This window comes from Methanoregula sp. (genome assembly GCF_023227875.1).
Taxonomy (GTDB): domain Archaea; phylum Halobacteriota; class Methanomicrobia; order Methanomicrobiales; family Methanospirillaceae; genus Methanoregula.
Window position 1 is genome coordinate 1 of record NZ_JALOCH010000007.1, and the last position, 115343, is coordinate 115343.

Below are 115343 nucleotides of genomic sequence, written 5' to 3' on the forward strand. Positions count from 1 at the left end.
ACTTGTTGCCAAGGCCGGCGATCTTTGTATATTCCTGGTGCAGGAAATAATCCTCAAACCCGCCCATATTTTTTCTTTCGATGTACTAAGATAAAAATCTAAGCCGGGTTTTTCGCTATTCTCTTTAGTACCTTCAGCCGGCAGATCGACCTTCGCCGAGACCTGCTTTGCCTCGCCCGTGCCGGTATTCTCGATCCGGACCGTGAGATCGAACGGGGTGTCCTGGGTGAGCCGCGTGGGATTGGTGTCTACCGACACAAAACCGAGCTCGGCCTTGCCCAGAAACAGGATATCAATGCTGGTGGTCTGGGTCATGACCGTGCCATCGATGGCGCTGTACTGGATCGTCACAGGGACCTTTACCAGGCCGGCGGACATCTTTTTGTCGGAGAGCAGGATCACGTTTGCGGTCTTTTTCTCTCCGGCAGGGATTGTCCCGAGGTTGAACAGGTCTGTATTCTTCGGGGCAACCATGGTGCTGCTCGCGTTTTCGAGCTTCAGCGTGACGTCAGATGCCAGCATCTCCCCGGAGTTTTTGACCGTAACCATGACCGGGATCTCGTCTCCCGGGTTCTGGCTGCCGGTCAGGGTGCTGTCCAGGATCAGGATTGCAGTTTTCTGGATACCGAGAGCCGTGTTGACATTAACCGGGATCGGGTATTTTGAGCTGCTGGCTCCTTTGGCCTCAATCCAGACTTCCGGGTAATAAAGCCCGTTTGCTGACGGGGCCTTAAAGGAGAAGGTGACAGGGAGGGACTGGCCCGGGCCGAGGTTCCCGATCTTGTCATAGTCCTTGGTCAGGACGGCAACACCGTTTCCCTCGAGATGGACATTGTCGATGTTGACCGTCATGTCCGTGGTCTTGACAACCGTATAATCGTCAGCGGAGAGTTTTCCGGACTTCTCGATGACACTGGCACTGCCGGCGGTATTCTCGAGTACGACTGTAATCGTCCCGAGACTGTCCGGCATCAGTACCGAGGGAGAGACTGTGTAACTGGTGATCGTTATCGTCGGTGCATCGGCTGCGTGGACCGGGGATACCAGCAGGACCGCGAGTCCGAACAGGACGATGAGCGTGATGAGCGTGCTGAATTTTTTCATGATTTCATTCCGGTTATTTCCATATTCGTTCATATTGCTTCCAGAGAGAGAGAACCAATACCCTGGCTCAGGGTGATCTCATTGACCGCACGTGACGAATTGAACACCGCAGTCACGAACTGATCGCCATCCTGTACAAACCCGTGGTTATCGATATCGCCTATACCGTTATGTACCCTGATACGGGTATTGCTGTCCCGGGGAACACGCAGGGTAAGGTCGCCGACACCGCACTTGATCAGTGCGTCGTATCGCTTACCCCGGTACCCGCCAAGATCGATGATCGTATCACCTGCACCGGTATGGACATCCAGGGTCTCGAGGTTGAGCGTGCCAAGATCGAGCAGGTTGTCACCTGCCCCGACATTCACATCGAGCCGTAACGGGACCTGATCGGTTAAGGAGATCTCCCATCGGTTGGGGGAGTCTATCGCAAACCACTCCTTTCCTTTGTGCCCTTTCTCGTTCATGGTCACGGATTTTATAGAACCATTGATACTTTGTACCAGGTCCGGCTGCCATACAGCGGCGGTTGAAAAAACCGTTGCCTCCATCAGTGCCGTGGCTGGTGCACCACCCTGCAGGGATAATTCCCCGGCGCCGATGGTAATCTTGACATCTCCCTTTGTAGCCCCGTCAAGTGGGATCACGGTGGTATTGGGTGAGGCGGGGGTCGTGTGCCGGAAGGGTGACATGGCCTGACCCGGTTGCGGGGGGAAATCCCCGGAGAGTGCAAGGAGACCGAATCCTATAGCGAAGGATACGATCGTGAGCGCCACCAGCCAGAGGATGACCCGGGTCGAACTGATACCTCCGATCCGGAGGTTACACGCAATGCAGAGAGGGCGTTTGGGTTTCTGATCGTCAGTGCTCATGATTCTTCCTCCGTTCCGGCGATCACGGCGATGTTCCATTTGAGGTACTGTATGCCGATGCGGTAGAAGAACCGTGCAAGGTAGTAATCCCCGATCACGAGCAGGAGTCCGAATGTCGTGATACCGATGGAGAAGAACACTCCCGCCACGGGTGACTGCCAGATCGCGAATGCCGGAATACCCAGGATCTGCAGGACAGAGTAGATGAACGCAGCAGGCCCGAAGATGGCAAACATGATCCCGAGGATGAAAACCACCATCAGCAGGACCACGAGAAGGATGAACGGTATGAGCACAAAGACCAGGTTGAAGAGCCCGAGCCCCAGGGTGGCCAGCACCGCATGGAAGATATTTTTACAGCTCTTTACGTCCTCGGCCTGTTTCACGAGGTGGGTAGCACGGATCTCCCGTGCAACATCCTCCGGTGACCCGAGCGAGCGGAAGAGCTCCTCCTCCGACCGGCCGTCTGCCTTGCCGATCCGGAAGTGCTCGGCATAATCGGAGACGATATCGTTCAGTTCTTCCTCAGGGAGCGTGCCTTCGAGCCGGCTCCGGAGGATACGGGTGAATTCCTGTTCAGTCTGCAGCATCGTTCTTACCTTCCAGGAGCGCATTTACCGATGCCGCAAACCGCATCCATTCTTCCTTTTGTTCATGTTCTTCGTTCCTTCCGGCCTCTGTCAGCCGGTAATATTTCCGTGACGGCCCTCCTGCGGATTCCTGCAGGTAGGTAGTGACGTACCCTTCATCCTTGAGTCGGTGAAGGAGCGGGTATATCGTACCTTCGGAGATATCAATCCGTTTTGAGATCTCACCCACCAGTTCGTAGCCATAGCAGTCCTTGTGGGCCAGAACAGAGAGAACGCAGATCTCGAGTACACCTTTTTTGAACTGGATATTCATGGGATCTCCAACGCCGGTGGCATGCCCGGTCCCCGGCACCACAGGGGTTTTTTCTGCATTGCAGATGTTCGTGATACCGGGGCAGAGTACAGAGGGTAGATTGCCGGGCCTGCGTGTTAAGTGCTTAACACAGTATCTTGCAGTGCAAGGTACTAACTATTGTTGAGAATGCCACGTATATAATTCCATCGTTTTTATTTATCCCACCCTCAGGGAATCACTCACCCCCCATCCCCGATATACTACCGGATCGCCGCGTGCAAACATCTGAGAAGAGTATGAACTTTCTCAGCATGGCGGGTTGTTCCTGTACAAAGGTGAAATACCCATAGGTATAAAACTTACCGTGGGTAACTTAATCATACCAAGAGTATTTGCACAAGACAGGATTTTTTTTCCTGCACGCGCGAGGAACATACGGTATCCATGCCACGCATTATCCCGCAATACAGGGAAGAGGTGAAGCAGAAGATCGTTTTTGCTGCGTTCACGCTCTTCATCGAGAAAGGCTACCATGGTACCACGATGGGGGAGATTGCGGAGAGCCTTGGTGTCACCAAACCGGCACTCTACCAGTACTTTCCCGGTAAGGAGGACCTCTTTGCCGCAGTTGCTGAACATGCGAGGCAGGAGTTCAAGGGGACGCTCGAACGTGCCTATGCGGGCAGGAATATCCGGGACGGAAGCGCTGCGCTTTTCGATGCATTACTGAATTACGTGCCGCAGTTCAACGGCATGTACTCCGAGATGCTGCTCCTCGCCACCCGTAACGATCGCCTGCGCACGGTGCTCGTGCAGGACCGGACCGAGGACATCCGGGTGATCGAGCGCTTCATCTCCCGCCAGCAGGAGACAGGGCTCATCTCATCCAGGCTCGATCCCCGGGTCCTCGCGGTTGCCTGCGATGCGCTGGCCAACGGCCTCCTCATGGATGTCCTGATGGGCATGGACAGGGACGAGGCAAAAACCGTCTGGATTGCAGCACTGGAGCAGATGGTCAGAGTAGGACCGTAAAGTCCGGCGCGGCCGGCGGGCTATTCTCTTCAGGCCCGGTATGGTGCACTGATCCCTTCCCTGCAGGCACTCCGGGGTTCAGCCTTGGCTCAGGACGATAGAGACCACGCTACCTGCGATCCTGGACTCAAGGGAACGTTTCAGTGAGGTGGTAAAGTCCTGGACATCACCCATCTTCTGTTCCGGGTCAAACCCAAGAAAGATCTCGATGTAGATCCTGCTGCCGGACCGGCGCGAACGGACACCGTGGAACTCGTTGTATTGTTCGAACGAGGATGCAAGTTCCCTGAGGATGACAATCTGGAGTTCCTCATCAAGGGTTTTGTCAAAGAGGTCCGGAAGCGAGGAGGAGAACTCGCGGTACCCGGCAAACAGGAGGAAGCCGATAATGATGAAGGAGACGATCGGGTCGATATAATGCGCCCAGTCGTACTGGATGCAGAGAACCGAGAGTGACAGCGCAAAGAGGAGGAGGAGATTGGAGAAGGTCTTGGCCCTCCGCAGGCGCCACTGCGACTCCATGATCGGCGAGGGATCCTGTCTTGAACGGTGCTGGTAGGTATGCCAGTGGTGGTAATCGGCAATGCTTGCGATGATCATGAGCGGGATACCGATATATGCGGCAACCATGTCGAACGCCTCGGGATGCAGGAGCCGCTGGATAGTGAAGAGGACAAGGATACAGATGGAGACTCCCATCACGCTGCCGGTGATGATTCTTGTGAGGGTCTCGAACTTGCCCATGCCGTAATCGTAGGTGAACTTCCCGCCGGCTTTCATCCTTCTGATGATCATGAGGGCAAAGAGGGTGGCGAGGACCTCATTTGCATATTTGAAGACATCGGACAAGAGCGCAGCCGACCCGGAGAGGATGACGGCAATAGTCTCCGGGACCAGGATGAGAAAATCCACGCAGAGACCGCGAAAGACGAGCTTCTCGCGGGACTCTTTCGCACCCTCTGCATCGTTCACGATCTCATTGCCTGCCATGTATGTCTATACACGTAGGGCAGGAATACTAAAAAAAGTACGGGGGGCTGTTCCTGCTGACATGCATTCATGTCTTTTTCAAATGCGATCAGGATCGCGATGAAAACGTTTCAAGCAGAGTCTGATGAAAAAATTTTAGTCAAAGTCCGCTGAAATTTTTCGTGCAGCCACGGGGTTCAGACTTTGCTCTTAAAAAAACAGCGGGCTGCGTATCCAGAAATTGTATCGCATTTCCAAAGCGATGCGATACTGCAAACCTCGTGTCACAATTGATGAGAGGTGTGGAGATTTTTTTAAAATGGACAGTGCCTGTGGCACACACTACCGGTACCCTTTTTTTTCTCCGGAGAAATATGCGCAATATTCCTCCTGGGACATACCGGCTTTATCGATCAACTTACACAACAATCCAATACCGAGGTCCCGTTCGGCATGAACCGGGACTGACAGGTGAACCAGACTTCCCTCTTTTGTCAGGATATGGTGGCTGCCCTCAACGTGGTTCTCAACCCATCCAGCCCGCTTGAATGCAGCGATGTGCTTATTTCCGCCCGCACGCGGAAGTTTAGGCATAATTTATACCGGAAGTATCGACATCGATACTCATGCGGGAAGGCAGGGACGTGATGTGGATCTTACCCGATGCTGTCTTCAACCGGGACTTGATGCAACCGATAATTGCTTCATTGATATTTTCAATTGCTTCCTTGAGAGTGTCGCCTTCAGTCATGCATCCCGGCAGATCGGTACATTCCACAACATACCGCCCGTCTTCATCCAGTTCAATTAAAATTGAGAATTTCATAGTCTGATCTTATATTTACCATATGCAGGGGGCTTCAATAAAGATATGTAAGTGGGATGCGGGAGGTTTTTGGCTGGCTGCGTATCCAGAAATTGCGTGACCTTCCTTACGTCATGCAATACAGTAAACCTGTTTTTGCAATTGATGTGAGGCGGCAGAAATTTCGTGGGGGCGGCGGCGCTTAGCCCCCATAACGCGGTCTACTGTCAATATAGAGAGAGTATAGCCACAAACAACAGTTCGAATAATTGAACATAACGAACCGGCAATATTCCTGCATGGTAAGCGAAGAGTTGAGTGCTTCCCAGATTATTGAGATTCATAATGAAATCATTCAGGAATTTGGTGGGGAACACGGCATGCGGGATCCTGCAACACTAGATTACACCGTTTATCGGGTAAACCGTTCACGCAACATATACAGGAAAGCAGCCATTGCGCTTCATGGAATCTGTACCGGTCACCCGTTTATTGATGGCAACAAGCGATCCGCACTCGTAACCACTGATAACCTCTTAAGAGAACACCATTACAAAATCTGTGCATCAAATGACGATGTAGTTATATTCATGCTGGATGTAGCATCGTACACCCATAGCATGGAATCCGTTGAATCCTGAATAAAAAAGAATACGGTATTGGACGATTAGAGCCGGCTGAGCTTCTGCAGTGCTGAGCGATATTCTATCTTGGTTTTGTTGAGGTTTTCCCGCTGCAGATTCGTGAGATGCTCTGAAGATTTTTTCTCACTGCCCTGCTTCTCTACACTCTTTGCCATTAATATTCATTCATGTTCTGAAGTCTTATTAATTTCCATTGGGAACCCCATCTTTCAACATCTACCTACAGTTCAGGCATTTTTTCGACGGGTTCGGCTTAAAATTTTTATGCACAGCCATGGGGTTAATACCCGGGTCTGGAAAAATGGCTGGCGACATATCCAGAAATTGCGTAGCCTTCCTTACGTCATGCAATACCGCAAACCTGTTTTACACTTGATATGAGGCGGTGGGGGTTTCGGGATCTGGGGGAGGGCGCTCCTTGACCAGCGATAGTTTGACCAGGATGGAACGGATGGAACGGATGAAACGGGATATCGAAATCCGGGCGGATGGGACACCGATGCTCACGGAGCGTGCGGCTTCCACAAAGATTCCGGCTCCTGCTCCGTTACCGGATTCCACACCGGCACCGGTACCGGATATGGCGAATCTGCCGGGACTATACCCGGGGGGATCTGCCCCCTCTTCTGACAAGGGAGGATAACCACCTCTTTTTTAGAGTGTCAGTACTCTCACCTGCCCGGATCGGTAAAAATGGCCCATCCGGGCCTGTAATGAGTCCCGTTTCACTCTTTCGGAATTTCAGCGACCGGCCTGTTTCGGGGGTTTTTGCGGGGAGTCTCACGGGAAATCCCGCATTAGGCCCCGTTTGCTTATCCGGGGATTTTGCGAGGAGAAAAACCGGCCTGTTTAGAGCTTGTTTAAATCGAGGATTGGGTGGGGAGATGAGGTTTGGGTTGTGGAGGGGGGTGATCCGGGGCCCGGCGGCCACTATGGGGGTTTTGGAGGGGTTCGGAGTTTTACGTCGAAGAATCCTTCGGATTCTTCTCATCCTCGTGGTTCTGACGAACCACTCGCACGTCGAAGAACGGGACCGATCTGACACTTTTATCGGATCTTCCCCCTCATCCGACGAGGGAATATAACAACCCCTTTTTTAGAGTATCAGTACTCTCACCTGCCCGGATCGGTAAAAATGCCCATCCGGGCCTGTAATGAGTCCCGTTTCACTCTTTCCGGTTTTCAGCGACCGGCCTGTTTCGGGGGTTTTTGCGGGGAGTCTCACGGGAAATCCCGTTATTGGCCCGGTTTGCTTATCCGGAGGTTTTGTGAGCGAAAAAACCGGCCGGTTTAGAGCTTGTTTTAATCGAGGATTGGGTGGGGAGATGAGGTTTGGGTTGTGGAGGGGGGTGATCCGGGGCCCGGCGGCCGCTATGGGGGATCTGGGGGGGTTCGGCGTTTTACGTCGAAGAATCCTTCGGATTCAGTCGAAGAACTTCGTTCTTCGAAGACGGTTGTCTTCTCATGTCTCAAGTCTGATGACTTTTGACATTCTCCTGCTTCGGGTCTGTTGACCCCCAGCATTCTCCGCCTCGTGGTTCTGACGAACCACTCGCACGTCGGAGAACCGGGGCAATCTGACACTTTTATCGGATCTTCCCACACCTGCGGGGGTCGCTCGGCCGAGTCGAAGTTTCACTTCTCCAATCGACCCTCGCTGATGCGACGGTCGATTCCTGTCGGGGCCTCGCTGGGCAAATTGGTTTAAGGGAGTAACCGGTTCCTGAACCGCCGCGGGGGCGTCCCTCCGGGGGCGGCGGCGTTCATCGTATCCGGGGGTATGGGGGCATCAGCCCCCATCTTGCAATCTGCTCAATACATGCGTTACCCATTCAAAACAACGATGAGTCGAAAGCGTTCAATCAAAAATGGACGTTAACTGTTGCACATACTATCGGTACCCTTATTTTTCTCCGGAGAAATATACGCAATATTCTTCCTGGGACATACCGGCTTTATCGATCAACCTGCACAACAATCCAATACCGAGATCACGTCCGGCATGAACCGGGATTGACAGGTGAACCAGACTTCCCTCTTTTGTCAGGATATGGTGGCTGCCCTCAACGTGGTTCTCAACCCATCCAGCCCGCTTGAATGCAGCGATGTGCTTATTTCCGCCCGCACGCGGAAGTTTAGGCATAATTTATACCGGAAGTATCGACATCGATACTCATGCGGGAAGGCAGGGACGTGATGTGGATCTTACCCGATGCTGTCTTCAACCGGGACTTGATGCAACCGACAATTGCTTCATTGATATTTTCAATTGCTTCCTTGAGAGTGTCGCCTTCAGTCATGCATCCCGGCAGATCGGTGCATTCCACAACATACCGCCCGTCTTCATCCTGTTCGATTAAAATTGAGAATTTCATAGTCTGATCTTATATTTACCATATGCAGGGGGCTTCAATAAAGATATGTGAGTGGGATGCGGGAGGTTTTTGGCTGGCTGCGTATCCAGAAATCACGGGGTCTTTGTGAATTGAGGCAATATCGCAAACCTGTTTTTTTGAGTGTTGTGCGGTGGCGATTTCGTGGAAGAGAGCGGGCGCTCCTTGACCGGCAATAGTTTGACCAAGATGGAACTGATGAAACGGGATGTCTTTGAAAATCCCGATGAACTTATTGCATTCATGCAGGACCTCAAAAAGGAGCGGGAGGGTAAGGGACCATAATTTTTTTCCTCTGACTCCATCATCAGAACGTTCATCGGCTCCGCCCGCGACACTACCTTATCATGCCTGATGCCCGGGAATTGTCCCACAGGGTAGTTGAACTCGCCGAATCCGGTCAATACGATGAAGGCACTCAATCTCGTGAACAAGGGAATTAGACTCGATGGCAACAATGCGAATGTGTGGTATAACAAGGGGATGGCCCTTATAAATCTACAGAAATATCATGAGGCTATCCGTGCGTTTGATAAAGTTCTGAAGATACATCCGCATGACAACCGGGCACGCGAACAAATGGACCTGGCACAGAAGAAAATTATGGAGTTGTGTAGTTTCTCTCCGTCGTCTCCGGAAAACAGATGAAATTGATCAAGTGAGGGACCGGAGAAATATGAGTTGTCATGAGCCGGTCGCGGAGCCTGGTGCGGGTATGGCGAAGATGATCGGTTTTTTGCATTTACGAAGATAATTACGGATCCCGCTGGGAGTGACCGTCATGGTCCTAACCCCTCGGAAGAGAACCTGTCTCTTTCACCAACATCATAATTTTTGTTTCAACATAGTTATCAAGAATCAAATATATTTTTAAAACGTGCGAGTGATTCAAGACAAAAGGCGGTTGTTAATTCTTCGGAACCATAGAATGATTCAAGACCTAAAAACAAGGCTGTTCTCTGCCACGACCCATCTTCAGATTGCTTACTGATAAGAATCTCTCCAAGATTTTTCAGAATACATTCATCATCATACCCAAAATTCATAAGCGTACTCATTGCTAGTGCAATTGTTAGATCATCCTCGAAACCATCAACGCATTGCCTTTCGATTATCCGATTAAAAATAGTTTCCTTCGTTTTATGAAATGAAGTCACGCCATTGAAATAGACACGAGAGATAGCGTAATACAGAAACATGTCGTCTAAATAATAATAATGTGAATCCGTTTCTTTACCTTCTAAAATTGTACCGATTAACCATGCAATAGAATTCTCTGTCTCCCGACAGGAACCTAAATAACAGATTACATTTGCATTAACTACACTGTCCACATCATTTTTATCGTCGGATATTCCCAACCATGTATAAAAAAGACCATCCGTATTTTGATTATGTATGATATGACTGACATTATCTCTCAATTGGATATGGGGATGATTTTTCCGAAGAGAGATCGATGCACAGCAGGTATCATCTAAATCAAAAGGTAACCTTCTCAAATTTCTTGAGCTAAAATATTGGAATAGACCCGGGCCAACCAACTCCTCACTTAAAAAAAAACATGCTTTTTTGATCATTTCATTTACTTCGCGATGATCGATAAAACTAATACAATTAACAATCTGGGAGGTCGCGAATACTGAACTATCGAAATAACAATTCTCTTTCATTTCGCGATAAGGGCAGGCATATACAGGGAATTCCCCGTAGGGTAATTGATGTGAATATAAAAAATTAATACCTGATTGGATTGATTCGTTAAAAAAACGGTTTAAAAAAAATGAATTGCTCAAAAACATATTTGATTAATCCTCTGTTAAAGGGAACCTTGTTAAATTCATTGATGTTCGATTGCCAGATAAGCTTTAGCTTTTTAGAGTTTGAATCGAGTGTAAAATCACCTTTGTTGTATATTTTATAAAAATGAGAATGAAAACAGAACAATAACAGACATTAATAAAATTTGATACCCTACACATAGATCTGAAAAATTATTAAATGCAAGATTGTGAATGCCTCTACTTAATTAAACGGGTGTTACTTCAGAAGTCTTTTAATTATGAATCTATTAATGCTATTGTTAAGGACAAAATGTTGAAAAATATTAATGAAATGCATTTATACGTTACAAGCCGTTGCAATATGAACTGTTCTTATTGCTCTGACGTTATCAAGCGAACTAATCCCAGTGGCAATCCTTTTATGGATTTAGATATTGGAAAAAAATATGTGGAATTAATTTTCTCAAATTCTACTCGTGATCGAATCACTATTGTTTTTCATGGGGGTGAACCTACATTACAGTCGCTGAAGTGGTATCAGCAACTAATTGAATACATTGAATTCCAGGCCCGTAACCATAATAAAAAGGTAAATCTCGCTTTGCAAAGTAATTGCATGAGAATTTCTGATGAATTTATCGAATTATTCAATAAAAATAAAATCATTATTGGTGCAAGTTTAGACGGCCCACCAGAAATTAATGATCTTACACGAGTTAACGGCGAAGTGGCTTTGTCCAATATTCTTCGACTTCAAGCCATAAATCGTCTGGGTGGCGTTATTTGTGTGATTACCGATAAAAATTGTAATGATGTTGAGACTATTTTAAGGTTTTTTGAAAAATGTGGATTGAATTCACTAAGCTTTAATATTTTTTACTCAGTTGGCGAAGGAAATAAATTGCCCCCACTTTCTGCGAAAAAGATCTTTGAGGTTTATAAAACGACATATGAATATATGAGATCCACTTCAGGAAAAGGAGTGAAAGAGCGATCCGTGTCAATTATGATATCGAAATTCCTCAATCCTTTAAGTAAAGAAGAATTGTTGACGAATCTGAATTGCTATTCACCCTTTTGTCATGCAGGTATTTTTAACATTATTTGTGATACTGAGGGTAATTTATTTCCATGTGGTTGTTCTGACGTTTTAAAGTTCAAATTGGGTACAATTCATTCGATAGATAAGCAACACTATGTAAATGTTTTAAAAATGTTACATAAAAAAAGTGAAAAATATGATAAATCATGTAGTAGCTGTTTTGCCAATTCGATTTGCTCCTTTTCTTGTCCAGCATTTCATGAAGAAGACCCCATTACTGAACGAAATTTGTGCGAGGCAACTAAAATATTTTATCAATTTCTTGAGGAAGAGCCACGAGAAATTATTACTGAGATTGCCTCTGGTACAGAATTTTATCGAGGTAAACAGACTCACTGAAGTTGTTCAAAGATATTGTTAGAATATATTACAAATAATCCCCCGATATTTTTTCAAGAAGGTGTACTCGTAAAGTGAGTTTGAATAATTCGCACTAAGGTGGAATCTACTTTTTAATGAGTGTGATGATATTATTTTCATTAACGTAAACGTCACCGACCGCGAATGTTTGTGTCAGTAAACCGTCTGGATCATAATTGGAATTTTGAATCAGGCAATTTTGGAGTATTGCTGTTCCTCCCAATGCGGTAGTGCCCCATATGTCACCTATATAGCTGCATGGAACAGCATTTTTTACCAAGTCTCCGTTAACTTTCAAAATGGTCGATTTACCATCATGTTTGAGCGTGCCCTCACAGATTATATTAGGAGTTCCCAATCGCCACCATTTCCCTTCAAACTCGGGTCGGAATTTTTCCTTCTTATTGTTGCTTTCCATGCTTGAATTGTATTGAATATCAATAATATGTTTTTTTCTATTTAGAACATTAATGGTTTATCGAAAAACCCCACACAGAATTTGTAACTCATGAAATACCCCATTAATACCGGTGGCGACATTCGCTTCACCAAAGATACGTTTCATAGATGAAAAGATACCTTGGAAAAACATCGTAAGCCGTACTCATGACGTAGTCCAAGTTCATTGCATCCGGCTCCAAGGATTCCAAGCACATAAAGCACGACACAGAATAACGTCCAGAATAGACTCGTCGCGGGTACCCCGTAGCAAGGATATTTCGGGACTTCGTATTTAAATTTTTTAAAATAGTTAAATAAAATTATCATTAATAATTTTCTCTGTCAAAAGATCTATTATTAATTTATCAAGAATATCTGCCATATCCGCTGGGCAGAACCCCGGTGAATACGCAATCCCTATGTTCACAAGGCGTTCGTATGGTATTACATCCAAAATATCACGTATTTTCCCCCGTTGTTTTTTTGTCCATTCATTTAATTCAATTTCATTTTCTTGATTTCTCTTGTTAAAATTTGCATTTTCATCAGAGTTATCGAAATAGTCAAAATCGATATCTAACAAAAAGACTGTATCTGATTCCTTTAAAAGCAATTCACGAAGTTTACTTGGATTTTTAATTACATTAAATTCAATTTCAAAAGAATTGTCAATAATTGGCAAAGCATTGAGTCGTTTAATATTGCTATCTAGTGTATCAGAATGACTCCAGTCTAATCGAAGTCCACAGGGATTTTCCATACCCTGGACAAGACCTGGGCTTTTTTCTGGACATAACCAAATGAGATGAGACACTGGTAATAAAAATAATGCCATTGTTAAATAGGAGCCGATCTCGATTGCGGCACTTTCTATAGCTTGAATAATTGTGGGTATTTCGGCGGGATTAATGGAATTACCAGTCCATCGATCTATGAGCTGATTATCTCTACGTATTACATTAGGGCTTCCTAAATCGTTATGGGAGTCCACATGAATTAGCGTAATTTTTCGATCATGCATTTTTAAAGATAACCAGATCTGTAGAAGAGCGGAATGGTGATTTACAAAAATAATGTCAAAATTAGCTAAGCGAATAGTTTTCTTTATTATAGAAAGTTGTTCGCTATTTTCGATTTCTACGATAGCGATTCCGTTATTAATCTGTATGGAATTAAATCGATGGACTTGGAGTTCTCGATAGAGTACTTTTTCCACATCATTCAAGGGAATAGTGAAAGGAATGTGAAATTTACGAATCAATTTGAACTCATCCTTCGAGGCCAAATTCATGTAACGCATTATCGATAATTGCTGGTCCGAGTTCAAGTCCAAGTGAACGTCCATTGTCTCGACAAATTGTTAATAATTCCTTGGATTGAGTCCAGAGTTTGGTGAAAATTTTATTTTTTTCAAATTGTCGAACTTTAATTCTGCCCTCCGAATCTAAACTCTGAATAAGAATTTCATAAGAGGGTTCTGTAGGTACATTTCTTAGAATATCATTTATTGAATCATCGATATCGTAGAGAAAAAACAATGCAGATGCATATGATCTGGCCCAACCAAGAGTTTTAGAATCCTCTCCAATACTATCTAAAAAACAAAAACAGTAAGGGATACGTTCCGGATATTTTATTAGTGGCATTGGGCATGAGTCAGGTTTTATAATTTTATTTGTTTTTCCATCAACTTCATATAATGGTCGGTTCATCGCCATTGAAATGCTCACAGATTTCAACCATGCTTCGTCAAAATCTGGTTTTAATGATAATGTTTTTTTAAGATTTTCACAACGCGAGAGAAAATGCGAATACCAGAAATGTGCTTGCTCGATATCCCAAAAACCCGAATCGCAATCAACAATATCATCGATAAATCGACCAAGAAGACATGATAATAATAAATACCGTGCTATTTGCGGTTTTTTGAGTAAATTTTTCCGCCCATATACAGCTTCAAGAACTGGTAAAGAAAAGCGATACATGTACATATAATGAAGATACACAAGAATGTGTTCTTGATCACTCCAAGATGTATCATGTAACTCTTTTAATGTTTCAGATATCTCGGAATCAATTATTGGTGTAAATTCATCAAGCCATCTATGTAATTCCGGTGATCCATAAATAGGGAATACAAAATATCTCCGTGTGTATGATTTATTCATGGATCAATGCTCCGTTTCGCCAAGTAACGGGAAAGGCGGATCAAGCATCTTTAAAAAATTAAAAATTTTTTGTCGTAATTGTTCATCTTTTGCATAAGACAACGCTTTGGAGGCAAATCTATACGCGGTGGGCATATCTCCCAACGATTGCGCCGCAATCGCACCCAAGAAAAGAGATAGTGGCGATTGAGATCTCTGACTAGCACTTTCAATCTTGTCGAGTGCTGCTTGATCTTCATCAGAACTTAAGAGATTAAAAACTTGTTCTGCAAGGTTTGAGCTCTCATTTTGTACAGCCGGTTCTCTCCATCCTAAACATCCTCCCTGACAACGATTTGATAAGAAATCTTGACAGTAAACACATTCTGGAAAAATTCCAGTCCCCATTAATAATGGCTGATCTACACATTTCTTAAAAAAGTCTTTAATTTCCGATTCTGTAGAAAAATCCGTTATTCTAGCTCTACAAAACTTAGACGTCGAAAAGCAACGAATCACATCAAGTTCTGGGGTTACGTCAATAGGGGGATTACAGGTTCCGAGACTTGTTACGGTTTGAGGATGGTATTTAACAAGCCACGCAAGCTGTTTTTCATTGAAAAAACAGAGGGGTAAATGGCAGTCAAGGGTACATTGTAGACCTAATTTTGTGGCCGTATGTAACATATCCATACAACTTTGTGATAACTTTCGGAAATACTCTGGAGATACAATTTGAATTTTCGATGACCCTGCAGGATTTGCGACGGTCCACCGAAATCTCGTTCTACCCATATCATAAGATAATTGTGGCATGAAACTAGTATTGAAATCAATCCTCCAAACATTGAAGCCGAGCGTGACATCAAAACCATTTCGAATAGAATAATCAACATTTTTTAAAACTTGAGCTGCATCTTGATGAGATTTATAATCCCGCACCTCATTAACATTAAAAAGTAAGCTTCCATCATCAGGATGGATTTTTTTAAATACGTCCGTATGAACAAGGCCTCCAGTAAAAATCATCCGTGGAATTCTAGGGCATTCTTTTTTAAAAATATCAATAATTTCTCGTATCTGTGGATGTAGAAATGGCTCACCACCGAGCAGACCAATTGAATTTACTCCTGCGTCGTTACACCACGCTGCCAATGTTCGAGCACCTTCTAAATCAAGCAATTCTTTATCAGAGTGCTGACGCTCATCAACCTCAAAACAATAAGGGCAACAATTCAGGCATGTTCGAATAAGGATAATATTCATTTCTCGTCTCCAACTTCATTTTTGCAAATATACCTCAACATTATGGATTACGCTTTAACGAACTAATCTTTTTTTTATTCGCTATATGTTATATGACAATAAATCGGAACAAAAATAAAAAAATCTGAAACCTCTTACATTCAAAAGAGGGATATTCCTTTTTATCTTTTAATGAAATTGTATTTGAATATTAAAATTAGAATTCTTTTCGGAATTAGGAACCCCGGCTATATTTAGTATAAGCCGAATAACCTGATTTCGCACTGGCTGCGGTAGCGAGAGGTTGATCGCGAGTTAGTAAATCCATGAACTCATTAACGGTTGGTAAATTGCTATTCACAGACCGCTTCTTTTGTATCTCATTCGTCGTCATTATCATCAGGAACCTCGGTTATATTCATGATAAACCGTATAACCCGGTCCCACACTAGTTGCGGTAGCGAGAGGTTGATCGCGAGTTAGCAAATCCATGAACTCATTAACGGTTGGTAAATTGCTATTCACTGACCGCTTCTTTTGTATCTCACTCGTCGTCGTTATCATACACCCCTCCATTTAATTCCAATATAATTTCTATTCTGATAAATGTTTTTATTTTAACTTGTCTTTAACATTAGATTCTTTTTCTTATAACCCGAAGTAGACAATAAATGATTTAGGGAAAATAGGGGTTGTAAATTTCTTTTTATTAAAACACTTGAGTAAAGCAAGTAATAAAGATTTCAATATTTACTTTTTTGAGATCTTCTTTTGTGACACGTTCACCCCGACCTCGCGCTGATGCACTCGCCCGGTGCGAACGTGGGCCGCTGCGGCCTGACAGCCCCCCCTCTCATTCTATCGAAAATCGCGTGTTCGATACTGGCAATTTCATTATCGATTGTTTCACGCAATCCACACAATAAATACTGCTAAATATATGTGTGGGTACGCAGTGCGGGAGTAATTTGCATGCGCCGTCTACGATTTGAAGCCCTTATAACCCCTAAACCCGAAACTTTAATATTCACATAAACCCATGATGCTCCGAAAAAGGTGAGGAATTTGAGAGCACAAACCAAATAACCATCACTTATGCGTGAAGTAAGCCCGTACCCCATCATCCCCAACCGCATCGATCTTCACGAACCCGACCCGCTCGAACTGGACAACCTTCCCCAGTTCTGAACGTACAGCAGGTTCGCAGGCACCGGACATAGTACCCTCCTGCGTGAGGAGCGTGCAGGGCACGGTTGCCTGTGCCGGGAGCCACTGGATGATATGCGCTTTTGCCGCACGGGCATCGGCCAGCGAGTCCCCGCCGTACGAGAACGAGGGGGTGTCGCCGTTCCACGCGATCTTCACGTTGAAGAGGTCCTTGAGCCGGACCATGGCAGTCCCGGGTACCAGCTCGGCCCTGCGAAGGAGCACGGTGCCGGTGAACTCCAGCGTCCGTGACCCGCGGGCTGCATCGCTCGGGTGGAGGAGGGCATGGGCGGTGTGCGCCGTTGCCCCCTCGATGCGAGCCTCAACCGGGGCCGGAACGAAGAAGTACCGGTTTGCGGTCGGGTCAACGAGCTTCTTATTCTCCGCGTAAAGGTTGTCCCACGAGAAGGAGATGTCAACGTCGCCGATACCGATCGCGATCATCGCGTTCTTCACCGCTTCGGGCAGGATACCACGGCGGGCAAGGGCACGGAGCGTGCCGAGCCGGATATCGTCCCAGCCGGAGTAAGTGCCATCATTGATCCCGGCCCGCATCTGGGATGTTGAGAGGACAACGCCCTCAATCCCCATCCGCCCGTAGTGACGGTACACCGGGACATTCCAGCCGAAGTGGTCATAGATGTAGCGCTGCCGCCGGGTGTTTGCTATGTGGTCCTTGCCCCGGATCACATGCGTGACACCGAGCAGGTGGTCATCGGCCACCACCGAGAAGTTCATCAGCGGGTACACGTGCGCCGTCACCTTCGGGTGAGGGGGATAGTCGAGGATACGGAACGCGGGGAAGTCCCGCATCGCCGGGTCGGGGTGGTTGAGGTCGGTCCTGATCCGGACCGATGCCTCGCCCTCCTTAAAACCATGGTCGAGCATCCTCTGCCAGAGTTCAAGGCTCTTCTCAACAGGCTGGCTGCGACACGGGCAGGCGGTCTTGTGCTGTTTGAGCTCCTTGAAATGCTCGTTGTCGCAGGTGCAGACATATGCCCCGCCCCGCTCGATCAGCTGTTTGCAGAGATCGTAGTAGACCGGGAGCCGGTCGCTCTGGGTGACGACTTCCGTTATGCCAAGGCCCAGCCATTTGATATCTTCCTGCACGGTCGCGTAGGCCCCGGGGTCCACGCGCTTTGGGTCGGTGTCTTCGATACGGAGGATGTACCTCCCGCCGTACTGCTTCACGTAGGCATCGTTAAGCGCTGCTGCCCGGGCATGGCCGATGTGGAGCGGTCCTGACGGGTTGGGGGCAAACCGCATCACGACCCCCTTTTCTGCTCCCTCAAGATCCGGAAGTCCCGTCTTCTTCTCGTGTTTCTCCGAGAGTGCCGTGATCATCTCCGGCGCCCTTGACTGGAGCGTTGCGACCCGCTCTTCAGGAGAGAGTTTGGCCACGTCCGCGATTGCTTCCTTTGCAAGGGAAGAGACCTCCTTTGCCCGGCTCCGGAGCTCCGGGTGGGCACCCATTACCATGCCGATGACCGCGCCTGACTGCGGCACGCCGCCATGCTTCACCGCGTTCTGGAGTGCACACAAAAAGAGGAGTTCCTTTGGATCGTCCCCTGCCATTCTAATGACTCCGGGTAACGAAGAACTCGCCAACGTCCATTAAGAGCTGCCGTTCCTTTGAGGCCGGGAGGATCGAGAGGTGCCTGTTGCTGTCGGCAACCAGGTCCGCGGCGATCTTCTTCACCCCGGGTATCACGCCAGACTCGGTTAGTTCCCGGATCGCCGTACTGATATCAGCGGGGGAAAGGTCACGCTGGTATTTCTTCAGGTCAAGGCCCTTCTCCCGCGCCTTGATCATGATGAGGGTCTGCTTGCCCTCGCGGAGGTCCGAGGCCTGGTCTTTCCCGCTCTTCTCGGAAGGGGTCAGGAGGTCGATGAGGTCATCCTGGATCTGGAACGCAACACCGGTATTCTGGCCGAAGGTGTAGAGGGCATTCACCTGTGCCTCGGTACCCCCGGCAAGCGTGGCCCCGATTCCTGCGGCTGCAGCATAGAGGACACCGGTCTTCATCCGCACCATCTCCCTGTACTCGGCTTCCGTTACGTCGGTGCGGTGCTCGAAGGACATATCCATGTGCTGGCCCTCGCAGATATCGGCACAGGCACGGGCAAGCATCGTGATGGCACGGACCTTTGCATCGTCCTTTGCCGTCACGAGGCTGATGTGTTCGAAAGCACGGGAGTACAGCACATCGCCGGCAAGGATACCGGTGGGCATGTCCCATTTCGTGTGCACGGTCGGGACGCCACGGCGGAGGCTGTCATCGTCCATGATATCGTCATGGATCAGCGTGAAGGTGTGGGTCACTTCAAGGGCAAGGGCGGCCTGCATGAGATCCCGCGAGCTGCCCGGTTTCACCGCATCTGCCGCAAGCATGACGACAGCGGGGCGCAGGCGCTTGCCTCCTGCTGCAAGGAGGTGGGCGGCTGCATTGTTCAGTTCACCAGCCTTGCCGGCATAATCGCGGTCGATCATGCGATCGATCTGCTCTGCAACGGATTTCAGATACGGTGAAAGTTCTGACATAAAATATTCCTCTTAATTGATCCTGATGCGCTGGCCGTTCCCCACCAGGTGGACCGTGGAGTGAGGCGTGTACCCCATCTCGCCGGCAAACTGGGTGTAGGCCGCGGTCATCTTCAGGTTCCCGTGGGCGGGTACGATGTGCTGGGGGCAGAGTAGCTGGACCAGCTCGAAGTGGTCCTCCCGGTACGCGTGGCCGCTCACGTGCAGGTCTTCGAAGACCCGGACACCGGAAAGCCCGAGCCGGGCATCCACCATGTACCGCTGGCCGGTGTTCATGGGACTCGGGATCACGTTCGCCGAGAAGATGACCTTGTCGCCGGGCCCCAGCTGGTAGGGGGTGTCCCCGGTCGCCATGCGGGTAAGGATCGAGCCCGGCTCGCCCTGGTGCCCGGTGACGATGGGCAGGAACTTATCTTTCCCGTCCTTCATCATCCGGCGCAGGGTGCGGTCGACCGTCCGCCGGTTCCCAAAGACACTCGTGGTCTCGGGAAACGAGACGAGCTTCATCTGTTCAGCGGTGACGGAATACTTTTCCATCGAGCGGCCGAGCAGGACCGGTTTCCTCCCGATCTCGTGGGCGCATTCCGCGATCGTCTTGATGCGGGCGATGTGGGAGGAGAAGGTCGAGACGATGAGCGCGTTTTTATCGTCCTCGTAGCTCGTGATTGTATCCCGGACCAGGTCCCGTGCGATCCGCTCACTCGGGCACCGTCCCCGGCGGTCGATATTCGTGCTCTCCACGATGAGGGCGAGGACACCTTCCTTGCCGATCTGCCGTAAGCGGGCAAAGTCCGGGGGCTCGCCAATGACCGGGGTCCGGTCAAACTTGAAGTCCAGCGCATAGACAATTGCGCCATGGGGGGTATGGAGGACCGGGGTCACCGTGTCGATGATGGAGTGCTGGGTGCGGACAAACTCCAGGACGAGGTCCTGCGAGAGCGTGTACCGCTGCCCGGCCTTGAGCGCTAAGAGCTTGTTGTTCACAGCGGACTTCTGTTCACCCGCAATCTGCTGGCGGATTAGTTCCGTGGTATAGGGAGTGGAGATGATCGGTGCATTGTACCGGTGTGCAATCTTCGGGACCGCGCCGATGTGGTCGAGGTGCCCGTGCGAACAGACAATGGCTTTTACGGACCCGTCGATCCCGTTCAGCAGGGTATCGTCCGGTATTGCCTTGATCTTGATCAGGTCAAGGGCGTTCATAGACTCGATCTCCGCGTCCTCGTGGACCACGATCTGGTCCAGGCGGAGCCCCATATCAAATATGACTATTTCCTTTCCGCAACGGACGGCGGTCATATTCCGCCCGACCTCGTTGTATCCGCCCACTGCAATAATTTCTATTTCCATGTTGTATCTCCTGTGTGTCTGGTCCACGGGTATTCTGCTAAAAATTCCCGTTCATTGTGGTTATTCGTTTACCGCCGGATCCGTGCCGGGTTGTCCTTGTCGATCTGCTGGCGTGTGTGCCCCGTGAGGTAGACCGGTGCCTTCCGAAGGTCGGTGATCCGTGCCGACCCGGTCAGGAACATGGCCGCGGTCAGCTCCCGGTGGATCGCATCGATCGTCCGTGCAAGGGCCTCGTCGCTCTCCATCGCCGGCTTCAGGAGCGGGAGGGCCATGCCGCAGAGATCAGCACCGAATGCCAGTCCCTTGGCAATGTCAAGCCCGCTCCGGACACCGCCGGAAGCGATGACCGGCCCGCCGGTTGCAAGCACCTCGGCAAGGCTGACCATGGTGGGTATACCCCATACTGAGAAGTCCTGCCCGAGGGTCCTGAGTGCCTTGTCCTTTGCACTGGCACCCTTGCCTGCTCGCACCGCTTCGACCGCGGCCCAGGACGTCCCGCCCCAGCCGCCGATATCGATGGCCCCGACACCTGCACCCCAGCACTTCCGTGCCGTGGCCGCAGAGATCCCGCACCCGGTCTCCTTGACAATGACCGGGGTCTTGAAATTACGGCAGAGTTCCTCGATTGCGGCAAAACAGCCGACCGCGTTGTGGTCGCCTTCCGGCTGGATCGCTTCCTGTAGGAAGTTTAAGTGAATGGCCAGTGCGTCTGCACCGATCATCTCAACGGCCCGTTCCGCCCATTCGATCCCATGGTCGCGGAGCTGGACAACCCCGAGGTTGGCTACAAGGAAGGCATGCGGCGCTTCATCGCGAACCACCGCAAACGTGTCTGCAAGTTTTTTGTCCTCAAGGGCAGCCCTCTGCGAGCCGACACCCATGCCGATCCTGAACTGTTCTGCTGCCCGGGCGAGCCGTACGTTTACGTCTTTTGTCCCGGGATGTCCCCCGGTCATTGCCGATATGAAAAGGGGGGATGAGAAGGTGTGGCCGAGGAACCGGGCCGAGAGGTCGAGTTTCCCCATGTCGCATTCCGGCAGGGCATTGTGCACGAACCTGATATCGCCAAACCCGGCGTCCCCGCACTCGACATCCTCCTCTGCGCAGATCCGCAGGTGGTCGAGTTTCCGCGACGATGTCAGCTTCACCTTGTCTCCCATTCTTCTCACTCTCCCCGAACAATCGTCCCGCCATGGGCGGACCCGCTAAGGAAGTCCGCCACCCGCGAGACATGAAAGATATCCGACCCGATCCCCGCATCCGCGAGGCCGAGCAGTTCATCGATCTTCCCTCTCATTCCACCGGTAACATCGGTATGCTTCGAGTCTCCGATATGGAGGGACGCGATCGTGTGCCGGGTAATCTCCGGCACAACGCGTCCCTCATCCAGCACTCCCGGTACATCGGTGGCGAGCCCTACGCGGCGGATCTGTAATGCAGCCGCGAGATATCGCACGAGCTGGTCGCCCGATACGATACAGGCACCCCGGGAGAGGTCCATCACCACGTCGCCGTGGATCACGGGGACCATCCCCAGTGCCAGCATCTTCTCAAGGTGCCGGCACTCGAACGAGAGGAGCCTGCCGTTGTCCGCAACCGCCACGTGGAACGGGTGGACCCCGGCTGCCGCAACACCCTTTTTGCGGAGTGCTGCAACGACCGCATCGTTGAGCCCGCTGACCGCCCGGTGCGTGACATAGATCCCGTCGGTCTTCCCGCGAGCGGCCCCCACATCGAGGTGATACCGTTTTGCCTCAGGGTGCCCGCAGGAACCGGCACCATGGATAATGACGATCCCTTCCGTCCCTGCCTCCGCAACTGCCGCGGCGATAGTGGCAAGGCTTTCCCGGTTGATTGCGCAGTCGGCGCTCTTATCAGTAAGTATGCTCCCGCCGAGTTTTAAAATTACCCCATCAGACATTTTTCTCCTTTCGCACGCCTTCCGTGTCAATGCTGGTGATGATCGCCCGTGCATCGCAGGCCTCGATCGCACCCGCGACCCGGTGCTTGAGCTGCCTGGGGCAGAGGGCGATCATGCTCCCGCCCCCGCCGGCTCCCGTGATCTTCGCGCCGAACGCTCCTGCGGAACGTGCCGCGAGCACGAGCCGCGAGAGCTGCGGGTGCCCGACACCAAGGGCATCGAGGAGCGCGTGGTTCATGTTCATGTACCGCCCGAGTTCGCGGGGGTTGCTGAGGTGGTGGATCGCCGCGAGGCTCACACCCTGGATCGCATCCAGCACCGGGTCCACGATCTCCGGGTGCTTCTTCCTGAGTTCTGCCACCAGCTCAACCATCTTCGAGGTGCTGTGGGAGACGAGCGAGTCACCGATCACGAGGTGTATGTTCTGGGGGGGGAGCCTCCGTCGCGAACCACCCGAGATCAGGACGATGCCGCCATACGTGGAAACCGTGGTGTCCGTGGGGCTCGCCCGCCCTTTCTGCACGGTCTTCTCGATCTCGAATGCCATGTTGGCAATGTCCTCGCGGGTCTTGTGGAGAGAGAACTCGTCATTGATGGCGGACAGCGTTGCAACGGTCACTGCAGCCGATGACCCGAGGCCTGACGAACTCGGGATCTGCGAATTGAGGTATACACTGCCCACGACGCCCATCGCTTCGAAGCAGCCATCGATATAGGGGGACTTCGCCTTCGTGGCATGCCGGGTGTTCCGCACCGTAACAAACACGCGTGGCTTGATTGCCATCGCTATGCCGGGCTTGCCGTATACCACCGCATGCTCACCGAACAAAAATACCTTGCCCGGCGCACTCCACGTTGCCAACCTAGATCACCGCAATACCGGCATATCCCACGACCTCGCGATAGTCGCCGGTTGTCTCACCGCTCGTCGCATACCGGATCAGCTCAGCCGCCTTTGCCCCAAGGCCGGCACAGGCAGTCACCATCGCGGTGATCGGCCCGTACCCGCAGGCCGTGACACGCCGCTCTTCGATCCGCCGGTAGAACTCCCGGGTATCAAGAGTTTTCAGCGGCTCGATCGCGTAGAGGTCGTCGTCCCTGGCCTTCTGCTCCGGCACATAGTGCGAGAAGTCGCTCGATGCCACGATCCTGACGTCCCGCCGGGTCTGCCGGATTGCCGTGAGGATCTTCTCGCCAAGCCGCAGGGCACCCGCATAGTCCTGCTGCCCCATCATCACCGGAGCAATCCGCGCCCGCGGGAACCGGTACTTGATGAAGGGGACCTGGACCTCGATCGAGTGCTCGTCCCGGTGTGAGAACTCGTCCGTCTCGATATCAAGGGCCCTGACGAACTCCGCGTCGGTATCGACAACGCCGAGGGGGGTCTCCCACGGGACCTCGGAGACACACGTGAGGTACCCGCGGTGCGACGGCCCGATCACGACAAAGGTACCCGCAAAGTCCCGAGGGAGAGTCGCGAATGCCTGGGCGGCAACCTGACCCGAGTAGATGTACCCGGCGTGGGGTGAGACAATGCCGAACGTATTCCCTGCCTCCCGGGCTTTCGTGCCCGAGAAAAACTTCCCGAGCAGCTGCTCCAGGTGGGAGGGCTCACGCGGATAGAACATGCCAGCCACTGCGCATGAACGCATCATCATCAAATCAACCCTCTGGTGCTCCTCGTATATCCAGATATCGGTTGCGGGAAAAAAGTGAGACCGGAGTATTTTAGAACTCGGTCTCGAAGTCTTCAGCAGTGAGGGCCGTCGAGATACCGCGGTGCCTGAGCATCTCGCGGGTGAGCAGGAAGTAGATCATCGAGAGCGCCTTCCGGCCCTTGTTGTTGGTGGGGATGACGAGGTCGACAAATTTCGTCATGTTGTTGGTGTCGCAGAGCGCAACAACGGGGATACCGCACTGGACCGCCTCGTTGATGACCTGGGCATCGCCGATCGGGTCGGTGACGACGACAACCTCCGGCTCGATATAGGCCTGTAAGACGGGGTTGGTCAGGAGGCCCGGGATGAACCGGCCGGTGGCGGACATGGCGCCAATGGTATCGGCGAACTTCTTGGCCGGGTACTGGCCGTACTGCCGGGAGGTGACAACGAGGATGTTCGGGGCCTCGTACTGGTTCAAGAACTTGGCAGCGGTCTTGATCCGGGCGTCGGTCTCGCGGATGTCGAGGATATAGAGGCCATCGCCGCGGACGCGGTAGATGAACTTCTTCATGTCCTCGCTCTTCTGCTGGGTGCCGATGTGGACACCGGCTGCCAGGTACTCCTCGACGGGGATGAGCGGTTCTTTCAGTTCAATTTCCATTTCATTTACGTGGGTCATATCTGTTCCTCGATGCGAATCAGTTCGTTCAGTTTTGCAATGCGTTCCCCGCCGACAATACCGCATTTTAGGAAAACGCAGGAGAATGCAGTGGCAAGGTGGGCAATGGTGGTATCGGTTGTCTCGCCGGACCGGTGGCTCATCACCGTGTCCAGTCCGTGGGTGTGGGCAAGCTGCACTGCATCGAAGGTGTCAGTGAGCGTTCCCACCTGGTTGGGTTTTATTAAGACACAGTTTGCGGCATCCCGCTCGATGCCCTGCAGGATGCGGTCAACCTGGGTGACGAAGATATCGTCACCGCAGACCAGGCAGCGGTTACCGATCTGGCTGTTGAGTTCGCTAAACGCGTCGAAATCGTCCTCGTGGAGGGGATCTTCCACGTAGACAAGGTTGTACTTGTCCACGAGTTCTGCAATGTAGGCGATCTGGTCTTCGGTCGAACGGGCGGTGGAGCGGTACTTGTACTCCTTCCCGTTCCACATCTGGCTCGACGCAACGTCGATACCCATATCGACCGAGACATTCATCTCGTCTGCGACTATTCCGGCCGCTTCGGCAATGAGCTCAAATGCGTGGGCATCGTCGATCTGCGGTGCCCATGCACCCTCATCACCCTTGCCGGCGGCTTTCCCCTGTTTCTTTAAGAGTTCCTTCACCGTGTGGTGGACGGCCGCGTTTGCGAAGACTGCCTCTTCTGCATCCGCCGCATCCCCGGGGACGATGAGGAACTCCTGGATCTCGGTCGCGTTTGCCGCGTGGGCCCCGCCGCCGATTACATTCCCGAGTGGGAGCGGGATCTCCTTGGCAAATGCCCCCCCGAGGTACCGGAAGAGCGGCATGTCCATCGATGATGCAGCGGCCTTTGCGTTTGCAAGCGAGAGGGCAACAGCGATATTGGCGCCGATCCCGGAGAAGTCCGCAGACCCGTCGATGTCACGGAGCTGTTCGTCGAACCCTTCCTGGTCACAGGCGTCGATACCGATGAGTGCAGGGAGCACGTTCTGGATCGCATTGTCCACGGCTTCCCGCGGCGCCCTGACTTTTGCCTCAAGGGTGCCGGTACTGGCACCGCTCGGGGCCGCCGACCTGCCAAAACCGCTTGAAGTATAGACATCCGCCTCGACGGTCGGGTTGCCCCGGCTGTCAAGGATTGTCCGCAGCTCGATAACCTCAATGATCGTCATAACGCCCTACTTCCTCTTTACCGTAATGGGGATGGTGTTGTTGTTGTATTCCTCGATCGCAATCTCAAGCGGATCGATCCGTGTCGTGGTGATAAGTAACGGAGCACCCATTGATATCTGCAGAGCCCTTGCTCCAATGATCCTAGCCCGTTCATACCGGGTATATGTCTGCGTCTGCATTCTCGTCCTCAGGTTGAAATGATTTTTTTAAATGATTTTTTTGGATTTTCCTTGTCTCTTGAATGGGGTCGCTGAGATTCGAACTCAGGTCACTGCGTCCCGAACGCAATAGGATGGTCCAGGCTACCCTACGACCCCGCGTTCATCATGTCAACTGCTTTTACTGGTACGGGTTGAGCTCATCAATGATCTCTTTGTGCGTCAGGAGCATCCGCCGGCAACAGTACCGGGAAATATTGAGATCGTCGAGGATCTTTCTCGGATCCTCGCCTTTCTCTCTCCTGACCCTGAACTCTTCCCATGCTGTGGAGATCGGTTTTCCACAGGTGAAACATCGTACGGGTATCAAGATATCTGACCTCTCATCATATATTCTGGTTTAACGATAAGACTTTTGGAACTTTGCACGTGCACCTGAGCCGTGCGGTTTTTTCGCTTCTTTCTGCCGGGAGTCGTTGACAAGCAGCGTCCGGTCATATGCCAGGTAGATGTCCTTCATCGCAGGGTCGTTGTGCCACTTGATGATGCCCCGGGCGAGTGCCGTCCGGACCGCTTCTGCCTGTCCCATGACACCGCCGCCGGCAACGTCAATGATGACATCGATTCCGTTGACCGCGTTGGGGATGAGGAGGATCGGCTCGGCGATCTTCATCCGGGTCGTGTCAGAGCCGTATGCCTCGAGAGGAACGGAGTTGACCCGGATCACACCTTTGCCGGCCTTTAAGGTCGCCCGTGCGATCGCCGTCTTGCGTTTTCCGCTTGTGTTGATGATCTTTACCATGATGGTCACCTTAGAACTTTGCTCCGAGGAACGTGCTCACTGCCGCGAGCGTGACGTGGTTCGGGTTGTTCAGACGGTTCATGTGCGCCTCTTCAGGCACTTCCATCTCTTTTCCGACAAACTCGACCGGGACGCCGACATAGCACTTGATATTCTTCATGGCCTCGACGCCACGGGGGCGCTTGTAGGGGAGCATGCCGCGGATCGTCCGCTTCATGAGGTGGTCCGGCCGGCGGGGGACAAACGGTCCCCAGCGGTTGCCGGAGGCACCGCGTTCCCTCTTGTGCCGGTAGTTGGCGAGCACCCGTGCACGACTGCCGGAGATGACCGCTTTTTCGACATTGACAATGGCAATCTCTTCACCGGCGAGCCCGCGCTGTGCGACAAGGCTTGCAAGGCGCCCGATAATCATTCCATCACCGTTGATTATGGTAACCATGTCTTCTTCACCTCAGGATCCGGACACCGCTGCCTTTCGGGTTGTCCCTTATGAGCTGCTCGATTGTCATGCATTGTCCCTTCGCGTCACGGATCTTGCTGGTCGCCGATGCTGAAAAGTTCAGCGCCGCGACTTTCACGGACTGCTCCAGCACACCGCTGCCCAGTACCTTTCCCGGGACGATGATCGTCTCGCCGTTCTGGGCATAGCGGTTGATCTTGGACAGGTTGACCTCGGCATAGTTCCGGTTCGGGGTCTCGAGCCTGCTTGCAATCTCGCGCCAGATCTTCGCCTCATTCTCGCGGCCCTTGTTCTTCAGGAGCGAGATGAGACTGGTAAGACGGGGGTTCGTCTTCTCTACAATTCTTGTCATTTCTTTTCATCCCCTGATAATTCGCCAAGCTGTTTTTCCAGCTCGTCTGCCCGCTCCCTGATAGACAGGAGCGCACGGTTCATGATCTCTTTTGCCGGCAGCGACCCGTCGCCCTCGACCACGAAGATAAATCGGTCGGGTTCGGCGGTTATTTTTATTGCCGGTTCATCCCCGATACCGCTCGCAAGGCATGCCCGTTCACAGAGCTTGCACATGGAACAGTCGGGAAGTTTTCCTTCTGCAACCTGGACTTTCTTGCCCTTCGTTTCGAGAATTTCGCGGGGGCACTCCTCGATGCACATACCACAGGCATCGCAGACATCGCTGATCGTAATGACCGGGTGGTTCTTGTACCCGCATACGAGCGTTGGCTGCCATTTTGCGTGGGCCTTCCCCGTGTTGAGGATGGCGCGTGCCTCGATGACAAGTTTCTGTCCTTTCGTGAGTTTCACGATTGGGATGTTGTCATACACCGGCGCTGCGCCGGGGTCCTGGGGGATGAGGTCACTGGAGGTGACCGTCCGGGGGCCCTCGACGCTGAGGGTGTAGGTGGCCGTGCAGCCGGTGCATCCGGCACCACCGCACGAGCAGGTGTCCTGAGTCGAATAGGTCGTAAGGTCTGTCTTGATGGGAATGAGCCCGATACGGTGGGCCAGCATCTCGTCGAAGAGTGCGCTCGTGTTATCGTAGATGCGCACATCCTCGATCGCGAGGGTGGGTACTTCACCGATCATTGCCCGCCTGAAGGCGTTGGCAAAGGCCGTGCTCGCTCCCGAGAGCGTGAATCGTGCGAGGGAGTCGTCCAGACTGGCGAATTCGATCTCCATCACACTCTCCTTCCACGCCGGCCGCCTTTCGTGCGGCAGGAGTCGTGGGGGATTGGGGTGACATCTTCAATGCGTCCGATGCGCATGCCCGCGCGGGCAAGGGCACGGATTGCAGCCTGGGCGCCGGGCCCGGGGCTGCGCTGCTTGCCGCGGCCGGGTGCACGCACCTTGACATGCACGCCGATGATACCCTTCTCGCGGGCATTCTGGGCCACGTTCGAGGCCATCTGCATTGCTGCATAGGGGGAGCTCTCGTTCCGGTCCTGCTTGACGACCATACCACCGCTGCTCTTCGTCACGGTCTCCGCACCGGAGAGGTCCGTGACGGTGATGATCGTGTTATTGAAGGATGCAAAGATGTGGGCGACGCCCCATTTTTCCTTGTCATTAGCCGCCATTGTCTATCTCCTCCCTCGTCCCTGGTACCCGCCGAATCCGCCGGGTGCGGGCTTGGGGTTGGATGCTGGTTTTGCGATCCGGATCTTCTCTGAGTGTGAGTCGGAGACGAACGGAGAGGTGCCGTAGTAGCTGATCTGCGACTCTTCAATCCGGTTCACGCTGTAACCGGGGATGGTGACACGCCGGTTGCCGATTGCAATGTGGCCGTGGGTGACCATCTGCCGGGCCTGCTTCGGCGACCGTGCGAGTCCCTTCCGGTAAACAATGGTCTGCAGGCGGCGCTCGAGCTGGGTCTGGATCTTGAGCGCGAGGACATCTTCGATATCCGCGTCAGGTCCAAGGAGTCCGTTCCTCTGGAGAGAGGTGATGAGCTCTGCCTTCTTCGTGTCGTAGAGCGCTGCATCGTGAGCACCTGCACCGTGAGAGAGCAGGCTGCGGGCACCCTTGCGGTACTTGCGCAGGTGTTCCTGTGCCTTCCAGACTTCACGCTTATTCCGGAGACCGTATTCGATGACGAGACGGGTCTCGGACTCGATACGGGACTTCTCCCACGGGCGCTTGGGCGTCTGGTAAGACTTGTGGTTCTTGCCTGGGTATCCCATGATCAGCTACCTCCCGCAGTCTTCCGCTTGACACCGACGGTCGTTCCAGTCCTTCCGGTCGACTTGGTGCGCTGTCCGCGAACCTTCTGGCCGGTCTCGTGGCGGATGCCACGGTAGCAGCGGATCTTCCTCATCAGGTTGATGTCTTCATCCTTGGTGAGGGCGACGTCGCCACCAAGCAGGTGCTTGGTCTCTCCGGTGTACACGTCCTTCGGGCGGTTTGCCATCCAGGTCGGGATCTTTCCGGAGTATTCTTCAACAGCGGTGCGGAGCCGGTTTACCGATCCCTCGTCGAGGCGGCCGAGCAAGGCATACTCGTCGACCTTTGCCATACGGGAGATCACCGTTGAGGTATGCCTGCCGACACCCTTGATGCCGGTGAGGGCGACCCTCACGGACTTGGTACCGTCCAGATCGGTGGTGCCAATCCTTACGAAATATTTTATGTCTTCTTCCTGAGCCATCCAATCCCCTCGATTGTGAGACTGTCTCTTTTAGCGCTGAGGGGGAGATTTGAACTCCCGAGTCCTTTCGGACACAGGTTTAGCAAACCTGCGCCATACCAGGCTTGGCTACCTCAACAGAGGAATCTCGCATCTTACTACAGACACTCGCAGCAGATAATCCGCTGCTCCATGAATGGTGCTTTATTATATGGTAGGGTTGGGGTAATAAGTGTTGCGGGGGAGTCAACTGTGAGCGGAGCGAACTGTTGACTTGAGAAGAAATCTGAAGGATTTCTTCGAATTAGTGACCCTTCCCAGACGGGATGGGGCGAACTTAAAGAGGAATCCCGCAGCGATCCTTCAAGTGACAAGAGTCACGACCGTAGTGAGAATATTTACTGTGCTGATCGGGTCGGTTAATTGCTTACTATCTAAGTATACGTGTATGGTATTTGACAGCGCCCGATCAAATTAGATAGAAGAAAAACGTCTTGACATCCAAAAAAACTTCTTTTCTTATTAGATTTCTTATTCATCAATATTCATATCGTCTCTCGCTCTGAAGTTCTTTTTTACATTTTGAACAGTATTTCCTCGTTTTCATTTTTCCGCCTCCGCATCGTGGGCATATTCTTTTATCGTCATTAATTTGTTTCTTAACTTCAGCCTTCGCTATTCGTTCTTGCTTTTTTATCTCTCGTGCTTGTTTTTTCTTAACTGCTGCATTTTGTTCAGCTTCGCGTTTTGCTTTCTCTTTTTGTTTTTCTTTCTCAATTGCATTAAAAATTTGATCGATATCGAGATTCAAGAGATGTTTCTTCACCAAATTATGGAATGTATCTTTGTCCCATAATTCAATTGGAGCGTTCTGGGCTTGCGTGATTGCAGGTTTTGTGTAATATGACGTTGTAACAAAAATACACTGAGTCGCATGATAAAAATTCATACTGCCTAAAAGTTGTTGTATCAATTTATTTCCAACAAGATTTTTTTCATTATGCCTTTTACATTGAACCGCAATGATTTTGTTTCCTTTTTTTGCAATAATGTCAGTACCATAATCTCCAGTTTTTTTTGTTACTTCGGTCTTGTATCCCATCTCTTGCAATAATCTGGCTACGAAATGTTCAAAGTCGAACGGAGACATATTTTCAAAATTGTTTGCCAGTCCAATTTTGATCTCTAGTAATTTCGGGATCTCACTAAAGCTAACCCATTTTCCATCAAATAATTCAAATCCGGATTTTTTTTGAGTTCTGATAAATTCCATTTGGGCAATAGTATCATCGATTTGTTTTGAGATATCCCGAATTCTTCCGTCATCTCTCTCTATGAGTGTTTTAATTTTTTGAATATCATTTTGGATAACAATGTAATTATTTTGAAGATCAGAAATCACGGTCTCGATTTTTTTATTTCCTAAAACATTCCTCACAGACTTTAAGGGTCTAAGCAGGCTTGGTTTTTCATTAATTATCTGACTTTTTTTCATCTCAATTTCTTTTAATAAGGACAATGAATTAGCTTTTTTGCTCTCAATTAACTGAATATTCTCGATTTTATTCTTCTCTACCGACTCCAAATTCTGACAATAAGTATTTTTTTGATGTTCTAATTTTTTTAATAAATTATCACTATCAGAATTGATTTGCATTGTTCCCAAGTAAATGACATTGATAGTATTCATCTTTTAATTATCGTTGAAAAAAATAAAACAAATTTAACCGTAACCGCCCTAGCCCTAACCATTGATATAATGTCCCAAAACGTACACCCCTCATACGAGAAATCCACTATTACCGATGTAAACCTGGATCCAAAAACTGGCTCACGGTTCAGCCACATCCGCAGTCAGGCCAAAACCCCGTTTTTGTGTCCAAATACTGCTAAATACCGTCATTTTCTATCGACGTGAAAACAGGCCGGACATGCTGAATTACCGCGTCATTTTCCGGAATTACCGCTTCCCGGGTGGCCTGATCCCTCCCGGGGGCAGGGAGTCTCCGACGGAGACCCGGGACCTGAAGAGAGTATCTCCTCCGGCATCCTTGATTTATTGCTTCTCCGACGTGAAAAGGAGTTTATATACTCCTGGCAGATGCTCTACCCGATCAGAAAAGGAGATGGGAGGTTCCAGATCGCCCCCCTCTTGCGCCACCAGTCCCAAAAGGGGGACGGGGCGCATTGCGATGACACGAGTAAATCCGGTAAATCTTTCTCAAGTCTTGAGATTATTCCGGTAATGCCTGTGTCATCGCAACCGGGGGAAGACCGCCGTTGCCACAGGCAAGGGGGGTCTCGAGAAGATGCGAATGCATCTTCGCTGTGCCCACGCAGCGGGATCCGAATGGTTCATCTGAACCATGAGGATGAGAAGAATCCATCAGGATTCTTCGAAGCGTGCTAAAGAAGTCGAAGAACGCTGATGCGTTCTTCTCCAGCCAGCGGTTCCTTTCAGGAACCACCGTCTCCCCCAAGAGCGTCAGACCTCCTCTTGTCCTTTCAGTTCCGGAAAAAAATCCCGAGAAAAACCGGAAAAGGATCCGGATATATTTTTCCGGTTCACGAAATCTCCCATGACCCAGAAAATTTTTCAAAAATATTTTTCAAAAATTTTTACAACCCGCCCCCCTACCCCTACCCCCCAATCACCTTCCCATCCCTCCCAATCTCCACAATCTTCTCAGCAGTCACCCGGAAGAACCGCCACGTCCCGTACCTTGACCGGAGCCAGAGCTCGCACGAGACGGCCGTGTCCTGGGCAACCGAACGCAGTCGCCGGATCTTCTCATCGCATTCGCGGGCGATCTCCGCGAGGAGCATCCGGATATGTTCCGTATACTTCACGCTGATAAAAGCCGATGGCTTCGTTCCGGTGATCGTGAAATCGTACAGCATCTCCGGGCCGCGCTCGGCCATCTGCACGGTGCCACGGACTTTCGCAATCGGGATCGCATCGGCGAGGGTCTGGTGTGCACGCGGCCCCCGGCTCATGCGGCACGCTCCCGCACCAGTGTCCCGGCCGTGGCCGGTGGATCCGGATGATGCTCCGGATTGGAAACAAATATGCAACCCATATGACAGAAGAGAATGATAATTTTCGTGATATATTATTATGATTTTTCAGGTTCCTTCATGGAACCCGGAAGTTATACGAAAGCCGGGGAAAACCTCCGCAACATCCGGTGTTGTCCCGGGACAGCAGGATTGGATGGTTCCCCCTTCACACAACCGCCAGCAGAACCACCAACCGGCATACACCGTGCGAAAACTCTTATGGAATAACGTAAGACATATCTTACTGATTACCATGGACGTTGCCATAACCAAAATGAGTTCCAAAGGCCAGGTGGTCATCCCTGCCTCGATGCGAACCGATCTTCCCGAAGGAGAGAAGATCCTGATCATCAGGGAGGGGGAACGGATCATCCTAAAACCACTTACTGATATCGAGCCGGCACTACGGGACGACATCCTGTTTGCGGAAAAGACAGAAAAGGCATTTGAGGAATATTCAAAGGGGAACTTCACGAAGAAAAAAGCTGGTGACTTTTTCGAAGAGATGGATTCATGGTAACCGTTGCTTACCACCCTCGCTTCGAAAAGACGATCCGGAAGATCAGCGATGCCCGGCTCAAGGAGCATGTGAAGCAACAGATTATCAAAATCATAGAGAATCCATCGATTGGAAAACCGATGCGGTATTGCCGGAAACAGACCCGCGAGGTTTACGTACCCCCGTTCCGGTTATCGTACTGGTTTGACCGGCGCAAGGATACGATTGTCTTCCTCGAACTCTATCACAAGGATGAACAGTAGTTCCCGGTTCCGGTTCACGGGTAAACCCACAATCGGATTTGCGCGGTTGTTAACCTTTTCTCCCACAGATTACCCCGCCGCCATTACAAACACCAGTCCGGGCATTGTGCAGAGCGGAGTCATGGGCAATTACCTGGCAGAGACATCCGCCCGGTCCCCCAAAAAAATATTGTGAAATCGTACCGGTCCGGTAGCGGGGATACAAAAAGTCAGTACCCGATGACCTTCAGTTCCGGTACCTTCTCGAAATGCCGGTCGCAGGTGATGATCTCGCCATCATGACATAGGGTCATTGCCCCAATGACTTCATCGAAATCCCCAATGGGGTTCCCCGAAAGACACAACCCGGCCGAAAGCCTGCCGAATACCGGAAATATCATCTCATCGAAAGGGAGTATGGTGAACAAGGCAAGTATCTGCTCAGCCTTTTCCACATTCCGCCGGTTCTTTGAGATGTACGCTCCCTTGAACAATTCCATCGCAGTGATGGCGGTGGTGGAGAGCGCGATCCCCTGCATTTCATATTCGTGGTAAACGCTGAGCGCGGCGGGATCGCGCCTCATCATATCGATCAGGAATGATGTATCAGCAACCGGCATCAGAACTCAACCTTACGGAGCTTCGCCTTTCGCATCTCACGCGAGACCTTCTCAACAGAATCCGCAAGCTCAGTACAATCTCCAATCTCCCTGAGGACCTCAGAAAGTTTCTTCCGCTTTGGGTAATGCTTCACGATCACATCGGAGAAACTCGTCTTCTCATCACTCTTGAGACTCTTCAGCCGCTCATACGCCTCTTCAGTGATGCTGATGGTTTTGGTGGCCATGATCAGTTCTGTGTATGTATGTGTATTTAAAAATAATCGCGGCAGGGATTTGGCAGATCCCCCGCACATCCCACCGCCAGCAGCAGTCCAAGTGTAACGCGGAGCGGGGTCATGGGGTAATCATCATATCAGGATTATTTATGTATGGTCACGGCTGATTGGGCAGAGCCAGATCCCCCCGGCATTCTGGAATATGATGTTGTTCCCTGAAACAGAGGGAGACAACTGGGGGAATGTTCCTGAAGGGCAGACGGGCGATTCAGTGCCCGTGGTAAGATCATACAGATGACTGTCCTGTTCCGGCACATCGCTCCCCCGGAACTCCCATGACGTCCAGATCGCAAGATTGCCGGACAGGGAAAAGCGGCCAACATTTCCCGGTGAACTATAGTTCAGTACCTGTTCCTGACCCGTGGTAATATTATAGAGATGCACCGTTGAAGGCACCGCCACTCCGGCATCACCCCAGAGGACCCGGTTATCGTGGATATAAGGGGGCGATGCTGAATTATTGACGGGTACGGCATTGATCTTCCTGACCGATCTATCGGTGATATTGTAAAGGAAGTAGTCTTTGTGATACGGGCCATTATCGTTCCGCCCATCCTCCCAGACAATCAGATCATCATAAATTGAAGGATAATTCTGGGGGGAGGGATCGGGCAGGATGCGGGACTCGGTCCCGTTCCGGATATCGTAGAGAAATATATCATAGTGATAGAAACTGTCTGCAATCGTGACATTGTAATTATCAGGCTTTGTACTGTCCTGCCATACTACGTAATTACCATGGATATCGGCAAACCGCGGGCTCTTCGGGTTCGTGCAGATACATGTCCTGTTTCCTGAAGATATCTCGTATAAGACAAGGCCATTGGTCTGGTCTCCGGAGACACATTCCCCCGTATCGGCCCAGACAATATAATCTCCTGAAATTTTCGGGGGGCTCAGGCCAAATGGTTCAGCATTGATTTCCGTAAAGTTCCCTGTCGAGATGGTATACAGGGTAAGTCCACGCTTACCATTGTATACCCACGACCACACGACATGATCACCATCAATCATCGGTGATTCCATGCCAATAAGCGAGGGTCCGGTCAATCGGATGATCCCGGTCTTTTCATCACGGTAATACGAATGCAGGTACTTTTCCGAGGGATAAATATCTGTGATGTCGGGGTGCTGGAAATCAATCGCGTCTTTTGCATTGTAAATGACATGCAGCACCGAAGAAGTGTCTTCCCTGAATGCTTCCTTATCAACAGGCATGATCCAGTATGTGTCATCATCCAGTGTTACTGAACCGACAATAAACGAGGTAGGACTGATCGTAATCAGGACAGAACTGTTCGTTTCGTTCTGTAATACCCCGGAATAGGATTTGAAACCACTATCTGTATTCACGGATGTCAGCTGCGTTAATTCCGCCAGATACTCTTTCCCGCTGATGCGGATCCCGAGTGTCCTGGACGATTGTATTTTACGAAGGATGGCACGGGAATCAAATTTCACTACATCATACCTGCTTATCTCAGGGAACAGGTTCAGCAGGGCCGGATCATCGACCCCTCTCATCTCCAGATCAGAACCGGATGTTGCATCCGGGACAACAACCGTTGTACTGCCGGGAATTTCAAGTAACAATTTACTGTTCTCATCGACACATCCCGTTGCGAGCAGCATAGCAACCATCACAAGAACAAGGGCGAACGTAACACGGAGCAAAGTCATGGGGCAGTCACCGGTGTCTGAGAATAATAACCTGAACAGAAACGTTGGTTCCATCAGGTAAATATATTGTGAAATATTTTTTGTTTCGCAATGATTACGAAACCGGTAGGGTAAAACATCTTAAATGGTGAGTCCCCAATTTTTCCCGGGTGTACATCACCCATCAGGTTACCTACACTATTTTTTATAAATTGCCGCCATACAATCACCGGAATAGATCATACGGGCGGATCGTTCCCGGATATTCCGTGAGGTGAAACCAATCGTGGATGTTGGAATATTATTTGACAATGCCCTGACGTACATCAGGGAAGGCATATACCGGCAGGGTGGCCGGTGGTTGAAACTGATCCTGGCAACGATTCTCTTAGGCATCCCCATGGCCGGTTACGTGATGCGGATCTACCGTGGCGCGACCCCTGCACCGGAAGTCGATGACTGGAGAAGCCTTGTTGTGGATGGTTTAAAACTCGTAATCGTCAGCCTGATTTACGCAATCCCGGTTATCATCCTTTCCCTCATCCCGTATGCGATGGTTACTCTGTCCGGCACGACAAGGGGACCTGCCGGGAGCGTTACATACATGGATCCAGGAACCGTAGGCGCAAGGATTGCCGGATTGCTGCTCCTGATGCTGATCATATTTATCCTTGAAATTATCATCGCGATCCTCCTTCCCATCGCATCCATCCGGTTTGCGAGAAGCGGACGGTTCTCCGATGCCTTCAGGTTCGGGGAAATCCTCGCGTATATCAGGAAGATTGGGTGGATCAACTACCTTATCGCATTGCTTCTTGTCGCCATCGTGATCGGTGTCCCGATCTTCATCCTCTACATGATCGGTCTCTTTGCCGGCTTGGCTGTAGCGTTTACTGCAGGGGTTAATCCCTACCTTACGCTCGCCCCGGTTATTCTCATCCTCATCATACTTGTCCCACTCATCCAGACGTTCCAGGCACGGTTCCTGACGGAGGTCTACGACAGCGTGCCGGCTGCGGCAACGGGGACCGAAGACCTGGCAGCGCCACCGTCCCCTCCTCCCTCGTGATTTTTTGCATTCATGGAGAGGTTGCCGGGTAGCGTCCTGATTCGGTGGGGTGGAGGGGGGCGGACGGTGTACTTCCGATCCGCAGGAAACCGGAGCCCTATAGAAATCTCCGTCATAATTTTCCATTTTCACCACGCTTCATCAGGCAAGCGTCCATACAAAGTACACCGCCCGACCCCCCCTCACCCCTCTGCATTTTTCCGGAAAATACTGGCAGTTTTACGAAGTAAATGATCAGATGCCCGAGGGTCATGGGAGGGGGGTCGGTGGGGATAAATATGCAATCGCCCGCCACACGCGGTTGGTACGGCTGATCGTATAACTGATAAAAAAGAGATTCCACCTTACCCGAGCTCGAACGTAGTAACGCCAAAGATCTCGCCCAGCGGGAGCGGGACTGACTCTTTTGAGGAATAGAGCCGGGCGGTATAAAAGACGGGGTTCATCTTACGGTCCTGCACAAGAGCAACGGCATCTGTATTCGGGACCGGGATATCGAGATAGAACTGCTCGCCGGGGATCCCGGCAATGAGCCCGTCGAGGATACGTTCCGCGGTTGCCCGGTCTTTTGCAAAGAGCGGCCCGATCTTATGGCCCGTTTGGCACACCCTCCGTACTCCGTACCCTGCGATCTTCCCGTTCTCGTCCAGCTGTGCAAGCCCGTAGTGTCCCGTACGGGATATCCAGCATTGGAGGAATCGCTCCCGTCGGGCCGGAAAGTGCGCCGTGTCATAGTCAGCCAGCGCATCGAAGCCCACATTCAGGATTGGGGTGAGCCCGTCCGGCATCTTCCCCCCGCCCGTCCCTTCGTACCGTGCATTGTTATAGTGCAGGAAGAGCCCGCTGTCCTTCTGGTACTTGTCCACCATCGCGACAACGCCGTCATAGCCAACAATCCGCGAACCCGCATGGCGCAGCGCGTGACGGTAGAGCTGCATGCCGATACCGTTCGCCCGGTGGAACGGCTCAACGATGTAGAGGCCGGCAAAGGCAAACCGGTCATCGTAATTGACTATCGAAACCGTTCCCACGATCTTCCCGTCCGCTTCGGCGCAGAAGAAGCCATCCGGGTCCACAGGCTGAAAGCATTCCGCATCATGGAGGCCGGGGTTCCAGCCTTCATCTGCAGCCCACGCCATTGCCGTCCCGACTTCCTCACGGGACATGGTCCGGAACTGTACCCTATCTTCCATGGATTATCCTCACCGGGTTATTGGCACGCGATCTACATACACGTGACGGATCGGTGGAGGAGGTTCCTTCAGTACACTCAAAAGTCTGTATATCCCGTCCTCTATCAAGGATATCACTGCACCTGTGCACCGGATATAAGAGCCCGGCGGGATTCCCTGGGCGATATAAATGGTGATCCCGTCAGATGTGGAACCATAAAAAAGAGAGATGAGCTGGTCTCCCGGATCAGAGCGCGTTGACGAGCGAGCGCCGGGTGATGACACCCGTGAGTTTGCCCTTCTCCATCACCGGGACGGAACTGATGTTCTTCTTCAGCATCAGGGCAATTGCATCGGTCACGTTTGTCGTCCGCTCCACGAAGATGAGCGGGGCGCTCATGATATCCTTTACCAGCATGTTCCGTATGCGGTGGTCCTGGTGGTTGTCGCCAACCTGCTTGCGGAACTCCCGCATCGCAACCGCTACATCGGTCTCGGTGACGATCCCCATGTACTTCTCATGCTCCGTGACAACGAACCGGTGGATCTTGTCGTCCAGCATCCGGCGCCGGAGGTGGACAACGCGTTCATCCGCCTCGATCGTCAGCACCTTCTCAATCGCGCTCTCGATCCCGTCATCGGGCTGGAACGTCTTCAGCAGGTCCCCGGCGGTGACCTGCCCGATGAGTTTGTGGTCGGCATCGTACACGACCACGAGCTTGTATTTCTGGAGGAGGGGGATCAGGACGTTGATATTTTCATCGGGATAGACGCTCGTGAAGTCTTCCTCGACAACGCTCGCCACGTGGATCGCTGTCGGGGCGAGGCCGGAGTTCTGTTTGCTCCCCAGCTTCTCTGCGATCGCCTGTCGCGAGACCGTGCCGATCACGGTGTTATTATTGACTGCTATCAGGGGGTCGAGACCATCGGCAAGCATCTTATCGAGCGCTTCGGTGATCTTGGCTGATTTTGCTATGGTTGCGGGTTTTACCATTACGTCTTTGATAAAAACTTCTTTTGTCATTTCGCCACTTCCTTTATGATATCATCGCGTTTTACTATCCCTGAGATTGTGCTGTCCTCCATGACAACAAGGCTGTTGACATGGTGTTTTTCCATCAGTGCAATGGCGTCCGGGAGCAGTGTGTCCGCAGTGACCGTGATCACGGGGCTCGTCATCAGGTCTTCCGCGGCAACCGGGGGGATCACCATCAGGCCCTGCCCGCCCGGCCCGTCCGCCGTTTCCCGTCTCCGTATGGTTACATCCTTTCCAACTACACCTGAAATTTTGGGTTCGTCTTCATAGAATGCCAGGTTCGTCTCGGTGATGATACCCGCAAGGGTACCGTCATCCTCCGTCACCAGCACCTTGTCATTGCGTTCGCGCATCACGCCGACCACGTGGTCGAGCGAGTGGTAGCGGCTGACCGTTGCCACATCCTCCATCACGCCCCCGACCGGACACGACAGTGCCCGGATCAGGGCGGATTTCATCAGATCGGTCTTGGTCACGATACCGGTCATTACACCTTCATCCACTACGGGGACGCTGCTGATGTTCTTCTTAACAAACATCCGTGCGATCTCCCGTACTCCTGTGTCTGGTGCGACCATGACCGGACCTTTGGTCATGAGCGCCCCGACCGGGATCCGGTCGGGGGGGCGGCGGCGCCATGCAGGCTCTCCCTGCCGCAGCCGGTAGGCGATATCCTTTTTCGTGATGATCCCGACAAGGTTCACGCCTTCCATAACGGGCAGGCGGGATATCTTGTGCCGGACCATCAGGTTCCGGGCATGCGCCACGGTCGCATTGGGGTCGACGACAAAGAGCGGCGAGACCATCACGTCACGTGCATACACCGCGATCACCCTCCTGCAAATGCCCGCACCAGGTCGAACTCGGTGACGAGCCCGATCAGGCGTGAGCCCTCGATCACCGGCAGGGCCCCGATGTTCCGGGAGAGCATCTCCCGCGCCACTTCGTTAATGGTCTTCTCAGGAGTTGTCGTGAAGAGTTCGCCTGCGATCAGGTTCCTGACCGGCAGGCCGGTCACTTCGGCGACATTGCCGGTCGTCATGCGGGAGAAGACCTCGCGGCTCCCGAGGTACCGCATGATATCCGTTGCCGTGACGATCCCGTAGAGCACATCGTCGCTCACGACCGGCAGGCGTCGGAAACGGTGTTTCGTCATGTCCCGGGTAACGGTAGCGATCGGGCAGTCCGGTGCTGTGACGCGGAGGGACTGGCTCATCACGTCCTCGACATGCAGCGGGCTCCGTTCGGACCCGAGCACCCCGAGGAGATCGCGTTCCGTCACGATCCCCGCAAGTACTCCCTCCGTGTCGACAACCGGAAGCCCGCCGATCTTCCTGCCGACAATAACCTTAACGGCATCGCTGATCCGTGCGTCGTGGTCGAGCGTTACGAGCTGCTGCGTCATGATCGAGCGGACGCTCTCGTTGACCGCGGCGATCAGGTTGCCGTTGTGCCGGACCTGGACGAGCTGGTACTTGTCACCCCCTCCCATGAAATTGATGATATCGCCCGAGGTGACGATCCCCCGCAGTTTCCCGGTGCCGGCATCCGTTACGGGAAGCCGCCTGAAGCCGCACTCCGTCATCCGCCCCACGGCCGCCATGATGCTCTGCGTCGGCGGGACGGATATGACATCGCGGGTGGCGATCGCCATGATCTCTCCTTCCTGTTCCGAGATGTGGGACTTGAACTCTACCGGCCCACGGTCCTGTTTTCCCTGCATCTTGAGGAGCCGGTCGCCCTGTTTGACGCTCCGGCCATTCTTTTGCATTATTACCTCCGATAAATCAGGTATCACTCGTGTCCCGGGGCATTTTAGCCCGGGTATATTCAGACATCCACGGGTATCGTGTTCGTATCGTGTCGTTCAGGCAAGTGCCGCAAGGACATCGTGGCGGTTGATAACCCCGACCAAGTGTTCCCCGTCGGTGACCGGCAGGAGGCTGACGTCATGTTTTACGATCAGTTCGGCCGCGGCACGGACCGGCTCATCGGGCGCGATCGTGACAACATCGCGGGTCATCACGTCCCCGATAGCCGCACCGCTGTGTTGCGCAATTGCCGACCTCACCCGTTTGTGACTGATGAGGTCGCGCCGGGAGATGATCCCGACAAGCCGTTTCTTCTCCACCACCGGAAACGCCGAGAATCCGCTGTCGATGATCAGTGTGTACACCTTCTGGAGCTCGTCAGCCGGGTTTGCAGAGACCACCTTTCCCGACATGCACCGGGAAACGGGGCCGTGCAGCTCGTTCCGGGATATGATGACCGGAAAGAGGTCGGCAAGGAGGATCCCGCCGACCACGTGCGTCTTCTCATCTACCACGGCTGCACTATCCGTATGGTACTGCCTCATCGTTCTTGCCACATTCTCAATCGAATCATGGGGACTTATCATGGGCGCGTCCCGGACAAACCCGTCAATAGTCACGTTCGACTTGGTTGCGGTCACCCGCAGCCCGTCCGTGATGTCAATATAGCCGAGGAGCGTCTTTTTCGCATCCACGACATAGACTTCACGGAACCGGTCATCTCGCAAGATCTGCCGTGCCCTGGTTATCTGGTCGTCTGGTTTCAGCACAGGGATCTCAACGATGAAATCCTGTGCTGTCCTCATCTGATATGGTCCTCCTCACGACAGGACGGGCAGAGCAACACGCTGTCCACCCGCTTAAGATCATCAGACATCTGGCTGCAGCGGTCGCATACGCCCTGCTCGACGATTTCCTCGCGGTTGATCTCGATGAGGTCCGTAAGGAGTTCGTTGAGCTCGTTGGAGACGGTAAGGAGGTCCCGCACGGTCACGATGCCGATGACTTTCTTGGTTTCATCGACGACCGGCAGCCTCCGTACTTTATGCTTCACCATCATCCTGGCAGCGTCCACTACCGTCTTATCCGCACTCACCGTAATGAGTGGCGTGCTCATGATATCGCTCACATGGATCGTACTCGGCTTGAGATCCTTTGCCACCACCTTGCAGGCAAGGTCTTCCTCGGTCACGATGCCGATGGGCTTCGTGTTCTTGAGGATGATGACGCTCCCGACCTCCTCGCTGCACATGGTTCTTGCTGCTTTCGCCGCGGTCGCCTCAATGCCGATCATGATCGGGTTCTTCGCCATCACTTCCCTGATTGGGACACGGGTCTCGAACCGGATTGCGTTGTTTGTCTTTTTCATGAGTCACCTCCTTGAAGTGCTTGTGCTGATGATTACAATTAGCATACTCCCTTCCCCTTGTATAAATACAATGTGGCCGAGACATTCCTCAATGCGGGACAGTAATATCCGGGCAACGGGCACGCCGGTATTTTGAGCAGGAGGAGGGTCAGGGATAAGAAACATAATAAACTGCGTATTCTATACATTACTAAGACATTATGGTGAATCCTGTGTACCCGGTATACCGGAATACATTGCTTTCCCATCGAGGTGGATAGTGAAGATATTTTATCAGACCTTTGGGACGGTTAAGAAGAAATTTTCCAATTTACTGAACCAGTTTTTCAAGAAGAAACGGACCCGCATCGGCATTTATGGTCCCCCGAATGCCGGCAAGACGACGCTCGCGAACCGGATCGCACGCGACTGGACCGGGGACGCGGTCGGCCCGGTGAGCGAGATCCCGCACGAGACCCGCAGGGCACGCCGGAAAGAGGACATCATCATTTCCGGTGCAAACGGCAATACGGTAACAATGGACATCGTGGATACCCCGGGAGTCACCACCAAGATCGATTACCACGAGTTCCTCGAGTTCGGGATGGAGAAGGACGAGGCGATCATCCGGGCACGCGAGGCAACGGAGGGTGTTGCCGAGGCAATGCACTGGCTCCGCGAGGATATCGACGGGGTCATCTACATGCTCGACTCCACGACCGACCCGTTCATGCAGGTCAATATCATGATGATCGGGATCATCGAGGCCCGGAACCTGCCGGTGATCATCGTGGCGAACAAGATCGATCTCCCGGACGCGGCACCGGCACGGATCCGGAGCGCGTTTCCCCAGCACCCGGTGGTCTCGATATCGGGCCTCCAGGGCAGGAATGTCGAAGACCTCTACGAGACGATGCTCGAATACTTCGGGTGAACAGCAATGCCGCACAAGTGCACGAAATGCGGGCGGGAATATAAGGACGGGTCTACCGAGATCCTGAAAGGGTGCGAGAGCTGCGGCGGGAAGAAGTTCCTCTACGTCAAGGAGGCGGAGCTCAACAGGGATGTGCTCGAAGAGAAGTCGATGGACGAAATTGCTGATGAGAGCAATGAGGAGGTCCTTCTTGTCGTCGAGCCGGAAAAGAAGCAGGTCGAGATGTACGACCGGGTGGAGACGATCCGGATCGTTGCACCCGGATCCTACGAGCTCAACCTGGAGAAGATGGCCCAGACCGACGAGCGGGTCGTGAGCGTGGGCAAGGAAGGCTCGTATATCATTGACCTGATGTCGATGGCAAAGGAAGAACCGAAGAAGAAGCACCGGAAGAAGTAAGGGTGCTGTAAGTATTCTTTCCCAAATAACCCTTTTTTATCGTTCCTATCTCGTTGCCAGCTCGTCGCGGACCCCCTCGTACGGTGCCGGCAGGTCCAGCTTCCGGAAGAACGCATCAGTGAAGATAACGCTGTTCACGATCGCCCATTCCGCACAGCCGTGACCAAGGCATTTGTCCGGGAAAAACGGGCGGTTCGTTTCCGCAAGCGGGTTCGTGGCAAACTTCTTCCGGAGGATCTTTTCAAACTTACCTGTGGTCGTCTCACCACTCTGACCAGGAGCCCCCCCGTCATTGATCACCACCCATTCCCGCCGGTAGTGCATGAGATGGTTGCGGATCTCGACCAGCGATCTGACATTGTCATAGGCCAGGTCGCCCTCTTCGAACGGTGCCCGTCCGGCAATGATGAGAATCTTCTGGTACTTGCCGATCAGCGGTGACCGGTCAAAGTTCTTCTCATTGTTCCACCCGTCCCGGATCGTGGCCATGAGCTGCTCGTGCTGCTCATCAGGAGAGAGATAGGCATTGTCTGCCACGTCCGCGTAGAGCTCGTTGATCGTACATTCGAGAAATGCAACGGAGGAGAGCACGGAATTGAGGATGAAGGCCTCATGCCGGAGAAGGTCGTCCTGCGCGAGGGGGGCAAGGCGCCCGGCCTGCTCGATCCCGTACCCGAGCCGGCAGAGGAGAGCCGCGGACTGGATGTACCGGACCGAGAAGCAGTCACGGAACCTGATTGCCGATTCCTCACTCTCCATCTCAAGAGGGATCTTGTCTATCACGTACCAGCATATTTTCCTGCAAGGGTAAAAAGGGTGAGGAATACAGTAAAGGGATTGATTCAAGTATATAACCGGACCGACTGAATAGTTTTGATTGTAAATGGTCCGGAATTAAATCGGAACACTTATGCTGCCTGATATAAAACCGTATCCAATATGAATATTTTTATGAAGAAAATACTATTTCCCATTCTCCTTGTGATCATGCTTGTCTCTACAATTCTCGTTGCAGGATGCACCAGTGAACAACAGACGGCCATACCGGCCACAACCCTTCCCGTAACATCACCCCTCCAAGAGATATCGACCCCCGGTGCAGTGGATACCAAAGACACGAGCATCGTCCGGATCACCGAAACAGCATCACCCCTTCCGGTCACAACCCTCACCGTAACACAAACCGTCCAGCCGGTATCGACATCCGAGGGAAATGAGGGAAAAGATACCGGTATTATCTGGATCACCAAGACCGTCTCAACCACCCGGACAAGTGTCGGGGAAAATGTGGTCGTTAACGTTACCCTCAAAAATGATACGAAAGACACGGTCGCCGATGTAAAGTTTGATGATCCGGCTCATCCATCAGGTCTGACCGGCTCCACGGCCACGGGAACGCTCACTGAACTTGGCCCGGACGCTCCCTTCATCACGACCTACCAGATTACCGCAGATAAACCGGGGAAATATACCCTTGGTGCAATAACCGCAACGTTCACCGGTGCCGATGGTAACACCGGCAAGGTCACCTCAGATGCGGTAACCATCACCGTGGTATAACCCTCACTCTTTTTTCATCGATCAGACACAGATTATTTCAGATTTCACCGCAGGTTCATGGCCGTAACCCGCGCCGAGCTGACGATCTCGATATCCGGCAGATGCCGGCGCACCGCTTCGATTTCATCGTAGCGGGTGAGAACATCGATGATGCCCGATGCCTTCGGGTAGCGTTTACAGTGTTTTGTCTCCATTCGGGTCGATCCTGTCCGGTATGAACCGTTCCGGCATGGAACCCTTTACTCATGCAAGTATCGGAACCGGGGGGCTCAGAGCAGTTTCGTCTCTTCGGTCGGTTTGGGGACCTTGACGACGAGTACACGGAACACGGCTCCTGACTCATTGGACCACTTGTGGGGGATCCGTGCGGGGCTCTCGACCAGCTGATCTTTTGTCACCGTTGCCTTCTCGTCCCCGATCTCGACAATCCCCGTGCCTTCAAGCACGTAGAAGAAGACATCGACCGGCGTGATATGCTTCTTTAACGATTCGCCGGGCGCGAGCGTGATGACAACTGCCATCGCGTGGGGAGACTCATAGATCTTCCGTGCGTCCACATGGTGCGGGTTGGGGCCCGACACAACCTTTGCAACATCCGTGATCTTCATCATGTTCCTCCGGTATGATACGGGATTATCCATTTTGTACGGGAAGAGGTTTGCGGATCAGGCCATACGGGCTTTCCGGAATAATGACCTGCACACCGGCAGGGGAATGTATATACCTTTATTCGGATTCACACTAATCAGGATGTACTGACAGGGAGTGCATACCCGAAATGGACCTCAGGACAAAACTGCTGCTCGGCATCGGGATCGCACTCCTCGCATCATTCTCGCTGGTCGCTCTTTTCTCTGCCATCTCCATGCAGGACAGTTACCGGGCACTGGAAAACGTGGACATGGAGAAGTCGGTCACAACCACGATGAGCACACTTGAGACCGATATGGAAAACACATATTCCACGGCACGGGACTACTCCGCGTGGAACGCTACCTACCGGTACGCAAAGGGTGAGAACCCGGACTGGATCCGCGAGAATATGGGCCCGGATTTCTTTTCCCGGTTCTCCATGGACCAGGTCCTCATCTTCAACCGCACCGGCAGTCTCATCTTCTCGATGCAGTTCAATGACAGCGCCCTCCAGGTCGAACCGGCACCGGGCATCCTTATCAACGATGTTGAACGGTTCAACATGGCGCTGAACGCGATCAGGTCGGAGACCGGGAGCTACGGCATACTGGAGTCTTCCACCGGACCTGTCCTTATCTCGTCCCATCCCATCCTCACTGATGATTATAATGGCCCGGCCGCAGGGAGCTTCCACCTTGCCCGCCAGGTCGATGCCGGGTATCTCGCGGACCTCTCAACCCGCACCGGGCATACCATCTCAATTCTCCCCGCCGCAGAAGTGTTTGGCAATGCGTCCCTTGCCGGCGTTGCATCACAGTTCTTATCGGGAAAAACCGTTGCCGTCCAGCCCGGAAACCAGGATACAGTCTCCGGCTACATACCGCTCAAAGATCAGCAGTCCCCTGCGGATTATTACCTTGTCGTGACCGAACCACGGACAGTCTACAACACAGGGATGGCAGGTATTGTCACGTTCCTCTCGAGCCTTGCCGTTGCCGGGATCTTCCTCATCCTCTTTGTCCTGCTCTTCGTAGACCGGATCCTGCTCTCCCGGCTCAATACCCTCATCAGGACACTGAAAGTGAGACAGGCAGCGGGGAACATTCCCTCAGCAGCAGCACCGGACGGCGGGGATGAACTCACCCGGCTCGCCGTGACGATCGATCCGGTCTTTGCCAAACTCGCGGAGTCACGGGAACAACTGGCCGAAAGTGAAGAACGGTACCGCACGCTCGCCGAATCGGCCCGCGACCTCATCTTCATCATCGACAAGGACGACACGGTCGTGTATGTCAACACCTTCGCTGCACAGTCCATCGGGCGGCCGCGGGAAGAGATCATCGGGAAGCCCCGTTCAGCCCTGTTCGGGGGAGAAGCAGGGAAGCACCAGCGGAAGTCGATTGAGACGGTCCTCTCAAAAGGCCAGCCGGTCAAGATCGAGAGCACCCTGCCGCTCCCGACCGGCGATATCTGGCAGGACACGCTCCTCGTCCCGATCCGGGACAGGGACGGCACCATCACCGGGGTCATGGGGATCTCACGGGATATCACGAAACGCAAGAGGGCGGAGGAGGCGGTACAGGCATCGAACAAGCGGTTCAGGACCGTGATGAACAGCCTCGATGCACTGGTGTATGTCGCCGACATGAAGACATACGAGATCCTGTTCATGAACCAGCGGGGCCAGCGGATCTGGGGGGGTATTGCCAGAAAGACATGCTGGGAGACGATCCAGTCGGGGCAGACCGGGCCCTGCCCATTCTGCACCAACGACAGGCTGGTGGATGCGGACGGGAAACCCACGGGGGTCCTGGTCTGGGAACTCCGGAACGCGGTGAACGGGCGGTGGTATGAGTGCCGGGATAGTGCAATCGAGTGGACGGACGGCAGGCTCGTGCGCCTCGAGATCGCAACGGATATCACCGAACGCAAGAGGGCGGAGGAGGCACTCTCCAGCGTGAACAAGAAGCTCAACCTGCTCTCGAGCATCACCCGCCACGATATCCTCAACCAGCTCACGGCGCTTGCCTCCTATCTCGACCTTTCCCTCGATTATGCCGATAATGATACCGTCAGGGATTTCATTATCAAGGAGCAGCAGATTGCAGCAATCATCGACCGTGAGATTAATTTCACGAGGGATTACCAGGACCTGGGCGTAACAGCACCGGTCTGGCACAACCTGGCAGGAACGATCACGCTTGCCACACGCTCGCTTATCCTGGACAACGTAAAAGTATCCGTCGGTTTTTCAGATATCGAAGTATTTGCAGACCCCCTCCTTGAGAAAGTCTTCTTCAACCTCATCGACAACGCGATCAGGTATGGCGGGGAGACGTTGTCAGCAGTCACCTTCACATCACGGGATACGGATCAGGGGCTTGTTATCTCCTGCGAGGACGATGGCGCAGGGGTCCCGGACGGAGAGAAGCTCCATATCTTCGAGAGAGGTTTCGGGCACCACACCGGGCTCGGGCTCTTCCTCTCGCGGGAGATCCTGGGGATCACCGGTATTACAATCGCCGAGACCGGGACATCCGGGCACGGGGCACGGTTCGAGATCATGGTGCCAAAGGGGATGTACCGGTTCACGGAGCCGGACCATACAGGATGATCCGGCCGCATACGCTGTATACCTCCCGTATTACGGTACCCTTTATTACCCCTCCCCGCCAATAGTAGGATTAGCACTTTTACTGTGCTGACAGATGTAAGTCCGACGTGCGACACCGCACTGCCTGAACATGGCTTTGGGATTACAGAGAGTCAGTAGCCAATACTGCACTTTTCTGGACTTACGTTTCGTCTGATTAGGAGGCTACACCATGGCACGAATGCATGCCCGAAGAAGAGGCAAGTCATGCTCAGTCCGCCCCTACCGGAAACAGGCACCCGCGTGGTCGAACACCGACCCCGCAGCGATCACCAAGATCATCCTGGAACTCCGTAAGGACGGCGCATCGAGCGCAAAGATTGGACTGGTCCTGCGGGACCGGTATGGAGTACCCGACGTTAAGCTTGCCACCGGCAAGCGCATCGGGACCATCCTGAGAGAGAACAAGGTCGCAACCGAGATCCCCGAGGACCTCCGTGACCTGATGACCAAGGCTCTTGGCCTCAGGAAGCACCTTTCCGAGAACAAGAAGGACCTGCATAACAAGCGCCAGCTCCAGCTGGTCGAGTCCAAGATCCGCCGGCTCGTACGGTATTACACGGGAAGCAAGAGGCTGCCCGCGGGCTGGGTCTACAAGCCGGAGAACGCTGAGATCCTCCTCTCCAGGTAAGTTATCAGGAAATTGTCCACCATGTCCCCGTCGCTTGAATCCGCAGCAGAGACCGTTGCAGCACAGATCCGCAGGCAGGAGTTTGTCGAGGTGCTCGCGCACCACGACGCAGACGGCATCGCAGCCGCTTCTATCCTCTGCCATGCGATGCTCCGTGCCGGCATACGGTTCCGGCTCCGGGTGCGACAGGACGTGAACGCATCGGATCTTTCCGGTGAAGGTGCATACCTCCTCTGCGATATCGGTGCCGGCATGGCCGATCTCCCGAAGACGACGATGGTGGTGGACCACCACATCCCGCTCTTTACGGGGGAGTTCCACGTAAACCCGCGCCTTGCCGGCATTGACGGCGACCGCGAGCTCTCCGCAGCAGGCACCGCGTATTTCGTTGCCCTGAAAATGGGCGACAACCGCGACCTCGCCGGCCTTGTCATCCCCGGCATCATCGGGGACGGCCAGGAGATGGTCGGGAAGAACCTCGAGATCTTCAACGAGGCCGTGGCAAACGGTGTCATCGTGCCGGACCGGGGTTTGAAGCTCCCCGGCCGGGACATGACCGAGCGGTGGTACACGACAACGAACCCGTACCTTGCGAACATCAGCGGCAACGAGCAGATCGTGACGGACTTCGTGGAGCAGGCAAAAGACCCGTCTTCACCCAACAAGCCCCTCATGCTCGATGTCCTGATTTCCAGGGTGGTGCTCGAAGCGGCACCCCAGGCAACCCTTGCCGGCCTGCAGGGCATGTACGGCGACACCTGCCACCTCCAGCGCGAGGTGATTGAGGACGCCCATGCCCTCGCTGCGGTGATCGATGCCTGCGGCAAGACCGGGAACGGCGACATCGGCGCAACGCTCTGCCTCCGCTCCTCGCACGACATCGACCGTGCGTGGGAGATTGCACGGCAGCACCGCGTCCGGGTGATCGAGGCGGTCAAATCCGCCCGCCCGCAGGAGGGGGTTACCGGCGTATACGAAGTGAAGGACGCAACCGTCTCAAGCGACGTTGCCGACATCCTCTGCCGGGACCTCCCCGCGAGCGGCCCGGTCCTCGTGTACGCGAAAAGTGGCAGCATGTGCCGGATCTCCGCACGGAACCCCGCAGGATGCACGGCGGATCTCGGGCCAAAGGTCCGGGAGCTTGCCACAGCCTGCGGCGGGAACGGCGGGGGGCACACCCTCAGGGCAGGGGCAACGATCCCCTGCGACCAGATCGGGAGCTTTGCAAAAGGCTGGCAGGAGGCGCTTGCCGCATGATGCAGATCGCGGGTACCATCACGACCCACCACGCGGATGCCGCATGTGTTGCTGCAGCGCTCTCACCCGACAACCTCCGCAGCATGGAGACGCGGGCAGATGGCGACCGGGTGGTCACAACGATTACCGGCACGCAAGCCCGGTCCGTTATCGCATCAGTGGACGATTATCTGATGAACCTGGCAGTGGCGGAGGACGCATGTTCTCTGCACAGGAAATCCAACAGGTGATATTATGGCAAAGAAGAAACAGGTAGGAAGAAGAGTTGAAGGCTGGAAGGCCAAGAGCTGGTTCAAGGTGCACGTCCCCGACAACCTCGGCAAGGCGTACATCGGTGACACCATTGCAAACGATGCTGAGAGCGTTGTCGGCCGCATCATGACCGCAACGCTCGGCGAGATCACGAACGATTACGCCAAGCAGTACATGAAGATGAGCTTTAAGATCGCAACCGTTACCGGTGACTCGGCATACACCGAGTTCGTTGGCCACGAAGTGACCCGCGACTACCTCCGCTCGCTCGTCAAGCGCCGGAGCTCCCGCATCGACACCATCGTCCCGGTCGTAACCAAGGACGGCAAGAAGGTCCGCCTCACGGTCTGCACGTACACGTTCGCCCGTGCCAACATCTCCCAGGAGCACGCGATCCGGAACGCAATCATGCAGGGCGTTGCCGCACAGGCAGGCGCATGGGACTTAACCACGCTCCTCAACGGGATCGTCTCGGGCGAGATCTCCCGCGATCTCTTCAAGGCAGTCAAGACCATCTACCCCACCCGCCGGGTAGAGATCACCAAGTCCAAAGTCGAACCTGTCGCAGCAAAGGTCGACACATCATAATTTTTTTTCTCCGAGTGGTTCATCGGAACAACGAGGACGAGAAGAACACGTAAGTGTTCTTCGAGTTCCAACGGGTTCGAAGAGCCTGCGGTTCTTCTCTTTCTCGACATTCAAAGAACTCTGATGAATTCTTCTCATCCTTGTAGTTCAGAAGAACTATTCGGATTCTGATGAAGGTCTCGCATTCGCCAGAACCACTCCAACTTCATGATTTTCGAAGTCGAAGAACGCGATGCGTTCGATCGAAGAACAACGTTCTTCTTCTGTCTCAAATCTGATGGTTTTCGACATTCTCCTCTCTCACCCTCCCTTGCGGGAGGGTTCGAGAATCTTAATGAAATTTTACCTCCTATACTGTACCCCATGTCCTCCGTCATCACCGATCCAGTCCGGCAGAAACTCCTGCTGGGAGCAGTAGCGCTCGGCGTGGTGATGGACGGAATTGACGGCTCGATCGTGAACGTGGCGCTCCCGACCATGGCCACGTATTTCGATACGGATACCGGGACGATCGCATGGGTGATCATCACCTACCTGCTGATGATGGCGGGGCTCCTGCTGGTCTTCGGGAAACTCGCGGACCGGGGACTGGCAAAGAGACTGTTCCTGCTGGGGTTTGTGATCTTCACCCTCGGTTCTGTTGCCTGTGGGATCGCCCCCACGCTTGACATCCTGCTCGCGGCACGGCTCGTGCAGGGAGCCGGGGCTGCCATGATCGCAGCCGTTGCCCCGCTGCTCTGTATCCGGTACCTCCCGAAAGAGATGCTCGGCACAGCCCTTGGTGTTATCGCTGCGACCGCCTCCCTCGGGTTTGCAGCAGGGCCGGCAATCGGCGGTATCCTCACCCAGTACCTCTCATGGCACTGGATCTTCCTGGTCAATATTCCGATCGGTATACTGGGGATACTCTTTGCAGCCAGGGTAATCCCGGGCGATGAACCGGAAGACCGCCCGGCATCGTTCGATTACCCGGGCGCCGTCACGCTCTTTGGTGCCATGGTCTTCTGTACCTTTGTGCTGGAGGAGGTTGCAGCCCGGGGTGTAACGGATCCGGTAATCCTTGCCGGTAGTGCACTCTGCCTGCTGTGCTCGGGACTGTTTGGTATCCGGGAGCTCACGACCCCGGAGCCGTTTGTGAATATAAGGATCTTCTCGAAGTGGCGGTTCACCGCGGTCACCATCGCATACCTGCTGGTCAATGTCATTTTCATGGGAGTCCTGTACCTCCTCCCATTTTATCTCACGCTGGAGATGCACTTCGATCTTACGACAAGCGGCCTGTATCTCCTGATCCCGCCGGCGGTGATCGCCATTATCAGCGTCCCGTTCGGGAAGTGGTCGGACAGGAGCGGCCGCCGGGCGTTTGCCGTTGCCTCCTGCGGATTTGTCGTCCTCTACAGTGCCGTCTTCGTGTTTCTCTCTCCCGGGTCCGGCATTGTGCCCCTGCTTACCGGGCTTGTCCTGATGGGGGTGGCATTCGGGATCGCTGCCGGGCCGGCCTCGAGCAGGATCATCGAGAGCACGCCGCCGGGCGAGCAGGGGACGGGCTCATCGCTGATGGTGACCACCATCTATTTCGGCGGCGTGCTCGGGACGGCAATCTATGCGATGCTCTTCACCTTCGCAACCGCGAATGCCAGCGGGATTGTTTCCTTCACGGATCTCGATCCCGTAACATTCCTGTCCGGGTTTCATATCACGATGGTAGCAGGCCTCGTGCTCTCAGTCATCTCACTGGTGCTCTCGGCAATTGTGCCGGATGAGCGGACGCAGGCCGGTAACTGAGGTCCTGATCGCGGTGAAAAAATTTAAACGCGATCGGAAGTGCGATGAAAAATTTTTCATCGCGATCGCAGGGTGTCGGTTCGTCAACCGCGGCACGGTTAATTATCCGCGTCGCGGTTGTACAACTTACAGCAAATCATTTTCTCCGGCGTGGGTGCCGGGACCGATCGAGCAGACCCTGGCTGAAATTTTTTGAGCGGGGGGTGAGGGGGTGGTTGAAAATTTTTTGTCGCGATCGTGATCGCGATCGAAATGCGATGACTTTACACGAACGGCCCAGTGATTCCACGTTCCTGAATTTGTCCTGTCTGAGTGGCCCTCCCGGATTTTCCCGGTCACCCGCCCCGCACTTGTGCCACCAGAGTCGAAGAGCCGATGGCTCTTCTCCAGCCTGCCCTTGCTGAAGCAACGGCAGTCTTCCCCCGAGACGATGCGATAGTGCCGGACAGGTACTACGGCATGATCGTAACCCTTATGCACCCATAATGCATGATATAATGCAGGACATTTGAGGGGCCATACCATGAAATTTATTTCAAGCCGCGAGATCCGTTCAAACCCGGCCCGTCTCTGGGAACTGCCGGCAAACGATGACGCTGTGATCACCGTGAACGGGAAACCACGGGCGATCGTTGTTGCCGTGGGAGAAAATCTTGAAGAGACGCTCGGTTCCCTGCGGAGAGCAAAGGCTGCAACCGCACTTGAGAAGATCCGTATGGCAGCCCGGGGCCAGGGGCTCGACAACCTGCCGGAGAAAGAGATAGACGCGGAGATCCGCAAGGTACGTACGGGGCGGTAACACGGGAGTACCGCAGATCGTCCTGGATACCAACGTGCTGGTATCGGGTCTGCTCTCAAGCCGCGGGGCTCCTGCCGGCGTCCTCAACCTCGTTATCAATAGCAGCGTGATCCTCGTGCTCGACACACGGATCTTCGATGAGTATGCCGATGTGCTGCGGCGGAAGAAGTTCGCTTTCCCGGAAGATGCTGTCCAGGAAATCCTCATGTTTATCCAGCGGGAGGGCATATTCGTCCCGCCCCTCCCGGTCGCGTGCACGGTCCCGGATCCCGGCGATCTCCCGTTCATTGAAGTCTCGCTCCACTCGCAGGTACCCGTCGTGACCGGCAATACCCGGCATTTCCAGGGATCGGGGGCTGAGGTCATGACACCGGCGGAGTTCATTGAGAGGTACCGGGAAGGAATGTTACTGTCGGGATGATTGGGTAACCATCATTTCTTTCGGGTTTCAAAACAGTCCCGTACATTTGTATACCCGGATCCCTGTACAGGATATGCAGGTTTTTTGTGGCGATGCCTCACGCGGAAAACGCCTCGCCGGGTTTTGCGCTACGCAGTACGTTGTCCGGGAAAATTTCCGAGAACCCTTCTGGCTGAATATCGCAACCGGGGGATGCCCTAGCGACTGCGGATCTGGGAGAGTCGAAGAACCCTGTGGGTTCTTCTCCTGTCTCGGGTCAGATGACCCTCAACACCCCCGAGAGCGTCTGCATATTCATTTTTTCAGATTCCCCCGCTATTGTCCTGATATGTAACCCATCCCAACCACATCTCTAATTACCCCTCCCACCCAACCATTCCATACGAATGACCGCAAGCAAAATCCTCTTCATCGTCCTTGACGGGATCTCGGACCGTCCCTGCCCGGCGCTCCGGGGCGGAACGCCGCTCTCCGCGGCAAGAAAACCTGTCCTGGACAAGCTCGCTGCCGAAGGGATCTGCGGGATCATGGACACCATTGCACCCGGTGTCCGCCCGGGATCCGATACAGCCCACCTTGCCCTGCTTGGCTACGACCCGTACACGTATTACACGGGTCGCGGCCCGCTCGAATGTGTTGGCACCGGTATCGATATGAAAGCGGGGATGATCGGGTTCCGCTGCAACTATGCAACAATATCCCCGCAGGGACTGGTCACCGACCGCCGGGCAGGACGGATCCATGACACTGCTGCACTCAGTAAAGCGATACAGGACGGGGTCGACCTCTCGAAGTTCGGGGTTGAGTTCGTTTTCCGCTCGGGTGCAGGGCATCGCGCTGCGCTTGCACTCAAAGGTGAGGGGCTGAGCCACTGTGTCTCCTCGAACGACCCGAAGAAGGAGGGCGTTGCGCCCCTTACGATAAAGGCACTTAAGGAGGGGGCAAAGGAAGACAAGACCGCTGCGGCCTGCAACGAGTTCGTGAAGCAGTCCACGAAGATCCTCTTCAACCATGGTACCAACAAGGAACGGGTAAAACAGGGGCTCGCCCCGGCCAATGTCGTCCTGATGCGGGGCGCCGGGGAGATGGGGGACTTTGAGCCCTTCCAGAAGAAGTACGACATGTCGGGATCGGTCATCGCGGCGGCAAGCCTCATCACCGGGATCGGTAAAGCAGTCGGCCTCCCGCATGTCGAGGTACCGGGCATCACCGGCTCGCAGAACAGCAACATTGCCGGTAAAGTCTCTGCAGCGATAAACGAACTGAAGACCAAAGATTTCGTCCTGGTGAACATCAAGGGCGCCGACGAGTCCGGCCACGACGGCCTTGCCGAACAGAAGAAGGCCTTCATCGAGAAGATCGATCCGCTCCTCGAACCCCTGCTGGGATTACAGGATACCCTCATCATCATCACCGGTGACCACTCGACTCCCGCATGCATCAAGGACCATTCCGCAGACCCGGTCCCGGTCCTGATCCGGGGCGAGGGGGTGCGGGTGGACGACGTGGTGCGCTACGATGAATTCACGTGTGCAAAGGGCGGGCTCAACCGGATCCGTGGAGTCGACCTCCTGCCGATCGCCCTCGACCTGATCAACAAATCCCACAAGTTCGGGGCCTGAACGGCACTACCAGGTGATGCATGAAAGAACGAACCGTGAAAGACTGGCATAACCACTGCCTGCTCCCTGACGGGACAGAACTCCAGGAACACAGCATCAAGACCGACCGGAACATCGTGATCGGCGAGTTCTGCCAGATCGATTACGGGCTCCGGGGCAACAACGTCTTCGTGGGCGAGTCCTCGAAGATCCGCGAGTATGTCTGGGCAAACGGCGACACCCGGATCGGGAACTGGTCCGTGATCGGCGGCGATGTGGTTGCAAAAGAGGACGCCTATATCGGGGAGGGCGTGACGATCAACGGGAAACTCTCGGTAGCGGGGACGCTCGATATCGGCGAGAAAGTCGAGATCAAAGATGGCTTTGAGGCAAAGGGCAACATCGAGATCCGGAACCCGATGCCGGTCTTCATGTTTATCATCATCTACTTAATGACCCTCCTCCATATCGAGAACGAGAAGGAGCTCGACCGGATCCTTGACGACCTCTTCTCTGAAGAAGAGGAGAAGATGGAGATCCCGCTCATGATCCCCGCCCGCTCGAAACTGAACATGAAGCTCTTCGCGGTCCCCTCCACGATGAAGATCGGGAAGGGCTGCCGGCTGCACGGGAATATCCGGGCAGGATCCATCGATGTCCAGCAGAATACGGTGATCTTCGGGAGCCTCCGTGCGAAGAACCGGATCACGGTGGTCGAAGGCGTCACGGTCCACGGGAACGTGGAGAGCGGCTCGACGGTCTACGTGAGGAAAGGTGCCCATATCCTCGGCGATGTAAAGGCGAAGTCGATCGTTCTCCACGAAGAAGCAAAGGTGGACGGGACGATCGAGGCACCGCACGGCCTGCGGATTGAACGGGGGAACTGATCCGATGAAAGCCGCAGAGATCCTTGGCGTTGATGAGATCGTGTTTGTCGAACCTCAGTTCTCGGTGCTCCCGGATCCCCGGTATAACGACACGCTGACACTTGCAGGGGGAGAAGAGGGTCGGCTTCTGCTGGACGAAACAGAAGACCCGATTGCCCTTGCCTTTAAGAACGGCGACTGTTGGGTCACCGGATCGTTCCTCAACAGGAACCCTACGGCAATCCTCATCGAGAAGTTCGAGAACCTCAATGGGGAAATCTACCAGGAGGACCGGGCAAACTGGGCAGCCGCAGTCCGGGAATATTACAGTCTTGCACTGAAAGCGGAGGTCGCGCCTTCCATCGAGGACCTCAACCCCACGCGGAGGGGCATCCTCACGGCACTCATCAGGGGGTTCTGGAAACCCGGGACGGGCGAGACCTGCGTCGACGCCTGCTGCGGGTCCGGTGTCGGTTCGCTCGTCCTCCGGGACCTCGGGTTCTCCCCCCTCTCGTATGACAATGACGAGGCGCTCCTCTCCCTCGGTCTCTCGACCGGGAGGCTGCTGCCGGAAGAGACCATGTGGATCGATGCTATGAAGACATCCGCGTATATTGAACCCGTCCAAAAAGGCATCGGGATCATGCTGGGCGAGATCAACAGTTTCTCGCAGGATATGTGGGAGCAGATCATACGCGAGCTCTTCGCGGTATCCCGCGAGACGCTCATTACCGTCGGGACGGAGCCGGAGGCCCGGCTCATCAAAAGCTGGGGAGAGGAACTTGGGAGAGATGTGGACATAACCGAGAACCCGGCCGACCCGATCTATGATCTGTGGGTGTGCCGGTCAACGGCAAAATAAGATCCGTATTCTCTTTATCTGAACCTATCAGGCACACAGGATTTTTTCCTGGTAGCGCACGATCTCATCAGGTATATTCCCATGAGCACCGTAAAAGACCTGACAGGGATGCTACAAAAAGAGAGAGTAATTATTCCTCTTCCGGTGGCTTCACCCGTTTCAGCCGCTCACGGACTGCGGTGCCGTTGACGGGATGCGTTTCGAACGATGGGGTACAGGACCGGATCCCCCGCTCCGTGGCAAACATCACATCCCCTTTGAGGTTGTCCGGAGTCAGGGTGCGGGTAAGGTACCTGATGTCCTTCTTTATCTGGAGTTCCTGCTCCTCTGGAATGCCCATAGTCATGCATTGACTGGCACCAAATATAAAATATTGGATCAAAAAAATCGCGATTAAAACAGCCGGATTTCCCGTTTAATACAAAATCTGGCGTATTTTTACAATTATCCGCTCTACCGGCGTTTACGTCCGGACCGGGCCTTCTCCTTCTGTTTTTTAGGGTCCGGTTTCTTCTCCGTGTGTACGTCCTCGCTCTCCAGTTCTGCGATGATCTCCACGGGATCCTTCATTGTCTTTGTCAGCCGGATGATTTCCAGCAGCCGCTCCATGCCGATGAAGTGCTCCGCCATGACGCGGGCAAGCGGGGTCATGACAAGCCTCGTTCCATGTTTTTCCACGAGTTTGTTGGCGATAAGGTCCGGCAGTACCGGTTCCATGCTCCCGACCATCATCGTATTAATGCGGTTGAGATCCGCTTCCTCACCACCGCAGGCAATGGCGTTTGCCACGTACTCCTCCGAGCTCTGCTCGAAGTCGTGTTCGGGTGCCACTTCCTCCATCTCGCCCTTGAGGAGCCGTATTGCCACTTCTTCTTCCGTGAAAGGGTTCTCCCGCGAGTAACTGCCGCCGGGTTCTGCAAGGATCACAACGCGGCCGAGGTCATGGAAGTCCGGCCGGCCGGCCCGGCCCGCCATCTGGTTGAACTCCTGGACCGAGAGCCAGTCCCTGCCCATCGCTAGGGCATCGAAGATCACCTGCGAGGCCGGGAAGTCGACCCCGGCACCGAGTGCTGCCGTGGTGACGACTGCCATCAGTTTGCCGTTCAGGAACCGGCTCTCGACGTCCCGTCGCTCCACCGAACTGAGCCCTGCATGGTAGGCGGCGGCACGGATGCCCAGGGCATCGGCGATCGTATGGCACCGGGCCCGGGCATTAGTGAAGATGATCGTCTGGCCGCGGAATCCCTTCGAAGACGTCCGCTTATACTCGTCGGTCGTCATCTGCTTGATGGTCGGGATCTTCTGTTTTCGTTCCACGAAGAGAAGGTAGCGTTCGAGCCCGACCGGGCGTTCGGAGTACACGACCAGCGTGCAGTTGAGTTTCTTTGCCAGCACCTTCGGCGACCCGATCGTGGCCGAGAGGTAGAGGAACTGCGCCTGCGGGGCGAGGTACTTCAGCCTCGCGATCATACCGTCGAGACGGTGGCCCCGCTCCTTGTCCTCGAGCATCTGGACCTCATCGATCACGACCGTGGCAATATTCTGCATCCTCTGGCCGCGCCGGATCATATTGTCCACACCTTCGTACGTACCGACGATGATCGGGGCCTGGGGGTTCCGGTCCCCGACCTTCCGGGTCTCGGGCAGGTTCAGCCGGCTCACACCGGTCAGGAGCCCGGTCTTTGCAAATTTCGCGTACCGTTCCGTGAACCGTTCGTACTTCTGGTTCGCGAGCGCCACGAGCGGGACAAGAAAGAGCGTCCGTCCCCGGCCTTCGAGATAGTTCTTCATCCCCGCCATCTCGCCGATAAAGGTCTTACCGCTTGCGGTTGCCGCAACAACCAGCAGGCCCTTACCGTAGAGCAGCCCCGCCTCCACCGCGAGCTGCTGGGCGGGCATCAGTTGTTTCACGCCGCTCGCATCGATGAACTGCCGGGGGAGCGGGAGCTCATCGAGCGGGGCCGTTGTCATCACCGGGTGCGCCTCGAGCTTGTCGAACAGGGCGGCCCCCATGGTTATCTTGTCGGGGTTGAGAGTGGCGAGCACCCGGTCGAGGTTCCGGAACTGGATGAGCAGCTGCTCGAGATGGGCAATCCCGTCTCTCCCGAGCCGCCCGATATGCGAGACCTCCCTGCGCAGCTCACGCCGCCCACAGTCAAGGCATATGTGCTCGTTCTTGCCGAACTGGACCGTGTTGTTCGTATCGAGAGGCGTGAACTTCTCGTCGAGGAGGCACATACGGCAGGCATTGACGGTGCCAGAGGTCACCTGGAAATCCGACAGGAATGTCTCGAACGGGTGGTCCCGCTTCGTCAGCCGGACATCAGACTCGCGGAGGTTCGCTACCAGGTCCTTTGAGGGAGTGTGCCGGTACTCCTTCTTCTGTCCCCACTTCACCCGGTACTTGGTTGGCCGGGGGCCGCGGGGCGTGTCCTGGAGCTCGACATACCCGGCACCGCGCACGTTCCTGCCATCGTAAAAAAGAAGTTTGTAACTCCCCCCTTTCTGGGGCTGGACAATGATCTTCATGGGGCGATCAGGTCGTGGATTACGTATGCGAGCTCCACGCTCTCCAGGCGTTTTAAGAAATCCGTGAACTCCTCGTCCACGACAACGATTGCGCAGTCAATCCCGTGGAACGCGGCTTCGATTACGCCTTCGCGTGCACCGAAGAACATGTCGGGCTTCCGGCCCGCGGCCTTTAATGCGATATAGGCTTCAAGCCCGACCGCACCGACAATGCCGGCCTTTCGCGTGACTTCCAGCAGCTTGTCCCTGCGCACCTTGCGCGAGCCGCCGTGCTGTATGCGCGGGACCTTGCAGACATGGACCACGCCCTCGTGGTGCACGATGATCCCGTTCAGTTTCGCGATCCCGACGTCTTCGTCTTTCTTTGCATCCGCGACCGCCGTACCGGTCGCAGCCGACGCTTTCTTCGCTGCGTAGAGGAAGCCGTCCTTCATGTACACGCCAACCTCGTCACCGGTCTTCAGGTTCTCAGCTGCAATCGCTGTCCAGACCGAGACCTGCTGGATGATGTCGCGCCGTATGTGCCGGGCGTACGATTCGAGCGACTCGGCATTGGCAAGTACCCATTCGATCCCGGACTTCGTTACCTCGTAATTGCCGCGCCCGCTCGCCGAGACCATGCCCTCGTCAACAAGTTCACGGATGTACTCGGAGATCGCCTGCGGGGTGACGCCGAGTTTCTCGGCAATCTCCTGCTGGCGGACCGCCGGCTGGTGCTCGGCAATCTCGACGAGGATCTGGAGGCGCGAGACCTCGCGCTTGCTCCGCAGGATAGAATAGAGGGGGTCCTTAACGCCCTGTGTCAAGCAGCACCAGTCCCTGTCCCTTCACATCCATGTGGGTGATCCGTTTCGCCAGGCCCTTGATGAAGACCGGGCTGACATTGAATTTCCGGGAAAGGTCGTTGATGGAACTGTTGCCCCTGGTGAGTTCCCCTTCGATCTGCTCCACCACTTCCCGCAGGTTCTCGTCATTCGAGAGCGAGATATAGAGGATGTCGGAGAGGTCGGAGAGATTGCACTGGAAGTTTGCCCGGAACTTGTTGTAGGTGGCCCGGAACTCCTTCTCGGGCTTTGCCCCCGGCTTTGGCATCCGCCACTGCTCCTCGACAAGGTTGCCCTTCTTGAGGATCTGGAGACAGAGCGGCACGGAATCGTTATCGATATGCCCCCGTATCTCTTTCTCGGTGAGCCACGACTTGTTCAGGAGTTCGTAGACCTTCTTGAATGATGGGTCGTTGAATGTCATCAGGAGAGGGACCAGCTCTACAGGATCGTTTACAATGCGAATATGGCCCGGCACGGTGAAAACCCTATCATTATATCGCTGTGCGCATCAATAAAATTTTGCGACAGCATTATGCAGAAAGGCAGAATTACGGTCCGGGGAATTGTCCAGGGTGTCGGGTTCCGCCCTTTCGTGTATGCAAAAGCAACAGAGATGGGCATCGCCGGCACGGTGAAGAATCTCGGCAGCGAAGTAGAGATTTTCGCAAAGGGCGCGCGTTTTAATGAGTTCCTTGCCGCAGTCTCCCGCGGACCTCCCCTTGCCCGTATCGATTCCGTGGAGAATACGGAGACCGGGGCAGAGATCCCGGACGGGTTTACGATCCTCGCGAGCGGGACCGGTTCATTCTCGGGCATGATCCCGCCCGACATCGCGATCTGCGATGAGTGCATTGCCGACATCTTCACGCACGGTGGCAGGTACGAGAACTACTGGGCCACATCCTGTGTCAATTGCGGCCCACGGTACAGTATCATCCGCGAGATACCGTACGACCGCGAACGGACATCCATGGCGGAGTTCCCGACGTGTCCGGCATGCGCCGGGGAATATGGCGACCCGCACTCCCGACGCCACCATGCGCAGACCATCGCGTGCGCAAGATGCGGGCCGGAACTATCTCTTTTCGACAAGCTCGGCCATCCGGTTGACTGCCACGATCCCGTTGAGGAAGCGGCCCGGTTACTCGACGCCGGGTTCATTCTCGCGATGCGGGGGATCGGCGGGTTCCACCTCGCGTGTGTTGAGGAGTCGGCTGACAAGCTCAAACACCGGCTCGGCCGGATTGAGCAGCCCTTTGCGATCATGGTCCGGCCGGACCACCTCGACCAGATGGCCGTTGTTTCACCGGAAGACCGTAAGATCCTCCAGAGCCCCGTCCACCCGATTGCCGTGCTCGCCAAACGCGACCCGACTGCTCATTCCACGATAAGCAACCTGCATACCATAGGCTGCATGCTCCCGTACACCGGCTTCCACCACCTCCTCTTCTCGCACCTGGTACACCCGCTCCTGATCATGACGAGCGCAAACATGCCCGGCTACCCGATGATCACGGAGATTGATGTCGCGATGGCGAAACTCTCCCGCGATGCCGATTTCTTCCTCATTCACAACCGGAAGATCGTGAACCGGTGCGATGACTCGGTATTCCGGGACGGGTACATCATCCGGCTCTCCCGCGGGATAGCACCGAAGCGGACAGCGATCGGTCTCGGGAAGCAATGCATCCTTGGTGTCGGCCCCGAACTGAACGCGAACGCAACCATCTACCGGAACGGTTTTGCCGTCACCTCTCCTCATGTCGGGAACGTCAGGAATCCCGCAACGCTTGAATACCTGGAGGAGACTGTCCGAAACCTCCAGCGGATCCTCGGTGCGAAGTTCGATGTAGTCGCCCACGACCTCCACCCGCAGTTTCTCTCCACCCGGTTCGCCCGGGAGATCGCGTCGGAGCACGATCTCGAACTGATTCCCGTCCAGCACCACCGGGCCCATATCGCCGCAACAACCACGGAGCCCTGTATCGGCATCGCGATCGATGGCGTGGGATACGGGGACGACGGGACGGTCTGGGGCAGCGAGATCTTCTCCGGGCAGGTGCCGGACTTGAAACGGGTTGCCCACCTTGAACCGGTGGCGATGCCCGGTGGGGACCTTGCAACAAAGTTCCCGGAGCGGATGCTCTACGGCATCCTGCCGGACGAGCGGGTCAGGTCAATCCTTGCCTCCCGTGGCTGGTCGGACGTGGAGCTGGGCGTGCTCGAAAAGCAGGTCGCTTCGGGGTTCAATGTTACGCAGACCACGAGCACCGGCCGGGTGCTCGATGCAGCCTCGGCCTTACTGGGCTGCTGCCGGGAACGGACGTACGATGGCGAACCTGCGATGAAACTGGAGTCGGCTGCTGCCGGGGGGAACGCGGAAGCATGGGATCTTGCATTTTCAACACGGGACGGGTGCGAGACCCTGTCCAGCCGGGCGCTCATGGCAACGGCACTTGAGAAGGTACTTGCTGCACCCGGGGACCGCCGGGTAATCCGGGATATCGCCGCCTCGTTCCAGTACAACCTTGCCCGGGGAATTGCACGGATGGCCATCCGTGCAGCCATTCGGGACAGCATGAAGACGGTCGCGCTCAGCGGAGGGGTCGCGTACAACCATGCAATCCGGACGACAATCGAGCGCGAGATCGCATCGCAGGGACTTGCCTGCATAACGAACCGGGAGTACCCGCCCGGCGATGGTTGCGTCTCGTACGGCCAGTGCGTGTATGCCGGCCAGGTGCTCTCCCGCCGGGACTGAACGGAGAATGTCACCGTACTGGTCTTTTTTTGGGCAATCGCAGGCATTATAATGCCTGAAAAGAAAGAATGAAACATAAGCAATGGATACAGATGACAAGCTCAACGGTACTGAGCAGAAGATAAAAGGCCTTGAGCAGGACTTAAACGACCTCCGCCAGGGGCTCACGCTTGTTGCCGACTATTACCGCGATCTCCAGAAAATGTCCCGCCAGCAGGACGCAGTAGAGGCCGTGGACCAGATCCTTGCAAAACCGCTCGTGGACGAAGATATCGAGTTCGAGGGCATCTGGAAGTTCCACGAGGACGTACTGGTCGCAGACCCGGGCGCCCGCGTCCCGTTTGAACAGATGTACGATGCGTTCGTGCGGTACTGCGAGAAGAGCGGCAGGAGCGTCGTGGACCACGACGCATTTGAGTTTGTTTTTGCGCATATCGAGAACCCGGCACCAGTCCCCGACAAGGGTGAGTGGATCGGGTACCGGCTCCGGCAGGGGAGTCCCTGACCGGGCGGTGGACGCCCCCCTTCATGGCCCACGTCAGGATCACAGAAGAATCGGAGATCCCCCTTCTCGGTTCCCTCTATTTTGGCATCATTGACCGGGGCACAAACATCCTGCAGGTGCGCCCGAGCTGTGGCTGCAACTTAAACTGCCCGTTCTGTTCCGTGGATGCCGGGCCGGAATCAAAAACCCGGGCCACCAGCTACGAAGTGGATATGGAATACCTGCTCGGTGCCGTTGAGGAGATCGCACAGTTCAAGGGGGAGGGTGTTGAGTGCCACATCGATTCCCCGGGCGAGCCGCTCATGTACCACCGGCTCCCGGAACTGGTGGCAGCACTCCGCCGGATCGAGTGCGTGAAGACCATATCGCTCCAGACCAACGGTACCCTGCTTGACGCGGCGAAGATCGCTGCCCTCGAATCTGGCGGGCTCGACCGGATCAACCTCTCTCTTCATGCTATCGACCCGGCAATCGCCCGAACACTTGCGGGTGTGGACTGGTTCGATATCGATCAGGTAATGAACGCTGCACGAAGCGTGGCACAGAGCCGGATCGACCTCCTCATTGCCCCGGTCTTTATCCCGGGGATCAACGATGCCGAGATCCCAAAACTGATCCGGTTTGCGCAGGAATGCGGTGCAGGCAGGCGTTTCCCCCCGCTCGGTATCCAGAAGTTCGAACACTACCGGTACGGGAGGTCACCTAAAGGTGTGAAAGCCCAGAACTGGTGGCAGTTCTTTAACCGGAGCATAAAACAGTGGGAGAAAGAGTCCGGTCTTGTCCTCCGGCTCGATGCGAAACGTGACTTTGGCACGGTGAGGCGACAGTTTGTCCCGCTCGCGTTCTCAAAAGGAGAGAAGGTGACGGTGGAGATCCGTGCACCGGGCTGGATCCATGGCGAGATGCTGGGAGTCGCACGTAATCGGGTGGTATCGGTGTACAACTGTGAAAAGGAGACGGGACAGGTCCGCGTGAAGATCGTCTCAACGAAGCACAACATCTACACGGGTATGCCGGTATGAGGCACCGTTTGCATCCCGGGTTGGGATAAACAGGCTTAAAATCCGTGGGGATTAACGTACATATATGAAAGCGGGCTGGGCATTCTTGCTCTCCGGAATCTTTATCATTGCCGTGGGTCTTGCCTGGATCTTCACCGGGTGGTCACCGGGTTCTCCTGCCAGTTCCCCCGGTCAATCCTCATCACCGTCACTCTTCCCGGGTTTTCCCTCCCTCGGGCCATCCGCAGGAGAAGGGGCCGTGGCCACCCAGGCTCCTGTGACACCGACGCCGACTGTGCCGGAAACACCTGCGGCACAGGAGACTCCTGCGTTATCATCGGATGATATCAGGCTGCACTTCCTGGACCTTGCATTCGGTGCCGGCAATGCGAATCTCGAGCGTTGGAATGCAACAGACAACAACGGCCGTATCGTCATCGCCCTGACAGCCAACAACAATGCCGACACCAGGTTGCTGGAGAACGCGGTGCGGGAATTCAACAGCGTCTCGAAGACCAACCAGATATCTGAGATGATCAAGCAGGGCGGGACCGGGGATATCACGATCAAGTTCATCCCTGAGAGCGGAATGGGGGGGATCGCGATCAATGCCTCCGATGGGAGGACGCCCCGGGAATTTTCAGTGGATGGTGTTACAGCCGCAAAGATCTCCAGGGGTTCGGTCTATATCAACGCAAACCTGAAAGGAGACGTGCGGAACCACACCCTCATCCGCAGCCTCTTTTACGAACTGGGGGTTGCCGGGGACTCTGATACATACCCTGACAGTGTCTTCTACAGCGGGAACAATACGAATACCAACCTGACCTATGCCGACAAAAAAGCGATCGAGATCATGTACGGGAGCGGGCTCACACCGGGCATGAGCGTAAATGAGGTGAAGGGAATTATCTATATCCGGTAACAACCTCAGGCCGGGGAGGTTTCGTAACCTTCATTACTATTCTTCAGAATATCTTTGCACATCGGAAAACAGGACAGGGACCATGGATTTTATCACGAATAAGAAAAACCAGTCGATCCTGATCGTTTCCCTGCTCATCCTGTTCATGATCATTGCTCTTGCGCTGCGGATGATCCCGGCATTGTTTATCCAGGACCAGGGATTCTTTTCCAGCAACGGGGCCGATGTCTGGTATACCCTGAGACAAGTCGAAGTGATGGTTGCAGACTTCCCTGCCTATTACTGGTTCGATCCCATGACGGCATATCCCGCGGGAAAATCCATCGACTGGGGCCCGCTGTACCCGTTCCTTGCGTCAGTCCTCTGCCTGGCCTTCGGTGCATCGACCCGGGCAGATATTGTGTACATCGCGGGGTGGGTCTCACCCATCATGGCCGCGATCATGGTGCCGGTCACCTACAGACTGGGGAAACTGATCCGGGACTGGAAGACCGGGCTTGTCGCTGCGGGTCTCGTTTCCATTCTCTCGTATGGATATTTTTGCCAGTCTTCCTATGGGTGGGTTGACCACCATATTGCTGAAACATTCTTTACAACACTCTTCTTCCTCGCATACATCTCTGCCCTGCTATTCATCAGGGAGAACCCGGTCGACCTGAAAAATGTAAAAACCCTGGTTACCCCCGTTCTTCTCTCAGTTCTTGCGGGGGCCCTGTACTTCCTCGGGTATCTCACGTCACCCACGGCCCTTATCGCCCTGCTCGTGGTCGGTATCTATACATTCATACAGTATATCGCTGATTTCACTTCCGGGCAACGATCTGACTATCTCCTTCTCGTAAACATCCTGTCCTTTTCCTGTATCGCGCTTCTTGAGACCCTCTTCGGGTTCCGCCAGGTGGGTCTCTCCCTGACGGTCTATTCGGCGGGACACGTGTTCGTGATGCTGGGACTGATTGCAGAAACGGTGTTGTTCTATGGCTTCACGAGGATATTCCACAGGAACCGTGTGCATTATTTCCTGTCCCTGGCCGGGATTGTCGTTGGAGGAGTTGCCCTGGTCCAGGTCCTCCCGGCACTCCAGACCATCAAGGACCAGGCGGTCTCCCTGGTCTGGAGTGGTTTTTCAGTATACTCCACAACCGTGAGAGAAACAATCCCATGGACATTTTCCGCAGCGTATGAAACATTCAATCTTGCTCTCCTCCTCATGGCAGGAGGCCTGGTCATCCTCATCTGGTATTTGGTGAGGAACCGGCGAAACGAGCATATTTTTCTCATCACGTGGTTTGCCGTAACATTCCTCATGACCATCCCCCATCAGCGGTTCCAGTTATACCTGACCGTGCCGGTTGCACTCCTGGCAGCGATCTGCATAACCGGGACCGTCCGCTGGTCATGGGATCCTGCAGGGGCGATGTTCTCAGCATGGATCTCACGGGTTTCCGGCCACCATGCTTCGGGGAAAGCGACTGAGACGGTCGCAAGAAAAGAACGAAAAACAAAAAAACCTGCTCACGTATCCGGAGCCGGGATGCAACCGCTGGCAATACTCAAACACGTTATCCTTATCGTAGTCATCATTATCACGATAGTGGTGGTTGCGACATCTCTCGGGCAGGATATTAAGTATGTGATCGGTACTCCCGGTAACCAGATATCCGGAGACTGGATCGAGACGATGGAATGGCTGAAGACTTCCACGCCTTCTCCAATGGTCGATTACTTCCAGAAGTATGACCGTCAGACATTCACCTATCCCAACGCATCGTACGGGATCATGGCACCATGGGAAAATGGTCACAAAATTACCTTCTTTTCACACCGTATACCAATCACCAACCCGTTCCAGAATAATCTTGGGGGGAATGACGGTGCGGCAGCATTCTTTCTCTCAGGAAGCGAGGAATCCGCAGATAAAATCCTTACAACCTTCAAAGGCCGTTATGTGATCACCGACCTTGGCACGGCAACGGATACATTCCCGGCGCTGATTCCCTGGGTGAATTACACTGAAGAGATCTCTCCCTATATCTACTGGTTCTTCATCCAGGACACGACAAGTCCGTCGGGATTAACAAAGACCCACCTGCTTGGTGACGCATATTTCCAGTCAATGATCGTCAGGCTCCAGGTGTTTGACGGTTCCATGGTGCTTCCCGATACAGCACAATATACCCGGTATACCATACGAAAAGTCCCGGATTCCGGCACGACTGCGGAGGTTGGCGGACTGGCGCGGGTGATCACCGGCACGCAGACGGTGAATGTATCGCTGGAGCAGATGACCACATCACCCGAAGGATCCATCCTGACACCCGGAGCAACGTATGCGGATATCTATTCAAGCGTGCCCTACCAGCCAATAAAGAAGGTGCCGGCGCTGACTCATTACCGGCTCGTCCACGAATCGCCCACCAACCTTTCCGTCCAGTTGTTCGGGAGCGCAACGGGAAGCCCTCTTCCGGATATCCGGCTCGTGAAGGTCTTTGAGTACGTCAGCGGTGCCCATATCCCCGGTGATGGAGTCATCGAGCTCCCCCTTGTCACGAATACCGGCCGTACTTTTGTGTACCGGCAGGAAAGCAGTGGCGGCGAATTCATTGTCCCCTATGCCACGGAAGGGAGCGCTGCCGACGTCAGGGCAACCGGACCCTATCATATTATCGGCACGACACGGTATGTCACCGTGACCGAAACGGATGTGCAAAACGGCAACACGATTACCGGTTCCGGCTGATTATGTGATCCGGTGATCGATCAGGGACTGGTAATAATGCTCAGCCTGATCGACAATCCGGTCCCAGTCATAGCCCTCCGCTGCGGCCCGGCAGGCATCACGCATCTGTTCATGGTGACGGAGGGCCTTCCTGATGCCAATGGCAAGATCTTCCGGAGTGGGGGGGCAGATCACCCCGGTCTCTCCTGTGATCAGGTCGCAGACCGCATTTGCCGGATGATCGATCGTGACGACCGGGAGGCCGCACCCGAGTGCCTCGAGTGCCGCGATCCCAAAACCCTCCCGGGTCGAGGGGAGGACGAACACTTTTGATGATTTCATCAGGGCAATAACCTCATCGTGGTTTTCCAGGAACCCGGTTATTGTAACGTTTTTCTCAAGCGAAAGGTCGCGGACCTGTGAACGGATCGTATCCCCTTCGGGGCCGTCCCCGATGATTGTCAGCGTCAGGTCGGGTTCATCAGAGATCATGATAGTCAGCGCGTCAATAAGCAGGCCGGCATTTTTTTCTTTGATCAGCCGCCCGGTAAAAATGATATCAGTGTTTGCAGGTGAGGGGGGCACCGATTCCAGATGCGCGAGATCGATCCCGTTGGGAATGATACGGTCCGGCTGCCGGCCAAATTCTTTCCTGAACCGGCTGGCGGTTGTTGAGGATACAGCAATAACCGGCGATCCAAAGGATGCAATGTACCGTTCGGTTGCCTTTCCGAATACTCCCTTGAATCCCAGGTACTCCTCCCAGTAATCTCCCCACACCTCATGCCACGTGATCACTAACGGGATCCTGTGAATGATGGAAATGAGTCTTACGGGGATGCAGGGGATATAGGGGAACTGCTGGCAGTCAATGATATCGAACCGTTCTTTTGCAAGAGGGCAGATGAGATGCATCCCGAAATACAGTGCTTCCCAGACAGACCTCCTCCCATGCACATAGAGTTTTTTTGCCGGGCATACCCCGTGGAGGATCACGCCATCCTGGACACGGACATCGTCCCCGTCCCAGAATTTCATCCCGAAGATGTGGACCTCGTGGCCGCGGGCAGTAAGCCGGGTGGCAAGCTCCCATACCCGCTTTTCCACGCCTCCTTTTACGTAGGGGTAGATGACATCATACACAAAGGCGATCTTCATGGCTGACCCGGAGAATTCCCGTTTTCATTCAGGAGCATCATGCTCTGGAAGACGGCAAAGAGGAAGATCTGGATACCGCTCACGATGAACACAAGGGAGACAATTGCGGTAGAGATCTGGGAGAGTTCCCCGAAATTGACCGAGATCCAGCGGATAAGAATACTGATACCGAACAGAATGCCGGCAAGGATGAGAACGGACCCGGCAAGGATGAACTTCTCCAGGTTGTGGTAATTCATCAGCAGTCCGATGAGACCGGTTTTTCTCCCGTACCCGTGGACAACGGAATAGGTCTTCATCAAGAACCCGGTGAGGATCACCTGAAGACCACCCATCACCATGATCGCCCCAAGGATGAACGTGTGAAGGTGGGAGGATTCGATGTTGCCCTGCGTATAAAAAAAAGCCATAAGGAGCAGGCCGATGACGGAGAAGACCATACCCGGGACCGCGATAAACGGGAGGGGTCGCATCAGGAGGACAAACCGGACGTGTCGCCACCCATCGGCAAAACTGTGCAGTTTTGAGGGAGTAATCCGGGGATAATAATCAATGGGCACTTCCTCGATCTTCAGCTGTTCCTTTGAGGCCATCACCAGCATCTCGGACGCGAACTCCATACCCCCGGTCTTCAGGTTGAGCCGGTCGAGTGCCTCGCGGGTGATTGCCCGAAAACCGCTGTGCGTATCCGAGTAGTTCGTATGGAAGATCACATTGACCATCCATGTCAAAACGGGATTGCCAATGTACCGGTGGAGCGGGGACATGGCGCCGGGATGGATGGCTCCCTTAAAGCGGGACCCGATAACGAAATCGGCACCGTTTTTCAGCGGGGCAATGAGTTTTGGGATCTCGGAAAAATCGTAGGTATTGTCTGCATCACCGAGAATGATGTACCGGCCTTGTGCATGACGGAATGCTTCAAGATAGGCATTCCCGTACCCTTTTTTTTCCGGGTGGATTACCACTGCACCGAGAGACCGGGCAATATCTGCGGTGCAGTCGGTTGAGGCATCGGGGACGATGATCTCTCCGTTGATTGCGTTGTCGTGAAAAACGATCTGGATTTTTTGTATGCATTCACCAATGGTGCGCTCTTCATCGAGTGCTGGCAATAGTACAGAAACATCGAACATGTATCCGGGGCCAGAGGGAGTCTCCATTGTTTTTCCTGTATCAGCTTTTGTTGTGATCCGATAAATATAGATGATTCCTGCTTGTATAACCGGCAATTCTCAACGCTGTTTTAGGCGGTTTCCCGCGATGCATCAAATTAAGAGATTATCATCTGGAGGAGAAGGGGTGTCATTGCAAGCAGGCCAATTGCAATATTGAAGTAGTAGAATTTTGCCTTCTGTGCAAGTGCGAGCATAAAATTCATCATGGCAAAACTTGCAATGAACGATGCCGCTATTCCTGCCAATGCAACCGGGATCGTTAACGAGCCGATACCCTCAAGCAGGAAAAATGTCCCAATCGCGAGTATCACCATGGGTATGCTCATGATAAATGACAGCCGTATTGCCTCTGACGGGGTATAACCCCGGAGCAATAAGGTACTTTCCGTTATGCCGCTGCGGCTTATACCCGGCATTACGGCAAGTCCCTGGGCGCTACCGGTGATAATCGTATCAAGAAGAGTGATCCGGTTTTTTAGTCCGGGATTATCCGGTCCTGATACCTTACAGGAGGAAATCCACATGATGATTCCAAGAAGAACAAGAGTTCCTCCGACAACTGCAAGGAACAGTGTTCCAGGGAGATCGGAAAAACCCTCTTTTGTTAACAGATAGAGGGGAAGCCCGACAAGTCCTGAAAAGATCACGGATATGGCAACAAACCAGAAAAGACTCCGTTCGGGGTCTGCGTTTTTCATATCACGCAGGTCAGATATTCTGGGCTGGATATGAATAAAACCAAGGATCTCTTTTCGGAAAAGATAGAGCGAGGCCAGGAGATCGCCGATATGCACAAGAAGTGCAAAAGATAGTGCAGTCTCAAAATCAAGGTTGAAAAAAAACTTCCCGACAAGGATTACCTGGGTTTTGCTGCTTACCGGGATCCAGGCTGCGATTCCCTGGACAATTCCAAGGATTATTGCCTGCAGGACATCAATCATGGTATCATTCCTGTGCCGGTATCTTTTGAATAATTATGGTATTGTTTTCCTGTTTTTTTCATTTTAGATCAATGTCACAGGTGTTCCGGGGGAATATCTGAATCCGTATTATTTTTTTTAGGGGAAATTCTCCTGATCGCACATACGGCGGTCAGGACGAGTGTAATTGCCGACAGAGAGAATACTATCGAAGGGATACGGATACCATACGGGGTGTAGTTGAGGAAAAATCCGGTGAAGATCGCGATACAGATACTCATTCCGATGCTGAGTGCAATGTGTTCATAAGGATCCAGTTCTGTTTTCATGGGAAATAATGCTGAAACCAATACGTATCCGGGAACAAAAAAAACCAGAGGAAACGCCAGTACCGGGCGGAAAACCGATTCATTGAAGGGGGGGAACAGGATGAAGACGGATGTGACAATAATATAGATGACGATAATACCGAGATCAAGAAACTTCATTCCGGTTTTTTTGCAGGCTGGAGAATTTTTCCCAATCATAGTGTTATCCGTTAATTATTATCAAATTGAGACAGTATTTATCATTCTCAGCGTAAATATACGTTTAGATGTCAATGGAACCCAGTGAAAGAACCATCGTTTACGGGCTGGTGGGGGCCTGTATCTGTGGTATTATTATCGTCGGAGCATTTCTCATTTTTGCAGGAGGGATGTTCTCTTCCAGTTCGGGCTTTAGTGAGTTGTATTTTGAGAACCACCAGACACTCCCGGCCATCATCAACGAGAATGACCCGGTGAATTTTTCGTTTACCGTTGTATCCCACAACAAGGAAAATACAGACTATTTCTACGAGGTCTTTGCGGGTAATCAAATAATTCGTAGCGGATCATTTATTCTTCCACAAACCGATTCGTCCGAAGAAAGACTTCAATTGAACCTCAATAAAACATCCATATTTATCGAAGGTATCAGATTCAGATCCACATTAATTCCACTTAATGAATTACAGAATACGCAAACACAAATAACAGAATACGAAGGAACGGGGCTTATACAGTCAGACAATGAAAATGATTCCCATATATTAAAAGACCCATCCAAAATTTATTACCCGGTTCAATTACCTGAAAACGATGAAACAATAACCTTGGCTTTTGATCCTAGCATTAATGAACGATTTAGAAAATCAACGACAAGAAAAATAAAAATCGGTGATATGAATACTATAAAAATTGACGATAAGGCGACAGAAATTCACGGATATCGTCCATCAAATGTTGGTTATGATACGTCAGAAACGGAATTGACTGTTTCAAATGACCGCGGGACGATTTCTGAGACAGAAAATAAAACTACCATTCAATACCGGTATGCATTTGAGAAGGTATCTGTCAACCTGAGTGCATCACCGGTTTCAAATCCTGATAAAACTTCATACTATGAGATCCATTTCTGGGTATTTGCGAAAGATCCATCGCAACAATAACCGGAATTCATATTTTTTTACTCTGTAGAAATCATCAGTATACTCAGACGCTCTCGGGGCTTCGCTCGAAGAATTTGTAAAAATTCTTCTCGAAAGAATCATCGCTGATGCGAAGATTCTTTCCCCACCGTTGGGGCACCCCCATATGCGATAACGACGTATTACCACTCTCCAAAAATGAAAATTTTCAGGGCTCCGGGGATGACTGGAAATTGAGGTCGCCGCGGGGCGTCGAATTCCGCAGGAATGAGACGGGAGAAGATTCCATAAGGATTCTCCGACTCGCCCTTTTTGGTCGGCGACCGTGATCCCTAAGGGGTATGGGGGCTTCAGCCCCCATCTTTGCGAAAGAGGATTTCTACAGAGCAATATTTTTTTTGATCACCGGCAGTCCAACCAATAAATGGAATGCAACGGTTATCCCACGGTCAATGAGTGCAATGGTCAATCCCACATACAGCGGAATACCCATATCTGAAAGGATCACTGCCAGACTCCCTTCAACCAGACCCAGTCCGGATATAGTTAAAGGCAGGATTGAGAGGATGCTGACGAGTGGCAGGATACATAACAACTGCAATGCCTCCACGGTATATCCAAGTGATAGGGCGATGATCACCAATCGTGCAGTATGCCCGCACCAGGCAATTATTGTCAATAACACTGAACGCAATACCGTTTTTTTCGGAAACCGGATACTGGTGCAGGCGTCTTCAAGGTCCTGAAAAATAGTGGTGAGTTTCGGAAGATTGAAAAACTGAATGATTTTTTGCAGGGAACTGTGTGAATGCCAGAATCCGATAATCAGGAGGATCGCGGCAACCGGAATTGACAACGCCCAGATAAATTTTCCTTTTTCTCCCGGAATAATAAAGAGGATCCCGAATATCCCCAGTATAATAATCGTTACAAGATCTATGCTCCGGTCGAGAATAAATGAGAGAAAACTCTTACTGCCCTGGTTGCTTTTTTCGAGCAGGAGCGGTCGTGAGAGTTCCCCGATACGGCCGGGTGTAACATCAGAAATGAGCAAACCCCCCACAAACGCAGAATACGCTTCTATAAGTGGAATCCGGATACCCATGTCCAGGAGGATTTTCTGCCATCGGTATGAGAGGATGAATAAGGTGAGTGCATACACAAGGACTGCCGGGATAAGATAAAAAATATTTATTGAGAAAAGGGCTGAGATAATTTTCGAAGGATCGAGAATGAGTACGAGGATAATAATAATAATAATCCCAAAAAGGAGTCTGATATGGGTTGGTACCTTTATCGCCATCTTTATTCCCAGACTTGATTTTAAAACGATATTTATACTTCAATAGTCAATCGATAATTAGATTGCCCCGGAGTAATGCAGATGATTGATCTCATCGTTAAAATCATTTATGCAATAATCATCTTTTCCGGAACAACGATCTGCGGGATTCCGATTACATTTTATTTTATTAAAACGGGGAGATGGCTTTCAAAAATCATTCTTTCCTTTTGTATAGGTTTTATCCTCCTTGCACTTGGAGGAATCGTTGCAAATCTGTTATTAATAAATGTGTTTTTTACCCAGTTTTTCATTCTTATTATCTGTATTATCACCATTATTCCGATAAGAACCACATTAAAAGCAGAATTAGACAGGAATGATTGGATAATCCTCATTTTTTCTACAGTCTATGTTATCTCACTTATCTCCTTTTTCGATTGGATTGTCATGTGGATGGCAGGAGATGCCGTAACGCATGCATCAATAATCCGGATGCTTGTCGATGGTCAGAGTCTTCCCATCAGTCTACCCCCGTTTGGCACATACTGGGAAATTTATCCAAAGGCATTCCATTTCTATTCATTTTTCTGGGGCAGTGGATCGTCAATCCTCACGACTATTCAGGTTATCCCGGTTCTCATTACAGCCATTATCCCCATCACGATTTATTCACTAATCCGGGAATTAAAAAAAGATGAAATTGCATTCTACGCATTCATTTTTTCCGCAATTTGTTTTTCACAACACTATGTATATCTTATATGGGCGGGGTATCCCTCTGCAGCGGCAGAAATGCTTCTTGTTGCCGGAGTACTCACAATTTTTGTCGAAAAACGGCTCCTGCCGTTAATTCTTGTCGGGATTCTCTTCACGCACACACGATATCTTGGTATTTTCTTCGGAATACTCCTTGTCTGGCTGATTATTGAGATCTGGAATGAAAAACAAACCCAGATAAAAAGGTTTTATCCGTACATTATTCTTTTCATTGGAGTTGGTCTGGTCATGATCATGTTGACCGTCCCCTTCCATAAACCAGATTTTTTCCTTTCACTAATTTCGAACAAACAGATCGCATCTGATTTTATTGCCCGCTGGTTCTGGGGAATATTATCAATATTTGGCCTGGTGATCGCGGTTTACCGCAAGGATAATTTAGATCGATTTACAGTTGCTGCAACCATTGCCCTTATTGGATTGGCAATAGCAGTGGATACCCGGGTATTATCCTTGTCTTCCCTTCCGGACCGGATAATTTCCCTTTTGTACATCCCGTTGAGTATTTTTGCCGCATATACTGTCGTTGCAATCGTTAATTCAAAACGGGAAATAAAAACTGGCGTCGTACTCTTGATCATAGCGATCGGCGCACTTTCAATGGGTGCAATATTCTACAGTTATGCTGGCTCCTGGGCGTTACCAAAAGAGGACTATCAGGCAATGGAATGGCTGGGAGCCCAGAATTTATCAGGATATACCTGTATCAATATCGACGATACCGGTGCGTGGATATATCCGATTACCGGCATTCAAGTAGCAAATCTTCCTTACCTTATTGTGGGTGTGGACCAGTATAATCAGAACTATGTTCTGATCCGGAGTATCATTCGGGATCCAAATAGTGCACAGACACGAGATAGAGTAAACATGATACAGAGACCATTGATTTATCTCTCTCATACATCAATGTCAATGCCCGGATACACTCCACCATTTTCCGCAACAGATGCTAAATTTCCGGCAATCAACCATACGTACTCTGAAAAAAATTATCAGCTGCGTTACGGTGATGGCGTGAAAATTTTTGAACCAATACAATAACGTTTTATTATTCATTTCGACTATTATATTCAGAGAGGGTAGAGTCTGATGGAAATTTTACAGTTTTTTTTTGGTCTTATCAGCTTTTTCAGCACGTTCTATATTCTCCGGATATGGATTAAAAAGGCCCTTATGAATGGGATTGTCGGGCCGGATATGAATAAACCCGGTAAACCCCTCGTAGCAGAGATGGGAGGGATCTGTGTTGTATTTGGTTTCGTTTTTGGGCTTCTTCTCTTCATAGGGGCACAGACATTTATTTTTAAGATAAATGATCCGATTACTCTGGAAATTTTTGCAGTTCTGTGCACAGTCTTACTTATCGCAATTATTGGAATGACCGATGATCTGCTTGGCTGGAAAGCAGGATTACCACAATGGTTAAAACCACTCCTGGCAATTCCCGCAGCGATACCACTCATGGTGATCAATGCCGGAAATACCTGGATGGAACTTCCATTTATAGGAGAAATTAACTGGGGGATAATCTATCCCCTGATAATTATCCCGTTTGCGATCATGTGTGCATCCAACGGGTTCAATATCCTCGCCGGGTATAATGGGCTGGAGGCCGGAATGGGAGTGATTATTCTAACCACACTCGGTGCATTGGCTTATTATACAAATAAGATTGAAGTTGCTGCACTTGCTTTTTGCATGGTTGGTGCACTTCTCGCGTTTCTCTGGTTTAACTGGTATCCTGCAAAAGTATTTCCCGGGGATTCCCTGACGTATCCTGTCGGTGCCCTGATTGCGTGCATTGCGATATTGGGAGACCTCGAAAAAATTGCTTTAATCCTGTTTATTCCCTATATCATCGATTTTCTCCTCGTACTTCGGAGTCATTGCAAAGGAGAAGCATTTGCAAAGGTTTATGATGACGGTAGTCTTGAGCAGCCATTCGAACGGATAACTCATATGACCCATTTCGCACTGGCATCACTCAAGAGAGTAAAAGCGAAAGTATTTGAAAAAGATGTGGTATATTTTCTTTACGGGATAGAACTCATATTTGTAATTATTTCTATCTTGATTGTATTCAGATAAAATTCACCAGAATATTGTCGAAGAACGAATTATTTGATCCTTATGAGAATACTGTTTGATATTGGTCATCCGGCAGATGTCCATTTTTTTAAGAATATCATCCATCTGTTGCAACTGAACAATCATTCAATAAAAATCTGTGTCAGAGAAAGAGAAAATATTACAACGCAATTATTGGATCTCCATAATCTGGACTATGAGTTGATCGGGTATAATGCCAAAGGGATTGTTAAAAAGGCGTTCATCCTGATAAAAAATGATTATATGCTATACAACATCTCGAAAGAGTTTAACCCGGATATTTTTGTCAGTCTGGGATCTCCCTATTCTGCCCAGGTCAGCAAATTGTTGGGAAAAAAATCAATAACATATTATGATACAGATACCGCCAACCTGATAATACATTTAACGATGCCATTTACTGATGTTATGCTGACACCATTCTTTTTTTTCAAGGATCTCGGACCAAAACAGATCCGTGTGAAAGGGTATAAAGAATTAGCATATCTTCATCCCCGGTATTTTACCCCCGACCCGGGTATATTGGATATTCTCGGTATCAGTCAAGATGAAAAGTATGTCATACTGCGATTCAGTGCTTTTGATGCATCACATGATGTGGGTGTGACGGGTTTTTCTGACGATCAAAAAAGGGAACTCGTCCGAAGTTTCGAGAAACAACTCAGGGTTTTTATTTCTTCAGAAATTCCACTGCCCCCGGACCTTGCAGAATATCAGATAAAAATTCCCATTCATAAAATGCACGATGCTATTTATTTTGCAGAGATGCTTGTAGGAGATTCAGGAACGATGACTGCTGAAGCCGGCATAATTGGTACTCCGGCGGTTGTTTATCACCCCATGTCGATTCAGATCAATTATTTAAATGAATTAGAGAACAAGTATGGCTTGGTTTTTAACTTTACTAATGCCACCGATGCGATCAATATGGCGAAAAAACTTATAGAACAGACGGATTTGAAAAAAATATGGCAACAGAAAGTCGACCGGATGCTTCAGGACAAGATTGACATTTCGGCTTTTTTTGTATGGTTTATTGAAAATTTTCCCCGTAGTTTCGATATTATGAAAGAGGATCCCCATTTTCAAAAGAACTTTTTGTAAATGACAAGTGATACTGATAATTTATAATATCCATTGCTCATATCAGTAGATATAATTGAATTTTGGTGATTTTGTGGGATTGTCGAGACGAGAACTGGGATTTATTTTTCTCCTGCTTGTCATCCTCAATATACTTTTCCGGTACCCACTATCTCCTCATGAACTGGGAAACGATTCCTATTATATCCATGAGCTTGCTCAATCGATTGTTGATAATTCCTCATCGGAATGGCTTCTGTCACCGCTTTCTTTTTTTGGGCTTTACCCCTTTTCGTATTCCTCGGGACTTCCCCATTTTCTCGCAGTTACATCATTGTTAACGAATTTACCCATGGAGTCAACGATTTTTTTTGATTCATTATTTTTTGCGATATTCGGCATCTTCACTTTCTATATACTAGCAGGGGAATTAAAAAAAGACCAAGTCTTTCAATTGACAGCCGCATTCATTTTTTCCGTTTCCCCACTTGCAATCAAGTTTACATCATGGACCGTTTCTTCCCGGGGGCTTATTTTAATGTTCATTCCTCTTGTGATTTGGTGCCTGTTAAAAATTAAAAATGTCCGGGATATCAAGTATATTTCCCTGTTTATAGTTTTTTTTATCATTCTCGCAAGCATTCATAAAACATTTGTTCTGTTCATTCTAATTATACTGGCATTCCTATTTACAAAGTATATTGTTTATTCGGACAACCGGTATTTATCAAAAATTTTCAAACATCATTATTATCCTTATATCTTATGCGGAATTTTTATTTCAGTTTTTATTCTGCAGTTTTTCTTAATCCCTGGAAACTGGTTGAATGAATATAAAATATTTTTTAATTTTAACCTGAACATCTGGTATGAATCTGTTCTGTTTTTAATTGTCATACTGACTGCGCGACTGGGCCTCCTGATTCCCTTGTCCATTCTCGGTGTGATCTATTTAATATTCGATTCTAAAAAATCGGTCAATGAATCGTTTCTCATTTATGCATTTTTATTTTTTTTACCGTTTCTCTACTATTCAATATACTTTTATGAAACATTGCTGCCGTTTTGGGCGATGTTGTCTGTATATGGGATTTTTTTCCTTACATCCAAGGTTCAACAAAACCGCTCTCTTTTATGTATGATAATCCTGATCGCAATTATTGTATTTTCTGCATATACCGTCCAAATCAGATATACCAGCACTGATGAGGGGGGGTATAAAAATTATTTACAGGAGCCCGATTATGCCCTGACCGGGTTTATCCAGCATGAAACAAATAATCAGAATATTGGAGGAGGATATCCCAGGCAAATCGCACCATTTATTTCAAACCCATTAGTACTTATGCCCACAGACCAATTAATTTATCATAATATTGATAAAAATCTATTAAAAATAGAATTATCTCCATTTCCGACATCACTATCTGAATTGTTCCATTTTGTCAAGCATACCTTTGATTATTCTTATTCGGGAGATACAAAAAAATATCCTTATAAATATATAATTATGCCAAAAAACTCGCAGAAACCAAATTCAACGGATAATAAAATTTATGCAAATGATAAGGTTGACTTTTATGACATATAATTCGCACTAAAATTTTTAAATTTTAAATGTTAGATTTGCTATTTAACTAATGTCTGATAATTGTGATATTTTACATTAATTTTTGCTCTGTAGAAAACCTTCACGATGAGAAATTGTAAGAATCGGTGAAGGTTTTCTACAGAGCACCGGCTCGCTGATTTCTTAATTGTCTCCTTTCTTTTTGACTTCACAATCAAGAAAAGGAGACATTGTACCTTAGATCTTTCGGTCGTCGGTACAATCTATTTTGGATTAGGATTTCTACAGAGCCAAATTTTTCAACCTTAAAACTTCACTCAAAATTCTTTCATCCCATGAATATTGTAAATTCGATCGCGTCTTAGCCTCTGATAGTAATTTAAATAAATCATCGTTTGTTAATGCATGAAGATATTTTGAAATATCATCAACGATTTTGTCATCATTAGAATCATCAAAGAATCTATTGCCGTACTGTTCTCCACCAATTACACCCATTAACTCTTTATTATATAATGTTAAGACAGGGATACCCAAATACGCAGATTCCAGTACTGGATTGCACACATTTGAAAACATATAGAGTGAAAGTAAAATGTCATTTTCATTATAGATATCATTTACATTATCATATGAAAATGGACCCTGATAAAAAACCGTTTGTTCAAGACCAAATTGATCGATTAATTGGGTAATTTCCTGAATTTCCATTTCATTACCAAACCCATATATATTTAAAATAAATCGATCATCCGAATATTGATTCTTCAGTTTATTCATTATTTTTATTGCTAATGGAATCCTTTTCCAATAAATTAATCTACTTGCAGTAAATAGTTTAATTTGACGATTACTAAAGGTAGAAATTGGTTTTTCTTTAGTTTTATGAATTATTTTGTCTGATATTCCATTGTGCAAAAACAAGATTTTATTTTTGTCTACACCGAAATATTCAAGCACATTATCGCCCTTTGTTCCATCATCCGTCATTATACACAAATCTAAATATTTTACCTGCGAATATGAATCTAATTCTAAATTAAATCCTTTTATTTTTTTTCCCTTTTTAAGGAGATCTAAAACACTACCAAGAACAGTCCCTTGAAATTTCCCAAATGCTATAGATTTTGGAAATTTTTTTTTCAGTTTTATTGTAGGAATTACTCCCCCACATTCATATGCGCAAATATAATCGGGAATTATTCCGGAATTAGTGGAAAATCTTTTTGTGTACAGATAAAGTAAAAGATTATTCACGTAAAATGCACTTATTCTTATTAATAGGTTATTATTCCGATATGAATTTGAGATAACATTTTTTCCATTAGAATCTTTTTCCGATTTTTCTATTGCTTTTGATGAAAATCGCACGGAAAATTTATTAAACCAATGTAAAAAAGATTTCCCATAATAAATCAACGGATTTTTTATTAAAAAAAAATTTACATTTGGTAATTTGTTATTAATATCTGTTTGATTGTAGAAAAGTTTTTCATTGATATCTCCACAGGTAAAAAAGTATATTTCAAAATATTTACTGTATCCTCGAATTGATTCAAACATTGACTGATTACCAAACTCATTAAAAAATAAGGATGTTAAAACAAACATTGTAGGTTTTGATTCTTTCATATCACTTATTTGTTTTACTTTTAAATATATGATTTAACCCCCCTTCAAATACTTCATGAGAGTCTAGTTCAATTGAAGGGATCATCAATTGTCAATGGCGAATAAAATTCCCTTCTTCCATGAATATATTCACATATTCAGAGTTGCCAGAGATCCCTCATGCGGTTTTTTCTGCTATTTCATCAATAAAGAAATCCAGATTCTGACCCGAATCATTCAGCGTGGATTCCCCTCGACCTTTAGCCAGAGTATCATTAATCCATTTTTTTATTATTTCGGGATCCTGCGGTAGAACTTCGGCCATACCCAAACAGCGTTCATAGGAATAATAATTCTCAAATTTTCCCCCATGATTTAAATTTTGATTTAATAAGCCACTCCGTATGCCCATCCATGCAGCTTCGATGACAACCGAGCTGATATCGGAGATATGGAGATCAGTTCCTCTCAACAGAATCGGTAATGGCATCTCACTTGAGATAAGCCATCTTTGAGCTTCTTCTGTTCCAAAGGTTTTTCTTAAGTAATTGAGCACCATATCTTTCTCGCTACCCCGAAGATGAACTGGATGTAATCGGAGGATCCAATTATATAATTTTGCTGTATCCAAAATCACTGTTTCAAGTGCACTAACCATAACACCATTGAAATTACCCTCCAAATAGTATCTTTCCAGGCCCCACTCTAATGTCACAACAATACAGGGGCGAGTGTCTTCATTTTTATATTCATCAGTTATTGCTTCATGAACCAGTAGATCTTCTGGATTATTTCTGATAAAACGTAAAAACCATGGATTCCCAACATTTATAACACGAATACTTTTATATTTTGCCCATTTTGAAATGGTAATTACACTCTGCTCATTCCAGCAAAGGTATCCATCGGGAAGAGCATCTGTTCGAGAATTTACTTGGTATTTCTCACCGTACAATGGATGATTATCAGCAATTACCCCATGTTGAAGATCGTACACAGGTATCTTCTTTATTTTTCCTGCCTGGCAGAGATATTTATCCGGCAGAATTCCAATAATGCACTTTGGGGTAGCTTTGTCAAGAATTTGACACCACAAATTTACTCGGTATGTGTTTTCCCATTCTAAAGCAATTTCCCGCCCTCGAAATGTATATAACAATTGCCTGATAACAAAAATAATTGTTGCTAATTGGTTATAAGAAACCGGAGAGAAATAGGCTTTATCCCCAACTAGCCTTGAATATGGTGTGGCTATTGATCTGACACTCAGCGACTTTTCGGTACATCGCTCTCCAATAGAATCAATCAGATGAGCGTATGCTTTACCATGGAATGAATATCCACAATTATTATCCCGTCTAACCAAGAGAACATCACAAGAATTCAGATGATTCCAGGAATCTTTTACACAAGTACCAATAATAATATCAAGATAAGTCTTTATTTTTTTTTTAAATTAATAAACATATAATTCTTTTTCATCGCGCGATCACACTCATCAAGGTTTATAAAAACAATAACAACTATTTTGCAGACCCCCTGCAGGATTAATAGGGATAATTTTTACGTCCGCGAATCGCCCTGATGCCTGTTGAAATTCTTTCAAAATGTCCTGTAATTCGTCTAATGTCAAACATGGAAATTTTTGGTTTAAATAAATATTCGGTTTTATGACATTCTTAATTAATATTTTATAATCCTGTAAGGTAGGACTGAATGGGAATATTGCCTCACTTTCTGGCATATCAAGTCGATCCAGAGCGTCCATAATTTTATCACAGGCCAGTTTACCCTCAATACTTGTGATGTATTCCGAAGCAAATTTCAATTGTTTTTCACGATCTAAATGAAAGTCTGTAACATTATTAATTATTGCATTCATTATATCCAATAATTCTTTTTCATTAAATGCCTGATAACTCACTTGATTTGGAAGCGGATGTTCAATTTCATCATCAACATAAGGTCTGTAAGAAATTGACGGCTTACTGAGAAGAAATGCTTCGATACCGGTCATACAATTATTGTGAATCATGACCTCAGATGCTAAAATCCACTCACTTGCATTACCCTCATATACGACTTTTACATTTTTCAAGTCTTTTGCTAATTCAATCCACGGGACATGGCTTTCCGAGGGATGTGGCCTAATGATTATGGTATGATTGGGGAATTTTTCTGATAGTAGGGGAATAAGATGAAGAAAATGGGGGAATAAATTCTTATGGTGGTCAAGGACTTGTCTCATAATGACTTCCTCTTCCACGGATTTAATTTTTTTACTTTTTATATAATGATCTATAACATTTTTAGTAACAACATGATTGTAAAATCCAAAATGGGTATTAATCAATATGATTTTGCCATATCTTTCGTGAATTTTCTGAATATTTATATTAAAAATATTCCGAAAATCGGGCCGCAACAGATCAAACCTTGGATTTCCAGATAGAATTATCTTCTCGCTTGGCCGGTTTAATGCCAAACAGATATCATCTGACTGACGTTTACCCCATGCGAAAATATAGTCAACAGCATCAAAAGTATCTACGTCAAGTCGTCTTCTGCGATAAAAATCTTCATGATAAATTAGTCCTTCTTCATCCCAACAAGACATTCGATGACCATAAAGGCGGACTCTTTTAATGGTATCCATTGTCCCTAGAGCCATATTTTGATTTATTATAACTCCAGGGGGTAACACCTCATACATACGCAACATGGGGAAAACGTGTCCAAGAGTTGCACCCCATCCTCTTTCTGCAGCAACACAGCAGAGTAATGCTTTGGCATGGAGTTCTCTGGCTTTTGTTTCAATATGGAGATGGAGCCAGTGACGTGAAGAAATGGTTGTTTTAATCATAAATTGTAATCTCCTTTAAACGAGTTATCTAATTCATAAATTATAAATTGTTACCCTCATCACCATGTTTAAAAAGTCGAAATTCGGATGATTCTGATCAACATTAGATTCTCTAATATAAATTAATCCAATCCCGCCGGTGATTTCATTTTTTACCGAACCTATTTGCTTGTCCCCATGCTTATCTTTTTTTCCTCCATGAATTTTGGATATTAATGCTCTGGAGAAAAACTCAAAGAAGTGTAATAGTAAGAACCTGTGTCTGTTACAGACAATTTTTTCCCTGCAATTTCTGTTTTCTGTATCGCGGATCTTCTTGCTTTAAATCCCCAGTACTTTCTTTTCACGACAGAAAACTTGTTTTCGATGAGTTGTCGTTCATGCTTCAGGTGCGAACTCTCTCATTTACGTTTTAACAAATTATAATTCTTCCTGAACCACCAAACCATCATTGTATTTGACTGTTCTTTTAGCCGCTTCGCTTAACTGTTGTGGTTGAGTTAGAAACCGGTCTCCTACTGCAACCAGATTTATGAGATCGATCCCATTTTGATCACAAATTGATTGAATATAAAGTGTCCCTCCATTAATTGCAACTGCAAGGTATCTTAGTTTTTCTCCTCGATTGATTCGGTATACCAAACCCCATTGATATGGGGCAAAAAGTAGATCTGGTTGAAAAAACACACTTTTAATCTTAATGGTCTTCCCTCGCCATGTGCTATACGCACCATCATATGGCACATCAAACGCCAAAATAAAAGATTCTAGATGATATCCATTCCAAGACCAGTCGATCCATCCATTCAGACTAGATTTTAGTCGTGGCCAATAGGTAGATAGATATTCTGGTTGTTTGGATAAATTTTTTAGATCCAAATTACCCTTGGAGTAACCAATACATGCATTGATACCAATATCTATCTGCTGTTTTTCATATTCCTGAATGAAATCCAAAGGTGTACGACAGGATGACGAATAAATGAATTCTTGCACTTGTAATATTGAACCCGCATCAGGATTCTTATGCATTTTATGAATTATCGCAAATCCGAGTCTTTTACGATTCATGATCTGCCATGAAACAATTGTTCCCCCGCGATCCTGCGGTAGAGAGGTACCATGGATATTAAATATCCCATACGGTTCAAATGCTTGTAAAAAGGCGTCATCAAAAATCCAAGGCGCTGCCGCAGATAGTCGAAAACCAGATTTACAATCTGACAACAGTGCCTTTTTTAGTTCATTTGCCGAATTTACTTCGGTGAAAATATCTTTATCGAAATCAATTGGGCAATTATTTCCATAAACATGAAATTCGCACTTTTGTTTTCGCAAGCCATTCGCTATTCCAACAATAATTGATTTATTTCCAATGAGTTGTATCATGATAAATCAAAATCGTATTTATTTGCATATGCATTTATTGCTTCATAACCTGATCCATAAAAACGTCCAAGCCAAACCGGTCGTATCTCAGATCCAAATAATAATTTAAATTGGGAAATACCCGCTTTAGAAGGATCATCAGGATCGATCCCGCCAAGATCAAGCATTGCGATATTATTCCTCACTGCATAACGAGTTAACTCATGCACAACCATTCGCGATGCAGCTGAGATCATAGACTTCGGAAGGTCGTGGTATATATCAGAACGACGCCTGCTAAAGATCCTTCCCACTCGTAATACACCATTACCTGAATAAACACTCATCCCCGCAATCAACTCTTCTTTGTAGCGTACGCAAACGGTCAGACTGGCGAGTAACTCTTCGGGGGGGACTGGTTTCCACTGCCTTTCCTTTTCACACAACATATGAAATGAATAAAGCTCATCGGGCGGTGTACAGTTAATTTCTACTTTATATTCAGTTGTTCGATAGCTACGTCTTACTTCATTGCGAGTTATTTTCCGATAGGTTAATATCTGATCCTCTTCGTTAGCCCTCACAAAAATCAGGGCACATTGCTTGTTAATTGAGGTAATCCCCTCAATTTTGGGCAATTCACTATAACTTGCAACAGTAAAGTAATCCACATGTTCCATATAATTCTGAAGTTCCTCTTCGCTAAATGAATCTCCAACAAAACGTGCATACGATCCGACGGGTAACTTGACTATCATTATTTCCTCCCGGTCCTGAACCATGTGGCATGCTTTAGTCCTGTCCAGAATTCTTCATCATTAACGATACAATTTTTCCCGCCAGGAACATCATTGTTTGAGAAACGTCCGATAAACATCGGAGCATCAATAGTTATATTTCCAGTTCTCTCCATTGTAAATGCAAATCGGATATTTTTTTTCTGGGCATGTTCGGCAACATCTATGCTGCAAGCTTCTCGAAAACCATAGGGGTAACTGAGCGAAACAATTTTCTCCCCGGTCCATTGGTGAAGCTTTTGAATAGATATATCAAAATCCCTTTTTGCAGTCGCATCATCCTGCAAGCCAAGCGGCAGGTGCTCATGGCCATGCGTCCCGATGGCACCGGCCTTTGCAAGTTCTGCAACCATTTTTTTAGTCATATAGAGGTCTTTACTTATTCGACGCTCATTAAAACCAAGCATTTCGAAACACTGATCAACAACACATATCCGCTCGGTTTCATTAAGCACATAATTGAGAAAATACTTTAATTGTGCATCTTCTTCAGAATCATATCGATATACCTCCTTCGCTTTCTGTTTGGAGGGAAAAGTTAGGGAACACCCTCGGTTCTTTAAAATACTGATTAAGATATCCAAAAAACGTTCCGGTGGCGTATAAGCCCGAATAATATGAATTTTATGAACCGTTGGAACAAAATTTTCTTCAATCGGTCTTGTATTGACAAAAAAAATCGCTGGAATTCCTTTTTCTTTTAGTATTGGCCACGCTAATTCATATTGCTCTTTAAACCCATCATCAAAAGTAATGACCACTGCTTTCGGAGGGAGACTCTTTGTCCCATCGATTATATCACAAATATCATCACTGCCAAGAAATTGGGCCGTTTTTCCAAGAATATCCAACTGGTCGGAAAATTCTTTTGGCGTAACCCCAAAGATACTTGGAAACGGGGCGTCGAATGTCTTTCGGATATAGTGAAAGTTTACAGCAACCAGCATACACCCTCACCTCACAGTACTATTTTTTCCCCGAATAAGCTTCATAACCATAAATATTCTTTTTTCCAAGACGGTCTTCAGTCAATTCAAATGTGGTGATATCTGGATCTGTATGGTATTGAACCTCATATGGTCTTTTCAGCATTCTTTGTAAAAAGCGAGCATTGTTGGTCCTGCCATCAACGACCATGAAAAAACCCGGAAGAAGCGTTGATTCATATTTAAGTATATCTCCGGACATTACCGTTCTGGTCGGATTTTTATAAGATATGCCGTGAATACTGCCTTCGACATTCATGGGATCTGGCCCGTCCAGATAAACAAAGTCAGGAACAACATCAGGAAGTTCGTCATAAAAGTGACATACCTGTCCTTGGTACTCAGCGATATGGACCTTTGAAAAGGTGATTTTTGAGAAATCAGAAAGGTCTGCAAGTTTAATCTTGTTATGAGTATTATCTTTCCATACGTCAGTTGTCTCGATCGATACAATTGATGGTTTCTCGTATTGCGGGGATGCCGCGATTGCATGATATTCGTCCCAGTTCTGTTTTAGTGCATATGCCATGACTATTGTACTAAACCCGGAGCCGAACTCAAGTATGGAAAATGGTTTGCGCTCTCGCACAACCAGATACAGGTGGGCAAGATCGGAATAGTTGGCGGAGATTTCCTTTTGGTTCCCCTGAACCAATCGGTCAATAACACCATATTTTTCCAGCAAATCTTTAGCTTGGGACTCAGTAAATGCTTTAAAATTTTTGTGTCTTTTCATTCCAATTCCCCCATAGTTGAATAATACCTGACTATTTCAATTGAAATTCCAATATTCGATTTCCATATTATATGGTCTAATTCTACAAATCAAGGAACTCCACCTGAATAATTATGAGAGTTAAAATTATGAGAGTTCATAAGATATATTTTTTGAAAAATTAAGTTCTCATTCTTATGGATAATGCCAAATAATCATTATTGTGATAATCCAATGAGTGCATACAGAAGATCGATTTTTTATCGGTTCTCCCTTGACAGTAACCATTCTGCCATCTCTAAATCAAACGGCTCATCAACATTTACTACTGGACGATTTACGACGATCGCAACCGCATCCCGGTCAATGACCCACCCCTTGTCCACAAGGTGCTTTCGCGTCACGGCGTAGCATAACCCATTCCGGTGGTAATAATGTGGAATACCCTGACGCAGACTGTGTTTTGCTCCATCGGGCAGGTAGAAACCAAGTATTCCCCGTTCATCAATGGTCAGGGTTTTATGGGGCGTATAGTGTGCAGCAGTTAATGATACCGTAGCTGCAGCAGGGGCACCCTCGTCCACAACAACCCGGACAGTACGTTCAACATCCTCTGTGCAGCGCAATGGACTCGTCGGTTCTAATAACACTGAAACATCGAAATGCATATTATAATGTGTCTCCGCAGCGAGCCACGCATGACGCCACATACTTACGGTTGTTGCCGTATCACTAGCAAATTCATTGGGTCGCATGAAGGGTACATCCAGACCATGCCGCCGGCCCTCGTTCGCGATCTCTTCATCATCCGTAGACAATATCCGAGCGTCCAGCCAAGGTAGTGAAGATGCGATCCTGCCCGCTCTTCCAACAAGAGTGAGCCCCCCAACGATACATATATTCTTATGGGGAATTGATTTTGATCCTCCCCGAGCCGGAATAACCGCCAGGATTGTCTTGCCCGACAGGCTCATTGAATCGGCTCCTTATTCAGAACGACGGTCCGATCCTCAGCGCTGCTGGTACGGATTGCCTCAATAATATCCATAACGCGGACACCATCGTCAAGAGTGCAGGTACGGATCGGAGCGCCATTCACGACATCGAGAAACTCACGTGCTACCGACATAAACATGTCATTTCTATCGAAAGAAAAAAATTCTTCATCCCAGGTTTGGCTGGATTTGTTTCCAATAGCGATACGGTTCGGTTCTACTGACCACAGAATCGTTCCCTTTTCACCAATAAAGCGGATAAATTTTTCATGGGGCCGGCCATACAGATCGAGATGAATTGTGATTCGAAGATTGTTCGGATAGGTAAGATGAACATCAACGTTATCGTCAGTCTCAATTTCAAGATCTGAGATCAGTTCTACCCGGCCGGAGAGCTTCTCCGGCAAACCGAAGAACCATACCATGAGGTCGATCCAATGACTCTCATCCAGTAGTGCACCTCCTCCTTGAGCTGCGCTGGCCATAAAGAAATCCTGATATGGCTCCCAAGGATGCCAGTCTGCGAGATGAGCCGACATGTGGAATTGGACGTGCAGTATACGGCCAATCCTTCCTGCCATTACCAGTTCGCGAACCCGGGCAAGCGGTGGCCACCAGCGCCATGTGTATCCCAACAGCACGGGGAGACCGGTACTTCTCATGACATCCACCATTCGACGAGCATCAGCTGCAGTCCGGGCAGGGGGTTTCTCCAAGAGTACAGGCAATCCGCGACTCAATGCTTTGATTGTCTGTTCCGGATGGAAAGCGGTTGGAGAACAAATAATCACACCGTCCAAATCCGTAATGCTCAAGGCATCAGCCAGATTACCAAAACTCTGCACCACAGGCATTCCAGAGGCTAGTTCCAAACATCGATCGTGGTTCGGATCAAAACAGGAAATCCGACAACCCAGTGCAATGAGGTTCTTTGCATGCCGTTTACCTACACTGCCGCATCCCATAATCAGAAAATGTCGATGAATCATGATGAATCGTCCATTTTTTCATCGGATACCTTTTACCATCGCCACGTATAAATCGGGATCGAAAGAAATTTCAAGAAATGCCGGCCCGTTATCCGGATTCCAGCAGGTCAAGGCATCGTTTACGTCTGCTATTGTCTCTGCATGTGTTGCTGTGAGGCCTAATGCAGTTAGCACAGGCACCCACGACCGATCTTCAAGGATAAGGGGTTCCTGCGTCAGGCCCGCCTTTATTGCCCGGGTGCGGATAGAGCCGAAAGCTCCATCACTCATCAGTATGACCATGAGTGGTAAATGGTGACGGACTGCCAAGGTGATTTCAGCGAGATACATCCCGATGCTTCCATCTCCCAGAAAAACAACCGTGGGTACAGAGGAATCATAAAGGGCGGCGCCAAGGGCCATGGGAAGACCGACCCCCATATATCGCCCTTGGCCTGATAACAGACACCAATCTGATCGACGCGCCAACCAAGCATGCTCACCGATAGTACAGAAATATCCAGTGTCCATTACAACACGAACACGACCTTTAAAATGGTTATTCACGGTATGAAAAACCTGTCCCGGAAGAAAGTTCTTATCCATCGTGGAATGGAGATGTGTCAGTATTTCAGCGAGGAGATCCAGTCCCCATGATTTCCCATTGAGAGCTTCGAATGCAGGTTGCGCTGCAAGTAAACCCGCACGAGCAGAGAAAGAGAATCCCTCATATCCGGGTGTATGTACCGCATCAATCGCAACTGAGGTGCACGGAAAAGGTTTTGCAGCAAGGACTTCACGGGCAGTCAGCCCGAGAGCGATAACGAGGTCGGATTTGCGAAATAAATGCGATTCGGGAGTCTGGTTCTCTCCAACACCGGTAAACACTCCTGCTGCACTGGGCAGGGTTTCGTCAATGACTCCTTTGGCCGCAGCGGTACTAAAAACCGGAACCTGAAGTGCTGCTAATTTCTTTCCCCAACCTTGCCGCTCGGCAAGGGTACCGGCAATCACAATCGGTCGTTCCGCCTGGGAAATTGCTTTCACTAGATCATCAACCGATCCGGTGAGGGGGGGATCTCTCGGGAGGGGGACTTGCCGGGATTTCGATTCGGTGAGTTCGAAAACCACAGGACCAGGTACTTCAGATTCAGCCCAATCGCTCATATCCCTTAAATACGGCCCATCAGATCCTGTTCTGCATATTCCTTTAGTTACACTGTTTACCAGGGTGAAATGATCGAGCCGTTTATGTGCTTGGGAAAAAGGAGAATTTTCCGGAAATGCCTCCGTCAGATGGACAACTGGCATGGATTCAAACCATGCTGTAGCTAATCCCGGAATTGAATTGGCCAGTCCCGGACCCTTGATAGACAATGAGATACCGGCCCGGCCCGACAGTTTTCCAATTGTTGCCGCCATGATGACCCCTGATCCTTCGAAACGGGTCAGATGAAATGCGATATTCTTTTTCCTGAATGCATTGATCAGATCGAGCGTTGCCCCGCTTCCGGGAATGCCAAATACCCTCTCAACACCCTGTTTTGCCGCTTCATCGGCCATCTGGTCAAATGAGATCAACAGGATTCTCCGTTCAAAAGCGTTTCACGAATTTTTTTTGCTGCATGACTGCATACGAACCGAACTGAGTCTGGGCTGAATCCACCACAATGGGGGGTGATCAAGATATTATCGTGTTCCCGAGAGTACAATACAAGGGGATGATTTTCAATATCCGGTTCGCCAGTCAGGACGTCCAGACCTGCACCGTGGATACGCCCTGAACGTAATCCATCGAGAAGTGCAATTTCATCAACAATCGGACCCCGTGAAGTATTGATCACGATGGCGCCAGGTTTGATCCTTTCGAGTAGTGCACGGGAAACCAAACCTTCAGTCTCAGATCCCAAGTGAACATGTATTGAGATAAAGTCACTAGTCTCCATTACTGATTCTAATGATGCAGGCTGAATTGTATCAGGCCACTCAGTGAGATAGGGGTCATATCCAATTACATCCATTCCAAAAGCACGGGCATACCGGCTCATCCATCCTCCGATACGGCCACACCCGATGAGGCCCAGCCGGCGTCCTCGTAACATGATTCCCGGAAACTCTTCACGCACCCATTTTCCTTCGGAAACATGCGATATGGCTGCAGGAAGTCGACGGGCACAGGCCAAGAGGAGAGCCCAAGAAAGTTCAGCTGCAGGTGTGATGTTTTGCAGGAGTTCCGGATCCTCTTTTAATGTCCGAACGGAAATACCACGACGGGTGATTTCACTACGATCAATATGATCTGAACCGGTTGTCGCACAGGAGATTATCTGCAATTTTGGGGCAGATGCAATCATTGTGTCGGTAATATGAACTTTCATCGATGCATCAAGGACGGCATCTGCATACGGTAATGCACTTGAAAATGCGCCAGCATCTGCTGTGATATGCTTAACGTCGGCAATATCATGTAAAATCTCATATGATGCTTCATATCCTTCCGGGGATCCGAGATATATGACGCGCTTCATTTCAAACAACCTCATGTTTCTTCAGGTTAGTAAGATATTTTTTTTGAGAATTTTAATTCAACTTTACTCAGGAGATCTGCAATTATCTCACCGGCACATCCGCCACCGTACACATGACTTTTTTCGGAAGGTCCATTCTGGATCTGCTTTCTTATAGCGTCTACTATCAATTTGCGGTCATAATCAACATCAATTACATTATTTCCACGATCACGTCCGTCCTGCCGCGTTCCAATATTTACAACGGGAACACCCATATAAGCACATTCCCTGATACCCACACTGGAATTCCCAATTAAACAAAGACTATTCTTCAATATTTTTAAAAAGTGATCTGGTTCCATATTTTTGAAAAAATGTATGGGTGCATCTGGATGTCTTTCACGGAATGCACGTATCCCTTTGCTTGTACCATCAGAACCGGCATCCACATTAGGCCAGAACCAGAACGTCGGAATATTCAAAATCTGAATGGCGTGTAGTGTTTCCTCAACATTTTTTTGGGATGCATCATATTCCGTGGTAACCGGGTGTTGTAATACAACAAGATAGCCGTCATTAAATGTGCATTTTCCAGTACCTACTCCGCCATAAACGGTAAATGGATCAAAATCCAGCTCTGGATTCTGTAATACCTTGTCCGCAAGATCAATTGATGGACACCCCGTATTAAAAACTAATCGCGGATCTTCCCCCAGTTTTATCACACGATCATACGCCCCTTGAGAAGAAACAAAGTGGTAGTCCGCTAACTTTGTTATGGCATGCCGGACTTTCTCATCGATGTTACCGGTAACCTCTCCACCTTGGATGTGTGCGAGAGGTATATTCATGTATGCAGCACAAATCGCGGTTGCCATAGTCTCAAACCGGTCCGCGACAGTAACAACAATATCAGGTTTGATATTATCAAATATCGTTGATAGCTCCAATATGCCAACACCAGTTGTTTTTGCAGCAACCGCAAGATTTTCTCCTTCAATCACGTTAAATACCCGTGCAGTGATAGTGAAGCCATCTTTTTCAATATAATTGCTGACAGTTCCATATCGATCAAGTAATGCTGAGGCAGCAACAATTAGCTGAAGCTCCAGATCCGGGTGATTTTGTATTGCCTGCAATGCGGTCTTTATTCGGCTGTACGATGGTCGGGCTGTAATCACAACACAAATTTTACGTTTTTTCATTGAGATCGGACTCTTTGAGGAAATTCCCCTTTTTTAAATCGTTTTTTAGGGATCTTCCGAGAACTTTTTGATATTCCCGTGCATCAATCCCGCAGTTTTTTGGTTTTTTCGATTCCAGTATATCTTCTGATATGATTTCGCCAGATTTAAGATCACGGTTGATCGCCAGTGATTTTTCAAAAATTTTTTTCAGGACACCCGTGATAATCACATTTTTATCGATACGGCTATTACAGGCCACATTAATGTCATGTGAGCCCGTGACAACCATTTTTACTTGGTCTATCGTGAGTGATGCACAGGTATCTGGACCAAACATGCGCTTGTCAAAAACGACATGGAACTCCAATACTTCTGCTCCCAGCGTAGTTGCTGCAAGGCAGGCATAAATGTCACCAGAGTGATCGCTGTAACCTACGGGTACATGGTATCTCTCCTTTAATTCAGGGATAACATTTAAACCCCAGTCTTGCGGTTTGGCAGGGTATGCTGAAGTGCATTGGAGGATTGTAAGTGGATTCTTAAAATGTTTTAATAACTCAACAGCTGAATCGATCTCACTGAATGAACTCATCCCCGATGACAAATAAACCGGTTTACCAGTTCGTGCGATCTTTTGTAACATCAGGAAATTATTGACTTCCCCGGATCCAATTTTATATGCGCCTACACCGATCTGCTCCATCATATCTACTGAAGCATTACTGAATGTTGATGGGATGAAATTCAACCCTTTCTTTTCACAGTGTTTTTTTAATTCTGTCCATTGCTCCGTAGTGAACTCCATCCGTTTCCAGTAATCATATCTGGTTTGATCTTCATAGGAAAAATTCACACGGAATGGCTCAAAAACACTGCTCTCTGCATCAGCAATATGAACTTGAAATTTAACAGCATCAACACCCGTTTCAGCAAGCGCATCGATATATGAATGTGCAATACCAAGACTCCCCTCATGGGCTTGGCCGATTTCTGCAATAATATACACAGAATTGTACCTCCTTGAATGTGTAAAATCTTTTGTAATCATTCAAATTGGATATGCCTCTTTGTCTTTGCAATCACATTATTAACTTCCATTCTAATGGGGTACCTTTTTTAATATTTTTACTTGCGGTTTTCCCAAGAATGGCCGTAATCTTTTTAGGCGCGATCCCGTAACCGGGTCGAATCGATCGCACATTCTCCTCTGTAAATAACTCCCCTTTCTTCATATCCCTGACAACGAACAACGATCTCCGGAACACCCGGCTCGCCTTTTCATGCTCGCTCACTTCATAACTAATATGCCCAAGTGCCTTCTCGGTTTCACGAACCGCCACAACCATCGCTTTAAACTCCTGCGGTTCAAGGGAGAAACTGCTATCAGGACCAAGGGTCTTCCGGGAAACGGTGAGGTGCTTCTCGACGATACAGGCCCCCAGCGCAACTGCGACAACAGGAACCGTTGTACCAAGCGTGTGATCGGAGATCCCCACGGGAACATGGAAGGTTTCCACCATGTCGGGGATCGTCTTCATGTTCATGTCCTCCGGGAGCGCCGGGTAGGTGCTCGTGCATTTCAGGAGCGAGATCTGATCGTTGCCTTCCTGACGAATCGCCGTGATCGCGTCTTCGATCTCTTCCCGCGATGCCATGCCGGTAGACATGATGATCGGTTTGCCGGTCCGGGCGATGGTACGAATCAGGGGGATGTCAACGATCTCGAACGAGGCAATCTTATACGCGGGGACGTTCATCTCCTGTAAGAATTCCACGGATGTCGGATCAAACGGGGTCGAGAAGAGATCGAGATCCAGAGAATTCGCAATCCTCTTGAGATCCGGCTGCCAATCCCACGGGGTGTAGGCTTCACTGTAAAGCTCATAGAGATTCTTTCCCTCCCACTGCGTTCCTTTGCCGATCCGGAAGAATTCATTCGTGCAGTTGAGCGTGAGTGTGTCCGGCGTGTAGGTCTGGATCTTAACCGCATCGGCTCCTGCCGATTTTGCTGCATGAATAAGTTTCTCTGCTTCCTGGAAATCCTGTTTGTGGTTCGCGGAAAGCTCGGCAATGATGTAGACTGGGTTTCCCTGTCCGAGGTTATGCTTCCCAATCTTTATCATATCCCCCATCAGTCATCACCTCGCCGTTGTTTCATAAGGTATGCTTCTTGGTTCTCGACGCTCGTTCTCTCATCATAGGTGTAGCCGGCTTTCGTGAACGCTCTGATTGAAGATTCATTCCCCGTTTTAATAAAAGCATGCACTTCGCGGACCGGGGTCCGGGCGAAAAGTATCCGCGTCGCGATCCCGATGACCCGTGATCCCAAGCCTTTGTTGCGGGAAGCGGATTCAATAAGCACCGAGATGACTGCATGGTCGTCTTCGATCCGTAAACGGGCTTGCCCGACCGGGTGATCGTGTTCGTCGATTGCAATGAAATAGTGGAGATCCTTATCGGCAAGCACGGAAGAGAACCAGGCCTCGTGCTCTTTTGGGGTGATCAAGTGTGGCCGGAATGATCGGGCCCGTACTTCAGGCTCATTAATCCACCGGTAGATCAAATCGGAGTCATTTTCCCGGACCTTTCGCAATCTCACAGATTCGTTTTTCAGGATCATCGTGACACGTGAGGCACCTTCCCCATCAACGAGAGCACGCATCCGCCGGGACTGGCCCTGTCGTGTCTTCTCTGAGGACAACAGTTCGGAAATTTTCTTTAGACCAGCATATGGGTTAAAAAGATCCTCACTTGTCAGCCGTTCTGCCATTTCCTGTGCGACCAGCGCATCGACAACCCGGGCCTGGTTGTCGGCAGAGGTATAGAGCAGCGAGGGAAGCCCCATGAAGGCAAGTTCCCAGCAGGTCGATCCACCGGCCGTGATCGCTACATCCGCCCAGGCTATAAGTTCGGGCATGTTACTGACATTTTTCCGGATCGAGAAACAATGCAGGTCCGCGACGATTGACTGGAGTCCCTCAAAATGCGAATAAATCCCCCCGGTAACGACGATCACTTCGAGGTCTTCGATGGCGGCATTCCGAAGGATTTTCGTCACGGCACCAGTGAGATCATTTGGGTCCCCTCCGCCGAATGTGATTAGAATCCGACGTGCGACCGGAGGAATTATCCTCCGATATCCCGCCCAAATTAGAAATTCTCTTCTTAAAAGTGCATATTTTGTACCGAGCAGAAACTTTGTGTAGGATTCATGATTCTTATAAAACGACATCTCTGCATAGATATTCTGGTTGAGGACAATATCAGCATAATAATGCTCTGCATGCCCGTAATCATCAATAAAAAGGATATTGCAATTATGTGCTTTCAATAGTCTCTGATACTCCGCATCAAATTGGTACCCATCAACAACAACCCATGAGGCTTCAATTTTTTTTGCATATTCAACAGTAGTTGCAGCATCTTCTTTACTCCCCGGATGATCTGTGAGAGTGAGAACATTCATGCCCTCTGTCCGGATGCGTTGTTCAAGAGAGGGAGAACCCGGCACCATGAGAAAAGTAACCGTTCCACCATTGTCCTGCCAGGCTTGAGCTAGTGCAAGACACCGCATCACATGGCCGGTACCGATGAGGGTATTTGCATCGGCACGGATAAGAAGCGTATTTACGGTCATACAGGTTTAGATTGTCTTTTGCAGAATCTCTTTGTTAATCTCAAGTAGTTCGGGATGTTTTTGTAGCAAATCGAGAACATCTGTCCATGAAAACATACTCTCACCAAAACGGTGGTAAACCTGATTGACAAACTCAAAATCTTCCGGCGTATCCACCGTCCATCGCATCGATGAAAGATCCTGTTCATTATTCACTTCACTGATTCTGAATTTATCGGGATTGCGATAAATGTAAGGAGTAACATGTTCACGATACGCCGGATTAAGCTCTTCCTTCCAGCACCGTTCCAATGCTGAAAAACTCATCACTTCCGTATCAAGGCCCCGGGGATACGTGCGTAGCGGAAATGTATTTGATACATAATCGATATCCGGTTCCGATGTTAAGAATTTTTCAATAATTTTATCAATAATTTTCGGCTCAATCAATGGACAATCCGAAGTAATCCGCACAATGGTTTTCGCGTGATATTCCCGCGCAGCCTGGTAGTAGCGATCCAGTACATCATTCTCGCTGCCGCGGAAAAAATTCCATTCATTATCACGGCACAATGAAATAATTTTTTCATCAGCGGTTTTTGTTGTAGTAGCAATAACGATATCGTCAATTTTTTTGGATCTCCGGATACGTTCAATATCCCGGACCAACATCGGTTTGCCGGCAAGATCCAAAAGGACTTTCCCAGGAAGTCGCGTACTGCCCATCCTTGCTTGAACAATAGCGATTATTCCCGTCATGAATTTCCCTGGATTACTTTTTGAACAGTCGTAATTACCTGAGTTACATCATCGTCAGTCATCCGGGGAAACATGGGAAGGGAGATCTCGGCCCGGTAATATTCTTCCGCAATCGGATAATCTCCCTCACGGTATCCAAATACCTCCTGGTAGTACGGTTGCAGATGAACCGGAATATAATGGACCTGACAGAAGATACCTTGTTCACGGAGATCCAGGAAAACTGACTTGCGATCTATTCCTGACACCCTGATGGGGTAGAGGTGATAGGCGTGTCGTGATTGGGCTGCCTTGGGCACAGGGGGAATGATTATGTTTGGACGGTCACGGAACGCGTCATTGTACATCTTGGCAATTACATTCCTCCGGGCGATAAAGTGCTCTAGTTTTTTCATTTGGGATAGGCCCAGAGCACACTGCAAATCGGTTATCCGGTAATTGTAACCGAGCTCCTGCATCTCGTAATACCACGGGCCGTCATTTTTTATCAATCGCCGGGGGTCCTTCGTAATTCCATGGCTTCGGAATAATTGAAGTCTCTCCGCAAAATCCTCACGATTGGTAGTGATGATCCCGCCTTCTCCCGTGGTGATATGCTTGACCGGATGGAAACTGAACATGGTCATGTCAGCCTCACTGCCGACCCGGGTTCCCTCCCTCATTGCACCCAGTGCATGGGCAGCATCCTCAATGACAACAACATCGTGATCTGCCGCAATTTCCATAATTACTGGAAGATCAACCGGATACCCGGCCATGTCAACAGGTGCAATCACCTTCGTCTTTTCTGTGATTACTTCTTTGATACACTGGGGATCAATGCAGTACGTTCCCATATCGATATCGACAAACACCGGATGAGCACCTTGATATGCCGCAGAATTCGGCGTTGCCACGAACGTGATGGGGCTTGTAATCACTTCGTCTCCCGAAGTTATTCCCGCGGCAAACATTGCACCATGGAGTGCGGAGGTACCTGAATTAAACGCAACCGCGTATCGTGAACCGACGTACTCGGCGATCTCCTTTTCGAACCGCTCAATCATCGGTCCCTGCGTGAGCCAGTCGCTTTTCAATACAGAACATACTGCATTGATATCAGTATCATCAATCCATTGTGATCCGTAGGGAATCGTTTTCATGAGTATTGGTACTTTTTCCATCTCAATGAGATGATGATGTGATCATGCGGTTGAGATCGTCAATACTCAGCCAGTGAGTATTGTTATCACTACTGTAGCGGAAACCTTCCGGCAATACCCGTCCGCCACCAGTAGAGTCGTTCTTTTTCCAGAATTTTAGTTCAGGCTCGATGATATAGTATGTTTCATACTCTTTCGTATGCCGTGCTTCATCATCAGTGAGAAGAATTTCATGCAGTTTTTCCCCGGGTCTGATGCCGATAACATCGATCTTTGCATCGGGAGCCATTGCACGTGCCAGATCGGTCACTTTCATACTGGGAATTTTCGGGACAAATATTTCCCCGCCATTCATTATCGGAAGGCAATTTCTTACAAACTGAACCCCTTCTTCGAGGGTCAGCCAGAATCTGGTCATTCGTTCGTCGGTGATCGTGAGTCGCCCTGTTTTTTTCTGTTCCTGGAAGAGGGGAACCACGCTCCCCCGGCTTCCTACAACATTTCCGTATCGGACACAGGAAAACTTTGTATGCCGATCACCGCCGGTATAAGAATTTCCCTGAACAAATAATTTTTCTGCAACCATCTTTGTCGATCCATACAGGTTGACAGGATGGACAGCTTTATCGGTGCTGAGAGCGATGACCCGGTCAACATTATTATCGATTGCGGTATTGATGATATTGATGGTTCCATTGATATTGGTCTTCACTGCTTCAATGGGATTGTATTCACAGGCAGGTACCTGCTTGAGAGCAGCAGCGTGGACAACGATATCCACACCATTCATCGCTCTTGAAAGCCGTTCTTTGTCCCGGACGTCTCCAATAAAAAACCTGATGCGATCATCGAGAAACATTTTTTCTGTTTCGTACTGAAGCAATTCTCCCCGCGAATAAACACGGATGCTATGTGGATTATCTTCACGCAATAACGTTGCCAGAAACGTTCTTCCAAATGAACCTGTGCCTCCGGTTATCAAAACGGTTTTATCATCAAATTCTTTCATCGAACACCATCCTTACTATTTTCAATTATGCATATTAATTTTTCAGGATAAAATTTCAAATCAATTGTTTTTTTTCCGAAAGGGGTCATATTATTGTGAAATATCTCATTTCGCAAATACATTCATCCTTCCGATTCATATAACTCATAATACCGTCCCTTCTTTGCCATAAGTTCATCATGATTCCCGCACTCTACGATTTTTCCTTTGCTCATAACGTAGATTGTCTCTGCCTTCCGGATGGTTGAAAGCCGGTGAGCAATAATAAACGTGGTAATCGTCCCGGATATCTGATTGATTGAATCCTGAACGATCGCCTCGGATGTGTTATCAAGGTTGCTTGTTGCTTCATCAAGCACCAGTATTTCTGGCGACCTGACAAGTGCACGTGCAATGGCAATCCTCTGTTTTTCGCCACCCGACAATTTGAGTCCCTGGTCTCCTACTATCGATTGATAGCCGTCGGGCAGGCCCGATATGAATGTGTGAATATTTGCCCTTTTTGCTGCCTCAATGATTTGTTCCTCGGAAAAATCACCACTAAATGCAATATTCTCACGGATAGTTGTGTTATAGATAAAGGTATCCTGACTCACATAGCCAACCTTACGAAGAATTGTTTTCAGGTCGTACTCACGCAGGTCGATATCATTGATGAGGATTCTGCCCTTTTTTAAATCATAATACCGGAGAAGTAAGGATACAATTGTAGATTTTCCTGACCCGGATTGACCTACGAGCGCGGTTATTTTATTTCTTTTTATTGTCAGATTAATGCCATCGATCAACTCCTGATCATTATGATACGAAAAACTTGCATCCTTAAATATAATATCAGAGGTAAGAACGTCAAATGATTTCGTGCCGCGTCGGATTGTATGGTACCGGGAATCATTCAGGAACTGGTAAATCCTTTCAAGATCGGGATATTCATCCATCACGATCATATACTGCGAACTAATTCCCTGTAATCTTGGAAGGATTTTTAATACAGAATAAGCAAATGTCCCAATGAGGGGGATCACATACATGAACTGCTCTTCATAAATATAATAGAAAAATATAACAACCAGTGCTATTGCTGAAAAAAAGAAAAAATGAAGTGTTGCACTCGGCAAATTCTTAATGAAACTAAGCTTAACGAATCTATTCCAGTAATTTCGAAGGGCCACATTATACTTTTTCTGCCAGTATGCATCACCATCAACGGACCGTATCTGTCTCAATCCCTGAATGTACTCGTTGATTACTTCGTTCTCAGACTGGACAGAGAGTAATTGAAGAGTTCCCAGACGATATGCCACACGTTTGCCGATGAATTGAACAATCAGAACAAACAGAATTCCAACGAAGAGCAACAGGGCAACACCCGTAGGGGATACCAGAAACATTGCAACAAGTATTGTCAGAATTACAACGATTTCGGAGAAAATTATCGTTGATGTCTCGATAAATTGCTTAATTCTTGCCGGTGCCGAGATAACCGCATACTGGATATCACCTCTCCGGTTATCTACATAGAACCGATAATCACTATTAATGAGTTTTTTAAAGATGGATCCTTTGATCTTTATTATAATTGCCTTTGTGAGATATAACGATAAATATTTATAAATCAGCGTAACAACAAACGTCAGAAAAACAAAGACAATAAACAAAAGACTGAACGCAACAACCTCTGGCAGATGAATTGTATTACGTACAGCGGCATACAATGGTTCAAAAAACGGAATGCCTGCATCTTGTAAATTAAAAGATGCATTCAATATTGGATAGAGGAGGACAATCTGGAAGGTCTCCATGAGACCAAGAATTATACTCAAAAAGAGAAGGGCCAACAGATATTGCCTGAAATCCTGTGCGTAAAAAAATAGGATATGAAGGGCATTACGAAAATTATTCTGGGATACTCTTATATGCTCTATAAAACCCGTTTTTGTTCGAGAAATCTCATCAGGTGCTATTTCTTGTGAACTCATGATGTTACCGAAGGATATTATCAATTTTTTTTTACTATTTCAGTATTTGCCCATCAAATAATACTCACTAAATTTGGGAGCAGATCATTAAAATATAATTGCATTCGCGGTGTTTGTGTTCGATCATCTACTTTAAGAAGGAGGAGTGTTGAGTCTGTTAATTCTTCAATTAATCATCAGCTAGCTTGCATCCTTGCAATAGGGGACGCTCATTTCCAGGACCGGGCAGTCTTAGCCGGGGCAACGGGGAGGGGAGTTTACGGGCGCTTTGAATTCTCAAGGATAACAATCGGGATTCTAGGATCTCCAATGAAAGGGATTTTTTTTGAGTTCTTTTCAAAAATTGGATGAACAGAACAGTCGAAATTTTTGCCTGTAGAAAACCTCAATGACGAGAAATTGTAAGAACCTGTGAATGTTGCAGACAATCATTTTCCCGGCGATCTCCTTCAACTGCATAACAAATTTTCTTGCTTTTAGATCGCCACTGAACTTTCTTTTCAGGACGGAAAACTTGTTTTCAACAAGTTGTCGTCTTCGATATCTGACGTTGTCGAATTGTAAATCCATTTCCTTGCGGTAAGTTCCCCCGACGACCTCGTTATTCCATGAACGGATTGGAATGATCGAATCAGCGTGCAGATCATCTCGGATCTGCCGATGAATTGCTTCGGAGTCGTATCCCCGATCCATACCGTAGCACTCTGACCGTCGCATCTTGTGGCACTGTCGGAGTAACCGCGCTGCGTGACGGTGTCGTGAACCCGGCTGTTTGAAGTGATGAACCCGGTGATAACCTGTTGATCGGTGTCAACTGAGATCGACGTTTTCAGGAAATGTTTTCGAATCTTACCGGTTCTGGCTGAGTAATAATGACTCGAATATCAGCTGGTAAATCCGGATGAATTGATTGCCGTGATTGGGATCGGATCGTCGTTGAAATAAAAAAGATTCAGAGTTTTCCTGAATGCGTAGCGGAGGTACAGGGTTTTAATCCGGCTGAAGAATTTTTGAAGTGTCGTGAAATGAGGCACGACGGATAGATCCAGTACCTCCTGGATCGATTCCATGTCTTCAATATCTTCAATGAAATCCCGGTAGTGCTGGTTCCGGTAGTCTTTGAAGAGTATCAGGACCAGAAGTTTATACTGGGTGTAGATTTTTTCGAATATTTACTGGAATACGGTGTTATTCGTATCGCTTTCACGATCGAAATCGCTGCTCGGACAAACCTGATATTCCGGCTCGCCAATCTTTTAGTTGTCTCCTTGCTTTTTGAACACACATTCAGGTAAGGAGACTATGTACCTTTGATCTTCCGGTCGTCGGGTACAATCTGTTTTTAAGAAGGATTTCTACAGAGCAGAAATTTTTTATAAGTGGCCTTGTGCTTCTCATGAGTGCTATTCATTGGCTTCTGCGATCAGACCATGTGAAGATGAATTGATTCGGTAAGAAAAAGAGATACAAGGGGGAAAATCTGATACCATCTGACATCAGATGCCAAACTTAAGGATCTTCCGAATCTTCCCACTTGCCCCCGGGGGGTAAAGATCCCGTTGCGGCCGCGCAGGAACTGGAGTCTCCAGTGAGGACAGGATCTTCTTTTCATCCGATCCGACAAGAACATTCCACCCGTCATGCAAAGTCTCGATCCATTCCGTATTCTCCCGGAGAGTAACACAAGGAACACCCAGCAGGTATGCCTCCTTCTGGACCCCGCCGGAATCGGTGAGGATCTTCCTTGCACTGCCCATCAGCCGGATCATATCTAAGTACCCGAGCGGTTCTGCGAGACGAATATTCTCCGGCATCCGGTCCAGCAGCCCGTACTCGCCGAGATATTTCCGGGTCCGGGGATGGACCGGGAAAACAACCGGTACCGTTGCCTGCCCAAACGCCCGGATAATGGCTGACAAAGCATCGCGATTGTCCGTGTTCGAAGGCCGGTGGATAGTGGCAACGCAATAATTCCCGGGATCGAGAGCGAGGGATTCGATGACCCGGGAATTCTTTGCGGCAAGTGTCCTGTTGAACGCCAGCACATCCGCCATCACGTCCCCGACCAGGTGAACGCCCTTGGTTACTCCTTCTTTTGCCAGGAGATTTACTGCATTCTGTGTCGGGCAGAATAAAAAATCGGATACGTGATCGGTCACGACCCGGTTGATCTCCTCGGGCATGGCACGGTCGAACGAACGCAGCCCTGCTTCCACGTGGGCTACCGGGATACGAAGTTTGACAGCCGCAAGGGCACCTGCGAGCGTGGAGTTGGTGTCGCCATAGACCATCACGAGGTCAGGCTCCTCCTTCAGGAGAACTTCTTCGATACCCGCAAGGGTCAGGCCGGTCTGTTTGCCGTGAGGCCCGGATCCGATCCCAAGGTTGTAATCCGGTTTCGGGATCTGGAGTTCGTCAAAAAAAACTTCGGACATCTCCGGATCGTAATGCTGTCCGGTATGGACCAGGATTTCGGTGTGATCATTCCGGATCTCCCGGGACACCGCAGCGCACTTGACAAATTGCGGGCGTGCCCCGACAATGGTGACGATCTTCATAGTGATTACCTTTTTGTGCATGACGACTATATCTGAGAAAAATCAGGATTTCTCATACTGAAATGATATTCTCTGCCCAGTAAACCACGGATTCAGCAAGAACAAGCGCTTCGGTATACTCTTCTTCGCTAACAGGGAATTCAAAACCCGGGTATCGCGTATGAACAGCAAACGGAGTAAGACGTGATGCAGTTTTTATCGCATCCGGAATGGCAAGTCCACTTTTCTCCAGTCGAAGAAAAAGATCCGAGAGGTCGTGGATATAGGGGAACGGAAGTGCGCGAGCAATAAACACCGCCTTAATCGCTTTCTCCGCTGCCTGTTGGGCCTGATAACACAGATCCTCATGATAAATTTCCGGTTTTCGACAGCGGGCGATCGCAAGACAACTGCGTGCCCTGTGTAACCATTCCCGGGGATCACTGGGCGGAAGCCGTTCCGGCATCGTAAAGTACCTTCCCTTCATGCAGTGCAGGATGCAGGACAAGATACGGGGAATTGCCATACTCCTGTACCTGCTCGGGTGTGACAACAATCAGGTCAATTGCCTGGCCCACGCCATACAATTTCATATAAATATCAGCCGCAACGGTACGCGGGTTGTAATTGCCGGATTTGATCACCAGGAGATCCAGATCGCTGTCGGGCCCACTTTCTCCCCGTGCTGTTGAGCCAAACAGGATAATTTTTTCAGGTTTTGCACAATTAACAATACGCCGCAGGATCTCGCTTAAGACTTCTTTGTTGACTTTTCTTTTTTTATTCATACCTTCACTCATATACCAGATGAAAAAATTTCTGCTTACAGTGAATCTTTTATCTTAAATCTTATATGCATATCTGTCAGCAGGAGATTCAACAAAACAAACATCAGTTTTCATGGACTCCTCGTTTCGGCAGTCCATAGAGGTAATGGTCATGCTCTGTTGCAAGATCCGGTATATCTGTAGTTACAGCAAGGGATGCTGTGTTGCATAATTCCCCAATGAACGGACACACCCCGCAGGAAAAATGTCCAGTTTTAAAATTCTGAAAGGAGCAACAAGCAAATTGTAGCAGAAGAATTTCAAAGCGGGCTTCCCGCGACATCCCGCTTTCGATGAGGAATATAGGTGGATTGGCTGCACATGCTTCCCAGAATCCATCTGATTCAGGGACTTCCGATGATTTGTGCAACACAGCAGCAAGGGATGAAATACCAAATGCCGAATCCTGCTCTACATCAGAATCTTCCGGAATAGACTTCAACGTGATAGTATATTTTTTCCGGCCTCAAGATGAACGGGTCCGGATGGCCGGAATACGGATCCATCAAACACAACTTCCATTATTTTTGCCATAGTAAGAATCCCTCAATTGTCCAGTAGTGCGTATCTGATTTCTGATGATAACTATAGTCTTTCTGGTACTATAATATTCCAGATCGTTATAATCGGCATCAATAATTCGGATTTTAAACCCGGATAAATTAGTATCGGCACAACGAGGATGACAATGTCATGCCGGCAGGGTGCATGTGACGAACGGGGGCCTTGCGCCGACAATGGTGACAATCTTCATAAAAAAATCCCTGTGATAATTTTAAAACTTCTTATTTGTCGATAATCGTTTTCAATTGGCGTTCAAGTCGTGGAAGATCCCCGGTGATTGTTGTCCAGAGAATCCACATATCCACATCAAAATACCTGTGTGTGATAAGATTTCTCATCCCTATGATATACTTCCAGTCAATATCCTGATAGAGCATACAGATCTCTGGGGGAATATTCGTGGCTGCATCTCCCAGCACCTGGATATTCCGGAGAATCGCATCCTGAGTCTTCAGATCGTGTAAAAATTCTTCGTATGTCATACCCTGTGTAAAGTGCAGGATACGATGAATCGCATTATCCATGTCATCGAGAAAAAGATGAACGTTCCTTTTTTCAGACATAAAGCACATCTCTTTCCACCGTTTGCCTGATCGCAGGTTTAAGTGCCCGCGGGGTGGTCAGATCGACATCGGTGTTCAGTGCAAGACGAAGGTAATCCCGGAGTTCCAGGAATTTGAACATACCGACAGGTTCTGAAAAATCAACGATAAGGTCCAGATCACTGGTCTCAGTATTCTCGTTCCTCGCTACTGAGCCAAAAATCCCGATAGATTTAACATGAAACCGAGATTCAAGCTCGCCTTTTAAGGATAAGAGAATCGCAACAAACTCTTTCCGGGTTTTCATATACAGGGTATGTAAGCTTCCCGTGTATATTAGTGCAGCGAGAAACGAGGAATTCAATTTTACCTGAAAAAAATATCCGACATCTCCGGGTCATAATGCTGGCCGGTATGCACGAGGATCTCAGTGTGTTCCTTCCGGAGTTCACGGGAGACCGGGGCACACTTGACGAACTGGGGCCTTGCCCCGACAATCGTGACGATCTTCATGGCAAAGCAATCCGAATCGGATGCTCATTCTTGTCCCCGCGTCCGATACCCTTGTAGACAAAACCGGCATTGATAAACATATCAGGATCGATCACATTCCTCCCGTCAACAATGACAATGGTGTCATGACCGCATGCCTTCCGGATCCCTGCCGGTGAAATATTTTTGTACTCAGTGTGCCCGGTAAAAAGGATCACAGCATCCGCACCTGCCAGCACAGTATCAATATCGTGATCAATCGGGACATCCGGATACGAATCGACCCACGGGTCATGCACAGTAACTTCGCCACCGGCTTCAAGCACCAGATCCCGGAATGGTTCTGCTGGCGTATTGCGGGCATCGTCAGAGTTCGCGAGGAATGCCCAGCCAAGAAGCGCAATCTTCGATCCCCGTATTGTTTTTCCAATCCGTCCCAGACCAAGAGTTGTTAATGTGAACATGTGACGGGGCATGAAATCGTTAATGTTCCGGGCGAGGACAAAGAGCGAATCTTTCCCGGCAGGATAATCCAGCTGCCCCCCGAGAACCTTCACTCCCCGCTCAAGATGATAGGTATCTTTTGTCAGGCAATGTCCCCCGACACCAGCGCCAGGCCAGAGAATTGCACGGGTGATCCCTTCTCCTTTGAGGGAATCGATACCGCTCCGCACATCATAGAAATTAATCCCCATCGCCTCGCAGTACAATGCCAGTTCATTTGCTGCTGCGATCTGCAGGTCCCGAAACGTATTTTCCGCAGTCTTGGTCACCTCAGCAGCAGTTGCCGTCATCGGGATGATGCGACCTTTCGTAAGGATCGGTGAATACAGATAGGTCGCCCGCTGCGTACTCACATCATCGATACCACCCACAATCCGGTCATGCTCCTGGATGTTCCGGAGCAGTCGTCCCACCATCACGCGTTCCGGGGCATGAACAAGAGCGAAATCGCAACCTGCTTTCATACCGGATTCCTCTTCAAGGATCTGACGGGCAATTCCGGTTGTCGTTCCCGGCGTGATTGTCGACTCCAGGACAACGAGCATCCCCGGTTTGAGATACCGCCCGACATTTTTTACACCATCAAACAGTGCAGAGAAGTCCGGCAGCAGGTCATTCTTATTCAAAAACGGGGTCTGGATGGCAAGTGTAACAACATCGAGTTCCGAGATCTTGGAAAAGTCAGATGTGCAGACAAACTTCCCTGCACGAGCAACCTTCGCGAGGAGGTCATCAAGTCCCGGCTCCTCACCTTTCAGCGGGCTCTCGCCCCGGTTGAGCATGGCGATCTTGTAGCCAGAGGTGGGAGAGTCGCGCTGGAACCCGTATACCCGCTCAAATGCAGGTGAATCCGCAAAGAGCGCGGCTGCAGGAATACCGACATACCCCATGCCGATGACCCCGATGGTTCTGATAGGCCCGCGCTTGTTGATAAGCGATGATAGTACTGAGTCCATGACAATCACCGGATTCGTTCAGGAGAATCCATGAGTTATCTGCTCAGATACGCGGAGGTTCTGCAACGCCTGCTCCGGCGTGATCGGGAATGGTTTCTTTGCCGAAGCACATTCGAGGAACGTCGACAGTTCCCGCTTCAGGGGTTCCTGTTTATTGACAAGAACTTTCTCGATAATATTTTCCTGCACATACCGATCATGCACGATTGTGTACTGCCCGGGTTTTCGGTATATTGCAATCTCCTGGGTCATGTAGTCGCCTTCAATCGTGCAGTCCTCCTGCTCGATATAGATCATCCGGATCTTCTTGGAGGATTTGCGGCTCGCGGACATGTACACGGTCGTACCATTAATCGCAATCAGTGCACCGCAAACATCGGCATTGCCCGCGCTGTGCAGGGAATAGTCCTCTCGGGGGAAGAGATTGAAGATCACATCGATGTCGTGGATCATGAGATCCTCGACAACCGAGGTCCCGGTGATCCGGGAAGAGGCCGGGTTATGGCGTTTCGTCTCGATGTAGAGGGGTTTATTGATCATCCTGCGGATCTCATCGATGATCGGGTTGAACCGCTCGATGTGTCCCACACCGACGGTCAGGTCTTTCGGGATGATTTTGACGAGTGCTTCTGCCTGTGCGGAGGTCTGGCAGATCGGCTTCTCGATCAGGGCATTGACGCCGCCAGCGAAGACCTTTGCCGCCACATCGTGATGGAACGGGGTCGGGACGCAGATGCTGACCGCATCGACCTTTTCCAGCAGGGCTTCGACACTCGGGGCAACCTGTCCGTCATTCGCCTTCGCAACTTCCGTTGCCGCGTTTGTATTCAGGTCGGTGATCCATAACGAATCAACCTGCTTCAGTTCTGAATAGACACGGGCATGGTTCCTGCCCATGACCCCGACACCGATGACTCCGACATCCATGTTTAGTTTACTCCGTTTATTGTTGTGCAGATCTCTTCAAGCATTGGCTTGGTCACATTCGGGTGCACCGGCAGGGAGAGTACCTCATCACAGAGTTGCTCGGCAACCGGGCAGGAGACCGTGGGATTCATCTCCTGGTACACGGGCTGCCTGTGGATGGGTATCGGGTAGTGGACCGCGGTGCCAATCCCGCGATCTGCGAGACATTTCATGAACTCCGCCCGGTTCATCGGGAACTCCGGCGCGATCCGGATCACGTACTGGTGATAGACGTGGGTCGAATCCGGCATGCGGTACGGGGTGATCAGGCCCTCTACGGAAAGATGGGAATTGAGGTACGATGCATTCGCGATCCGCAGGGCGTTGAAGTCCGGGAGTTTTTTCATCTGCTCGCACCCGATCGCCCCACCAATATCCGTCATCCGGTAGTTATACCCGATCATGACGTGGCGGTACTTCTCGCTCTGGCCATGGCTGATGAATATCCTCATCTTCGTCGCGTATGCATCGTCATTGGTCGTGACGATCCCGCCTTCACCCGTTGTCATGTTCTTCGTCGGATAGAAAGAGAAACAGCTGGCTTTTCCGAATCCTCCAATCCGCTTCCCGCTATATTCTGCCCCGTGTGCCTGGGCCGCATCTTCAATCAGTGCGAGTTTATGATCATCGCAGATCTCCCGGACCGGTCGGATATCAAATGGCTGGCCGAAGAGGTGAACACCGATGACTGCTTTTGTCTTCTTCGTCACGGCTTCCGCAACGGATCCGGGATTGATATTGAATGTCTTCGCATCCACATCGACAAAAACCGGTTTTGCACCGCACATTGAGACACAGCTTGCAGTGGCGAAGAATGAGAACGTGGGAACGATGACCTCGTCGCCGGGCTTGATCCCGGCGCATGCGACCGCAGTGTGGAGTGCTGCGGTCCCGCTGTTCACGGCAATTGCATGTTTCACGCCGCAGTAGTCTGCAAATGTTCTCTCAAATTCCGCGACGGCGGGTCCCTGGGCGAGCATACCGGATTTGATTACGGCTGCCACGGCTGCCTGTTCTTCCGCGCCGGTCGAGGGTTGGGCGATGGGGATCTTCTGCACCATGGTTTCAACGTACGTATGGAATTTACAACCACTTATTTCAGAGGGTTGGATAATAGTGGCGTAATGACTCGTGGGATCGCGTATTTCTGGTGAGATTCCCGAAATACCAGAGGCCGGGAATTCCGATGCAGCCGGATAATTGATCGTCCTTACCGGACAGCATGGACACCCGTCAGGGGTGATAATGGGGTCTGGTGCGGGACCTCATCTCTTCCCCAGTCAAAAGGAGCCCGTATCGGGCTCCGCTCACATCTCCGGAAAAAGATGGACACGGTGATTGGCAAACCGTGTCCACATTCAGGATCGCCCTGATTCCACACGCCGGAGAATATGGGCATCAGGTACCATATGATGTCCACCGGTAACCGTGGCCGGGAAAACGCACTTCCGATCCCTCATGGATAAAAAAACACAAGGCCGGCCACCATGATGTAGACTTTTTTTAGGGTTCTGAACAGGAAAAAAGGAGGATTATTGGGGGTTAACCGCCGGAATTGTGTATTTTTGGCATTCCGTACGAAACTGAACCCGGTGCCCGTAATCGTACCGAAAATTATTCCAGCAGCATCACAGTGCACGCTTTTCTGGCTGCGGATGAAAGTTCTTTATCTGCCGTGAACAGCGTGGCCCTGTGATGTACCGCTGCGGCAACGAACAGCGCATCGTAAAGTGAGATGTTGAGCTCGCAGGCCAGGCCGAGTGCCGGCGGGATCAATTGACCGGAGGGGATTGTTTCGCAGAGATCATTGATGAACAGGGTGGCATCATCGAGCATGATCTTCACATCCCCGGGACGTTCCTCCCCGGATGAAATCCGTTTCAGGGCAACATTTGCCACCTCCGCCAATGCAAGATCCACCGTAACGCAATCCATCCAGGTTATTTTTGATCGCCTTTGCGGTCAGCGCTTCCGGAAAAAAGATCGCGGCAATGACACCGGAATCGAGCACGGTCTTACCGGACATCGCGGGCCTCACGGATGATCCGGGCCGCAGACATGCCGGCACTCATCGATTCAAATCGTGTCTGCGCATGTGCAAGAAGCTGTTCTCTGCGTTTGGTTCTGACCGTATCTTCGATAAGGGCCCGGATCTCTTCCTGGCATCCGCTTCCCGAAAGTTCGTCGATCATCTTTCGGACCCGGGAATCGATCCGGATACTGTACACAGAAGTTGCCATAGATCATTGTTTACAATTGTTGTATACAAAAACATTGCCTTTTTTTGCGCAACCGGAATCCTGCAATATTCATCCCGATGGGCCGTAAGTTCGTGCATTCTCCCCCGTTTCAGGGACTCCGGATTTATTCAGCCAGGCATATCGTATATCCGCTCCAACACGATTGTGCCACACGGTCGGGGACAGGCTGGTGGAACCGAAACGCTCCTCCTCATGATTCACCTGCGGAGAGCGTACGCTCTCGCGTTCCATTCAGCCCCACCCGGCATGCGGCAGGATTAAAAAAATGCAAACAGGGAACAAAAAGAACGAGACGAACCTGGAGATTGCAGATGTTTCCAGGAATGATGGATCGCAGATTGCCGGTTCAGGACATGTTGCCGGATGCACAGCATGTACCGGCTGCAGGTCCACGGTAACGCAGGAAGAACAGAAAACGGCCATAGATCAGACCGGAAAACCGACGGCAGCGGCCGGACGGGATACCGGTCCGGTCAGGCTGAAGAAACCGATAGCGGCAATACGCGAAGCAAAACGACGGGCCGTGATATGGGGATTCTCCGTGGCCGATGTGGTATCAGAATACGATCTTCCGTATGATTTCGTAGCCATCAGGGAGGGCATCACGAGTTTTGTCTGTGTCCGGCGCGTGAACTCGTCATGGTTCAATATTGACATGATCACGAGAAGATGCAAAAAACAGATTGATGCATTCCGGTCGATGAACATGCAGCAGGGTCTCATCTTCGAGCTCTGGGTGCGCGGGTATGCAAGAGCATTCTACCGGTACCGTGTGTTGCCGGATACAATCGAGGAAACCGGTATTGTTCCGGAGCCGGAAACACGGGCGGGGAAAAAAGCCCTTCATGATGCGATGACGAAGGCTGCCAAACCGGAGAGGGCCGATGAAAAACTCGACGGGGATACGTCATTGACGATCGGATAATTCTTTTTTTATACTTTTTTTACGATTGTCAAAAAAGTAATGCAAGAAGTGAAAGTCATTTTACGACAACGGATAAGATGCCTTGATGAAAAGGACTGCAAAAAATAACGTAAAAAATCCTACCGGATATCACAACTTCCGATAACACATCCCCCTCTTTTCGGCCCCATCCCGGTCCACCATCCCCCTCACATCAATCAGCACCGGATGATCCTTCATCAATCCCCGGATCTTCTCCACCGGCATCGCCTTAAACAGCGAATGCGCCACCGCAATGATCACCGCATCGACCTTCATATCCAGCCTAGGAAGAGGTTTCGCACCAAACCGGGTAATCACCTCATCGGGAAGCAGCGGATCATATCCATATACATCCACCTTGAACTCTTTGAGTTCATGGACAATCTCTTCGACCGGTGACTCACGGGTATCCGGGACATCCTCTTTGTACGTAAGTCCCATGATCAGGACCCTGGAACCCTTGATCACTTTCCCCACATCATTGAGCCCTTTGACAGCCAGTTCAGCCACATGTTTTGGCATCGAGTCATTGATGGCCCGGCCGGCAAGGATCACCTGGGGATGATAACCGATCTCCTCGGCCTTCATCACAAGGTAGTACGGATCAACCGGGATGCAGTGGCCCCCCACGAGACCCGGGCGGTACGGGTGGAAGTTCCATTTTGTCCCGGCGGCATCGAGCACTGCCTGGGTATCAAGACCCATGCGTCCAAAGATGAGAGCCAGCTCATTCATCAGCGCGATGTTCAGGTCACGCTGGATGTTCTCGATAACCTTTGCGGCTTCTGCAGTTTTGATATTTGGTGCCCGGTAGACCGTAGTAACATTGCCATACAGTTCAACGAGCCTGTCGGTAGTCTTCTCGTCCATCCCGGCAACAATCTTGGTGATCTTATCGAGCGTATGGGCATCGTCGTTGGGATTGATCCGTTCGGGAGAGTAGCCGACAAAGAAATCCTTCCCGCACGTTAGACCGGATTCCTTCTCAAGTATAGGGATCACAATCTCTTCGGTGACGCCCGGATACACGGT

121 protein-coding genes, 2 tRNA genes and 2 pseudogenes (1 of these 125 running past the window's edge) are annotated in these 115343 nt (G+C 50.2%); 33 read left to right on the top strand and 92 right to left on the bottom strand.

Annotated elements, in window-relative coordinates; translation table 11 throughout:
• The 4 genes from M0R30_RS08530 to M0R30_RS08545 all read right to left on the bottom strand — a co-directional run.
• The coding region (locus M0R30_RS08530) for a hypothetical protein (RefSeq protein ID WP_292545863.1) at window positions 1-1104 on the bottom strand (1104 nt) is incomplete at its 3' end.
• A gap of 29 nt (window positions 1105-1133) precedes the next feature.
• Window positions 1134-1979: a toast rack family protein gene (locus M0R30_RS08535; RefSeq protein ID WP_292545866.1), complete on the bottom strand. Its 846-nt coding sequence runs from the start codon at window positions 1977-1979 to the stop codon at window positions 1134-1136.
• Window positions 1976-2569, bottom strand: coding sequence for a DUF1700 domain-containing protein (locus M0R30_RS08540; protein ID WP_292545868.1), 594 nt, complete (start codon window positions 2567-2569; stop codon window positions 1976-1978). Before M0R30_RS08540 ends, M0R30_RS08535 begins: the two co-directional genes overlap by 4 nt.
• Entirely contained in the window at window positions 2556-2882 is a 327-nt protein-coding gene (locus tag M0R30_RS08545; protein ID WP_292545869.1) for a PadR family transcriptional regulator, read from the bottom strand. The genes M0R30_RS08540 and M0R30_RS08545 overlap by 14 nt, the downstream gene beginning before the upstream one ends.
• A gap of 426 nt (window positions 2883-3308) precedes the next feature.
• On the opposite strand from M0R30_RS08545, the gene M0R30_RS08550 reads away from it, so the two are divergent.
• Complete coding sequence (locus M0R30_RS08550; RefSeq protein WP_292545871.1) at window positions 3309-3896, top strand: TetR/AcrR family transcriptional regulator; 588 nt, start codon at window positions 3309-3311, stop codon at window positions 3894-3896.
• A 78-nt stretch (window positions 3897-3974) separates the two neighbouring features.
• Here the strand turns inward: M0R30_RS08550 and M0R30_RS08555 are convergent, their stop codons facing one another.
• The 3 genes from M0R30_RS08555 to M0R30_RS08565 all read right to left on the bottom strand — a co-directional run bounded on the left by M0R30_RS08555 (window position 3975) and on the right by M0R30_RS08565 (window position 5691).
• On the bottom strand, window positions 3975-4886 hold the full coding sequence (locus tag M0R30_RS08555; RefSeq protein WP_292545874.1) for a cation diffusion facilitator family transporter: 912 nt from the start codon (window positions 4884-4886) through the stop codon (window positions 3975-3977).
• Between the two features lie 321 nt (window positions 4887-5207).
• Window positions 5208-5459, bottom strand: a complete 252-nt coding sequence (locus M0R30_RS08560; protein WP_292545876.1) for a type II toxin-antitoxin system HicA family toxin — start codon at window positions 5457-5459, stop codon at window positions 5208-5210.
• Entirely contained in the window at window positions 5452-5691 is a 240-nt protein-coding gene (locus M0R30_RS08565) for a type II toxin-antitoxin system HicB family antitoxin (RefSeq protein ID WP_292545878.1), read from the bottom strand. The genes M0R30_RS08560 and M0R30_RS08565 overlap by 8 nt, the downstream gene beginning before the upstream one ends.
• Window positions 5692-5969: 278 nt before the next feature.
• Here M0R30_RS08565 and M0R30_RS08570 point away from each other — a divergent pair, with 278 nt between their 5' ends.
• Window positions 5970-6311, top strand: a complete 342-nt coding sequence (locus tag M0R30_RS08570) for a type II toxin-antitoxin system death-on-curing family toxin (RefSeq protein WP_292545880.1) — start codon at window positions 5970-5972, stop codon at window positions 6309-6311.
• A gap of 26 nt (window positions 6312-6337) precedes the next feature.
• Here the strand turns inward: M0R30_RS08570 and M0R30_RS08575 are convergent, their stop codons facing one another.
• From M0R30_RS08575 to M0R30_RS08585, 3 genes are all read right to left on the bottom strand, one after another.
• Window positions 6338-6469, bottom strand: a complete 132-nt coding sequence (locus M0R30_RS08575; RefSeq protein WP_292545882.1) for a hypothetical protein — start codon at window positions 6467-6469, stop codon at window positions 6338-6340.
• Between the two features lie 1748 nt (window positions 6470-8217).
• A complete protein-coding gene (locus M0R30_RS08580) occupies window positions 8218-8457 on the bottom strand; it encodes a type II toxin-antitoxin system HicA family toxin (protein WP_292545884.1) in 240 nt (79 codons plus the stop codon).
• The gene (locus tag M0R30_RS08585) at window positions 8450-8689 is read right to left on the bottom strand and encodes a type II toxin-antitoxin system HicB family antitoxin (protein WP_292545886.1); all 240 of its coding nucleotides are present in this window, start codon (window positions 8687-8689) and stop codon (window positions 8450-8452) included. Before M0R30_RS08585 ends, M0R30_RS08580 begins: the two co-directional genes overlap by 8 nt.
• 144 nt (window positions 8690-8833) lie before the next feature.
• Here M0R30_RS08585 and M0R30_RS08590 point away from each other — a divergent pair, with 144 nt between their 5' ends.
• Both M0R30_RS08590 and M0R30_RS14750 read left to right on the top strand, forming a co-directional pair.
• On the top strand, window positions 8834-8992 hold the full coding sequence (locus M0R30_RS08590) for a hypothetical protein (protein ID WP_292545887.1): 159 nt from the start codon (window positions 8834-8836) through the stop codon (window positions 8990-8992).
• Window positions 8993-9115: 123 nt separating this feature from the next.
• Window positions 9116-9355 (top strand): tetratricopeptide repeat protein, encoded by a 240-nt coding sequence (locus tag M0R30_RS14750; protein WP_366513121.1) that lies wholly within the window; start codon window positions 9116-9118, stop codon window positions 9353-9355.
• Between the two features lie 203 nt (window positions 9356-9558).
• Here the strand turns inward: M0R30_RS14750 and M0R30_RS08595 are convergent, their stop codons facing one another.
• Entirely contained in the window at window positions 9559-10287 is a 729-nt protein-coding gene (locus M0R30_RS08595; RefSeq protein ID WP_292545889.1) for a hypothetical protein, read from the bottom strand.
• Window positions 10288-10708: 421 nt separating this feature from the next.
• Between M0R30_RS08595 and M0R30_RS08600 the strand changes: the two genes are divergently transcribed.
• Entirely contained in the window at window positions 10709-11932 is a 1224-nt protein-coding gene (locus M0R30_RS08600; RefSeq protein WP_292545891.1) for a radical SAM protein, read from the top strand.
• A 106-nt stretch (window positions 11933-12038) separates the two neighbouring features.
• Here M0R30_RS08600 and M0R30_RS08605 read toward each other — a convergent pair whose 3' ends face one another.
• The 27 genes from M0R30_RS08605 to M0R30_RS08735 form a co-directional block, all read right to left on the bottom strand.
• On the bottom strand, window positions 12039-12371 hold the full coding sequence (locus M0R30_RS08605) for a hypothetical protein (RefSeq protein ID WP_292545893.1): 333 nt from the start codon (window positions 12369-12371) through the stop codon (window positions 12039-12041).
• A 333-nt stretch (window positions 12372-12704) separates the two neighbouring features.
• Window positions 12705-13610, bottom strand: coding sequence for a UPF0489 family protein (locus M0R30_RS08610; RefSeq protein ID WP_292545895.1), 906 nt, complete (start codon window positions 13608-13610; stop codon window positions 12705-12707).
• A gap of 52 nt (window positions 13611-13662) precedes the next feature.
• Complete coding sequence (locus M0R30_RS08615) at window positions 13663-14562, bottom strand: hypothetical protein (protein WP_292545897.1); 900 nt, start codon at window positions 14560-14562, stop codon at window positions 13663-13665.
• A gap of 3 nt (window positions 14563-14565) precedes the next feature.
• The gene (locus tag M0R30_RS08620) at window positions 14566-15807 is read right to left on the bottom strand and encodes a radical SAM protein (RefSeq protein WP_292545899.1); all 1242 of its coding nucleotides are present in this window, start codon (window positions 15805-15807) and stop codon (window positions 14566-14568) included.
• A 1068-nt stretch (window positions 15808-16875) separates the two neighbouring features.
• Window positions 16876-18567 (bottom strand): glutamate--tRNA ligase, encoded by a 1692-nt coding sequence (locus tag M0R30_RS08625; protein WP_292545901.1) that lies wholly within the window; start codon window positions 18565-18567, stop codon window positions 16876-16878.
• A 1-nt stretch (window position 18568) separates the two neighbouring features.
• Window positions 18569-19534 (bottom strand): polyprenyl synthetase family protein, encoded by a 966-nt coding sequence (locus M0R30_RS08630; protein ID WP_292545903.1) that lies wholly within the window; start codon window positions 19532-19534, stop codon window positions 18569-18571.
• A 12-nt stretch (window positions 19535-19546) separates the two neighbouring features.
• Window positions 19547-20884: an RNase J family beta-CASP ribonuclease gene (locus M0R30_RS08635; RefSeq protein ID WP_292545905.1), complete on the bottom strand. Its 1338-nt coding sequence runs from the start codon at window positions 20882-20884 to the stop codon at window positions 19547-19549.
• 68 nt (window positions 20885-20952) lie between these two features.
• A complete protein-coding gene (gene fni / locus M0R30_RS08640) occupies window positions 20953-22044 on the bottom strand; it encodes a type 2 isopentenyl-diphosphate Delta-isomerase (RefSeq protein WP_292545907.1) in 1092 nt (363 codons plus the stop codon).
• A 5-nt stretch (window positions 22045-22049) separates the two neighbouring features.
• Window positions 22050-22805: an isopentenyl phosphate kinase gene (locus M0R30_RS08645; protein ID WP_292545909.1), complete on the bottom strand. Its 756-nt coding sequence runs from the start codon at window positions 22803-22805 to the stop codon at window positions 22050-22052.
• Complete coding sequence (gene mvk / locus M0R30_RS08650; protein WP_292545911.1) at window positions 22798-23667, bottom strand: mevalonate kinase; 870 nt, start codon at window positions 23665-23667, stop codon at window positions 22798-22800. Before mvk ends, M0R30_RS08645 begins: the two co-directional genes overlap by 8 nt.
• 1 nt (window position 23668) lies before the next feature.
• Window positions 23669-24463, bottom strand: coding sequence for an MEMO1 family protein (locus M0R30_RS08655; protein WP_292545913.1), 795 nt, complete (start codon window positions 24461-24463; stop codon window positions 23669-23671).
• A 70-nt stretch (window positions 24464-24533) separates the two neighbouring features.
• On the bottom strand, window positions 24534-25145 hold the full coding sequence (gene rpsB, locus M0R30_RS08660) for a 30S ribosomal protein S2 (protein ID WP_292545915.1): 612 nt from the start codon (window positions 25143-25145) through the stop codon (window positions 24534-24536).
• Window positions 25142-26329 carry a phosphopyruvate hydratase gene (eno, locus tag M0R30_RS08665; RefSeq protein WP_292545917.1) on the bottom strand — a complete coding sequence of 396 codons (1188 nt, stop codon included), beginning with the start codon at window positions 26327-26329 and terminating at the stop codon, window positions 25142-25144. The genes rpsB and eno overlap by 4 nt, the downstream gene beginning before the upstream one ends.
• Before the next feature lie 6 nt (window positions 26330-26335).
• A complete protein-coding gene (locus tag M0R30_RS08670) occupies window positions 26336-26509 on the bottom strand; it encodes a DNA-directed RNA polymerase subunit K (protein WP_292545919.1) in 174 nt (57 codons plus the stop codon).
• 63 nt (window positions 26510-26572) lie between these two features.
• A tRNA-Pro gene (locus M0R30_RS08675) sits at window positions 26573-26647 on the bottom strand.
• A 22-nt stretch (window positions 26648-26669) separates the two neighbouring features.
• Window positions 26670-26858 carry a DNA-directed RNA polymerase subunit N gene (locus M0R30_RS08680; protein WP_292417527.1) on the bottom strand — a complete coding sequence of 63 codons (189 nt, stop codon included), beginning with the start codon at window positions 26856-26858 and terminating at the stop codon, window positions 26670-26672.
• Between the two features lie 30 nt (window positions 26859-26888).
• Entirely contained in the window at window positions 26889-27290 is a 402-nt protein-coding gene (locus M0R30_RS08685) for a 30S ribosomal protein S9 (RefSeq protein WP_292545921.1), read from the bottom strand.
• Window positions 27291-27300: 10 nt separating this feature from the next.
• Window positions 27301-27729, bottom strand: coding sequence for a 50S ribosomal protein L13 (locus M0R30_RS08690; RefSeq protein ID WP_292545923.1), 429 nt, complete (start codon window positions 27727-27729; stop codon window positions 27301-27303).
• Between the two features lie 7 nt (window positions 27730-27736).
• A complete protein-coding gene (locus M0R30_RS08695) occupies window positions 27737-28102 on the bottom strand; it encodes a 50S ribosomal protein L18e (RefSeq protein ID WP_292545925.1) in 366 nt (121 codons plus the stop codon).
• A complete protein-coding gene (locus M0R30_RS08700) occupies window positions 28099-28929 on the bottom strand; it encodes a DNA-directed RNA polymerase subunit D (RefSeq protein WP_292545927.1) in 831 nt (276 codons plus the stop codon). The genes M0R30_RS08695 and M0R30_RS08700 overlap by 4 nt, the downstream gene beginning before the upstream one ends.
• A complete protein-coding gene (locus M0R30_RS08705; RefSeq protein ID WP_292545929.1) occupies window positions 28929-29327 on the bottom strand; it encodes a 30S ribosomal protein S11 in 399 nt (132 codons plus the stop codon). The genes M0R30_RS08700 and M0R30_RS08705 overlap by 1 nt, the downstream gene beginning before the upstream one ends.
• A 3-nt stretch (window positions 29328-29330) precedes the next feature.
• Entirely contained in the window at window positions 29331-29930 is a 600-nt protein-coding gene (locus M0R30_RS08710; RefSeq protein ID WP_292545931.1) for a 30S ribosomal protein S4, read from the bottom strand.
• A gap of 2 nt (window positions 29931-29932) precedes the next feature.
• Window positions 29933-30394, bottom strand: a complete 462-nt coding sequence (locus M0R30_RS08715) for a 30S ribosomal protein S13 (protein WP_292545933.1) — start codon at window positions 30392-30394, stop codon at window positions 29933-29935.
• 34 nt (window positions 30395-30428) lie between these two features.
• Window positions 30429-30512 (bottom strand) — tRNA-Ser (locus M0R30_RS08720).
• A gap of 399 nt (window positions 30513-30911) precedes the next feature.
• Window positions 30912-32063: a restriction endonuclease gene (locus tag M0R30_RS08725; RefSeq protein WP_292545935.1), complete on the bottom strand. Its 1152-nt coding sequence runs from the start codon at window positions 32061-32063 to the stop codon at window positions 30912-30914.
• A 544-nt stretch (window positions 32064-32607) separates the two neighbouring features.
• Window positions 32608-32841 carry a hypothetical protein gene (locus M0R30_RS08730; protein ID WP_292545937.1) on the bottom strand — a complete coding sequence of 78 codons (234 nt, stop codon included), beginning with the start codon at window positions 32839-32841 and terminating at the stop codon, window positions 32608-32610.
• A gap of 172 nt (window positions 32842-33013) precedes the next feature.
• Entirely contained in the window at window positions 33014-33370 is a 357-nt protein-coding gene (locus M0R30_RS08735; protein ID WP_292545939.1) for a hypothetical protein, read from the bottom strand.
• Window positions 33371-33707: 337 nt separating this feature from the next.
• Between M0R30_RS08735 and M0R30_RS08740 the strand changes: the two genes are divergently transcribed.
• Together M0R30_RS08740 and M0R30_RS08745 are read left to right on the top strand one after the other, a co-directional pair.
• Window positions 33708-33953, top strand: a complete 246-nt coding sequence (locus M0R30_RS08740) for an AbrB/MazE/SpoVT family DNA-binding domain-containing protein (protein ID WP_292545941.1) — start codon at window positions 33708-33710, stop codon at window positions 33951-33953.
• Window positions 33947-34195, top strand: a complete 249-nt coding sequence (locus M0R30_RS08745) for a type II toxin-antitoxin system RelE/ParE family toxin (protein ID WP_292545942.1) — start codon at window positions 33947-33949, stop codon at window positions 34193-34195. The genes M0R30_RS08740 and M0R30_RS08745 overlap by 7 nt, the downstream gene beginning before the upstream one ends.
• Before the next feature lie 209 nt (window positions 34196-34404).
• Here M0R30_RS08745 and M0R30_RS08750 read toward each other — a convergent pair whose 3' ends face one another.
• From M0R30_RS08750 to M0R30_RS08760, 3 genes are all read right to left on the bottom strand, one after another.
• Window positions 34405-34794, bottom strand: a complete 390-nt coding sequence (locus M0R30_RS08750) for a type II toxin-antitoxin system VapC family toxin (RefSeq protein ID WP_292545944.1) — start codon at window positions 34792-34794, stop codon at window positions 34405-34407.
• The gene (locus tag M0R30_RS08755) at window positions 34794-35021 is read right to left on the bottom strand and encodes an antitoxin VapB family protein (protein WP_292545947.1); all 228 of its coding nucleotides are present in this window, start codon (window positions 35019-35021) and stop codon (window positions 34794-34796) included. Before M0R30_RS08755 ends, M0R30_RS08750 begins: the two co-directional genes overlap by 1 nt.
• Window positions 35022-35159: 138 nt before the next feature.
• Complete coding sequence (locus tag M0R30_RS08760) at window positions 35160-36752, bottom strand: hypothetical protein (protein ID WP_292545949.1); 1593 nt, start codon at window positions 36750-36752, stop codon at window positions 35160-35162.
• A gap of 265 nt (window positions 36753-37017) precedes the next feature.
• Here M0R30_RS08760 and M0R30_RS08765 point away from each other — a divergent pair, with 265 nt between their 5' ends.
• Window positions 37018-37800, top strand: coding sequence for a DUF4013 domain-containing protein (locus M0R30_RS08765; RefSeq protein ID WP_292545951.1), 783 nt, complete (start codon window positions 37018-37020; stop codon window positions 37798-37800).
• Window positions 37801-38144: 344 nt separating this feature from the next.
• On the opposite strand, the gene M0R30_RS08770 is transcribed toward M0R30_RS08765, so the two are convergent.
• The 6 genes from M0R30_RS08770 to M0R30_RS08795 form a co-directional block, all read right to left on the bottom strand.
• A complete protein-coding gene (locus M0R30_RS08770; RefSeq protein ID WP_292545953.1) occupies window positions 38145-38993 on the bottom strand; it encodes a GNAT family N-acetyltransferase in 849 nt (282 codons plus the stop codon).
• 226 nt (window positions 38994-39219) lie between these two features.
• Window positions 39220-39996, bottom strand: coding sequence for a CBS domain-containing protein (locus tag M0R30_RS08775; protein ID WP_292545954.1), 777 nt, complete (start codon window positions 39994-39996; stop codon window positions 39220-39222).
• Complete coding sequence (locus M0R30_RS08780; RefSeq protein ID WP_292545956.1) at window positions 39993-40832, bottom strand: CBS domain-containing protein; 840 nt, start codon at window positions 40830-40832, stop codon at window positions 39993-39995. The genes M0R30_RS08775 and M0R30_RS08780 overlap by 4 nt, the downstream gene beginning before the upstream one ends.
• Window positions 40833-40837: 5 nt before the next feature.
• Window positions 40838-41779, bottom strand: a complete 942-nt coding sequence (locus tag M0R30_RS08785; protein WP_292545958.1) for a CBS domain-containing protein — start codon at window positions 41777-41779, stop codon at window positions 40838-40840.
• Between the two features lie 96 nt (window positions 41780-41875).
• Complete coding sequence (locus M0R30_RS08790) at window positions 41876-42625, bottom strand: CBS domain-containing protein (protein WP_292545960.1); 750 nt, start codon at window positions 42623-42625, stop codon at window positions 41876-41878.
• On the bottom strand, window positions 42622-43188 hold the full coding sequence (locus tag M0R30_RS08795; protein ID WP_292545963.1) for a CBS domain-containing protein: 567 nt from the start codon (window positions 43186-43188) through the stop codon (window positions 42622-42624). Before M0R30_RS08795 ends, M0R30_RS08790 begins: the two co-directional genes overlap by 4 nt.
• Window positions 43189-43447: 259 nt before the next feature.
• On the opposite strand from M0R30_RS08795, the gene M0R30_RS08800 reads away from it, so the two are divergent.
• Window positions 43448-44101: an Era-like GTP-binding protein gene (locus M0R30_RS08800; protein ID WP_292545965.1), complete on the top strand. Its 654-nt coding sequence runs from the start codon at window positions 43448-43450 to the stop codon at window positions 44099-44101.
• 6 nt (window positions 44102-44107) lie between these two features.
• On the top strand, window positions 44108-44500 hold the full coding sequence (locus M0R30_RS08805) for a Zn-ribbon domain-containing protein (protein WP_292545967.1): 393 nt from the start codon (window positions 44108-44110) through the stop codon (window positions 44498-44500).
• A gap of 45 nt (window positions 44501-44545) precedes the next feature.
• Here M0R30_RS08805 and M0R30_RS08810 read toward each other — a convergent pair whose 3' ends face one another.
• Window positions 44546-45283, bottom strand: coding sequence for a hypothetical protein (locus tag M0R30_RS08810; protein ID WP_292545969.1), 738 nt, complete (start codon window positions 45281-45283; stop codon window positions 44546-44548).
• Between the two features lie 168 nt (window positions 45284-45451).
• Between M0R30_RS08810 and M0R30_RS08815 the strand changes: the two genes are divergently transcribed.
• Window positions 45452-46060, top strand: coding sequence for a BatD family protein (locus tag M0R30_RS08815; protein WP_292545971.1), 609 nt, complete (start codon window positions 45452-45454; stop codon window positions 46058-46060).
• Window positions 46061-46104: 44 nt separating this feature from the next.
• Here the strand turns inward: M0R30_RS08815 and M0R30_RS08820 are convergent, their stop codons facing one another.
• Both M0R30_RS08820 and M0R30_RS08825 read right to left on the bottom strand, forming a co-directional pair.
• On the bottom strand, window positions 46105-46254 hold the full coding sequence (locus M0R30_RS08820) for a hypothetical protein (protein ID WP_292545973.1): 150 nt from the start codon (window positions 46252-46254) through the stop codon (window positions 46105-46107).
• Between the two features lie 75 nt (window positions 46255-46329).
• Complete coding sequence (locus tag M0R30_RS08825; protein ID WP_292546218.1) at window positions 46330-46668, bottom strand: cupin domain-containing protein; 339 nt, start codon at window positions 46666-46668, stop codon at window positions 46330-46332.
• Between the two features lie 170 nt (window positions 46669-46838).
• Between M0R30_RS08825 and M0R30_RS08830 the strand changes: the two genes are divergently transcribed.
• From M0R30_RS08830 to M0R30_RS08880, 11 genes are all read left to right on the top strand, one after another.
• Window positions 46839-49307, top strand: a complete 2469-nt coding sequence (locus M0R30_RS08830) for a CHASE4 domain-containing protein (protein ID WP_292545975.1) — start codon at window positions 46839-46841, stop codon at window positions 49305-49307.
• Between the two features lie 211 nt (window positions 49308-49518).
• Window positions 49519-49977, top strand: coding sequence for a 30S ribosomal protein S15 (locus tag M0R30_RS08835; protein WP_292545977.1), 459 nt, complete (start codon window positions 49519-49521; stop codon window positions 49975-49977).
• A gap of 21 nt (window positions 49978-49998) precedes the next feature.
• A complete protein-coding gene (locus M0R30_RS08840; protein ID WP_292545979.1) occupies window positions 49999-51234 on the top strand; it encodes a DHHA1 domain-containing protein in 1236 nt (411 codons plus the stop codon).
• On the top strand, window positions 51231-51464 hold the full coding sequence (locus M0R30_RS08845; protein ID WP_292545981.1) for a KEOPS complex subunit Pcc1: 234 nt from the start codon (window positions 51231-51233) through the stop codon (window positions 51462-51464). The genes M0R30_RS08840 and M0R30_RS08845 overlap by 4 nt, the downstream gene beginning before the upstream one ends.
• A 4-nt stretch (window positions 51465-51468) precedes the next feature.
• Complete coding sequence (locus M0R30_RS08850; RefSeq protein WP_292545982.1) at window positions 51469-52074, top strand: 30S ribosomal protein S3ae; 606 nt, start codon at window positions 51469-51471, stop codon at window positions 52072-52074.
• A 363-nt stretch (window positions 52075-52437) separates the two neighbouring features.
• A complete protein-coding gene (locus M0R30_RS08855; RefSeq protein WP_292545985.1) occupies window positions 52438-53859 on the top strand; it encodes an MFS transporter in 1422 nt (473 codons plus the stop codon).
• A gap of 523 nt (window positions 53860-54382) precedes the next feature.
• Complete coding sequence (locus M0R30_RS08860; protein ID WP_292545987.1) at window positions 54383-54658, top strand: hypothetical protein; 276 nt, start codon at window positions 54383-54385, stop codon at window positions 54656-54658.
• A 22-nt stretch (window positions 54659-54680) separates the two neighbouring features.
• Window positions 54681-55079, top strand: coding sequence for a putative toxin-antitoxin system toxin component, PIN family (locus tag M0R30_RS08865; RefSeq protein WP_292546220.1), 399 nt, complete (start codon window positions 54681-54683; stop codon window positions 55077-55079).
• Window positions 55080-55465: 386 nt separating this feature from the next.
• Window positions 55466-56701, top strand: a complete 1236-nt coding sequence (locus M0R30_RS08870) for a 2,3-bisphosphoglycerate-independent phosphoglycerate mutase (protein WP_292545989.1) — start codon at window positions 55466-55468, stop codon at window positions 56699-56701.
• Window positions 56702-56721: 20 nt separating this feature from the next.
• Entirely contained in the window at window positions 56722-57567 is an 846-nt protein-coding gene (locus tag M0R30_RS08875; RefSeq protein ID WP_292545990.1) for a polymer-forming cytoskeletal protein, read from the top strand.
• Between the two features lie 4 nt (window positions 57568-57571).
• Complete coding sequence (locus M0R30_RS08880) at window positions 57572-58408, top strand: hypothetical protein (protein ID WP_292545992.1); 837 nt, start codon at window positions 57572-57574, stop codon at window positions 58406-58408.
• Window positions 58409-58538: 130 nt separating this feature from the next.
• On the opposite strand, the gene M0R30_RS08885 is transcribed toward M0R30_RS08880, so the two are convergent.
• The 4 genes from M0R30_RS08885 to M0R30_RS08900 all read right to left on the bottom strand — a co-directional run bounded on the left by M0R30_RS08885 (window position 58539) and on the right by M0R30_RS08900 (window position 62239).
• On the bottom strand, window positions 58539-58748 hold the full coding sequence (locus M0R30_RS08885) for a hypothetical protein (RefSeq protein WP_292545994.1): 210 nt from the start codon (window positions 58746-58748) through the stop codon (window positions 58539-58541).
• Window positions 58749-58861: 113 nt separating this feature from the next.
• Window positions 58862-60937 (bottom strand): DEAD/DEAH box helicase, encoded by a 2076-nt coding sequence (locus M0R30_RS08890; protein ID WP_292545995.1) that lies wholly within the window; start codon window positions 60935-60937, stop codon window positions 58862-58864.
• The gene (locus M0R30_RS08895; RefSeq protein WP_292545997.1) at window positions 60934-61743 is read right to left on the bottom strand and encodes a MarR family transcriptional regulator; all 810 of its coding nucleotides are present in this window, start codon (window positions 61741-61743) and stop codon (window positions 60934-60936) included. The genes M0R30_RS08890 and M0R30_RS08895 overlap by 4 nt, the downstream gene beginning before the upstream one ends.
• The gene (locus tag M0R30_RS08900; RefSeq protein ID WP_292545999.1) at window positions 61727-62239 is read right to left on the bottom strand and encodes an ArsR family transcriptional regulator; all 513 of its coding nucleotides are present in this window, start codon (window positions 62237-62239) and stop codon (window positions 61727-61729) included. The genes M0R30_RS08895 and M0R30_RS08900 overlap by 17 nt, the downstream gene beginning before the upstream one ends.
• A 57-nt stretch (window positions 62240-62296) precedes the next feature.
• Between M0R30_RS08900 and hypF the strand changes: the two genes are divergently transcribed.
• The 5 genes from hypF to M0R30_RS08925 all read left to right on the top strand — a co-directional run bounded on the left by hypF (window position 62297) and on the right by M0R30_RS08925 (window position 69696).
• On the top strand, window positions 62297-64525 hold the full coding sequence (gene hypF / locus M0R30_RS08905; RefSeq protein WP_292546001.1) for a carbamoyltransferase HypF: 2229 nt from the start codon (window positions 62297-62299) through the stop codon (window positions 64523-64525).
• Window positions 64526-64607: 82 nt separating this feature from the next.
• A complete protein-coding gene (locus tag M0R30_RS08910) occupies window positions 64608-65030 on the top strand; it encodes a hypothetical protein (RefSeq protein ID WP_292546003.1) in 423 nt (140 codons plus the stop codon).
• A 23-nt stretch (window positions 65031-65053) separates the two neighbouring features.
• Window positions 65054-66052, top strand: a complete 999-nt coding sequence (locus M0R30_RS08915; protein WP_292546005.1) for a radical SAM protein — start codon at window positions 65054-65056, stop codon at window positions 66050-66052.
• A gap of 64 nt (window positions 66053-66116) precedes the next feature.
• Window positions 66117-66956: a DUF2927 domain-containing protein gene (locus tag M0R30_RS08920; RefSeq protein WP_292546007.1), complete on the top strand. Its 840-nt coding sequence runs from the start codon at window positions 66117-66119 to the stop codon at window positions 66954-66956.
• Between the two features lie 82 nt (window positions 66957-67038).
• Window positions 67039-69696, top strand: a complete 2658-nt coding sequence (locus M0R30_RS08925; RefSeq protein WP_292546009.1) for an oligosaccharyl transferase, archaeosortase A system-associated — start codon at window positions 67039-67041, stop codon at window positions 69694-69696.
• On the opposite strand, the gene M0R30_RS08930 is transcribed toward M0R30_RS08925, so the two are convergent.
• The 4 genes from M0R30_RS08930 to M0R30_RS08945 form a co-directional block, all read right to left on the bottom strand.
• Window positions 69697-70833, bottom strand: coding sequence for a glycosyltransferase family 4 protein (locus M0R30_RS08930; RefSeq protein WP_292546011.1), 1137 nt, complete (start codon window positions 70831-70833; stop codon window positions 69697-69699).
• Complete coding sequence (locus M0R30_RS08935) at window positions 70830-71996, bottom strand: glycosyltransferase family 2 protein (RefSeq protein WP_292546013.1); 1167 nt, start codon at window positions 71994-71996, stop codon at window positions 70830-70832. The genes M0R30_RS08930 and M0R30_RS08935 overlap by 4 nt, the downstream gene beginning before the upstream one ends.
• Window positions 71997-72106: 110 nt before the next feature.
• Window positions 72107-72952 carry an undecaprenyl-diphosphate phosphatase gene (locus M0R30_RS08940; protein ID WP_292546015.1) on the bottom strand — a complete coding sequence of 282 codons (846 nt, stop codon included), beginning with the start codon at window positions 72950-72952 and terminating at the stop codon, window positions 72107-72109.
• A gap of 74 nt (window positions 72953-73026) precedes the next feature.
• The gene (locus tag M0R30_RS08945) at window positions 73027-73458 is read right to left on the bottom strand and encodes a DUF1616 domain-containing protein (protein ID WP_366513122.1); all 432 of its coding nucleotides are present in this window, start codon (window positions 73456-73458) and stop codon (window positions 73027-73029) included.
• Window positions 73459-73526: 68 nt separating this feature from the next.
• Between M0R30_RS08945 and M0R30_RS08950 the strand changes: the two genes are divergently transcribed.
• Entirely contained in the window at window positions 73527-74405 is an 879-nt protein-coding gene (locus M0R30_RS08950; protein WP_292546019.1) for a hypothetical protein, read from the top strand.
• A gap of 358 nt (window positions 74406-74763) precedes the next feature.
• Here the strand turns inward: M0R30_RS08950 and M0R30_RS08955 are convergent, their stop codons facing one another.
• Window positions 74764-75687, bottom strand: a complete 924-nt coding sequence (locus tag M0R30_RS08955; protein WP_292546021.1) for a lysylphosphatidylglycerol synthase transmembrane domain-containing protein — start codon at window positions 75685-75687, stop codon at window positions 74764-74766.
• Window positions 75688-75768: 81 nt separating this feature from the next.
• Between M0R30_RS08955 and M0R30_RS08960 the strand changes: the two genes are divergently transcribed.
• From M0R30_RS08960 to M0R30_RS08975, 4 genes are all read left to right on the top strand, one after another.
• Window positions 75769-77490: a hypothetical protein gene (locus M0R30_RS08960; protein WP_292546023.1), complete on the top strand. Its 1722-nt coding sequence runs from the start codon at window positions 75769-75771 to the stop codon at window positions 77488-77490.
• Window positions 77491-77538: 48 nt separating this feature from the next.
• Window positions 77539-78537, top strand: a complete 999-nt coding sequence (locus M0R30_RS08965) for a glycosyltransferase 4 family protein (RefSeq protein ID WP_292546025.1) — start codon at window positions 77539-77541, stop codon at window positions 78535-78537.
• Window positions 78538-78579: 42 nt separating this feature from the next.
• Window positions 78580-79662, top strand: coding sequence for a DUF354 domain-containing protein (locus M0R30_RS08970; RefSeq protein ID WP_292546027.1), 1083 nt, complete (start codon window positions 78580-78582; stop codon window positions 79660-79662).
• A 1117-nt stretch (window positions 79663-80779) separates the two neighbouring features.
• Complete coding sequence (locus tag M0R30_RS08975) at window positions 80780-81232, top strand: hypothetical protein (RefSeq protein WP_292546029.1); 453 nt, start codon at window positions 80780-80782, stop codon at window positions 81230-81232.
• A 261-nt stretch (window positions 81233-81493) separates the two neighbouring features.
• Here M0R30_RS08975 and M0R30_RS08980 read toward each other — a convergent pair whose 3' ends face one another.
• The 32 genes and pseudogenes from M0R30_RS08980 to M0R30_RS09130 form a co-directional block, all read right to left on the bottom strand.
• On the bottom strand, window positions 81494-82843 hold the full coding sequence (locus M0R30_RS08980) for a glycosyltransferase (protein WP_292546031.1): 1350 nt from the start codon (window positions 82841-82843) through the stop codon (window positions 81494-81496).
• A gap of 157 nt (window positions 82844-83000) precedes the next feature.
• A complete protein-coding gene (locus M0R30_RS08985; RefSeq protein ID WP_292546033.1) occupies window positions 83001-84188 on the bottom strand; it encodes a hypothetical protein in 1188 nt (395 codons plus the stop codon).
• 132 nt (window positions 84189-84320) lie between these two features.
• On the bottom strand, window positions 84321-85685 hold the full coding sequence (locus M0R30_RS08990) for a surface carbohydrate biosynthesis protein (RefSeq protein ID WP_292546035.1): 1365 nt from the start codon (window positions 85683-85685) through the stop codon (window positions 84321-84323).
• Between the two features lie 420 nt (window positions 85686-86105).
• Window positions 86106-87074 carry a hypothetical protein gene (locus tag M0R30_RS08995; RefSeq protein WP_292546037.1) on the bottom strand — a complete coding sequence of 323 codons (969 nt, stop codon included), beginning with the start codon at window positions 87072-87074 and terminating at the stop codon, window positions 86106-86108.
• Window positions 87071-87811 carry a hypothetical protein gene (locus M0R30_RS09000; RefSeq protein WP_292546039.1) on the bottom strand — a complete coding sequence of 247 codons (741 nt, stop codon included), beginning with the start codon at window positions 87809-87811 and terminating at the stop codon, window positions 87071-87073. The genes M0R30_RS08995 and M0R30_RS09000 overlap by 4 nt, the downstream gene beginning before the upstream one ends.
• On the bottom strand, window positions 87811-88797 hold the full coding sequence (locus M0R30_RS09005; RefSeq protein ID WP_292546041.1) for a polysaccharide deacetylase family protein: 987 nt from the start codon (window positions 88795-88797) through the stop codon (window positions 87811-87813). The genes M0R30_RS09000 and M0R30_RS09005 overlap by 1 nt, the downstream gene beginning before the upstream one ends.
• A 19-nt stretch (window positions 88798-88816) precedes the next feature.
• On the bottom strand, window positions 88817-89572 hold the full coding sequence (locus M0R30_RS09010) for a hypothetical protein (RefSeq protein WP_292546043.1): 756 nt from the start codon (window positions 89570-89572) through the stop codon (window positions 88817-88819).
• Window positions 89573-89811: 239 nt separating this feature from the next.
• A complete protein-coding gene (locus M0R30_RS09015) occupies window positions 89812-90525 on the bottom strand; it encodes an acylneuraminate cytidylyltransferase family protein (protein ID WP_292546046.1) in 714 nt (237 codons plus the stop codon).
• Window positions 90522-91535 carry a Gfo/Idh/MocA family oxidoreductase gene (locus tag M0R30_RS09020; protein ID WP_292546048.1) on the bottom strand — a complete coding sequence of 338 codons (1014 nt, stop codon included), beginning with the start codon at window positions 91533-91535 and terminating at the stop codon, window positions 90522-90524. The genes M0R30_RS09015 and M0R30_RS09020 overlap by 4 nt, the downstream gene beginning before the upstream one ends.
• An 18-nt stretch (window positions 91536-91553) precedes the next feature.
• Window positions 91554-93095 (bottom strand): thiamine pyrophosphate-binding protein, encoded by a 1542-nt coding sequence (locus tag M0R30_RS09025; protein WP_292546050.1) that lies wholly within the window; start codon window positions 93093-93095, stop codon window positions 91554-91556.
• Window positions 93092-94042 (bottom strand): NAD(P)-dependent oxidoreductase, encoded by a 951-nt coding sequence (locus M0R30_RS09030; protein WP_292546052.1) that lies wholly within the window; start codon window positions 94040-94042, stop codon window positions 93092-93094. Before M0R30_RS09030 ends, M0R30_RS09025 begins: the two co-directional genes overlap by 4 nt.
• A 26-nt stretch (window positions 94043-94068) precedes the next feature.
• A complete protein-coding gene (gene neuC, locus M0R30_RS09035) occupies window positions 94069-95229 on the bottom strand; it encodes a UDP-N-acetylglucosamine 2-epimerase (RefSeq protein ID WP_292546054.1) in 1161 nt (386 codons plus the stop codon).
• Window positions 95216-96217, bottom strand: coding sequence for an N-acetylneuraminate synthase family protein (locus tag M0R30_RS09040; RefSeq protein ID WP_292546056.1), 1002 nt, complete (start codon window positions 96215-96217; stop codon window positions 95216-95218). The genes neuC and M0R30_RS09040 overlap by 14 nt, the downstream gene beginning before the upstream one ends.
• 73 nt (window positions 96218-96290) lie before the next feature.
• Entirely contained in the window at window positions 96291-97343 is a 1053-nt protein-coding gene (gene pseI / locus M0R30_RS09045) for a pseudaminic acid synthase (RefSeq protein WP_292546058.1), read from the bottom strand.
• Entirely contained in the window at window positions 97343-98848 is a 1506-nt protein-coding gene (gene pseG, locus M0R30_RS09050) for a UDP-2,4-diacetamido-2,4,6-trideoxy-beta-L-altropyranose hydrolase (protein WP_292546060.1), read from the bottom strand. The genes pseI and pseG overlap by 1 nt, the downstream gene beginning before the upstream one ends.
• A 6-nt stretch (window positions 98849-98854) precedes the next feature.
• Entirely contained in the window at window positions 98855-99586 is a 732-nt protein-coding gene (locus M0R30_RS09055; RefSeq protein WP_292546061.1) for a glycosyltransferase family protein, read from the bottom strand.
• Window positions 99583-100728 (bottom strand): UDP-4-amino-4,6-dideoxy-N-acetyl-beta-L-altrosamine transaminase, encoded by a 1146-nt coding sequence (pseC, locus tag M0R30_RS09060; RefSeq protein ID WP_292546063.1) that lies wholly within the window; start codon window positions 100726-100728, stop codon window positions 99583-99585. The genes M0R30_RS09055 and pseC overlap by 4 nt, the downstream gene beginning before the upstream one ends.
• A 22-nt stretch (window positions 100729-100750) precedes the next feature.
• On the bottom strand, window positions 100751-101737 hold the full coding sequence (gene pseB / locus M0R30_RS09065; protein ID WP_292546065.1) for a UDP-N-acetylglucosamine 4,6-dehydratase (inverting): 987 nt from the start codon (window positions 101735-101737) through the stop codon (window positions 100751-100753).
• Between the two features lie 122 nt (window positions 101738-101859).
• Window positions 101860-103575 carry an ABC transporter ATP-binding protein gene (locus M0R30_RS09070; RefSeq protein WP_292546067.1) on the bottom strand — a complete coding sequence of 572 codons (1716 nt, stop codon included), beginning with the start codon at window positions 103573-103575 and terminating at the stop codon, window positions 101860-101862.
• Between the two features lie 477 nt (window positions 103576-104052).
• Window positions 104053-104463 (bottom strand): annotated as a pseudogene (locus M0R30_RS14755) (transposase); the annotation flags it as partial.
• Window positions 104464-105212: 749 nt separating this feature from the next.
• Window positions 105213-106295 carry a UDP-N-acetylglucosamine 2-epimerase (non-hydrolyzing) gene (wecB, locus tag M0R30_RS09075; protein WP_366513123.1) on the bottom strand — a complete coding sequence of 361 codons (1083 nt, stop codon included), beginning with the start codon at window positions 106293-106295 and terminating at the stop codon, window positions 105213-105215.
• Window positions 106296-106326: 31 nt separating this feature from the next.
• Entirely contained in the window at window positions 106327-106719 is a 393-nt protein-coding gene (locus M0R30_RS09080) for a HEPN domain-containing protein (protein ID WP_292546069.1), read from the bottom strand.
• Window positions 106694-107041: a nucleotidyltransferase domain-containing protein gene (locus M0R30_RS09085; RefSeq protein ID WP_292546071.1), complete on the bottom strand. Its 348-nt coding sequence runs from the start codon at window positions 107039-107041 to the stop codon at window positions 106694-106696. Before M0R30_RS09085 ends, M0R30_RS09080 begins: the two co-directional genes overlap by 26 nt.
• Before the next feature lie 103 nt (window positions 107042-107144).
• Window positions 107145-107522 (bottom strand): hypothetical protein, encoded by a 378-nt coding sequence (locus tag M0R30_RS09090; protein WP_292546074.1) that lies wholly within the window; start codon window positions 107520-107522, stop codon window positions 107145-107147.
• A 343-nt stretch (window positions 107523-107865) separates the two neighbouring features.
• Window positions 107866-108207 carry a DUF86 domain-containing protein gene (locus tag M0R30_RS09095; protein ID WP_292546076.1) on the bottom strand — a complete coding sequence of 114 codons (342 nt, stop codon included), beginning with the start codon at window positions 108205-108207 and terminating at the stop codon, window positions 107866-107868.
• Window positions 108200-108493: a nucleotidyltransferase family protein gene (locus M0R30_RS09100; RefSeq protein WP_292546078.1), complete on the bottom strand. Its 294-nt coding sequence runs from the start codon at window positions 108491-108493 to the stop codon at window positions 108200-108202. Before M0R30_RS09100 ends, M0R30_RS09095 begins: the two co-directional genes overlap by 8 nt.
• 62 nt (window positions 108494-108555) lie before the next feature.
• Window positions 108556-108699 (bottom strand): annotated as a pseudogene (locus tag M0R30_RS09105) (UDP-N-acetylglucosamine 2-epimerase (non-hydrolyzing)); the annotation flags it as partial.
• Window positions 108696-110138, bottom strand: coding sequence for a nucleotide sugar dehydrogenase (locus tag M0R30_RS09110; RefSeq protein ID WP_292546080.1), 1443 nt, complete (start codon window positions 110136-110138; stop codon window positions 108696-108698). The pseudogene M0R30_RS09105 and the gene M0R30_RS09110, both read right to left, overlap by 4 nt.
• Before the next feature lie 18 nt (window positions 110139-110156).
• Entirely contained in the window at window positions 110157-111065 is a 909-nt protein-coding gene (locus M0R30_RS09115; protein ID WP_292546083.1) for a Gfo/Idh/MocA family oxidoreductase, read from the bottom strand.
• 2 nt (window positions 111066-111067) lie between these two features.
• Window positions 111068-112165, bottom strand: a complete 1098-nt coding sequence (locus M0R30_RS09120; RefSeq protein ID WP_292546085.1) for a DegT/DnrJ/EryC1/StrS family aminotransferase — start codon at window positions 112163-112165, stop codon at window positions 111068-111070.
• 553 nt (window positions 112166-112718) lie between these two features.
• On the bottom strand, window positions 112719-113024 hold the full coding sequence (locus M0R30_RS09125) for a type II toxin-antitoxin system VapC family toxin (protein ID WP_292546087.1): 306 nt from the start codon (window positions 113022-113024) through the stop codon (window positions 112719-112721).
• A gap of 95 nt (window positions 113025-113119) precedes the next feature.
• On the bottom strand, window positions 113120-113344 hold the full coding sequence (locus M0R30_RS09130) for a hypothetical protein (RefSeq protein ID WP_292546089.1): 225 nt from the start codon (window positions 113342-113344) through the stop codon (window positions 113120-113122).
• Between the two features lie 286 nt (window positions 113345-113630).
• Between M0R30_RS09130 and M0R30_RS09135 the strand changes: the two genes are divergently transcribed.
• On the top strand, window positions 113631-114290 hold the full coding sequence (locus M0R30_RS09135) for a hypothetical protein (RefSeq protein WP_292546091.1): 660 nt from the start codon (window positions 113631-113633) through the stop codon (window positions 114288-114290).
• A gap of 129 nt (window positions 114291-114419) precedes the next feature.
• On the opposite strand, the gene M0R30_RS09140 is transcribed toward M0R30_RS09135, so the two are convergent.
• Window positions 114420-115343, bottom strand: partial view of a nucleotide sugar dehydrogenase gene (locus M0R30_RS09140; RefSeq protein ID WP_292546093.1) — the 3' portion only. 324 nt of this gene lie beyond the right edge of the window; the window shows 924 of its 1248 coding nt (coding positions 325-1248); its start codon lies beyond the right edge, outside the window; its stop codon occupies window positions 114420-114422.

What these genes read in the sequence shown, in the direction of transcription:
- M0R30_RS09010 (WP_292546043.1), bottom strand. Translation starts at nt 89,572, where the DNA reads ATGAAAAGACACAAAAATTTTAAAGCATTTACTGAGTCCCAAGCTAAA.
- M0R30_RS08570 (WP_292545880.1), top strand. Translation starts at nt 5,970, where the DNA reads ATGGTAAGCGAAGAGTTGAGTGCTTCCCAGATTATTGAGATTCATAAT.
- M0R30_RS08975 (WP_292546029.1), top strand. Translation starts at nt 80,780, where the DNA reads ATGATAATCCTGATCGCAATTATTGTATTTTCTGCATATACCGTCCAA.
- M0R30_RS08710 (WP_292545931.1), bottom strand. Translation starts at nt 29,930, where the DNA reads ATGGGATACCCAGGCAAGAACCACAAGTCTTACCAGACGCCCAAGCGC.
- M0R30_RS08830 (WP_292545975.1), top strand. Translation starts at nt 46,839, where the DNA reads ATGGACCTCAGGACAAAACTGCTGCTCGGCATCGGGATCGCACTCCTC.
- M0R30_RS09030 (WP_292546052.1), bottom strand. Translation starts at nt 94,042, where the DNA reads ATGAAGCGCGTCATATATCTCGGATCCCCGGAAGGATATGAAGCATCA.
- M0R30_RS08545 (WP_292545869.1), bottom strand. Translation starts at nt 2,882, where the DNA reads ATGAATATCCAGTTCAAAAAAGGTGTACTCGAGATCTGCGTTCTCTCT.
- pseG (WP_292546060.1), bottom strand. Translation starts at nt 98,848, where the DNA reads ATGACCGTAAATACGCTTCTTATCCGTGCCGATGCAAATACCCTCATC.
- hypF (WP_292546001.1), top strand. Translation starts at nt 62,297, where the DNA reads ATGCAGAAAGGCAGAATTACGGTCCGGGGAATTGTCCAGGGTGTCGGG.
- M0R30_RS08760 (WP_292545949.1), bottom strand. Translation starts at nt 36,752, where the DNA reads ATGACTTTGCTCCGTGTTACGTTCGCCCTTGTTCTTGTGATGGTTGCT.
- M0R30_RS08695 (WP_292545925.1), bottom strand. Translation starts at nt 28,102, where the DNA reads ATGACAAGAATTGTAGAGAAGACGAACCCCCGTCTTACCAGTCTCATC.
- M0R30_RS09020 (WP_292546048.1), bottom strand. Translation starts at nt 91,535, where the DNA reads ATGATTCATCGACATTTTCTGATTATGGGATGCGGCAGTGTAGGTAAA.
- M0R30_RS08715 (WP_292545933.1), bottom strand. Translation starts at nt 30,394, where the DNA reads ATGGCTCAGGAAGAAGACATAAAATATTTCGTAAGGATTGGCACCACC.
- M0R30_RS08575 (WP_292545882.1), bottom strand. Translation starts at nt 6,469, where the DNA reads ATGGCAAAGAGTGTAGAGAAGCAGGGCAGTGAGAAAAAATCTTCAGAG.
- M0R30_RS08585 (WP_292545886.1), bottom strand. Translation starts at nt 8,689, where the DNA reads ATGAAATTCTCAATTTTAATCGAACAGGATGAAGACGGGCGGTATGTT.
- neuC (WP_292546054.1), bottom strand. Translation starts at nt 95,229, where the DNA reads ATGAAAAAACGTAAAATTTGTGTTGTGATTACAGCCCGACCATCGTAC.
- M0R30_RS08600 (WP_292545891.1), top strand. Translation starts at nt 10,709, where the DNA reads ATGCAAGATTGTGAATGCCTCTACTTAATTAAACGGGTGTTACTTCAG.
- M0R30_RS08960 (WP_292546023.1), top strand. Translation starts at nt 75,769, where the DNA reads ATGATTGATCTCATCGTTAAAATCATTTATGCAATAATCATCTTTTCC.
- M0R30_RS08930 (WP_292546011.1), bottom strand. Translation starts at nt 70,833, where the DNA reads ATGAAGATCGCCTTTGTGTATGATGTCATCTACCCCTACGTAAAAGGA.
- M0R30_RS09100 (WP_292546078.1), bottom strand. Translation starts at nt 108,493, where the DNA reads ATGAAAACCCGGAAAGAGTTTGTTGCGATTCTCTTATCCTTAAAAGGC.
- M0R30_RS09130 (WP_292546089.1), bottom strand. Translation starts at nt 113,344, where the DNA reads ATGGCAACTTCTGTGTACAGTATCCGGATCGATTCCCGGGTCCGAAAG.
- M0R30_RS08705 (WP_292545929.1), bottom strand. Translation starts at nt 29,327, where the DNA reads ATGGCGGCTAATGACAAGGAAAAATGGGGCGTCGCCCACATCTTTGCA.
- M0R30_RS08645 (WP_292545909.1), bottom strand. Translation starts at nt 22,805, where the DNA reads ATGTCTGATGGGGTAATTTTAAAACTCGGCGGGAGCATACTTACTGAT.
- M0R30_RS08615 (WP_292545897.1), bottom strand. Translation starts at nt 14,562, where the DNA reads ATGAATAAATCATACACACGGAGATATTTTGTATTCCCTATTTATGGA.
- pseI (WP_292546058.1), bottom strand. Translation starts at nt 97,343, where the DNA reads ATGGGGGATATGATAAAGATTGGGAAGCATAACCTCGGACAGGGAAAC.
- M0R30_RS08945 (WP_366513122.1), bottom strand. Translation starts at nt 73,458, where the DNA reads ATGATTGGGAAAAATTCTCCAGCCTGCAAAAAAACCGGAATGAAGTTT.
- M0R30_RS08950 (WP_292546019.1), top strand. Translation starts at nt 73,527, where the DNA reads ATGTCAATGGAACCCAGTGAAAGAACCATCGTTTACGGGCTGGTGGGG.
- M0R30_RS09015 (WP_292546046.1), bottom strand. Translation starts at nt 90,525, where the DNA reads ATGAGCCTGTCGGGCAAGACAATCCTGGCGGTTATTCCGGCTCGGGGA.
- M0R30_RS08580 (WP_292545884.1), bottom strand. Translation starts at nt 8,457, where the DNA reads ATGCCTAAACTTCCGCGTGCGGGCGGAAATAAGCACATCGCTGCATTC.
- M0R30_RS08655 (WP_292545913.1), bottom strand. Translation starts at nt 24,463, where the DNA reads ATGATGATGCGTTCATGCGCAGTGGCTGGCATGTTCTATCCGCGTGAG.
- fni (WP_292545907.1), bottom strand. Translation starts at nt 22,044, where the DNA reads ATGGGAGACAAGGTGAAGCTGACATCGTCGCGGAAACTCGACCACCTG.
- M0R30_RS08620 (WP_292545899.1), bottom strand. Translation starts at nt 15,807, where the DNA reads ATGAATATTATCCTTATTCGAACATGCCTGAATTGTTGCCCTTATTGT.
- M0R30_RS08740 (WP_292545941.1), top strand. Translation starts at nt 33,708, where the DNA reads ATGAGTTCCAAAGGCCAGGTGGTCATCCCTGCCTCGATGCGAACCGAT.
- M0R30_RS08880 (WP_292545992.1), top strand. Translation starts at nt 57,572, where the DNA reads ATGAAAGCCGCAGAGATCCTTGGCGTTGATGAGATCGTGTTTGTCGAA.
- M0R30_RS09135 (WP_292546091.1), top strand. Translation starts at nt 113,631, where the DNA reads ATGCAAACAGGGAACAAAAAGAACGAGACGAACCTGGAGATTGCAGAT.
- M0R30_RS08700 (WP_292545927.1), bottom strand. Translation starts at nt 28,929, where the DNA reads ATGGAGATCGAATTCGCCAGTCTGGACGACTCCCTCGCACGATTCACG.
- eno (WP_292545917.1), bottom strand. Translation starts at nt 26,329, where the DNA reads ATGACGATCATTGAGGTTATCGAGCTGCGGACAATCCTTGACAGCCGG.
- M0R30_RS09005 (WP_292546041.1), bottom strand. Translation starts at nt 88,797, where the DNA reads ATGCTGGTTGCTGTAAACTTTCACTATATCCGAAAGACATTCGACGCC.
- M0R30_RS08555 (WP_292545874.1), bottom strand. Translation starts at nt 4,886, where the DNA reads ATGGCAGGCAATGAGATCGTGAACGATGCAGAGGGTGCGAAAGAGTCC.
- M0R30_RS08940 (WP_292546015.1), bottom strand. Translation starts at nt 72,952, where the DNA reads ATGATTGATGTCCTGCAGGCAATAATCCTTGGAATTGTCCAGGGAATC.
- M0R30_RS08885 (WP_292545994.1), bottom strand. Translation starts at nt 58,748, where the DNA reads ATGGGCATTCCAGAGGAGCAGGAACTCCAGATAAAGAAGGACATCAGG.
- M0R30_RS08890 (WP_292545995.1), bottom strand. Translation starts at nt 60,937, where the DNA reads ATGAAGATCATTGTCCAGCCCCAGAAAGGGGGGAGTTACAAACTTCTT.
- pseC (WP_292546063.1), bottom strand. Translation starts at nt 100,728, where the DNA reads ATGAAAACGATTCCCTACGGATCACAATGGATTGATGATACTGATATC.
- M0R30_RS08670 (WP_292545919.1), bottom strand. Translation starts at nt 26,509, where the DNA reads ATGCAGACGCAGACATATACCCGGTATGAACGGGCTAGGATCATTGGA.
- M0R30_RS09055 (WP_292546061.1), bottom strand. Translation starts at nt 99,586, where the DNA reads ATGACGGGAATAATCGCTATTGTTCAAGCAAGGATGGGCAGTACGCGA.
- M0R30_RS08850 (WP_292545982.1), top strand. Translation starts at nt 51,469, where the DNA reads ATGGCAAAGAAGAAACAGGTAGGAAGAAGAGTTGAAGGCTGGAAGGCC.
- M0R30_RS08595 (WP_292545889.1), bottom strand. Translation starts at nt 10,287, where the DNA reads ATGATCAAAAAAGCATGTTTTTTTTTAAGTGAGGAGTTGGTTGGCCCG.
- M0R30_RS08745 (WP_292545942.1), top strand. Translation starts at nt 33,947, where the DNA reads ATGGTAACCGTTGCTTACCACCCTCGCTTCGAAAAGACGATCCGGAAG.
- M0R30_RS08815 (WP_292545971.1), top strand. Translation starts at nt 45,452, where the DNA reads ATGAAGAAAATACTATTTCCCATTCTCCTTGTGATCATGCTTGTCTCT.
- M0R30_RS08935 (WP_292546013.1), bottom strand. Translation starts at nt 71,996, where the DNA reads ATGGAGACTCCCTCTGGCCCCGGATACATGTTCGATGTTTCTGTACTA.
- M0R30_RS09080 (WP_292546069.1), bottom strand. Translation starts at nt 106,719, where the DNA reads ATGCCGGAACGGCTTCCGCCCAGTGATCCCCGGGAATGGTTACACAGG.
- M0R30_RS08605 (WP_292545893.1), bottom strand. Translation starts at nt 12,371, where the DNA reads ATGGAAAGCAACAATAAGAAGGAAAAATTCCGACCCGAGTTTGAAGGG.
- M0R30_RS08630 (WP_292545903.1), bottom strand. Translation starts at nt 19,534, where the DNA reads ATGTCAGAACTTTCACCGTATCTGAAATCCGTTGCAGAGCAGATCGAT.
- M0R30_RS08635 (WP_292545905.1), bottom strand. Translation starts at nt 20,884, where the DNA reads ATGGAAATAGAAATTATTGCAGTGGGCGGATACAACGAGGTCGGGCGG.
- M0R30_RS08770 (WP_292545953.1), bottom strand. Translation starts at nt 38,993, where the DNA reads ATGGAAGATAGGGTACAGTTCCGGACCATGTCCCGTGAGGAAGTCGGG.
- M0R30_RS08805 (WP_292545967.1), top strand. Translation starts at nt 44,108, where the DNA reads ATGCCGCACAAGTGCACGAAATGCGGGCGGGAATATAAGGACGGGTCT.
- M0R30_RS09115 (WP_292546083.1), bottom strand. Translation starts at nt 111,065, where the DNA reads ATGGATGTCGGAGTCATCGGTGTCGGGGTCATGGGCAGGAACCATGCC.
- M0R30_RS08535 (WP_292545866.1), bottom strand. Translation starts at nt 1,979, where the DNA reads ATGAGCACTGACGATCAGAAACCCAAACGCCCTCTCTGCATTGCGTGT.
- M0R30_RS14750 (WP_366513121.1), top strand. Translation starts at nt 9,116, where the DNA reads ATGAAGGCACTCAATCTCGTGAACAAGGGAATTAGACTCGATGGCAAC.
- M0R30_RS08565 (WP_292545878.1), bottom strand. Translation starts at nt 5,691, where the DNA reads ATGAAATTCTCAATTTTAATTGAACTGGATGAAGACGGGCGGTATGTT.
- M0R30_RS08870 (WP_292545989.1), top strand. Translation starts at nt 55,466, where the DNA reads ATGACCGCAAGCAAAATCCTCTTCATCGTCCTTGACGGGATCTCGGAC.
- M0R30_RS08685 (WP_292545921.1), bottom strand. Translation starts at nt 27,290, where the DNA reads ATGGTAAAGATCATCAACACAAGCGGAAAACGCAAGACGGCGATCGCA.
- M0R30_RS08995 (WP_292546037.1), bottom strand. Translation starts at nt 87,074, where the DNA reads ATGATACAACTCATTGGAAATAAATCAATTATTGTTGGAATAGCGAAT.
- M0R30_RS09095 (WP_292546076.1), bottom strand. Translation starts at nt 108,207, where the DNA reads ATGTCTGAAAAAAGGAACGTTCATCTTTTTCTCGATGACATGGATAAT.
- M0R30_RS08785 (WP_292545958.1), bottom strand. Translation starts at nt 41,779, where the DNA reads ATGCAAAAGAATGGCCGGAGCGTCAAACAGGGCGACCGGCTCCTCAAG.
- M0R30_RS08990 (WP_292546035.1), bottom strand. Translation starts at nt 85,685, where the DNA reads ATGATTAAAACAACCATTTCTTCACGTCACTGGCTCCATCTCCATATT.
- M0R30_RS08910 (WP_292546003.1), top strand. Translation starts at nt 64,608, where the DNA reads ATGGATACAGATGACAAGCTCAACGGTACTGAGCAGAAGATAAAAGGC.
- M0R30_RS08795 (WP_292545963.1), bottom strand. Translation starts at nt 43,188, where the DNA reads ATGAAAAAGACAAACAACGCAATCCGGTTCGAGACCCGTGTCCCAATC.
- M0R30_RS08965 (WP_292546025.1), top strand. Translation starts at nt 77,539, where the DNA reads ATGGAAATTTTACAGTTTTTTTTTGGTCTTATCAGCTTTTTCAGCACG.
- M0R30_RS08735 (WP_292545939.1), bottom strand. Translation starts at nt 33,370, where the DNA reads ATGAGCCGGGGGCCGCGTGCACACCAGACCCTCGCCGATGCGATCCCG.
- M0R30_RS08755 (WP_292545947.1), bottom strand. Translation starts at nt 35,021, where the DNA reads ATGGCCACCAAAACCATCAGCATCACTGAAGAGGCGTATGAGCGGCTG.
- M0R30_RS08690 (WP_292545923.1), bottom strand. Translation starts at nt 27,729, where the DNA reads ATGGTTACCATAATCAACGGTGATGGAATGATTATCGGGCGCCTTGCA.
- M0R30_RS09085 (WP_292546071.1), bottom strand. Translation starts at nt 107,041, where the DNA reads ATGAATAAAAAAAGAAAAGTCAACAAAGAAGTCTTAAGCGAGATCCTG.
- M0R30_RS08560 (WP_292545876.1), bottom strand. Translation starts at nt 5,459, where the DNA reads ATGCCTAAACTTCCGCGTGCGGGCGGAAATAAGCACATCGCTGCATTC.
- M0R30_RS08625 (WP_292545901.1), bottom strand. Translation starts at nt 18,567, where the DNA reads ATGGCAGGGGACGATCCAAAGGAACTCCTCTTTTTGTGTGCACTCCAG.
- M0R30_RS09000 (WP_292546039.1), bottom strand. Translation starts at nt 87,811, where the DNA reads ATGATAGTCAAGTTACCCGTCGGATCGTATGCACGTTTTGTTGGAGAT.
- M0R30_RS08790 (WP_292545960.1), bottom strand. Translation starts at nt 42,625, where the DNA reads ATGAGGACAGCACAGGATTTCATCGTTGAGATCCCTGTGCTGAAACCA.
- M0R30_RS08775 (WP_292545954.1), bottom strand. Translation starts at nt 39,996, where the DNA reads ATGACAAAAGAAGTTTTTATCAAAGACGTAATGGTAAAACCCGCAACC.
- M0R30_RS08920 (WP_292546007.1), top strand. Translation starts at nt 66,117, where the DNA reads ATGAAAGCGGGCTGGGCATTCTTGCTCTCCGGAATCTTTATCATTGCC.
- M0R30_RS08550 (WP_292545871.1), top strand. Translation starts at nt 3,309, where the DNA reads ATGCCACGCATTATCCCGCAATACAGGGAAGAGGTGAAGCAGAAGATC.
- pseB (WP_292546065.1), bottom strand. Translation starts at nt 101,737, where the DNA reads ATGAAAGAATTTGATGATAAAACCGTTTTGATAACCGGAGGCACAGGT.
- M0R30_RS08860 (WP_292545987.1), top strand. Translation starts at nt 54,383, where the DNA reads ATGAAATTTATTTCAAGCCGCGAGATCCGTTCAAACCCGGCCCGTCTC.
- rpsB (WP_292545915.1), bottom strand. Translation starts at nt 25,145, where the DNA reads ATGACCCACGTAAATGAAATGGAAATTGAACTGAAAGAACCGCTCATC.
- wecB (WP_366513123.1), bottom strand. Translation starts at nt 106,295, where the DNA reads ATGCACAAAAAGGTAATCACTATGAAGATCGTCACCATTGTCGGGGCA.
- M0R30_RS08835 (WP_292545977.1), top strand. Translation starts at nt 49,519, where the DNA reads ATGGCACGAATGCATGCCCGAAGAAGAGGCAAGTCATGCTCAGTCCGC.
- M0R30_RS08925 (WP_292546009.1), top strand. Translation starts at nt 67,039, where the DNA reads ATGGATTTTATCACGAATAAGAAAAACCAGTCGATCCTGATCGTTTCC.
- M0R30_RS08875 (WP_292545990.1), top strand. Translation starts at nt 56,722, where the DNA reads ATGAAAGAACGAACCGTGAAAGACTGGCATAACCACTGCCTGCTCCCT.
- M0R30_RS08825 (WP_292546218.1), bottom strand. Translation starts at nt 46,668, where the DNA reads ATGAAGATCACGGATGTTGCAAAGGTTGTGTCGGGCCCCAACCCGCAC.
- M0R30_RS08750 (WP_292545944.1), bottom strand. Translation starts at nt 34,794, where the DNA reads ATGCCGGTTGCTGATACATCATTCCTGATCGATATGATGAGGCGCGAT.
- M0R30_RS08540 (WP_292545868.1), bottom strand. Translation starts at nt 2,569, where the DNA reads ATGCTGCAGACTGAACAGGAATTCACCCGTATCCTCCGGAGCCGGCTC.
- M0R30_RS08820 (WP_292545973.1), bottom strand. Translation starts at nt 46,254, where the DNA reads ATGGAGACAAAACACTGTAAACGCTACCCGAAGGCATCGGGCATCATC.
- M0R30_RS08980 (WP_292546031.1), bottom strand. Translation starts at nt 82,843, where the DNA reads ATGAAAGAATCAAAACCTACAATGTTTGTTTTAACATCCTTATTTTTT.
- M0R30_RS08725 (WP_292545935.1), bottom strand. Translation starts at nt 32,063, where the DNA reads ATGAATACTATCAATGTCATTTACTTGGGAACAATGCAAATCAATTCT.
- M0R30_RS08915 (WP_292546005.1), top strand. Translation starts at nt 65,054, where the DNA reads ATGGCCCACGTCAGGATCACAGAAGAATCGGAGATCCCCCTTCTCGGT.
- M0R30_RS08955 (WP_292546021.1), bottom strand. Translation starts at nt 75,687, where the DNA reads ATGGCGATAAAGGTACCAACCCATATCAGACTCCTTTTTGGGATTATT.
- M0R30_RS09110 (WP_292546080.1), bottom strand. Translation starts at nt 110,138, where the DNA reads ATGGACTCAGTACTATCATCGCTTATCAACAAGCGCGGGCCTATCAGA.
- M0R30_RS08845 (WP_292545981.1), top strand. Translation starts at nt 51,231, where the DNA reads ATGATGCAGATCGCGGGTACCATCACGACCCACCACGCGGATGCCGCA.
- M0R30_RS08855 (WP_292545985.1), top strand. Translation starts at nt 52,438, where the DNA reads ATGTCCTCCGTCATCACCGATCCAGTCCGGCAGAAACTCCTGCTGGGA.
- M0R30_RS08840 (WP_292545979.1), top strand. Translation starts at nt 49,999, where the DNA reads ATGTCCCCGTCGCTTGAATCCGCAGCAGAGACCGTTGCAGCACAGATC.
- M0R30_RS09120 (WP_292546085.1), bottom strand. Translation starts at nt 112,165, where the DNA reads ATGGTGCAGAAGATCCCCATCGCCCAACCCTCGACCGGCGCGGAAGAA.
- M0R30_RS08970 (WP_292546027.1), top strand. Translation starts at nt 78,580, where the DNA reads ATGAGAATACTGTTTGATATTGGTCATCCGGCAGATGTCCATTTTTTT.